The 106,701-nt window shown below is 55.7% G+C and carries 100 protein-coding genes, 1 tRNA gene, 1 pseudogene and 1 riboswitch; of the genes and pseudogenes, 74 read left to right on the forward strand and 28 right to left on the reverse strand.

From position 1 onward, the window contains the following. Positions 1-180: 180 nt before the first annotated feature. A complete protein-coding gene (locus NQZ67_RS24610) occupies positions 181-942 on the reverse strand; it encodes an MBL fold metallo-hydrolase (RefSeq protein ID WP_257451202.1) in 762 nt (253 codons plus the stop codon). A 138-nt stretch (positions 943-1,080) separates the two neighbouring features. On the opposite strand from NQZ67_RS24610, the gene NQZ67_RS24615 reads away from it, so the two are divergent. From NQZ67_RS24615 to NQZ67_RS24635, 5 genes are all read left to right on the forward strand, one after another. After that, positions 1,081-1,542, forward strand: a complete 462-nt coding sequence (locus NQZ67_RS24615; RefSeq protein ID WP_257451204.1) for an Lrp/AsnC family transcriptional regulator — start codon at positions 1,081-1,083, stop codon at positions 1,540-1,542. Between the two features lie 25 nt (positions 1,543-1,567). Beyond that, complete coding sequence (locus NQZ67_RS24620) at positions 1,568-2,731, forward strand: DUF4317 domain-containing protein (RefSeq protein ID WP_257451206.1); 1,164 nt, start codon at positions 1,568-1,570, stop codon at positions 2,729-2,731. Positions 2,732-2,819: 88 nt separating this feature from the next. Then, positions 2,820-4,937, forward strand: coding sequence for an eCIS core domain-containing protein (locus NQZ67_RS24625; protein WP_257451207.1), 2,118 nt, complete (start codon positions 2,820-2,822; stop codon positions 4,935-4,937). 94 nt (positions 4,938-5,031) lie between these two features. After that, positions 5,032-5,508, forward strand: a complete 477-nt coding sequence (locus NQZ67_RS24630) for a hypothetical protein (protein ID WP_257451209.1) — start codon at positions 5,032-5,034, stop codon at positions 5,506-5,508. Between the two features lie 26 nt (positions 5,509-5,534). Next, the gene (locus NQZ67_RS24635) at positions 5,535-6,032 is read left to right on the forward strand and encodes an HIT family protein (RefSeq protein ID WP_257451211.1); all 498 of its coding nucleotides are present in this window, start codon (positions 5,535-5,537) and stop codon (positions 6,030-6,032) included. Between the two features lie 54 nt (positions 6,033-6,086). On the opposite strand, the gene NQZ67_RS24640 is transcribed toward NQZ67_RS24635, so the two are convergent. Beyond that, on the reverse strand, positions 6,087-7,316 hold the full coding sequence (locus tag NQZ67_RS24640; RefSeq protein ID WP_257451213.1) for an aminopeptidase: 1,230 nt from the start codon (positions 7,314-7,316) through the stop codon (positions 6,087-6,089). Positions 7,317-7,433: 117 nt separating this feature from the next. Here NQZ67_RS24640 and NQZ67_RS24645 point away from each other — a divergent pair, with 117 nt between their 5' ends. Then, positions 7,434-7,976 carry a histidine phosphatase family protein gene (locus NQZ67_RS24645; protein WP_257451215.1) on the forward strand — a complete coding sequence of 181 codons (543 nt, stop codon included), beginning with the start codon at positions 7,434-7,436 and terminating at the stop codon, positions 7,974-7,976. A gap of 31 nt (positions 7,977-8,007) precedes the next feature. Then, entirely contained in the window at positions 8,008-8,718 is a 711-nt protein-coding gene (locus NQZ67_RS24650) for a DNA alkylation repair protein (RefSeq protein ID WP_257451216.1), read from the forward strand. Between the two features lie 266 nt (positions 8,719-8,984). Further along, a riboswitch (ZMP/ZTP riboswitch) is annotated at positions 8,985-9,068 on the reverse strand. Positions 9,069-9,126: 58 nt separating this feature from the next. On the opposite strand, the gene NQZ67_RS24655 is transcribed toward NQZ67_RS24650, so the two are convergent. From NQZ67_RS24655 to NQZ67_RS24670, 4 genes are all read right to left on the reverse strand, one after another. Beyond that, positions 9,127-10,218 carry a Ger(x)C family spore germination protein gene (locus NQZ67_RS24655; RefSeq protein ID WP_257451219.1) on the reverse strand — a complete coding sequence of 364 codons (1,092 nt, stop codon included), beginning with the start codon at positions 10,216-10,218 and terminating at the stop codon, positions 9,127-9,129. Continuing rightward, positions 10,202-11,305 (reverse strand): GerAB/ArcD/ProY family transporter, encoded by a 1,104-nt coding sequence (locus NQZ67_RS24660; RefSeq protein WP_257451221.1) that lies wholly within the window; start codon positions 11,303-11,305, stop codon positions 10,202-10,204. The genes NQZ67_RS24655 and NQZ67_RS24660 overlap by 17 nt, the downstream gene beginning before the upstream one ends. Positions 11,306-11,328: 23 nt before the next feature. After that, on the reverse strand, positions 11,329-12,822 hold the full coding sequence (locus NQZ67_RS24665; RefSeq protein WP_257451223.1) for a spore germination protein: 1,494 nt from the start codon (positions 12,820-12,822) through the stop codon (positions 11,329-11,331). 149 nt (positions 12,823-12,971) lie between these two features. Then, on the reverse strand, positions 12,972-13,364 hold the full coding sequence (locus tag NQZ67_RS24670; protein WP_257451225.1) for a VOC family protein: 393 nt from the start codon (positions 13,362-13,364) through the stop codon (positions 12,972-12,974). A 342-nt stretch (positions 13,365-13,706) separates the two neighbouring features. On the opposite strand from NQZ67_RS24670, the gene NQZ67_RS24675 reads away from it, so the two are divergent. Beyond that, complete coding sequence (locus tag NQZ67_RS24675; RefSeq protein WP_257451227.1) at positions 13,707-14,309, forward strand: LysM peptidoglycan-binding domain-containing protein; 603 nt, start codon at positions 13,707-13,709, stop codon at positions 14,307-14,309. 60 nt (positions 14,310-14,369) lie between these two features. Here the strand turns inward: NQZ67_RS24675 and NQZ67_RS24680 are convergent, their stop codons facing one another. Then, positions 14,370-14,918: a GNAT family N-acetyltransferase gene (locus tag NQZ67_RS24680; protein WP_257451229.1), complete on the reverse strand. Its 549-nt coding sequence runs from the start codon at positions 14,916-14,918 to the stop codon at positions 14,370-14,372. A 142-nt stretch (positions 14,919-15,060) separates the two neighbouring features. Here NQZ67_RS24680 and NQZ67_RS24685 point away from each other — a divergent pair, with 142 nt between their 5' ends. Further along, positions 15,061-15,600 (forward strand): GNAT family N-acetyltransferase, encoded by a 540-nt coding sequence (locus tag NQZ67_RS24685; protein WP_257451231.1) that lies wholly within the window; start codon positions 15,061-15,063, stop codon positions 15,598-15,600. A 46-nt stretch (positions 15,601-15,646) separates the two neighbouring features. Here the strand turns inward: NQZ67_RS24685 and NQZ67_RS24690 are convergent, their stop codons facing one another. Both NQZ67_RS24690 and NQZ67_RS24695 read right to left on the reverse strand, forming a co-directional pair. Beyond that, positions 15,647-17,173, reverse strand: coding sequence for a response regulator (locus tag NQZ67_RS24690; RefSeq protein WP_257451233.1), 1,527 nt, complete (start codon positions 17,171-17,173; stop codon positions 15,647-15,649). Positions 17,174-17,188: 15 nt separating this feature from the next. Then, complete coding sequence (locus tag NQZ67_RS24695) at positions 17,189-18,976, reverse strand: cache domain-containing sensor histidine kinase (protein WP_257451235.1); 1,788 nt, start codon at positions 18,974-18,976, stop codon at positions 17,189-17,191. A gap of 178 nt (positions 18,977-19,154) precedes the next feature. Here NQZ67_RS24695 and NQZ67_RS24700 point away from each other — a divergent pair, with 178 nt between their 5' ends. From NQZ67_RS24700 to NQZ67_RS24730, 7 genes are all read left to right on the forward strand, one after another. Continuing rightward, entirely contained in the window at positions 19,155-20,474 is a 1,320-nt protein-coding gene (locus NQZ67_RS24700; protein ID WP_257451237.1) for an ABC transporter substrate-binding protein, read from the forward strand. Positions 20,475-20,562: 88 nt separating this feature from the next. Continuing rightward, positions 20,563-21,435, forward strand: a complete 873-nt coding sequence (locus NQZ67_RS24705) for a carbohydrate ABC transporter permease (RefSeq protein WP_257451239.1) — start codon at positions 20,563-20,565, stop codon at positions 21,433-21,435. Then, positions 21,435-22,265: a carbohydrate ABC transporter permease gene (locus tag NQZ67_RS24710; RefSeq protein WP_257451241.1), complete on the forward strand. Its 831-nt coding sequence runs from the start codon at positions 21,435-21,437 to the stop codon at positions 22,263-22,265. The genes NQZ67_RS24705 and NQZ67_RS24710 overlap by 1 nt, the downstream gene beginning before the upstream one ends. A gap of 41 nt (positions 22,266-22,306) precedes the next feature. After that, positions 22,307-22,948 (forward strand): SGNH/GDSL hydrolase family protein, encoded by a 642-nt coding sequence (locus tag NQZ67_RS24715; RefSeq protein WP_257451243.1) that lies wholly within the window; start codon positions 22,307-22,309, stop codon positions 22,946-22,948. Positions 22,949-23,450: 502 nt separating this feature from the next. Beyond that, a complete protein-coding gene (locus NQZ67_RS24720) occupies positions 23,451-23,654 on the forward strand; it encodes a zinc ribbon domain-containing protein (RefSeq protein ID WP_257451244.1) in 204 nt (67 codons plus the stop codon). Positions 23,655-23,752: 98 nt separating this feature from the next. Then, positions 23,753-24,172 (forward strand): hypothetical protein, encoded by a 420-nt coding sequence (locus tag NQZ67_RS24725; RefSeq protein WP_257451246.1) that lies wholly within the window; start codon positions 23,753-23,755, stop codon positions 24,170-24,172. A 14-nt stretch (positions 24,173-24,186) separates the two neighbouring features. Continuing rightward, positions 24,187-24,531, forward strand: coding sequence for a hypothetical protein (locus NQZ67_RS24730; protein ID WP_257451248.1), 345 nt, complete (start codon positions 24,187-24,189; stop codon positions 24,529-24,531). Positions 24,532-24,611: 80 nt separating this feature from the next. Here NQZ67_RS24730 and NQZ67_RS24735 read toward each other — a convergent pair whose 3' ends face one another. The 5 genes from NQZ67_RS24735 to NQZ67_RS24755 are packed head-to-tail and all read right to left on the reverse strand — an operon-like array spanning position 24,612 to position 26,920. Further along, a complete protein-coding gene (locus NQZ67_RS24735) occupies positions 24,612-24,908 on the reverse strand; it encodes a spore coat protein (RefSeq protein ID WP_257451250.1) in 297 nt (98 codons plus the stop codon). Between the two features lie 16 nt (positions 24,909-24,924). Beyond that, a complete protein-coding gene (locus NQZ67_RS24740; RefSeq protein WP_257451252.1) occupies positions 24,925-25,116 on the reverse strand; it encodes a hypothetical protein in 192 nt (63 codons plus the stop codon). A gap of 30 nt (positions 25,117-25,146) precedes the next feature. Then, positions 25,147-26,283 (reverse strand): zinc-dependent alcohol dehydrogenase, encoded by a 1,137-nt coding sequence (locus NQZ67_RS24745; protein ID WP_257451255.1) that lies wholly within the window; start codon positions 26,281-26,283, stop codon positions 25,147-25,149. Next, entirely contained in the window at positions 26,280-26,666 is a 387-nt protein-coding gene (locus NQZ67_RS24750) for a spore coat protein (protein WP_257451257.1), read from the reverse strand. The genes NQZ67_RS24745 and NQZ67_RS24750 overlap by 4 nt, the downstream gene beginning before the upstream one ends. A gap of 14 nt (positions 26,667-26,680) precedes the next feature. Further along, entirely contained in the window at positions 26,681-26,920 is a 240-nt protein-coding gene (locus NQZ67_RS24755) for a spore gernimation protein GerQ (RefSeq protein WP_257451260.1), read from the reverse strand. Between the two features lie 162 nt (positions 26,921-27,082). Between NQZ67_RS24755 and NQZ67_RS24760 the strand changes: the two genes are divergently transcribed. The 12 genes and pseudogenes from NQZ67_RS24760 to bshB2 all read left to right on the forward strand — a co-directional run bounded on the left by NQZ67_RS24760 (position 27,083) and on the right by bshB2 (position 37,137). Then, positions 27,083-27,604 carry a GNAT family N-acetyltransferase gene (locus tag NQZ67_RS24760; protein WP_257451263.1) on the forward strand — a complete coding sequence of 174 codons (522 nt, stop codon included), beginning with the start codon at positions 27,083-27,085 and terminating at the stop codon, positions 27,602-27,604. Beyond that, positions 27,594-28,520, forward strand: coding sequence for an AraC family transcriptional regulator (locus NQZ67_RS24765; RefSeq protein WP_257451266.1), 927 nt, complete (start codon positions 27,594-27,596; stop codon positions 28,518-28,520). The genes NQZ67_RS24760 and NQZ67_RS24765 overlap by 11 nt, the downstream gene beginning before the upstream one ends. 64 nt (positions 28,521-28,584) lie before the next feature. Then, a pseudogene (locus tag NQZ67_RS24770) lies at positions 28,585-29,157 on the forward strand (aminoglycoside phosphotransferase family protein); the annotation flags it as partial. Positions 29,158-29,436: 279 nt separating this feature from the next. Continuing rightward, entirely contained in the window at positions 29,437-30,006 is a 570-nt protein-coding gene (locus NQZ67_RS24775) for a GNAT family N-acetyltransferase (RefSeq protein WP_257451382.1), read from the forward strand. Next, positions 30,003-31,442: a serine hydrolase domain-containing protein gene (locus tag NQZ67_RS24780; RefSeq protein ID WP_257451269.1), complete on the forward strand. Its 1,440-nt coding sequence runs from the start codon at positions 30,003-30,005 to the stop codon at positions 31,440-31,442. Before NQZ67_RS24775 ends, NQZ67_RS24780 begins: the two co-directional genes overlap by 4 nt. Before the next feature lie 36 nt (positions 31,443-31,478). Next, a complete protein-coding gene (locus NQZ67_RS24785) occupies positions 31,479-31,730 on the forward strand; it encodes a DUF6953 family protein (protein ID WP_257451271.1) in 252 nt (83 codons plus the stop codon). Positions 31,731-31,846: 116 nt separating this feature from the next. Then, entirely contained in the window at positions 31,847-33,430 is a 1,584-nt protein-coding gene (locus NQZ67_RS24790) for a spore germination protein (protein WP_257451272.1), read from the forward strand. Continuing rightward, positions 33,427-34,632: a Ger(x)C family spore germination protein gene (locus NQZ67_RS24795; RefSeq protein WP_257451273.1), complete on the forward strand. Its 1,206-nt coding sequence runs from the start codon at positions 33,427-33,429 to the stop codon at positions 34,630-34,632. Before NQZ67_RS24790 ends, NQZ67_RS24795 begins: the two co-directional genes overlap by 4 nt. Positions 34,633-34,642: 10 nt before the next feature. Then, entirely contained in the window at positions 34,643-34,888 is a 246-nt protein-coding gene (locus tag NQZ67_RS24800) for a hypothetical protein (RefSeq protein ID WP_257451275.1), read from the forward strand. A gap of 21 nt (positions 34,889-34,909) precedes the next feature. Beyond that, positions 34,910-36,022, forward strand: a complete 1,113-nt coding sequence (locus NQZ67_RS24805) for a GerAB/ArcD/ProY family transporter (protein WP_257451276.1) — start codon at positions 34,910-34,912, stop codon at positions 36,020-36,022. Between the two features lie 93 nt (positions 36,023-36,115). Beyond that, on the forward strand, positions 36,116-36,460 hold the full coding sequence (locus tag NQZ67_RS24810; protein WP_257451278.1) for a YojF family protein: 345 nt from the start codon (positions 36,116-36,118) through the stop codon (positions 36,458-36,460). 23 nt (positions 36,461-36,483) lie between these two features. Next, entirely contained in the window at positions 36,484-37,137 is a 654-nt protein-coding gene (gene bshB2, locus NQZ67_RS24815) for a bacillithiol biosynthesis deacetylase BshB2 (RefSeq protein WP_257451280.1), read from the forward strand. Positions 37,138-37,217: 80 nt separating this feature from the next. Here bshB2 and NQZ67_RS24820 read toward each other — a convergent pair whose 3' ends face one another. From NQZ67_RS24820 to NQZ67_RS24830, 3 genes are read right to left on the reverse strand one after another with little or no spacing between them, the layout of a single operon-like run. Then, complete coding sequence (locus tag NQZ67_RS24820; protein WP_257451281.1) at positions 37,218-37,991, reverse strand: NUDIX domain-containing protein; 774 nt, start codon at positions 37,989-37,991, stop codon at positions 37,218-37,220. A gap of 29 nt (positions 37,992-38,020) precedes the next feature. Beyond that, complete coding sequence (locus NQZ67_RS24825) at positions 38,021-39,508, reverse strand: nicotinate phosphoribosyltransferase (RefSeq protein WP_257451282.1); 1,488 nt, start codon at positions 39,506-39,508, stop codon at positions 38,021-38,023. 2 nt (positions 39,509-39,510) lie between these two features. Further along, a complete protein-coding gene (locus NQZ67_RS24830; protein ID WP_257451283.1) occupies positions 39,511-40,326 on the reverse strand; it encodes a phosphoribosyltransferase family protein in 816 nt (271 codons plus the stop codon). Positions 40,327-40,532: 206 nt separating this feature from the next. Between NQZ67_RS24830 and NQZ67_RS24835 the strand changes: the two genes are divergently transcribed. From NQZ67_RS24835 to NQZ67_RS24855, 5 genes are all read left to right on the forward strand, one after another. Next, positions 40,533-41,369: a TIGR02452 family protein gene (locus tag NQZ67_RS24835; RefSeq protein WP_257451284.1), complete on the forward strand. Its 837-nt coding sequence runs from the start codon at positions 40,533-40,535 to the stop codon at positions 41,367-41,369. A gap of 216 nt (positions 41,370-41,585) precedes the next feature. Beyond that, a complete protein-coding gene (locus NQZ67_RS24840; RefSeq protein WP_257451286.1) occupies positions 41,586-41,774 on the forward strand; it encodes a hypothetical protein in 189 nt (62 codons plus the stop codon). A 100-nt stretch (positions 41,775-41,874) separates the two neighbouring features. After that, the gene (locus NQZ67_RS24845; protein ID WP_257451288.1) at positions 41,875-42,048 is read left to right on the forward strand and encodes a hypothetical protein; all 174 of its coding nucleotides are present in this window, start codon (positions 41,875-41,877) and stop codon (positions 42,046-42,048) included. 256 nt (positions 42,049-42,304) lie between these two features. Continuing rightward, entirely contained in the window at positions 42,305-43,210 is a 906-nt protein-coding gene (locus NQZ67_RS24850) for a hypothetical protein (RefSeq protein ID WP_257451290.1), read from the forward strand. A gap of 721 nt (positions 43,211-43,931) precedes the next feature. Next, entirely contained in the window at positions 43,932-44,300 is a 369-nt protein-coding gene (locus NQZ67_RS24855) for a hypothetical protein (protein WP_257451292.1), read from the forward strand. 56 nt (positions 44,301-44,356) lie between these two features. Here NQZ67_RS24855 and NQZ67_RS24860 read toward each other — a convergent pair whose 3' ends face one another. Then, on the reverse strand, positions 44,357-45,472 hold the full coding sequence (locus tag NQZ67_RS24860; RefSeq protein WP_257451294.1) for an amidase domain-containing protein: 1,116 nt from the start codon (positions 45,470-45,472) through the stop codon (positions 44,357-44,359). A 200-nt stretch (positions 45,473-45,672) separates the two neighbouring features. Between NQZ67_RS24860 and NQZ67_RS24865 the strand changes: the two genes are divergently transcribed. Next, positions 45,673-46,029, forward strand: a complete 357-nt coding sequence (locus NQZ67_RS24865) for an SRPBCC domain-containing protein (RefSeq protein WP_257451296.1) — start codon at positions 45,673-45,675, stop codon at positions 46,027-46,029. Between the two features lie 214 nt (positions 46,030-46,243). On the opposite strand, the gene NQZ67_RS24870 is transcribed toward NQZ67_RS24865, so the two are convergent. Then, entirely contained in the window at positions 46,244-47,995 is a 1,752-nt protein-coding gene (locus NQZ67_RS24870; RefSeq protein ID WP_257451298.1) for a methyl-accepting chemotaxis protein, read from the reverse strand. Positions 47,996-48,338: 343 nt separating this feature from the next. Here NQZ67_RS24870 and NQZ67_RS24875 point away from each other — a divergent pair, with 343 nt between their 5' ends. The 4 genes from NQZ67_RS24875 to NQZ67_RS24890 are packed head-to-tail and all read left to right on the forward strand — an operon-like array spanning position 48,339 to position 50,390. Continuing rightward, positions 48,339-49,403, forward strand: coding sequence for a glycosyltransferase family 2 protein (locus NQZ67_RS24875; RefSeq protein WP_257451301.1), 1,065 nt, complete (start codon positions 48,339-48,341; stop codon positions 49,401-49,403). A 29-nt stretch (positions 49,404-49,432) separates the two neighbouring features. Then, the gene (locus tag NQZ67_RS24880) at positions 49,433-49,912 is read left to right on the forward strand and encodes a GNAT family N-acetyltransferase (RefSeq protein WP_257451303.1); all 480 of its coding nucleotides are present in this window, start codon (positions 49,433-49,435) and stop codon (positions 49,910-49,912) included. Between the two features lie 15 nt (positions 49,913-49,927). Next, the gene (locus tag NQZ67_RS24885) at positions 49,928-50,074 is read left to right on the forward strand and encodes a DUF3934 family protein (protein ID WP_257451306.1); all 147 of its coding nucleotides are present in this window, start codon (positions 49,928-49,930) and stop codon (positions 50,072-50,074) included. A 10-nt stretch (positions 50,075-50,084) separates the two neighbouring features. Then, complete coding sequence (locus tag NQZ67_RS24890) at positions 50,085-50,390, forward strand: hypothetical protein (RefSeq protein WP_257451308.1); 306 nt, start codon at positions 50,085-50,087, stop codon at positions 50,388-50,390. Between the two features lie 63 nt (positions 50,391-50,453). On the opposite strand, the gene NQZ67_RS24895 is transcribed toward NQZ67_RS24890, so the two are convergent. Then, the gene (locus NQZ67_RS24895) at positions 50,454-50,975 is read right to left on the reverse strand and encodes a hypothetical protein (RefSeq protein ID WP_257451310.1); all 522 of its coding nucleotides are present in this window, start codon (positions 50,973-50,975) and stop codon (positions 50,454-50,456) included. A 153-nt stretch (positions 50,976-51,128) separates the two neighbouring features. On the opposite strand from NQZ67_RS24895, the gene NQZ67_RS24900 reads away from it, so the two are divergent. Next, on the forward strand, positions 51,129-51,728 hold the full coding sequence (locus tag NQZ67_RS24900) for a DUF2087 domain-containing protein (RefSeq protein ID WP_257451313.1): 600 nt from the start codon (positions 51,129-51,131) through the stop codon (positions 51,726-51,728). Then, positions 51,725-52,135, forward strand: coding sequence for a secondary thiamine-phosphate synthase enzyme YjbQ (locus NQZ67_RS24905; RefSeq protein WP_257451316.1), 411 nt, complete (start codon positions 51,725-51,727; stop codon positions 52,133-52,135). Before NQZ67_RS24900 ends, NQZ67_RS24905 begins: the two co-directional genes overlap by 4 nt. An 83-nt stretch (positions 52,136-52,218) precedes the next feature. On the opposite strand, the gene gluQRS is transcribed toward NQZ67_RS24905, so the two are convergent. The 3 genes from gluQRS to NQZ67_RS24920 form a co-directional block, all read right to left on the reverse strand. After that, positions 52,219-53,181, reverse strand: coding sequence for a tRNA glutamyl-Q(34) synthetase GluQRS (gene gluQRS / locus NQZ67_RS24910; protein ID WP_257451318.1), 963 nt, complete (start codon positions 53,179-53,181; stop codon positions 52,219-52,221). A gap of 99 nt (positions 53,182-53,280) precedes the next feature. Continuing rightward, positions 53,281-53,357 (reverse strand) — tRNA-Asp (locus tag NQZ67_RS24915). A 95-nt stretch (positions 53,358-53,452) separates the two neighbouring features. Then, complete coding sequence (locus NQZ67_RS24920; protein ID WP_257451320.1) at positions 53,453-54,172, reverse strand: hypothetical protein; 720 nt, start codon at positions 54,170-54,172, stop codon at positions 53,453-53,455. A 269-nt stretch (positions 54,173-54,441) separates the two neighbouring features. On the opposite strand from NQZ67_RS24920, the gene NQZ67_RS24925 reads away from it, so the two are divergent. Beyond that, positions 54,442-55,158, forward strand: a complete 717-nt coding sequence (locus NQZ67_RS24925; RefSeq protein ID WP_371825356.1) for a gluconate 2-dehydrogenase subunit 3 family protein — start codon at positions 54,442-54,444, stop codon at positions 55,156-55,158. Positions 55,159-55,179: 21 nt separating this feature from the next. Continuing rightward, positions 55,180-56,895: a GMC family oxidoreductase gene (locus NQZ67_RS24930; RefSeq protein WP_257451321.1), complete on the forward strand. Its 1,716-nt coding sequence runs from the start codon at positions 55,180-55,182 to the stop codon at positions 56,893-56,895. A 77-nt stretch (positions 56,896-56,972) separates the two neighbouring features. On the opposite strand, the gene tatA is transcribed toward NQZ67_RS24930, so the two are convergent. Both tatA and tatC read right to left on the reverse strand, forming a co-directional pair. After that, positions 56,973-57,176, reverse strand: a complete 204-nt coding sequence (gene tatA / locus NQZ67_RS24935) for a twin-arginine translocase TatA/TatE family subunit (RefSeq protein ID WP_257451322.1) — start codon at positions 57,174-57,176, stop codon at positions 56,973-56,975. Positions 57,177-57,206: 30 nt separating this feature from the next. Beyond that, the gene (tatC, locus tag NQZ67_RS24940) at positions 57,207-57,941 is read right to left on the reverse strand and encodes a twin-arginine translocase subunit TatC (RefSeq protein WP_257451323.1); all 735 of its coding nucleotides are present in this window, start codon (positions 57,939-57,941) and stop codon (positions 57,207-57,209) included. Between the two features lie 201 nt (positions 57,942-58,142). Here tatC and NQZ67_RS24945 point away from each other — a divergent pair, with 201 nt between their 5' ends. The 9 genes from NQZ67_RS24945 (at position 58,143) to cysI (ending at position 70,386) form a co-directional block, all read left to right on the forward strand. Next, positions 58,143-58,565, forward strand: a complete 423-nt coding sequence (locus NQZ67_RS24945) for a c-type cytochrome (RefSeq protein ID WP_257451324.1) — start codon at positions 58,143-58,145, stop codon at positions 58,563-58,565. A 551-nt stretch (positions 58,566-59,116) separates the two neighbouring features. Beyond that, the gene (locus NQZ67_RS24950) at positions 59,117-60,991 is read left to right on the forward strand and encodes an IucA/IucC family protein (protein WP_257451326.1); all 1,875 of its coding nucleotides are present in this window, start codon (positions 59,117-59,119) and stop codon (positions 60,989-60,991) included. 13 nt (positions 60,992-61,004) lie between these two features. Then, positions 61,005-62,861, forward strand: coding sequence for an IucA/IucC family protein (locus tag NQZ67_RS24955; RefSeq protein ID WP_257451328.1), 1,857 nt, complete (start codon positions 61,005-61,007; stop codon positions 62,859-62,861). Continuing rightward, positions 62,848-64,107, forward strand: coding sequence for an AMP-binding protein (locus tag NQZ67_RS24960; RefSeq protein WP_257451330.1), 1,260 nt, complete (start codon positions 62,848-62,850; stop codon positions 64,105-64,107). The genes NQZ67_RS24955 and NQZ67_RS24960 overlap by 14 nt, the downstream gene beginning before the upstream one ends. Beyond that, a complete protein-coding gene (locus NQZ67_RS24965) occupies positions 64,104-64,403 on the forward strand; it encodes a phosphopantetheine-binding protein (RefSeq protein ID WP_257451332.1) in 300 nt (99 codons plus the stop codon). The genes NQZ67_RS24960 and NQZ67_RS24965 overlap by 4 nt, the downstream gene beginning before the upstream one ends. Positions 64,404-64,409: 6 nt before the next feature. Further along, positions 64,410-65,381, forward strand: a complete 972-nt coding sequence (locus NQZ67_RS24970) for a DUF6005 family protein (RefSeq protein WP_257451333.1) — start codon at positions 64,410-64,412, stop codon at positions 65,379-65,381. Beyond that, entirely contained in the window at positions 65,378-66,217 is an 840-nt protein-coding gene (locus NQZ67_RS24975; RefSeq protein ID WP_257451334.1) for a sugar phosphate isomerase/epimerase family protein, read from the forward strand. The genes NQZ67_RS24970 and NQZ67_RS24975 overlap by 4 nt, the downstream gene beginning before the upstream one ends. 262 nt (positions 66,218-66,479) lie before the next feature. Then, positions 66,480-68,357 carry an assimilatory sulfite reductase (NADPH) flavoprotein subunit gene (locus NQZ67_RS24980; RefSeq protein WP_257451335.1) on the forward strand — a complete coding sequence of 626 codons (1,878 nt, stop codon included), beginning with the start codon at positions 66,480-66,482 and terminating at the stop codon, positions 68,355-68,357. A 286-nt stretch (positions 68,358-68,643) separates the two neighbouring features. After that, positions 68,644-70,386, forward strand: coding sequence for an assimilatory sulfite reductase (NADPH) hemoprotein subunit (gene cysI / locus NQZ67_RS24985; RefSeq protein ID WP_257451336.1), 1,743 nt, complete (start codon positions 68,644-68,646; stop codon positions 70,384-70,386). Between the two features lie 76 nt (positions 70,387-70,462). Here the strand turns inward: cysI and NQZ67_RS24990 are convergent, their stop codons facing one another. Then, a complete protein-coding gene (locus NQZ67_RS24990) occupies positions 70,463-70,990 on the reverse strand; it encodes a hypothetical protein (RefSeq protein ID WP_257451337.1) in 528 nt (175 codons plus the stop codon). A gap of 253 nt (positions 70,991-71,243) precedes the next feature. Between NQZ67_RS24990 and NQZ67_RS24995 the strand changes: the two genes are divergently transcribed. The 6 genes from NQZ67_RS24995 (at position 71,244) to NQZ67_RS25020 (ending at position 75,751) form a co-directional block, all read left to right on the forward strand. Beyond that, a complete protein-coding gene (locus NQZ67_RS24995) occupies positions 71,244-71,951 on the forward strand; it encodes a thioredoxin domain-containing protein (protein WP_257451338.1) in 708 nt (235 codons plus the stop codon). 1 nt (position 71,952) lies between these two features. Beyond that, positions 71,953-72,363, forward strand: a complete 411-nt coding sequence (locus NQZ67_RS25000) for a disulfide oxidoreductase (RefSeq protein WP_257451339.1) — start codon at positions 71,953-71,955, stop codon at positions 72,361-72,363. 15 nt (positions 72,364-72,378) lie between these two features. Continuing rightward, positions 72,379-73,089 carry a response regulator transcription factor gene (locus tag NQZ67_RS25005; protein WP_306813055.1) on the forward strand — a complete coding sequence of 237 codons (711 nt, stop codon included), beginning with the start codon at positions 72,379-72,381 and terminating at the stop codon, positions 73,087-73,089. A gap of 1 nt (position 73,090) precedes the next feature. Beyond that, on the forward strand, positions 73,091-74,065 hold the full coding sequence (locus tag NQZ67_RS25010) for a sensor histidine kinase (RefSeq protein WP_257451340.1): 975 nt from the start codon (positions 73,091-73,093) through the stop codon (positions 74,063-74,065). A 74-nt stretch (positions 74,066-74,139) separates the two neighbouring features. Next, positions 74,140-75,084, forward strand: coding sequence for an ATP-binding cassette domain-containing protein (locus NQZ67_RS25015; RefSeq protein WP_257451342.1), 945 nt, complete (start codon positions 74,140-74,142; stop codon positions 75,082-75,084). Further along, the gene (locus NQZ67_RS25020; protein ID WP_257451344.1) at positions 75,056-75,751 is read left to right on the forward strand and encodes an ABC transporter permease; all 696 of its coding nucleotides are present in this window, start codon (positions 75,056-75,058) and stop codon (positions 75,749-75,751) included. The genes NQZ67_RS25015 and NQZ67_RS25020 overlap by 29 nt, the downstream gene beginning before the upstream one ends. Before the next feature lie 154 nt (positions 75,752-75,905). Here NQZ67_RS25020 and NQZ67_RS25025 read toward each other — a convergent pair whose 3' ends face one another. After that, positions 75,906-76,319, reverse strand: a complete 414-nt coding sequence (locus tag NQZ67_RS25025; protein ID WP_257451347.1) for a hypothetical protein — start codon at positions 76,317-76,319, stop codon at positions 75,906-75,908. 226 nt (positions 76,320-76,545) lie between these two features. On the opposite strand from NQZ67_RS25025, the gene NQZ67_RS25030 reads away from it, so the two are divergent. Next, positions 76,546-77,445, forward strand: coding sequence for a DNA-3-methyladenine glycosylase 2 (locus NQZ67_RS25030; protein WP_257451387.1), 900 nt, complete (start codon positions 76,546-76,548; stop codon positions 77,443-77,445). A 299-nt stretch (positions 77,446-77,744) separates the two neighbouring features. Further along, positions 77,745-80,315, forward strand: coding sequence for a beta-mannosidase (locus NQZ67_RS25035; RefSeq protein WP_371825357.1), 2,571 nt, complete (start codon positions 77,745-77,747; stop codon positions 80,313-80,315). 215 nt (positions 80,316-80,530) lie between these two features. On the opposite strand, the gene NQZ67_RS25040 is transcribed toward NQZ67_RS25035, so the two are convergent. Further along, a complete protein-coding gene (locus tag NQZ67_RS25040; protein WP_257451349.1) occupies positions 80,531-81,415 on the reverse strand; it encodes an AraC family transcriptional regulator in 885 nt (294 codons plus the stop codon). Between the two features lie 138 nt (positions 81,416-81,553). Between NQZ67_RS25040 and NQZ67_RS25045 the strand changes: the two genes are divergently transcribed. The 15 genes from NQZ67_RS25045 to NQZ67_RS25115 all read left to right on the forward strand — a co-directional run bounded on the left by NQZ67_RS25045 (position 81,554) and on the right by NQZ67_RS25115 (position 106,239). After that, positions 81,554-82,621 carry a Gfo/Idh/MocA family protein gene (locus NQZ67_RS25045; protein WP_257451351.1) on the forward strand — a complete coding sequence of 356 codons (1,068 nt, stop codon included), beginning with the start codon at positions 81,554-81,556 and terminating at the stop codon, positions 82,619-82,621. A gap of 24 nt (positions 82,622-82,645) precedes the next feature. Then, positions 82,646-83,404, forward strand: coding sequence for a ThuA domain-containing protein (locus NQZ67_RS25050; protein ID WP_257451353.1), 759 nt, complete (start codon positions 82,646-82,648; stop codon positions 83,402-83,404). A 493-nt stretch (positions 83,405-83,897) separates the two neighbouring features. After that, on the forward strand, positions 83,898-85,580 hold the full coding sequence (locus NQZ67_RS25055) for a glycoside hydrolase family 13 protein (protein ID WP_257451355.1): 1,683 nt from the start codon (positions 83,898-83,900) through the stop codon (positions 85,578-85,580). Between the two features lie 204 nt (positions 85,581-85,784). Further along, complete coding sequence (locus NQZ67_RS25060) at positions 85,785-87,104, forward strand: extracellular solute-binding protein (protein WP_257451357.1); 1,320 nt, start codon at positions 85,785-85,787, stop codon at positions 87,102-87,104. Between the two features lie 119 nt (positions 87,105-87,223). Then, entirely contained in the window at positions 87,224-88,183 is a 960-nt protein-coding gene (locus NQZ67_RS25065) for a carbohydrate ABC transporter permease (RefSeq protein ID WP_257451359.1), read from the forward strand. Between the two features lie 12 nt (positions 88,184-88,195). Continuing rightward, positions 88,196-89,029 (forward strand): carbohydrate ABC transporter permease, encoded by an 834-nt coding sequence (locus tag NQZ67_RS25070; protein WP_257451360.1) that lies wholly within the window; start codon positions 88,196-88,198, stop codon positions 89,027-89,029. A gap of 23 nt (positions 89,030-89,052) precedes the next feature. Further along, entirely contained in the window at positions 89,053-90,852 is a 1,800-nt protein-coding gene (locus NQZ67_RS25075) for a glycoside hydrolase family 66 protein (RefSeq protein WP_257451363.1), read from the forward strand. 127 nt (positions 90,853-90,979) lie between these two features. Then, positions 90,980-92,809 (forward strand): sensor histidine kinase, encoded by a 1,830-nt coding sequence (locus NQZ67_RS25080; RefSeq protein ID WP_257451365.1) that lies wholly within the window; start codon positions 90,980-90,982, stop codon positions 92,807-92,809. Next, positions 92,794-94,362 carry a response regulator transcription factor gene (locus NQZ67_RS25085; protein WP_257451368.1) on the forward strand — a complete coding sequence of 523 codons (1,569 nt, stop codon included), beginning with the start codon at positions 92,794-92,796 and terminating at the stop codon, positions 94,360-94,362. The genes NQZ67_RS25080 and NQZ67_RS25085 overlap by 16 nt, the downstream gene beginning before the upstream one ends. Next, the gene (locus NQZ67_RS25090; RefSeq protein ID WP_257451370.1) at positions 94,352-95,659 is read left to right on the forward strand and encodes an extracellular solute-binding protein; all 1,308 of its coding nucleotides are present in this window, start codon (positions 94,352-94,354) and stop codon (positions 95,657-95,659) included. The genes NQZ67_RS25085 and NQZ67_RS25090 overlap by 11 nt, the downstream gene beginning before the upstream one ends. Positions 95,660-95,861: 202 nt before the next feature. Next, positions 95,862-100,346, forward strand: a complete 4,485-nt coding sequence (locus NQZ67_RS25095; RefSeq protein WP_257451372.1) for an S-layer homology domain-containing protein — start codon at positions 95,862-95,864, stop codon at positions 100,344-100,346. A gap of 278 nt (positions 100,347-100,624) precedes the next feature. Next, the gene (locus NQZ67_RS25100; RefSeq protein ID WP_371825358.1) at positions 100,625-101,806 is read left to right on the forward strand and encodes a type III polyketide synthase; all 1,182 of its coding nucleotides are present in this window, start codon (positions 100,625-100,627) and stop codon (positions 101,804-101,806) included. Beyond that, on the forward strand, positions 101,799-102,524 hold the full coding sequence (locus tag NQZ67_RS25105) for a methyltransferase domain-containing protein (protein WP_257451376.1): 726 nt from the start codon (positions 101,799-101,801) through the stop codon (positions 102,522-102,524). Before NQZ67_RS25100 ends, NQZ67_RS25105 begins: the two co-directional genes overlap by 8 nt. Before the next feature lie 17 nt (positions 102,525-102,541). Beyond that, complete coding sequence (locus tag NQZ67_RS25110) at positions 102,542-103,765, forward strand: NAD(P)/FAD-dependent oxidoreductase (protein WP_257451378.1); 1,224 nt, start codon at positions 102,542-102,544, stop codon at positions 103,763-103,765. A gap of 239 nt (positions 103,766-104,004) precedes the next feature. After that, on the forward strand, positions 104,005-106,239 hold the full coding sequence (locus tag NQZ67_RS25115; RefSeq protein WP_257451380.1) for a heavy metal translocating P-type ATPase: 2,235 nt from the start codon (positions 104,005-104,007) through the stop codon (positions 106,237-106,239). The last annotated feature ends 462 nt before the right edge of the window (positions 106,240-106,701 follow it).

Consider the following 106,701-nt stretch of genomic DNA (forward strand, 5'->3'; position numbering starts at 1 on the left):
GGTTTTCTGGTATGATTGTCATCGAGTAGAGTCCCTTCTTGGTGGCGTGGTAACCCCGAGGATACTCTACTTTTTTGTGTCTTGGAAAGACTCCAAATGTTGGTACACAACTTATTGTACGTCATCCAGCTGCCTCAATAGTTATGGGGAGGACTGTACCTTTTCTTTTGTTCAAGCGGACTAGAAGCTATAGGCCTCTCCATCGGCCGGAACGAGCAGCTGAGCCGACATGCCTTTTTCGTTCGCGAAGCTCCTCAGCTCTTCACGCGACAAGGTCCAATGATTGACGGCTTCCATATGGACGGAGATGATGGCCGCGTCAGGCGCGGCTTGATGCACCTGGAGAATATCCTCTTTGCCCATGACGAGGGAGCCGCCCTGCAGGAATTGATTGTCTCCGCCGTTGACCACAATGACATCCGGCTTATGTGCTTCGATCGTTCTCCGAACTTCCTCGTACCACACCGTATCTCCTGCAATATACAACGTTTTTTCGCTGGAGTGATTGAAGATCACGCCGCATACTTGACCGGCAAGCTGCAGAATTTCGCCTCTTCCGTGCTCGCCTTTTGTTTTCGTCAAACGAATGTCTTCAAAAACCGTATCTTCTTGCAGCACAATGACCTTCTGGAAGCCGGCGCTTCGGACTTGCTCCGCGTCCTCTTCGTTCTGGACGAACAGCGGAATGTCCTTCGGCAGCGCCTCTTTGGCCGCATCGTCCCAATGGTCCAGATGCAGATGCGTAACAATGACGGCATCCAGGCTGCTGAACATATCGTCGATCGATAACGGCAAGCCGACTAACGGATTGTTCTGATCCTGCCTGAGCGAGTTAGGGAACGGAGGGTATACCCCTTTTTCGGCTAAGAACGGATCGATCAAAAACTTCTTCCCTGCGTAATGAACGACAAGCGTCGCGTTTCGAACAAGCTGTATTTTCATAAATTCATGCTCCTTTTCTTGATTGGGTATGTGGTGTCCTTCCTGTATAATAAAATGATAACGAAATTGTTACGTCCATTCGATGCTTTGATGAAACGATTATGGATCAAATCATTTCATCGTGAAAGGATTCCAATCATGCAGCTGCAGCTTGACCAAACCGATTATCGGATTCTCATGTTGCTGTCCGAGAATGCGCGTATTCCCTGGAAGGACCTTGGCGAGCAAATTCATATGACGGGGCAAGCGGTAGGCAATCGGATCAAAAAGCTCGAGGAACATGGCGTCATTTCAGCCTACTCCCTAATGATCGATGAAATGAAATTAGGGTTAACCTGTACGGCGTTTGTCCTTATTTTTATGAAAACCGCGCATCACGACTTGTTTATACGTTTTGTTCAGGAGCGGGATGAAGTTGTGGAAGCCCATCGCATCTCGGGAGACGGCTGTTACCATCTGACGATCAAAGCGGCTTCCAACGAGCAGCTAAACCAATTTCTAGACAAGCTCCTCGAGCATGGGAACTACAGATTGAATCTGTCCATACATAAGATCAAGCATCGCCACGCGTTGAACGCCATACCAACCAACCAAACCTAAACGAAGCAGGAGTTGTCTAACCACGATGATTAAAAAGGAACTCGCCCACATACGCAAGCAATTTAAGCTGGACCACGATTTGCTGAAGCTCTATGATATTCTGAACGTTTATATCACGAAGGATAGCGAGGAAATCTATCATTACGAGTGCCAGCCGTTCGCCCTGCTGGACCGGGAGAAGCAAGAGCTGTACATGGGCAATTTCAAAAAGCTGCTGGCCGGCGAGCTGGACCAGAAGCTGTTCGAGCTGAAGTTCCAGGAGGACGCGGAGGAGCCAACGAAGGTGCTGCTTCACCAAGGGATGGTGACGGGCGACACGGAAGAGTGGATGAACCTGATGCTCGTGCTGGTGGAGAAGATGCTGAAGGACAATAAGTATGAGAGGGACACGGTCGTGACTTTCGTGCGCGGACAGTACTTCCGGCCGACCAAAGCGAGGAACGACGAAGCCGAGGAGACCGGGAAGGACGAAATGTTCTCCCATCTGTTCATCCTGTGCAGCGTCAATTCCACGGAACAGCCGCGGAATACGCTGTTGTTCGACTATGTCGAGCGGGAGTTCAAATATAATGTCATTGTCGATCCGATCATCAAATTGAGCACGCCGGACCAAGGCTTCTTCTACCCTAGCGTGACGGACAACGCGTCCGACGTGAACCGCATCCTGTATTGCGCGGGCAAACCGAACGACCCGAACTTCCGATTCATTGATCAGGTGCTGAATGCCGAGAAGACGGTGACGGCGCTCGAAGAGCGGGATTATTTCGAGGAAATCGTGAAGGAGGTCGCGGGCGAGCAGCTCGACGCCGCCACGATCGCCCAAATGTACGAGGGCGTTCATCATGTCATCGAAACGAGCGAATCGGAGGAGCCGCCGAAGCTGGATTACAAAGACGTACAGGAGCTGCTCACGGCAAGCGGAGTGGAGAACGTGACCGCGGCGAAGGTGGAGCAGGCGTTCCAGACGGTCATTGATGACAGAAACTACGAGCTCAAAGCAAGCAGCGTCATGCCGAAGTTCACGACGAAGTCCATCAAGATCGAGACGAAGGTCGCGACGGTTTCGGTCAGTCCGCAGGATCTAAAGTATGTGAAGCAGGTCAATTATCGGGGGAAAAAGTGCCTCCTGATCGAGGTCGACGAGGATGTCGTGATCGAAGGGTTCACGCTCAGCACGGAGACGTTGTAAATAGGGGCTCGTTGGATCGGAATAAGCTAGAATTACGCCTATTGCTCTGGTAATATCTAGCTATATCATCAGGGAAGCGGGCGATAGAATGTTTGATAGAAGCAGGAAGCCCTCGGATGCGAAGCGATCGGGCATTCAGCGGAAGGTGTCGGGCAAGACCGACGCTCCGTCCCGACAGACGGCTGCGACCGGAACGGCCAATCAGCTGCTGCAATTGCAGAAGAGCATAGGCAATCGGGCTGTCGCCCAGCTTTTGACGGGAGATAAAGCTGCTTCGGCCGCAAGCGCTCCGCGTCCCGGCACCAACGGCCTTCCGGATACGCTTCGAACAGGCGTGGAGCAGCTGTCCGGCATGGATTTGAACGATGTTAAGGTGCACTATAATTCGGACAAGCCGAAAGCGCTGAATGCGCTAGCCTATGCGCAGGGCAACGAAATTCATCTGGGACCCGGGCAGGAGAAGCACTTGCCGCATGAAGCTTGGCATGTGGTGCAGCAGCGTCAGGGCCGCGTCAAGCCGACCGTGCAGCTAAAGGCTGCAGCGATCCAAGAAGAAGAGCTGGAGCGCGAAACGGAGGAGGAGCCCGTGCAGCTAAAAGCTGCAGCGATTCAGGAAGAAGAAGAGCTGGAGCAGGAGTCGGACGGGATCGTGCAGTTAAAGGCCATGATCAATGATGACGAGGGGCTGGAGAGGGAAGCGGACGAGATGGGCTCGCGGGCCTTGCAGCTCGGAGAGGGCGCGAGCGATGACATCTCCTCCGTCCAGCCTGAAAGAATCGGATCGGCCACGAAGGCCGACGCGGCCGTACAGCGCAGGGTGAAGCCCTACGATACGAACTTCTCCGATCCGTCCGTCGTTGCGAAATATAAGGATCAGATGAAACAGCTTGTGGACTTCATCAATCAAAGAGTGCTTCAGGCAAGGAAGGATGCCGTAGCCTGGCAAACTTACGTGGCGACCAATAATAAGCATCTAGCGTTATGGTATCAATCGGCCAGCAGCTTTGTTCAAAATCCCGTAAACGAACCGAAGCTGATCCACGCCCGGTTCGGCTATGCGATCGAGACACTGGCCTGCGCGGGACTTGCCGGTTCGCACGGCGGGCTTCATATCGACTTGCAGGTGGCGAGCGGGCATACGCGTCCGGATATCGTCGTCTCGGACGGGGTGCAGGAGCTGGCGTGGATCGATATTACGAGCGAGAAGTCCAAGAAGCATATTCTAGGCAAGGACGGATCGGGATGGCGCAGGAGACCTTTCGTATACGAGGTGCTGTACGACCAGCTGGAGCTGAAGGAGCTGCTTGCCGCGACCAACGATAATTTCTACAACGAATATGGGGCATTCGTGGCCGATGAGCATCAGATCGAGTATGACGAGACGGAGAGAATACGCAATGAGAAGCGGGATGAATTTATCGAATTCCGCGATTCCAAAGGCTGGGAGACGAGCACCGGCAATGCAACGAACAAGAAGGGCGAGACGCGGGATTTCCTGTTCTCGATGACCGGCTCGGAGGATCTGTACGTCGAGGACTACCATAGCAACTTGAAACAAACCAAAGGCGCTCTTCATTACTTCGGACTGAACGCCGGTCCGTTCGGCTTTAAGGGCGCGAAAGAAAAAGAAGAGAGCTCCGCCGCCAAAGAGTACGTGCGCCGATTGGCCGAGCCCGAGATCGAGCAACGGAAGAACACGCTTGCCGCGACCAAAAATATGGAGCTCGCCGTCTTCTTCCGGCAATACGAAAACCACTTCCTGGCGGCGCAATTATTTAACGATGAAGCGGAGATGATTACGCCGGACCGTGATCTCGTCAAGACGGGAATGGCCTTGAAGGCGGCTATCATGGACTTCATTGGAATGGAGAAGCTGTATCTGTTCGCCAAAACGATGCTGGCGGACGAGCCGCGCGTGAAGCTGCTGCTCCAGAACGCGGAGATGGTAAGGTCACGCTTCCTAGGGGAGCTGGATTTCGAGAAAATTATGGCTTGGAGAAGTCAGGTGAACCAGCTGTATCAGCAAGCCACGCTGTTGCGGAAGATCCAGCCCGCTCAACGGCAGTTCATCCAGTATGCGGACAAGAAATATAACTTCTTCTCGAGACCAAGGGAAGTGAGCGACATCTTAACGGAGTTTTCCAAGGATCTGCCGAACGAAGCGGTTATTGAAGCCGCGGGCAGATGGATGGCCGGGAATCCGTAATAGAACTATATATTGAGGCGGACGTGCCCGAATTCCAACTCTTGCTGCGAATCTTATGGTAGAGTCGAGAACAAAGAGAAAGGGATGAGCAAGCATGGACCACCTCATTATTTCGGAAGATGATATGGTGAAGGAATCGGCAGAGTTTTCGAAGGTGTATCCCATCCTGATTCATGAGATAGATCATATTGAGAGAGTGCGAGGCAAGCTTAACGACTTTCAGTTGATGCTTGCCGTGTCGCGCGCCAAAGATTCGATGGGGGTTCTAGGCTGGGAACGCCGGCAAACCGTCAATTCCATTCTGGAGAAATACGCCCAAATCTACCGGGAATACGACAGGGAATCGGCAGATGAATGGGTGTTCATTACCTTCGGTTACAGAGTGGACAGCGGCTACGAGACGGAAGCTGAGACAATGGCCGAGACAACGTCAGCGCATCCGCAGGAAGAAATCGACAACGATGTCGATGTCAGCAGCCGAATGCAAGAAGTTTCGAATCTGATCGTCATGAAGGAAGCCGAGCTGCTGCAGCTTTACCGGGAATTTTATCTGTTGTCCCAGCGATCTTAACGGAATATGAGGGAAGAGGTGCGCTAGTGCCGAGACAAATCACATTAGCGGATGGCAGAACGGTGGAGGTAGAATGTCTGAGCTGCGCCCTGACAAGCGGACTACTCGCGCCAACCGGCGGGGTTATTTACGAATCCGAGAGGTTTCATGTCCATCAAGACGTGGCTTATCCGATTAGGGGATTGGTTATTATCGCATCCAAACGGCATTTCTATAGCATGGACGAGCTGACGGGCGAAGAACAGCTGGAATTTATTTCCCTTATACATAAGGTGAGGAGCGAACAGAGAACGAGGCTCGGCATCGAAAAGGTGTATTACTTCTACAATGAAGATACGACGCATCATTTCCATTTGTGGATGGTTCCGAGGTATGACTGGATGAAGCCGTTCGGCCATTCGGTTGAGTCTCTGAGGCCTGTGCTGTTGCATGCGAGGCATCACATGAACGATGAAGAGAATAAGAGAGCTGTCTTAGCCGGCATTGATGAATTAAGAGAAGGCTTGGATGGCTTCAGCTTATAGAGGATGGCGCCGCGGGAAGGTTACCCGCGGCGCCATATTTAGTAGGGGCGCGTATTAGAACGCCCAATTGCCCTTGCGGAACACCGGCTCGACGAGGCCTTCCTTCGTGATGCCGTCGATATCCATCTCGCCGGAGCCGACCATGAAGTCGACGTGCAGGATGCTCTGGTTAAGACCGGCCTGCTCCAGCTCCTCGCGGGACATGGCGGCTCCGCCTTCGATGCAGGTCGGATACGCGTTGCCCAGAGCCAGATGGTTGGAGGCGTTCTCGTCGAACAGCGTATTGAAGAAAATGATGTTCGAATCCGAGATCGGAGAACGATGCGGTACAAGCGCGGCTTCTCCCAGGTAGCGCGAATGATTGTCCAGATCCAGCATCGCCTGCAAGGATTCGTAGCCCTTCTCGGCTTCGAAATCGATGACCCGTCCGTTCTCGAACGTCAGGCTGAAGTTTTCGATGAGATTCCCTTGATAGCTGAGCGGCTTGGTGCTGCGCACGACGCCGTTCGTGCCGTCCTTGTGCGGAGCCGTGTATACCTCTTCGGTAGGAACGTTCGGATTGAACGTATTGCCCTGCTCGTTCCATGAGATGCCGCCGTTCCAGCGATGGTTCTCGGGGAGCTCGATGACAAGGTCCGTGCCGGGAGCCTTGTAATGCAGCTTCTTATATTGCTTGGCGTCCAAATAAGCGCGTTTGGCTAGCAGCGTGTTATTATGCGCCTCCCAGGCAGCGACGGGATCGGCCTCGTTCACGCGGACGATTCGGAAGATCGTATCCCATAACGCTTCGACGGCCGCTTCCGTACCGAGGCCGGGGAACACGAGCTTGGCCCAGCTCTCGGAAGGAGCCGCAACGATCGACCAGGTCATTCGTTTCGAAGACATGTATTTCCGGAAGGTGGCCAGCGCGGCAGAGGAGACGCGCGAATAATTCGATATCCGCTTCGGATCGATTCCCTTGAGAAGCTCGGGATCCGCCGCGTCGATGAGCAGATAGGCGCCGCCTTGCTCGGCCACTTCCGTCATGGCAAGAGCTCTCCATGCCGGGTACTTCTCGAACGCTTCGTCCGGCGCAAGGCTATAGGTCAGCCTTGTCAGCTCGTCATCCCGCCATTCGACATGGACCTTCTTCGCCCCGACTTCATAAGCTCGCTTCACAATGAACCGGACAAGCTCCGGAACATGGATGGGGGCGTTGACCCAGAGCTCCTGTCCCGGCTGAATATGTACCGCCGTTCTGACGATCAGATCGGCATATTTTTGTAAATCCGTTGTTGTTGGCATCGTCAATCCCTCCTGTTCTTAAAGAGAAGTGTACCATATTGAATTAACGGGTTGCAGGGCATATGATGGAAAGGGTAGCCGAGATACTCAGAATTATGAAGCGGGGAGTGCATCCTCATGAAAAACGTATATGTCGTACGGCACTGCAAGGCGGAAGGGCAGGAACCCGGCGCCAAGCTAACGGAGGCTGGCGCCGCGCAAGCCGAGCAGCTAGCCCAATTTCTAATAAGGAAAGACATCGATTCTATCATTTCAAGCCCGTTCGAGAGAGCTTATCGCACCATTGCGCCGTTAGCCGAAGGGCTTGGCATCGAGGTCGAGCTCGACGAACGGTTAGTGGAGAGGACGCTGTCCGGCAGCGATCATCCGGATTGGCGCGACATGCTGATGAGGGCCTACGAAGACTTGGATTTAAGCTATGAGGGCGGCGAATCCAGCAACGCGGCCATGGACCGTGCCGTTGGTGTCGTCGAGAAAGCTCTGAACAGCGGTCATCGCAACGTCGTGTTAGTCTCGCACGGAAACCTGATTTCCCTCCTGCTTAAGCATTATGATAACCGGATCGGGTTCCGGGAATGGGAGGCATTAACCAATCCTGACGTTTTTCAACTCCGTTTCATAGAGGACAAGCCTAATATTCGCAGAATATGGGCAGATTGATAGAATAACTAGGCGCGAGGAGTGTTGATCGATGAACGCGGAGACGGTCATGCAGGAGCTGGAGGCTCTCGGCAAGGAAAGATTGAAGAAGATGTATATGACCAACGGCGCTCATGAGCCGTTGTTCGGCGTGGCGACGGGCGAGATGAAGCCTATCTTCAGGAAAACAAAAATCAATCAGGCTTTGGCGGACGAGCTGTACGCGACGGGGAACTATGACGCCATGTATTTTGCCGGCATCATCGCGGATCCGAATGCCATGACGGAAGCGGATTACGACCGGTGGATGGATGCGGCGTATTTCTATATGCTCTCCGATTTTGTCGTTGCGGTCACGTTATCGGAAGCCGATATCGCGCAAGAAGTGGCGGACAAATGGATGGCCAGCGGGGAAGAGCTGCGAATGTCGGCGGGCTGGAGCTGCTACTGCTGGCTTCTGGGGAATCGCCCGGACCATGAGTTCGACGCGGACAAAATCGCGGGCATGCTGGAGCTCGTGAAACATACGATTCACGAGGCCCCCGAGCGCGCGCAATATTCGATGAACAATTTTTTATATACCGTGGCTATCTCTTATTTGCCGCTCCATGAGAAGGCGATCGAGACCGCCCAGGCGGTAGGGCCGGTGGAAGTGGATAAAACGAAGAAGAAGAGCAAGCATATCCATGCTTACGCCAATATTCAGAAGGTTATGGACAAAGGCCAAAAAATCGGCTTCAAACGCAAGCATGTCAGGTGTTAAGGCAGGGGAGGGATACTCCCCTGCTGCGCAAGATGTCTACCCCAGGATTCTGTTGCGGGTCATCTGCAGCGTCCGAATTTTTAACTCTTCAATTGCGCCAATCAACGAGGAGAGTCTCTCCGCGTATTGACGCTTTAGATCAGGGTCATTCAAGGCGCTCAGATTGAGCTCTACCGTCAGGGCAGCGGATTGCGCGGCTGCTTCGAATAATAGGGAGCATTACGAAAAAAAGTATCGGCGCATGCTCGTGATCGAGTCAAACGCGGATACTTTTCCCAGGCGAACGGATCGTTGAACGGTAGACTTCCTCGTGGTTTATTCCACTTATTTCGCCAGTCGCCTACCGAGTTATTTCTCCCTATATTATCAGAAAATTAGCAAAAAAGAAACGATCATTTGCTGTCGTATTCAATCCTCCTGAAGCAGCCCGTAGTCCTTGACCCGGACGACGGCCTCCACTTCCACCTCGATTTCGCTCACTGCTTTTCTTTGGTCGATGGCCTTCCATTCCTCATACGATCCCATTCGATTTCGTATCAGCTTGCCCATGCCGAGGGGATCGACTTTCTTTCGCTGAAACATATCCACTAATTCCGTTACCGTTTTTTTCAGCGAATCACTCATCAGGCTTTCCAGCTTCATTTGGTTGGCTCCCTCGCTCAAATCCAAGTCACCCGTGTATTCCTGGATGGAGCCATGCAGCTCTACATGGACGCTGAGCTTCATTTGATCAAGCGAACGGCCTGTTACTTTCAATTTCCTCTTGCTGGTGATGTTGCCGAGCATAATCTGTTCCCCATCGTCCAAAGAAATAGACAAATCGGCTCCTGTTACTTTCCGATGGAGAAAGGAGAAAATAATCGATTTATTCTGTTCGATTCGACCGACGTAGCGATCGTCTTGGAACAGGGCAACTCCGGTCATCTTGACGGACTTGGCGTCTTGTTTGATCAGCGGAGCGACGGGATCGACCCCATCGTTCATATAATCTCTGGTGAACGTGAAGAGATTCGCCTTCGGAATAAGACCGGCATCCATATTCGTTTCCACTAGCCTGGTCAAATAGTCGGAGGTCGTCGGATAAGGCTTGTATTCCTTGCTGATCAAGGCTCCGGCATTTCCCTCCACGACGGCGATAAACAGTTTCTGAGAGATGGCGGAGTCCCGGACGAAGGTGTCCATATGCTTCCAAACGCCTTTGCCGGCCAGGCTGTCTCCGAACAGTACCATACGCAGCTGCCCGCTCACTATTCTTCGATTGTTTTCCCGGGAGAAGGTAATTCTCGCCTCTTTGCTTGTTCGGGCAACGGAGGATAGAATAAATCTTCCTTTCTGGTCTGCCTTGGGAATATTACTGGTCACCCGGATATCGTCGCTGTTCTCCACGCTGTCAAAAGCAGATAAGCGGGTGAAGCCCAGTCTTTCGATTATTTTCTGATCGCTGCAGCTGGCAAGGAAAAGGACTGCGATCAGGATAAACACACTAATTTTTGCTCTCATGCAGCCGCCCACCGTTACGAAGTTTTTGCCAATATAACAACATCATGAGCAGCAGGGGAAACGTGAAGGCAAGCATAATCTCCACATAGATAGACTGGCGAACCAGCACTTGGGTGTCCCTCATGAGCTTAGGATAAGAAGCGAATCCAATGGAGGTGAGCGTAATGACGGCCTCGAGCACCTTCGGTTTGAATTTGCGGGTCATTCGTTTCAACATGAGAAGCGCGGCCCAGGCGTACATAACCGTTGTCATGAGACTCTTGTACAGGAAGAAAGGCAGCAGCAGATTCTCGATTCGATTAATGAACGATAGCTCCACGTAGGCTAGCATGTCGACTAACGGGAATTGGTCTGCCTGCAAATATTGGAGACCGTAAAAACCGAAGGCGGCCAGAATGACGCTAAGGTACACGGCCGTTACCAGCAGGTGGCCGAGGTAGACCCCTTTGAATAGCTTGTTGTCCTGCTGAGCGTACGGAAACAAGAAGACCGCTAATTCATATCCGATAAAACCGCTGTACACCTCCAGCCAGTTATCGAACGAGAATGGAACGGACGGGCTCTGGAAGAGGAAAGGAGTTAAGTTCGAAAAACTCCAATCGGGAAGAAAATAGACCAGAATAACGACCATCCAAATCGTGGATAAAAAGAAAAGAATGCCAATCTTGCCGATGACGTAAATGTTTTTGATCAGCAGAAGGTACAGCATATAGGCGTAAAAAATATAAATGAACATAGACGGGGTTGTCGGAAACGTGACCGTTTGCAGGACATTCACGTATTGTTTTCCGACAAACGCGCCGAGCGCAATCCAGAACACGGCAAGGATCAGATAAACGGGATACAGCAGCGCCTTCGGCATGCTCTGCTCGATAATATCGAAGACGGAACGGCCTTTCGCTAGCTTGTAAACCATGGAATAGAGGAAGATATTAAATAAGCCGGCAGCCGAACAGATCAGAAAACCGATCCAGCCGTTCGACCCGAAGTTCTCGGCCACGATGCGGGGAACGGAAAACAGAAACACGTTCGACTGCGTGACATAGATCAGAAAGGCGACATGAACATAATTAAGCTTTTCTTTCATTTAGCGTTCCTACTTTGGCAGCGTTATTTTTTCTTCTTTTGTTTGGTCGAGTTGACACTCCGGGCCTCGGAAGGTCGTTTGTTCAGCATGGCGAACGGTCCTCTAACAAAAGTATCCAGCCAATCTTTTTTGTTCATGGGCGCTAATGGCGTTAGATAGGAAGCTCCCAGATTCGTCACTCCCGCGATATGAATCATGAGGATCCCCATGCCGATCAGCAAGCCCAGATTACCCAAGAAGCCTGCCATCATAATGAGTCCGAACCGGATTAATCGCAGGGTCGCGCTCATGATATAGCTGGGAATCGTGAACGACGCGATGGCGGAAGAAGCGACGGCGATAATGAGAATGTTGCTGGTAAACCCCGCTTGAACGGCCGCTTGGCCGATGACGATCCCGCCTACGATACCGATGGTTTGCCCGATCTTGGTCGGCAGTCTTGCGCCTGCTTCTCTTAGAAGTTCGATTGTCGCCTCCATCAGCAGAGCTTCGATCAGCGGAGGGAAAGGTACCTTGTTTCTCGATTCGGTCAAATTGAGCAGCATCGTATGCGGAATCATTTCGTAATGGAACGTGGTGACGGATACGTATAAGGCTGTGAATCCGATCGTAATGATGAACCCGAAGAAGCGCAGCAACCGCAGAGCCGTCCCCAAATGCCAGCGTTGATAATAGTCGTCCGGCGACGAAAAAAACTCGAAAAAAGAGGTAGGCGCGCTAATTCCCGTCGGGCTTCCGTCCACAAAACAGGCGATCCGGCCACCCAATATTTTGGAACAAATGGAGTCGGGCCTTTCGGTCGTCATGAACTGGGGAAATACGGAATTCGGATTGTCGTCGATGAGCTGCACGAGCATGTTCGCCTCGAATACGGAGTCAACCTCAACGCTTTGGATCCGTTCCACCAGAAGGTCCACGTAATCCTTATTGGCGATGTCCTCCAAGTAGATGACAACGACGTCGGTTTTCGTGATTTCGCCAACCTGCAACCGGATAATCTTCAGATGGGTGCTCCGGATCCGTTTGCGGATAACGCTTAGATTTTGGCTGAGATTCTCGACAAAGCCGTCATGCGGACCGGCAATAACCGTCTCCGTCTCCGATTGCACGATCGAACGGCCGACCGAATTCGCGATATCAACGGAATAAGCTTCGTTCTGATAAAAAATAACGGCTTTCCCGCTTAAAATATCTTTGATGCAAACCTTGGAATCGGTTATCCGCTCGTACGGCGCCTGGCCGAGGATGGCTGGCAGCTCATCGTCCTTGGTGGCATGGAACGGCCCGACGATGTCGCGCAGCAATTCATCATTCCCGGCCAAGGTGGTCAAATAGACGGCCTTGGCCGAGTTGGACGGGAAGCTCCTCTCCGTGAAATCCATGCAATTGCGAAATTCTTGGAGCGTATGCTCGTACGAAGGAGGTTCGTTTATTTCGATTGTTTCATCCTCTTGCTCATTTGGATGATCCGGCTTCGTCACAATGATGGCGGAAAGCATTTTTCTGAACAAGGACATCGCGGTTCACCTCGAAAATATGGAATTCTCTTTCCAGTATTTCCTTCGGGAACAGGTTTGAATTCGTCATATCCGACATTTACCGCCATTTTGGGAAAACTTCTCATAAAAAAAAGCTCAAGCGTCCGAAATCGGACACTTGAGCTTTTTTATGAGGATAAGGGCTGCGCGATTTCCCAGACATGCCCGCCTGGATCGGCAAAGCAAGCCGTACGCACGCCCCATGGCCGGTCCAGCGGCCCGTTCAACAGAGTGACGCCTCGGGCTTCGAGATCCCTGCATAAGGCTTCCGTATCCTCCACGCGGATGGTGAACTGGAATCGCGAGCCTGCTTCGCGGGCAGCGACCGCTGCGGGAGCGATCAGTCCGTGCGCTTCGGATATTTGCAGCAAATTAACGCTCATATTGCCAAAGTTGAACACGGCGGAATTTTTGTCTTCATAGACCTGCTCTAGACCGAACACATCTAGATAAAATGTAATGGCAGCTTGCAAGTCTTCGAAAAATAAAGTGATGACGTCAATATTGGATTTACCTAGCATGAGTAAATGCCTCCTTTTGTACAGCTGAATCCGTTCGGAGTACGTCGTGCCATCTCTCCTTTTAAGTTTTGAAGTGAAGTTGTTTTCAGCATACCACACTAGCGCAAATGCCATTTCTTACGGATTGCGCTCGTGAGAATCGGCGCTTGGATTGGTCGCGAATGGAGCACGCGGCAAGGTCATAAAGTTGCAGTACTTTGGAACCCGCCTCGAACGGGTTCTTTTTGTCTTCTGCTACGATTGGATTATTTTGCAAAGGGCGGTGACGAAAATAAAGGATTCTTGGCAAATGGCGGCGAATCCTGTGAGCCGCAAACAATCTGGCAGGAGGTGCGATAATAGGTGGGCAAGCGATGGAAGTGGGCCGTTAGTCTGGCTTTGTGTTTGGTTGTTCTCGCAAGTTTTCCGCATTTATCGGGGGCAAGCGGCGCGCAGAGAGAAGGCTCGATTAGCATCTATTACGGGGTCAAGGCGGGTGACACGTTATACGGCATATCGAAGAAACATTATTTGACCGGCGATTTCGAGCGCGTGGCGAAGCTGAACGGATGGGACCCGAAAGCCAAGCTAAAGGCGGGAGCCCAGCTGAAGCTGAACAACCCGCTTATCTTCGATCAATATACGGTGAAGAAGGGCGATACGCTGTATGGGATCGCGGGCAAATATTTCAGCCGCGGCAATTATATCAGCATTATGATGCAATACAATGGAATGACCGGCACCAAGGATTTGAAGGCGGGAATGACGCTTCGAATTCCGCTTCCTTCGGGAGAGACCAAGCATAAGGTGAAGGCGGGCGAAACCTTGTTCAGCATCTCGCTCGACTATTATAAGTTGGCCGATTACCAAGGGGCTATAGGGAAAGCGAATGGCATAAAGGACGCTGCCGGCTCCATCAAGATAGGACAAACGCTTCAGATCCCGAACCCGTTCTATGCGGAATGAAAATCGTAAGCTGGTCGGTCGCAAACACGGCCGGCAGAGGAAGCGCTAGACCTTGAGCCGCTATTCCGCGGCCAAAACCTCCGACAACGGCGTACATTCATCCCTAAGCATGGACAGGAAATCCAGATCGATATATCTTCCTCTGGCGAAGACTGCACGTCTCATCGTTCCTTCGTAGACGAAGCCGCACTTCTCGGCTATTCTTCTCGCGGCGGCATTCTCCTTGGCCGTGCAGATTTGGAGCCGCTGGATCGGCTTCAATTCGAACACGTAAGAGCTGAACAGTCGCAGCGCCTCCGTTCCATAACCTTTGCCCCGGTCATCTTTGCGGTAGATTTGATAGCCGATTTCGTAGCCTTCGCTATCGCCGGTCGCTTTGAAGAAGGTAATGGCGCCGAGCATTCGGCCGGACTTATCCACGATAAGCATCCGGCCGAAATCGGCTTCCCAATAGCCTGCCTCCGCATAATAGCTTTGAAGCTTCCTCTCATGATGCAGCTCGACGCCGAGATGCTCGCTTCTATGCTCCAAGTCGTTCATCAGGACGACCAGCTCCGGCAAATCTTCCTCTTGAATCAATCTCAGGTTAACGAGTTTTCCTATTAACATATCATAGCCTCCCCATTGATCTGACTATCCTAACAATTTCTACGCAATTTTTTTACACGCAGAAAACGCAGGCTTCACAAATTCGCCTATGTCCTTCTATATACTTAAACTGTTTGAGATTGCGGACTAGGCGGTAGATAAAATGATAAAAAAACGCGACTTGCATGAATGTCATTCACTTTTTCAACTACTGATGGATCCTGCCGTTTTTCCCTATGTTCGCTATCCGTGCCGTTCCTATGAGCAATACTTATTTGTCACCAAGAAATTAATCGTTGAAGAAGAGCGGAAGACTTGTGTTTCCAGAACCATCCTTGATGAGATGGGACGTCCTATCGGCACGATCGAGCTCTATAACATCGTTGATCGCGTCGGGTTCCTAGCCACGTGGATCGGGGCTCCTTATTTCGGCAAGGGGTATAACCAGCGGGCGAAGGATGCTTTCTTTACGGAGCTGTTTATGGAACAAGAGATCGACACGGTATTTTTGAAAATACGCAAACAAAATACGCGATCCCGGATGGCGGCCCAGAAGCTGCCGTATGCCGTGTTGGCTAATGAAATCAACGAGTCCCTCTATAAATCGATTAATGACGGACGGGAGATCTATGATCTTTACCGGGTGGACCGTTCCGACTTTCTGGATAACGGGAACGTTATACCGCAAGGGGTTGCCACGTAATTGAATAGCGCCGATCGCATATCATGAGGGTGTCGGCGCTGCGCTTCTACACCTCGCCAGACTCCCCGTCAGGCTTCGCCTTCACTTTTTCTTTGAAATCCGTCGGACTGTACCCGGTATATTCCTTGAACACCTTCGAGAAATAATGCTGATCGCTGAACGACAACGCATCCGACAGCTCCTTGACCTTCATCTCCGGCTTCGACCGTATGAGCCGGCAGGCCTCGTCGATCTTCATCTTCATGTAATGATGGACGAAGGTGCTGTTCGTGTATCGCTTAATGATCCGGCTGATGTAGGAGGGACTGACATGGAATTTCTTGGCCAGCTCCGTCATCGAGAGCTGCGAATATTTGTGCAACTCCATATGGTTTTCGATTTGCGCGAACAGTTCTTCGGCGCTCTTGCGGGTTCGGGCGAGCAGCAGGTCGAATTGGGCGTCGGTCCACTCCAGCACCGAGTCGCAAAATAGCTCGTAGCTGTCCAGCTCCAGCAATTCTCTTGCTTCCGCCTCAAGCTCCGCCAGTTCCGACAGCTCGTTATCGCTTTCGGAGGCGTTCGCGAACGCTTCCGAAACGGCTACCAGCAGCTCCTCCAGCCGCGCCGCGTGCACATTGTCGCTCCGCCATCTGCGCAGCAGCTCCGCAAGCTTCAGGCGGAATTGTTCTTTGTGCCGCTGTTGAATCATTTCCATGAAGGTCGGAATGACACGGTCGTCCTCCCGGGACTGCCGGAACCGGTATTGGATGTCCAGCAGCAGCGGCGATGCGAGCCGAAGCTCGTCCGCCATGCCTTGCTCAAGCTTCTCGTAGTGAGACCTCAGCTCGGCCAGCTCCACGGGCTGCAGGCTGGCGGCCATACAGGCTTGCAAGCCAAGCGACTGCAGCTCCGCGGATATGGCGCTCATGCATTCGCTGGCGGATGAATACTTATCCCTGAGCCCTTCCTCCGCAAGCAGGAGATAACGCTCGGGCTTATCCAAGGGGAACAGCCAGCAAGGATGCGGCGAGCATACTCGCGATAAATCGTGCTGCAAAGCATTCGTTTCCGCTGCCGCAAAGCGCGCGGTGAAAGGCTGCCTGCCTATGAGCAGGACAAGCTTGGTGTTATGAGCAAAGAAGTCGTCCCCGAGGCGCATATCCGTCAGAAAGCCGGGATCGACGATGCCGCGGAATGCTGCCAGCCGGTCTTCCCGCGTTTCGTTGAGCTGTCCGATCATCCGTTCCATTACCTCGATAAGGGACTTTCGCTCCACGGGCTTAAGCAGATAGTCGAATACTTGCAAATTAATCGCCTTGCGCGTGTATTCGAAGTCGCTGTAGCTGCTGACGAGCACGACTTTGAGCTCAGGAGTTATTTCTTTGGATTGCTCGATCAGAGCCAGTCCGTCCATCTTGGGCATCCGAATATCCGTAATGAGAATATCAACCGGCTGCTGCCGAAGCAGGGCCAGCGCTTCTTCCCCGTTGGAGGCGGTGGCGGCGACCCGGATCGGCAGCTCGGAGGATTCGAGCAGCATCTTGATGTTGCGCAGGATCGGCTTGCTGTCCTCCGCGATTAATACGCTATACATCTGCGATACACCTCGCTAATAAAAGTCTCGCGTCAACGACCCGATGATTTGCACCGTGACGCCCCGTTCTTCGCCGGCATTGTTGTACAGATTGAAGAACAGCCGGTTCTTGTACATGAGCTTCAGGCGGTTGACCGTATTAACGACGCCCATGTTGCCAAGCCCGGAAGCATGGATGTGGAGCTCATGGTCCCGGTCCTCGGAGCCGGTAATGTTCGCCATAATTTCCCCAAGCCGTGCTTCGTCAATGCCGTCTCCGTTGTCGCTGATTTCGATTGCCCATATCCCGTTATACAGCTTCACGCGGATCGCGATCCGCCAAGGAGGATCGGTATCGACGAAGCCATGCTCGATGCAATTCTCCACGAAAGGCTGAATAACGAGCCGCGGCAGCTGGATGAACTCCGCCGATTCGTCCGCGTCGATCGTCCACTCCAGATCGTCTTCGTAATTTTGCTGAACAAGCGACAAATAGTTTCTCGTATGCTCTAATTCCTCTGCGAGCGAGACGTGCTGGTAGGGGGAGGAGACGATGTAACGCAGGCTGTCCGACAGATGCTTGCACATCGCGGAGACGGCTTCGTTCTTCCCTTCCTGAGAGGCGATGCTGATCAGATACAAGGAGTTGTGTATAAAATGCGGGGCGATCTGCGCCTGCAAGGCGGATCCCCTCGCTTTCACTTCTTCGTGCAGGGCAAGCTTCTCTCTCTCGATGGATTGCTGCAGCCGAACGAGCAGCTCCTGGAACGAATCGCCCAGCGCGACCAGCTCGTCGTTGTGCGCTTTGCTGTCCACCCGGACGTTCAGATTGCTGTATTGAATGCGGGAGATTTGACCCCGAAGCTTGCGGATCGGAAGCAGGAAGCTTCTGGACGAGAAATAGATGTATATAAACGAAAAAACCATCAGTGAAGTGATGAGCAGAATGGACAAATACTTAACCGAATTGACCGGACCGATTACCGCTTGGCGGGGGGTGAGCAGATAGGTTGTCCAGCCGGTTACGGTCGATTGGTGATAGGCGATGTAGTCCCCCGAATCGTTTGTATACAACCCATCGGGTTGTTCGCCGGCGCGGAGCTCGGGCATGTCGTTATTCGCTGTGACGGGAGTCGAGCTGACGACTACTTGATTCGCTGCATTCACGATATACAGATCGCCTACGGCAATATCCTCCGCGGGCATCCGCAGGTAGGACGGGTCCAGCATAATGGAGAGGTAGCCGAAGATGTGTCCGTTCTGGTTGCTGATTACCCGAGTGAACGACATGCCGCTTGATGGATGCGGAGCGACGATGTACCCGAGCCCGCCGGTCTGCCCGTCATCCAGCAGCGCTTTCATTCGGGAATCCAATTGGGCAGGAGAGTCGTCATGGCCGATAAAGGAAGCGATCGATTGGCCCTCCAAATCGAAAATAATCATATCCCGAATATTCATCGTCGGTCCGATCGCTTCGAACATCATGTCCTTCAAGGCGCGGCTTTGCCGAAGACCCTCGGCGGTGTGCCACGGCTGCGCGTTCGCGAGTATATTGAAAATTTGCTGGTTGGACAAAATACGGTGCGAAAGCTGAATTTGGCTCTTCATATATTCGTCGAGCTGATTGCTGGCGGTGGAAACCGTCACGAGCATCTTATTCTCGTTATCGACCTTGAGCGGCTTGATTACGACCCAATTCACATAAGCGAGGAAGCAGCCCAGGACGATGACCAGCAGGATGAGAAAGGTGAGCAGAAGCTTGGTCTGCAGACTGGCCTGAATAGGGAATCGTATTCCCTTGATGCCCGACGGTGTCAATGTCATCCCTCCGGTAACGGTAATGCTCCTACTGTAACACTGTGTCCGCATCTGAACAAGATGGTTCAGAATATTACACAGCAAGGGTAAAGGGCAAACATGTACCCTAGAGGATTCTCATTCTATAATGAACCTTGTTAGCGCATTCAACTTAAGTTTCGACATGAATAGAGGGGGAACATCAATGAATAAGAAAACCAAACAATGGACGATGGGCGTCGTAGCGGCGCTGCTCGCCGTATCGCTTACGGCTTGCGGGTCGAACAACGCGAATGAAGGGAACGGAGCATCCGCAGGCAACGGAGGCGACAAAGGCGAGAAGGTAACGATCGAGCTGGCAATCTCCAAGAGCTCGCAGGATTCGGCTTTCGTTGCGCAGTCGCTTCTGGATGAATTCGAAGCCGCGACCAATATTAAGGTAAATCTTCAATTGCTCCCGGCCGAGCAGACGACAACGGTTCTGCAGACGAAGCTGGCGGTCGACGAAACGCCGGACATCGTCCAGTACAATCTGGCGAGCGCGACAACGGACCTTAACCTGGAGCGCAACTTCGAAATTTTGGATAACGAGCCATGGGTTAGCCGCTTGCTGAACAAGGAAGTGCTGTCCGCTTACGGTCACGTCTACAGCTTCCATGTGAGCCAAGATACAGGCATGCAAGGCGTCGTTTACAACAAAGACATCTTCAAGGAGCTGGGCCTGGAAATTCCAACGACATACGAGGAGTTCCTGGCGGTTTGCGAAGCGATCAAAGCAAGCGGCATCACGCCGGTGTTCATGCCGTTCAAGGACGCATGGGCTGCGAACATCTGGCCGGCGGCGGCATTCGCGGATTATGCGGCTAAGAACGATCCGACCTTGTTCGAAGAGCTGAACGCGAACAAGAAGAAGTGGACCGACGTTCCGGAGTTCGAAACGTTCTTGGCTCAGCAATACGAGATCTACGAAAAAGGCTACACGAACGCGGACATTCTGAGCGACAGCTACGACATGGCGGCGGGCAAGTTCCTTAACAAAGAAGTGGCCATGATGTTCATGGGCGACTGGCTCATTCAAGACATCACCAACCAAGATCCTTCGATGAACATCGGACTGTTCGCGATTCCTTCGTCCGACGACGCTCTGCTCGGCGCAAGCCCGCTCGGCGGCCAGCTGTTCATTCCGAAGAAAGCGAAGCATATGGCGGAAGCGAAGAAATTCCTGGAATTCATCGCGCAGAAGGAAGTCGCGCAGAAGATCGTCGACGAGCAAAAATACGTATCGATCTTCAGCGACGTGACCACGCCTGAGCTGCCGGCTTACAAGCAAGAGATCGTGGATAACTACATCACGCCGAAGAAAACGACGCTTACGACGGACGCTTACATGCTGGTTGACCGCAGCGAGCTGTACCGCAGCCTCCAAGATCAATTCACGGGCTCCAAGTCGCCGAAGGAAGTTCTCGCGGCATGGAACGAGAAGTTCGCGGCACTCATGAAAGATAAAGGCGTTGAAGGATTCTAAAAAATAGTTTGCGGCCGCCGCTCCTCCGGGATTCCGGCGGCCGTTTCCGCTAGATACACACCATGAAAGTGGGATAGGATGTGAGAGAATGAAACGAGCCAAAAGCATGTACGGCTATTATCTGGTCTGGCCCGCGCTGTTCATTTATTCCTTGTTCTTCGTATTGCCGGCTCTTATCGGCCTGTACTATTCGTTCACCGACTGGAGACTAGATAGAGATACCATATCGTTCAACGGCTGGGACAACTTCAAGACGATCTTCTCCGACGAGACGCTGCTGCTCGCGATGAAGAACACGTTGATTTTCGCGGTCGTTACGGTACTTGGCAAAAACATACTGGGCATCGCGCTGGCGGTGGCTTTGAATATGCGGCTCAAAACCCGCAACTTCCTGCGTGCGATCTTCTACGCGCCTTCGATTCTTAGCGTGCTTGTCATCAGCATCATCTTCACGCCGATGCTTCGCTCCGAAGGCATGGTGAACCGCATGTTCGAGGCCATCGGTCTCGGGTCGCTCAGCCAGGCTTGGCTGACGGATCCCGCCATCGTTATTTTCACCATCGCGGCCGTATCGATTTGGCAGCACGTAGGCTTTCAGATGGCGATTTATCTCGCCGGGCTTCAGTCGATTTCCAAGGAATATTACGAGGCGGCTACGATCGACGGCGCCGGAGCTTGGAAGAGCTTCACGAACATTACGCTTCCGCTCTTGCTGCCGGCCATCAACATTAATCTGATGCTGACGCTGATCGGCGGACTGAAAGTATTCTCCGAGGTGTACGTCCTGACGGGCGGCGGGCCGGGCAATGCTTCCCAGGTTGTCGGCACGATCGTTCTGCGTTCGTTCGGCGAAGGAAGCTGGGGTCTCGGCACGGCGTTCAACACGCTGCTGTTCCTGATCGTGACGCTGATCTCGATCCCGCTATTGATCTTCATGAGACGCAAGGAGGTGACGGAATAATGAGCTACAAGATGAGACTAGCCTTAAGGAATTACATCGTGGAAATTTTGCTGATCGCGGCTTCCTTGATCATCATTATTCCGCTGCTGCTCATGATTCTCGGCTCGTTCATGACGAGCGTCGAGGTTTCCCAGTTCAAGATCAAGATCCCCGAGACTTGGCAGTTCTCCAACTATTCCAGGGTGTTCGAGGAAGGCGGTCTGATGCGGGCGTTCTGGAACGGCGTGCTGATTACCGGCTTGTCGTCCATTCTGAACATCGTGACGTCCTCCGGGGCCGCATTCATTCTGGCGCGCCGGGAGAGCAAGCTCTCGAGCTTCCTGTACCTGTTCTTCTTCATGGGCCTGATCGCTCCGATGTCGACGATCACGACGATCCGCGTCGTGCAGTGGCTGGGCTTCTACGGAAGCGTGACGAGCGTTATCTTCATCTATGCGGCGCTCAACACCGCGTTCAGCATGTTCCTGTACAGCGGCTTCATTAAGTCGATTCCGAAGGCGCTCGACGAGGTGGCGTTCCTCGAAGGCGCTTCGCTGTTCTCCGTCTTCATCCGGATCATTACGCCGCTTATCGTGCCGGTTAACGCGACGGTAGCGATCATGGTATTCATGTCGGTATGGAACGACATCACGATTCCGCTCTACTTCCTGACGGACAGCTCCACTTGGACGATGCCGCTCTCCGTCTATAATTTCTACGGCAAATACAGCAGGGAATGGAATTTGATCTTCGCCAACCTGATGCTTACTTCGCTGCCCGTTCTCATTCTGTATTTATTCGCCCAGAAATATATCGTCAGCGGCTTGACAGCCGGCGCGGTCAAAGGGTAAGACAGAGTTAGCACGGTATGTGATTAAATGGCAGGGGAGAGATGGACGTGAGCCTAACGGTTCTATTTCAAGGGGACTCCATCACCGATGGAGGAAGAGGTCGCAACGAAGATCTCAATCATATTTTGGGGCACAGCTATCCGTATCTGATCGCCAGCAGGCTGGCGAACGTTCATGCGGAGCAGCGCCCGCGCTTCATTAACCGCGGCGTCAGCGGCGATCGCGTGTCGGATCTGTACGCGAGATGGAACGAGGACGCGATCAGCTTGAAGCCCGACGTCATCAGCATTCTGATCGGGGTCAACGACGCGTGGCGCATCATGAACCGGCTGCCGAGTGGGGCGACCGACCGGTTCGAGCGGGCTTACCGCAACCTGCTGCAGGAGACGAAGGAAGTGCTGCCGGACGCGAAGCTCGTCTTGTGCGAGCCCTTCATCCTGCAGACGGGCGCAACGGCGGACAACTGGAGCGAATGGTCGAGCAAGCTTGCGGAGTACCGCGAGACGGTGCTCGCCTTAAGCCGAGAGTTCGACACGCTGCACGTGCCGCTCCAGGACGCGTTCGACCGCGCGGCGGAGCGAACCGACGCGGCCTACTGGCTGTGGGACGGCGTCCATCCTACCGCCGCCGGCCACGCGCTGATCGCGGACGAGTGGCAGTCCGTCGTGAAGCTGTTCGGTTAATTTATAGGTTGGCGAGAAACCTCCGCTCGTTGCGGAGGTTTCTTGCGTTTGTCTCCTCGCTGAAGCTGCATGCCGCGAATAACGATATGGCGCTTCGTTATCGTCCCTAGGGTGCGGTCCGTGAAAGCGAACAACGACACCGCGCGTCGTTATCGCGCCTCGGCGGTGTCCGCGGCCACCGCTAACGATATCGCGTGTCGTTGTCGCACCTCGGCGGTGTCCGCGAAAGCGAATAACGATACCGCGCGTCGTTATCGCGCCTCGGTAGTATCCGGGAAAGCGAATAACGATATGGCGCGTCGTTATCGCACCTCGGCGGGGTCCGGGAAAGCGAATAACGATACCGCGCGTCGTTACTGCTCAACATAGCGGTCCGCGGACATCCTAAACGACACTGTGTTGGATTGAACTTTAAGCCACCACCGCCAACTTTTTCCCTTAAGCCTGCAACCAAAGTCTAAATTGTGACGTATTTGTTAAAAAGCATGCAGAGGTGATGAAAATGAGCGAGAAGGGCTGCGTGAAATGCGGGAGCAGGGATGTGGCTACAAAAGAGGTGGCGATGACCGGAACGGGCTTGTCCAAGATGTTCGACATCCAGAAAAACGAGTTTGTTGTCGTATCTTGCAGAAACTGCGGCTACTCGGAATTTTATAACCGCCAAGCATCCGCCGGCTCTAATGTTCTCGATTTCTTTTTCGGCTGATGGAACCGATTTCCGTTTATTGGATTGAAGAATACAGGCATGTCGACTTATAATCAAGTGAGCATCATAAATTTCATAATATATTGGAGGAGAAGCAAATGTTGGTAGGAAAAGGCGCAGTACGCGATATGGCAAACGAAATTGATAAAGTGGTACGTGAAATCGACCAGCTTACGCAGTCCAAGATCGACCGCGTGTCCGATAAGATCGACTCCGAGCTGAACTCTTGCGGCCGCGAACTGACAAACGCTTCGAACTCGCTTGGCCAAATCAAGCCGCTGCTCGACCGTTTGGTTGCTCAGATCGGCCAAAACGCCCCGGATCACGTTCAAGTTCTTGTAACGTCGATCGCTCAAGAGGTGCTGTCGAAAGTGACTTCGGCAAGCGGCAACATCGACGAAGTTCAACGCAACATCAAAGATGTCGACAAATTGACGAACGAAATCGATACATTGACGGACGAAATCGACAAATTGACGAATAAGATCGACGAAATCACGGATAAATATCAGAAGTAAGGAGGCACGCGCTGATGAGTGACTACACACCGCCCGTAGGTTCCAACTACATGTCTGGCTGGGGCAACAATCACCAAGCGAAAGAGACGGCACTGAAAATCGACCACATCGCGAACAAAGCGAAGTTTGGTATCGAGATGCTGAGCACGGGGCTGGTCGGCATCGACGCCCTCGAGAAAGAGCTGATCGAAATCTCGAGCGCGCCCGAGCCTCCGACTCAAGTGCAAATCAGATCCATCGCTCATCGCCTGGACGCTCATCAGAAGCAGCTCCAGCAAGCTTTGGAACGAATCAAAGATATGATGACCGACATCGACAGAGAGACGGACGTCATCCAGAAGCCGCGTCAAAACTGGTAAGGCAGGCGGAGATTTCATGTCAATAGGAGGAGCCCAAGCACAGCAGCGTGCTTGGGCTCCTTTTTTGCCTGAAAGACGTCCTAATTGGGCAACTTAAGCGCCGTATCGATGTTCTGCAGGTTGAGCCGGGCCTGCTCCTGCGGATTCCAAGGATGATAAAGCCCGTTGTCGATCATGTAGGCCAAAATTTGTTCATGCGTATCGATCGCCTCGTCCAGCTGTTTGATCAGGATGGCCTTCACTTCCGGGGTTCCGGCTTCCGTCACGGCCGCGGCGTAATTGCGAACGCCGGACTTGGCGGCGATTAGGAAATCCATGGCGATGACCTGATCGGTCAGCACGTTCATGCCCGTTAAATTTTCGATTATCGTATTCATGGTTCCACTCTCCTGACTAAGTCGCTTTCGAAAGAATCGTCTCCAGCTCTTGCAACTGACGCGTCGTCACGTCGACATCCTGCTGCAGAATTTGTTTGAGAGCAGGATCGGATACGAGCGCCCGCATCGTCTTTGATTTTGTCAAACAGACGGCTTTGAACGCGGCGATCTCCTGTACTTCGAGCGTTTCGTGCAAGGCGTATGTCATGGTGATAAGCACCTCCCGAGGTTGGTTGATTTACGGCTTCAGGACGACTTTAATGCAGTTGTCCTGCCGCGTGTCGAAAATTTCGTACCCGCGCTTCGCCTCGCTTAGCGGGATTACGTGCGTAATGACGTCGCCCGGATCCACCTTGCCGGTATCGATCAGCTCATACATATACGGCATGTAGTGGATAACCGGAGCTTGTCCCGTCTTGACGGTGATGTTGCGCTGGAAAATGTCGCCGAGCGGGAAGCCGTTGTATCGTCCGCCGTATACGCCGGTCACTTGAATCGTGCCGCCCTTGCGCACGCATTGGGAGGCGATCACGATACCGCCCATCGCACCGCCGTGCAGCTTGAGGCCGGAGGCCAGCGACTCCATCGGCGTCATCTTGCCGCTCATGCCCGAGCAATCGATGACGACGTCGGCGCCGCCCTTCGTCATCTCCTTCAAATGCATGCCTACGTTTTCGTACTGCTCCGTATTAACGATCTCCGTCTTATTCGTTTTCTTCGAATGCTGCAAGCGGTAATCCAGCGTGTCTACGGCGATAACTCGTTTCGCTCCCTTGAGCCAGCTGAATTTTTGAGCCAGCAAGCCTACCGGTCCGCACCCGATGACAATGACCGTATCGCCGTCCTTGACGCCTGCGTTATCGACACTCCAGTAAGCGGTTGTCATCGCGTCGGCTATCAGGCACAGCTTCTCGTCGGGAACCTCGCAGCTTTCGGGAATTTTGAAATGTGTGAAGTTGGCGAACGGCACGCGCAAATATTCCGCTTGACCGCCCGGGTAACCGCCGGTCGTGCCCGAATAACCGAAGTAAGCGCCCATATCTCCGTTATCGTTCGAATTGTCGCACTGGCTTTCGAGATGATTCTGGCAATACCAGCAGGAACCACAGCTAATATTGAACGGGATGACGACGCGATCGCCTTTCTTCAGCTTGGTGACGCCCGGGCCGACTTCCTCCACGATTCCCATCGGCTCATGACCGATGACGTAGTCCTCCTGCAAATTCGGGATCATGCCGTGAATCAGATGAAGATCTGAGCCGCATATGGCGGTAGTGGTCAATCGGACAATCATATCATCCGGCTTCACGATTTTCGGGTCCGGCACTTCCTTGACGACAACGTTTTTGATGCCTTGGTACGTCACGGCTTTCATGCTTGATGCCCTCCCATTTGCTCATCCGGCGTACGGTCGAACATGCCCTTGCGGGAAGTGTCCTCCGGGAAAAGCTTCCACTGCGCGATTTGAACCGTCTGCTCCGCGCTCAGCATATCAAGCTGGAATTGCTCCTGAAGCTCGTAGGGATGGAACCATTTCTTGCGAACCATGAGCTCGGCGATTTCCGTATGCAGCGCAATCGCTTGATGCAGTTGCGAACGAAGCAGCGCCCTGGCATCAGGGGAAGCCGTTTCTGTGATCGCGAACGCCAAATTACGAACGCCTTCTTTTACGCGGATCAGAAAGTCCGCGGCGAACGTCATGTCCGCCATCTCCGGCATGTTCAGCCCGTTCGCGGGGTCTAGATAATCCAGTTTCATCGCAATGGTTCACCTCAATTTAGAATGGGATCGGGACGACGTTCCAGGAGTGGGGCGTTGAAGGGGGCTCTCTTATAAAGAGCTTGCAAATCAGCTAACGCTTGGATGCTCTGCTCAACATCCTTCTGCATAAGCTGCTTCAGCTCCTGATCGAATACGAGTCCTTGCATTAATTTCGATTTGGATAGACATAACGTTTTGAAGTTGATGATTTCGTGCAGGTCCAGCGCTTCGTGCGGCGCTAATGGTTTCATTTTTGTCACCCCCCAATTAACAATAGAGGTATTTTTTGTTTTGCCGGATGTTATATACCTCTTGGATCGAAATATTTTGTTCCGCATGCCGAAACCGGTTTTAGGCAGGGATTTACTGGCGGCCAACGAAAATAAAGGGAGGAAGGAGCAGTGAGGCAAGACATGACAGCATTTGTTTTTCCAACGATCGACACAGAGAGGCTGACTCTTCGGCTGCTCACGCTAGAGGATGCGCCGGCGGTTTATCGCCATTTCTCCCAAGCAGAAGTGACGCGCTTTATGGATATTCCCCCTTGCAAGGATATGCGGGAGGCGGAAGACATCATCCAATTTCACATCGACGATTCGGGGTGCCGATGGGGACTATTCGACAGAGAGACGGGGCAGCTGGCCGGGACCTGCGGCTATCATTGCTGGGTGTCGGGGCCGGAAGCTAGGGCCGAGATCGGCTTTGACTTGTCGACAGCTTATTGGGGACAAGGGCTGATGGGGGAAGCACTGCGGCCCGTGTTAGAGCTCGGCTTCACCAGGATGGGACTGGAGCGGGTAGAGGCGACCGTCGAACCGGGGAATGTGAGATCCATTCGGCTGCTAGAGAAGCTGGGCTTCCACCGTCACGAAGAGCCCGTGCAAAATCTGATTTATTTCGACCTGAAGCGCAAGGACATTCATTATGGAGCATGACTATGAATCCCGCGTCAGAATGGTGCTCCAATACATAGAAGAGAACAGCCATCGCAAGCTGAGCCTGGACGAGCTGGCGAGAACGGCTAGCTTCTCCAAATACCATTTCGCCCGCGTTTTTGCCGCTGTTACCGGCGAGACGCCGGCAGCGTACGTGAACAGGGTTCGCGTTCGCAAGGCTGCCCGCTTGCTATCCCAGACGGATAGGCAGGTGCTCGATATCGCCGGCGATTGCGGCTTCGAGTCGTTGTCGGCCTTTCACGCGCAGTTCAAGAAGCATTACGGCATGCCGCCCGGAGAGGCGAGGACAGGCGCTCTGGAACAAAACCGCAAGGAGGAGGAAGCTTCCCGCAATATTCAGGAAGCCTCCCCGGCCGGCGATCTCTATAATCGGGTGAGGAGCAGCCCGCTTGCCAAGCGGGCATGGGACTGCGCGGTGGAGATTTGCGAGCTGACGGATCGCGAGGTTGCTTGCGTCCGTCATGTCGGCAGCTATCTGGATACCGCGCCGGCATGGAGCAAGCTTGGGCAATGGGCGCGGAGGCAGGGATTAACGCCGGAGAGGCAACGCTTTATCGGCGTTTCGCTCGACGACGGTTATCTCGTTGACGAATATGCATGCCGCTATGACGCTTGCGTCAGCTTGCCTGCGGGGTTCGCTAAGGGCGGACATGATGGGGATGTCGGCTTCAAGCTTCTTCCCGGCGGCCTATATGCCCGTTACAGCTACTACGGCTCCTCGGCGCAATTCGTGCTTGCTTACGAGACGATGTTCCGTCTCTGGCTGCCGGGCAGCGGGTACGAGCCGGACGACCGGCCTTGCCAAGAATGGCTAAGGAACGATCCTGCAATGGATCCGGAAGGGAAATGCAAAGTGGATCTATACGTGCCAATTCGGAAGGCTGTTTTGTCATGATGGGGGAGGGAACGAGTTGAGCCATATACTCGGCACTATACAATGGGAAGGACGCCAAGCGGAATTGGATCAGCTGCTTAACTGCGTCGAGGTCCGCGAGCAGCCGATCGAGCAGGGCTTCGAAGCGGAGGTCGTGAGGCTTGAATCGGAAGCGGGAGGCTATGTCCTCAAAATCTGGAACAAAAGCTCAAGGCCGGACGTCGGCTTCCAGTTTCGTTTGTTAAGCGGTCTCTATTCGCATGGAACGCAGGTCTCCCGGCCGATTGCGTGGGGCTTTAACGATAGAGGCGAGCCGGTTCTTCTGACAGCCTACCATGGAGCACCCGTGACAATCGTCGACGAGAAGAAAATGTCCCAGGCGGCGAAGATACTCTTCCATATTCATCGCTTCCGGATTAATGACGAGTCGCTGCGGCTCGGCTTGCCCGATTACGATTTTAACGGGTACTTTCTCCCCGGGCTTCAGGAGGATTCGGATATGGAGAAGCTCGTGAGAGTGGTAACGAAGTCATTCCCTATCCAAAAGACCTCGTTGGTCCATGGCGACTTTCATCTCCGCAATCTAGTGGAGGAGAACGATTGCCTCACAATGATTGACTGGACGAACGGTCAGCTGGGTGATCCCCGTTACGATCTGGCATGGGCAGTCGTGCTGCAGAAGCTGTATGTGTCCGCTAAGCATGCGGACGTCTTTCTGTCCGTTTATATGCTCGAGAAGGAGATTCCTGGGGACGAGCTGGATGCATTCGAAGCGCTCGCGTTCTGCCGCTGGGTGCTTCTTATGAGACAAGGACATGCGCCCAAAGCTCGCGGAGCGCAGGAGCGCGCGGCCGGGATGATGAAGCAAAATCCTTACCTGAAGGAGCTGCGGCTCCCCGAATTTGCGAAGAAACCAGACGTTTGGAGCGGTGAAGGCATGAACATGGAGGCCCTATTTGCGGAGTTCCCCCGGCTCGAGTCGGGCGGGCTTATTCTGAAGAGGATCGAGGAGCGGCATCTGGACGAGCTTTTCGACATCTACAGCAACGACCGCGTCTTCGATTATTGCGGCATTATTCCGAAGCATAACAAGACGACGGTGAAAAGCATGATCGGACACTTCGACCGGGATTACAACAAGCGGACCCGGGTGAAATGGGGGATATTCGCCTCGGACGAGCCCGAGAGTCTGCTTGGCATTATGGAAGCGTTCGATTGGAACCAGAAGGTGAACATGGTGACGGTCGGTTACTTCCTGGCGGAATCGAGCTGGGGCAGAGGGGTCGCGACGAACGCGCTTGGTCTGCTCGTCCGCTTCCTATTCGAGGAAGCGAACGTGAACCGCATCCAGGCGGAAGTGATGCCTGGGAACGAATCGTCGAAGCGCGTCCTTCTGAAGAACGGCTTCGTCCGGGAAGGACTGCTTCGCCAAGCTTCGTTCTGGTCGGGCAAGGGCGTCGTCGATTTGGAAGTGTACGGTCTATTGAGAGGGGAGTTCGAGGGGTGACGCGAGCGACGGAAAACGTACGATCGATCCCAAGAGACCGGTGCGAGAACCACGGGTTGCCGGAGCAGCGGCAGCTCGCGGTCAACAGCTTCATGCTACTGCAGAACGGGCATGTGACGGCCGAATTTTGGCGGGAGCCTTATCGGAGCACCAGTCCGCAGCTGCTATACTCCCTTAGCAAGAGCTTTACTTCCATCGGGGTCGGCATCGCCTGGGATGAAGGCCGTCTTCGACTAGAGGATTCCGTCATCTCCTTCTTTCCGGATAAGCTGCCGGAAGACGTCTCCCCCAACCTCGCCAAAATGACGGTGCGTCATCTGCTAGGCATGAATGCCGGTCATGAAGGCAATATTTACGCGGAGGTGGCGCGGGAGGAGGACTGGATCAAGGCCTTCTTGGCCATGGACGTGGAGCATGAGCCCGGCACCCATTACCGCTACAGCACGCATTCGACGTATATGCTGGCGGCGATTATCGAGCGGATCACGGGAGAGAGCTTGGTCGGTTATTTGATGCCCCGATTGTTCGAGCCGCTGGGAATCGACAGACCGGCTTGGGAGACATGCCCGAAGGGCGTCACCGCCGGAGGGATGGGGCTCAGCATCAGGACGGAGGACATCGCGAAGTTCGGTCAAATGCTTCTGAACAAAGGAACGTACGAAGGTCGGCGGATCGTGTCCGAAGCCTATATCGATATGGCGACGCGCGAGCAAAGCGATAACCGCGCCGCGGCAAGCCCGGGCCGCATCGATTCCGCGCAGGGCTACGGCTATCAATTCCATCTGTGCCGCCGCGGGGCGTACAGAGGGGACGGCTCCTTCGGACAGCTTTGCTTGGTGGCGCCGAACGCGAACATCGTCATTGCCGCCACCTCCAGCTTCTCTTCCATGCAGCAGCTGCAGACGCTGCTCGATCTGATCGATGTCTGCATACTGGATCGGCTCGATGCAGGGAGACGCTGCTATGATCACGGCGAGCGCGAGCTTATTCATGAGCTCAAGAGACTGTCGCGGGCTGCTCTGCCGGCCATTCGGCCGGTCCCGGACGGAGCGCCTTCCGTCCATGGGAGACGCTATCGCATGCAAGAGAACCCAGAGCGCCTGGCAGAAATCGCGTTCTTCGCATCAGGGGATAGGCTGGAGCTAGTGTTGATCGGCGCGGATCCGCATCGGGAACGCCGGCTTTCGTTCGATTTTCGCCAGCCGGTGTTTGGGGAGGACCTATTCGTCAAAGATCTCTCCGAGCACCGCCAGGACGTCGCGGCCTATGCGGCTTGGGAAGATGCGCGGACGCTTAAGCTGACGCTCTACTATATCGAGACGCCTTACGTCATTACCTATGCGATCGCCTTCGAGGGCGAGACGATCCGCCTTCATTTCCATATCAACGTGTCGCTGACGTTATCGGATTACCAGACGAGCGGCACATTGTGTTAAAGTACAAGGATACGGAAGCAGGAAGAGGGGACAAGCATGAATCATACGGCGGAGGAAGTAGCGGCTTGGATGTTCGGCGAGATGAGGAACGCGGGCATTCTATATCAGGCCGATGCGGTCGAGCATATCCGGAAGAACTTCGGCGAGCATTTCATTTACGTGAACGAGAAGGGGCATGCCTCCATCGACAAAGAAGTGAAGAAGGCGTTCAAGAAGCTGCACGGCGGCAAGGCGGCTTGGGATCGGGATGCGTTCTTCTGGGGATGGACGTCGGCCATCAAGACGTAAGGAGCAGGACCAACAGGTCTTGCTCTTTTTTTATGACGCGAGAGAAATTTTGATACAGAATGCTATTTTTGGAAAAAACAAAAGGTATCGCGCAAAACGAAGGAGGGGACCGCGGAATGAAACTCAAAGCATGGGTTGGTCAGCTGTTCGGCGAATCGCAGCTTGCGAATGCGTCTTCCGAGCCTTCATCCTCCGCGCCGACGCCGCTGCTGGAGTCGCTGCAATCCAATTTGGCGCAAATTCGGCAGGCGCTGGGAGACAGCGGCGATATCGTCATCCGGGAGTTTAAGGCAGGCAAGACGCAGGGCATTCCCGCAGCCTTGATCTATACGGACGGCTTGACCGACTCGGCGAAGGTGCAGGATATGGTCATGCGCCCCCTGATGCTGGCGACGGACGAGCATATCGATCTCCGTAATGAGACGACGGAGCGGGTGAAAAACCAGCTGCTGACGATCGGCGACGTCACGGACATCGATCAGTTCCAAACGCTGTACGGCTCATTGCTCGCGGGGGACACGGTCATTCTGTTCGAGGGGGCGGCAACCGCGCTTGCTCTGGACGCGCGGGGCTGGAAGGAGCGAAGCGTCGACGAGCCCACGACGCAGGCGACGATACGCGGACCGAAGGAAGGCTTTACCGAGACGATCAAGACGAATATCGGCTTGCTCCGGCGCAAGATCAAATCGACGGACATGCGCATCGAGCTTCAGAAGATCGGCCGATTGTCCCAGACGGACGTCGCTCTCGTATATATAAACGGTTTGGCGGAGGAGTCCGTGCTGGGGCAGCTGAGACATCGGCTGAAACATATCGATATTGACGCGGTATTCGAGTCCGGCAATATCGAGGAATTCATCCAGGACGACACGATCTCCTTCTTCCCGACGATTCTGAACACGGAGAGGCCGGACGTCATCGCGGCGGGCCTCGTCGAAGGCCGGGTCGCCATCATCGTGGACGGCACGCCGTTCGTTCTGCTTGTTCCGGCGTTATTCACGCATTTCATGCAGTCGCCGGACGACTATTATCAGCGGGCCGATATCGCGACGCTGATCCGCATGCTGCGGCTCATCGCTTTTTTCCTGGCTTTGCTCGCGCCGTCCATTTATATCGCGATTACCTCCTTTCACCAGGAGATGCTTCCGAGCCCGCTCTTGATCAGCCTGACGGCCGCGCGCTCGGGCGTGCCGTTCCCGGTTTTCGTCGAAGCGTTCGTCATGGAATTGACGTTCGAGCTGCTGCGCGAAGCGGGACTTCGCATGCCCAAAGCGATCGGCCAAGCGATCTCGATCGTCGGTGCGCTCGTGCTCGGCGAAGCCGCCGTGCAGGCCGGGCTGGTCTCGCCGGCGATGGTCATCGTCGTCTCGCTTACGGCCATTACGACGTTCGTCATTCCGTCTATCAGCCTGGCCGTTCCCATTCGCATCTTGCGGTTTATGCTGATGGGACTTTCGGCGATGTTCGGCTTGTACGGCATTTTTATCGGCATTGTGTATATTATGCTCCATTTGAACACGCTGCGTTCGTTCGGCGTGCCTTACCTGAAGCCTTACGCGCCGTTCGTTCTGGGCGATCAGAAGGACGGCGTGTTGTTCCGGGTGCCGGTATGGGCCATGTTCCTGCGGTCGTTCGCCGTGGCGAAACGCAATATCGTGCGCCAGCGGCCGCAGCAAACCCGGGAGCGTGGGGAGGGATGAAGCTGCCGAACCGATTCGGAAGGCTGCTGCTCGCGCTCGCGCTGCTTCTTGTCGCGACGGGCTGCTGGGATCGGCACGAGCTTAACAATCTGGCGATCATCTCGGCCATTGGGTTCGATAAGCATGGGGATAAGATTCGGGTCACCGTGCAAGTGCTCGACCCGGACGAAGTGGCGGGCACAACGGGCGGGGGAGCAGGCAAAGCGCCGGTCATCACCTATGAGGAAGAAGGAATCACGGTGGATGACGCTTTCGGGAGGCTGACGACCAAGGCGCCGTACCCGCTCTACTTGTCCCATGTGCGCATGGTCGTGTTCGGCGAAACGCTGGCGCGCGGCGGAATCGCCAAAGTGCTTGATTTCCTCTCGAGAGACAGGCAGATGCGAACCGACTTCTATCTGGTCGTCGCGAAGAAGCGGACCGCCCGGGAAGTGCTGGGCATCTTCACGCAGATCGAGAAAATACCGGGCAATAAGCTGTATTCCTCGCTCAGGACGGCCAGCCAGGAATGGGCGCCGGTGCAGGAGACGCTGCTGATCGACGTTATCAACGATTTGGTGAACAAGGGCAAGCAGCTCGTTCTGACGGGCGTTCAGATCGAAGGGGACGAGAAGGCGGGGGGCACGCCGAAAAATAACGAAAACATCCGAAGCATCGCCCGGTTATCCTTCAACGGAATCGCGGTCTTCAAGTCGGATAAGCTGATCGGCTGGCTGACGGAGAACGAAAGCAAAGGCTACAGCTATATTCGGGATAAGGTGAAACGGACGATCGGCAATGTAGCCTGCGGCCAAGAGAAGTACGTGTCGCTGAAGGTGATCCGATCCGAAACGAAACAGTCCGTCAGAATGGAAGGGGGCGAGCCTATCGTGCGCCTTCGCGTGGAGATCGAAGCCGACGTGAACGAATCGACCTGCGATATCGATCTCGAGAAGGATGAGGCCATTGCCGAGCTCGAGGAGGAGAGCGCCCGGAAGCTGAATCAGCTCATCGACAGCTCGATTAACCGGGCTAAACGAATGAAGAGCGACATTTTTGGATTCGGGGATCTTCTCGAAAGGAATGAACCCGGTTATTGGAGGGCTCATCAGGATCAATGGCAAACGTTGTTCCCCGAGCTCGAGGTCGAGACGGAAATCGTGTATCGTATACGCCGAATTGGAACGAGGACGAACTCTTTGCTCAAAGAGATGGAGGAATAGGGGGCTCGAAATGGGACAAGCAGCGATTGCGTTGTTTTTTTGCCTCCTTTTTGCCGTCAAGGACACGGTGCGGCTGAAGGAGAAGAAATATCGCAGGGAGAACGCGTTTTTTATTTGCACGCTGACGCTTGGCTTCGTTATGTTATCGTTGCATTTTTTCGACATTCCGCTTCCGACTCCGATAGAAGCCATCCAAGCCATTTACGGCCCGGTCTATGAAATGCTGTTCGGTTGGACTCTGGCTATTCAAAAATAAAGGGTGAAGGAGGGGCAAGCGGTGGAGAACATCCGAATCAGCAATATGCAGCTGACGGTTATCGTCATGCTGGTATCCATCGGAGATACGATTCTGGTCCTGCCCTCCATGATTTCTTCGATCGCCGAGCGAAATGCATGGATTTCCGCTTTAATCAGCATTTGCATAGGTCCGGCCGTCTGCTTGCTATTCGCGTCGCTGCAGAGCCGGTTTCCCGGCATGACTCCCGTACAAATCTCCCGGGCGGTGCTCGGCAAATGGATGGGGAATGTCGCGGCTTTCCTATTCGTATTCGGCTTCGTGTTTCTAATGGTGCCGATGCTTATGAGGGAGCTGGGGGATTTCATGACGACGCAGATTATGCCGAATACGCCGATCGAGATCGTTTATTTTTTGTTTTTGGTTATCGTCGTACGCGGGGTTCGGTCGGGTCTGGAGCCGCTGGCCCGATCGGCCGAAATATTCGCGCCATGGGTTCTGATGTTAAGCGTCTTGCTAGTCATCTTCGTGCTGCCCGATATCCGACTGTATCGGATCGAGCCGCTATTCTACCAAGGCTTGGCGCCGGTGCTGGGAGGGGCGTATCCGTTTGTCGCGTTTTCTTATTTCGAAGTCGGCATTCTGATGATGATTTTCCCGTACGTGAAGGAGCCGAAGAAGATCCGGAGCAATCTGCTGATAGGTACTCTGTTGTCCGGGCTGCTCTTGTCGTCGGTGATCTTCCTGTGCTTGACGGTATTCGGACCGAACGTGACGGCGGATCTGATGTATCCCAGCTATTTGCTGGCCCGGAAAATCGAAATCGGCGAGTTTCTGCAGCGGATCGAAGTCATTATGGCGATCATCTGGCTGTTCACGATTTATTTCAAAATGTCCTTGTGCCTGTACGGCACCTGTCTCGGCGCGGCGCAGCTGTTCCATCTCCGGGATATGAAGCTGTTCGCGTTCCCGCTCGCTCTGATCTCTATGGTCATCGCCGACCGTTCGGCGCCGAACATCACGGCCTTCACGCATATTATAAGCGGCGCCTACCCCTTATTCGACTTTACATTCGCCGTCCTGCTGCCGGTTCTGCTGCTTGCGGTAGGAGCATTGCGAAAGACTCCGGCGAAGGCGCAGGTCGGGAGCGGATGAGTGAGACGTTTGACAAGGAGGCGGCCTGTTAGGCATATGGCTTCCTTTTTCTTTTCTTGGTATGATCAAGAAGAGAAACGGAGGGATGGCAAGATGCTACCGATCAGCACTCAAATCGTGCAGCAACGTATCGACAGCCTGAAGGATCAGGACTTATATATTCATCTGGAATTAACGACGGGAGCGTATGCGGCCCACTTCGACAGCTCGAAGCATCCGGCGTCCACGTTCATCACGAACACGCGGATCCGATACTCGCTAGGCTCGATTTCCGGGCAGGGGCCGTACCGGGTAGGCTTGAAAATGGAGCATGGCTGGATCTATTCGGAAGGATTGACCCACTATGAAGAATCGGATGACCGGCGCCTTCTGCTGGCCGGCCACGACAGCCAAGGCAAGCTGGTCGTGTCTCTGCAGCTGAGTCCGGAGCCATTCTGAAGCGAGGGGAGAAGAGCGAGACGATGGAGAAACGTATATTGGTTGTATTGCCGCATCCGGATGACGAGGCTTTCTGCTTATCCGGCACGTTGGCCAAGGAGATAAGCGCCGGGGCGCATGTCACGTACGCCTGCTTAACGCTTGGCGAGATGGGCCGTAATATGGGCGTTCCGCCGTTTGCGAATCGCGTGACGCTGAAGGACATTCGCAAGCTGGAGCTCGAAGCCTCCTGCGAAGCGATAGGGATTCAAGATTTGCGAATGCTAGGGTTTCACGACAAAATGATCGAGTTCGAGGATCCCCAGCTGCTGGACGAGAAGCTTGGCGCTCTGCTCGAAGAAGTTCGTCCGGATCAGGTATTCACCTTCTATCCGGGATACAGCGTGCACCCCGATCATGACGCATGCGGCGCGGCGGTCGTTCGTTCGATCGCCAAGCTTCCGGCAGGAGAGAGGCCGCCGGTTTATTGCATGGCGTTCTCCCGCAACCATGAAGAGGAGATCGGCCAGCCCGACGTCTTCGTCGACGTGCGGGACTATATGCCGCAGAAGCTGGCTTCCATTCGCGCGCACCGGAGCCAATTCCAAGCGCCGGAGCTGGTAGGCAGCAAAGAGCTTACGGCGGAGGAGCTGGAAGCGCGCTTCGGCATGGAGAGATTCTGGACGTATCGCTTCTAAGACAGGAAAAGGCCCGGACAAGGATCCTTAATGGATCTTTATCCGGGCCTTCTTCCGTTCATCGGGGCTATTCATCGGGACTATCCGTATATCGACAGCTCCGGCGCGTAGTCGGTGAACCGGTACAGCTGGGCCGGACGCTGGGAGTAACGATTGGATAGAAGCGGGCTGCCGTCTTCGCCGCGGGCTTCTTCCAGTATGCCTTGCCGGCTTTGCGTGGACGTTACTTTGCGAATGAAGTTTTTCTCCTCGAATGTCGGCACGACCGTCTGGATCACCTGGTACAGCTCGCTGATCGTGAACAGCTCGGGCAAGAATGCTTTGGCGATCGTTGTCGTCATCATGAGCTGGCGAATGCGGGCCAGCGCGTCTCCTAGAATGTCGCGATGATCGAAGGCCAGCTCCATGGCGAGCGCTTCTTCGACCGGTACCAGGCGGACCTCGGACGCTTCTTCGGAGGTCTGACGCCCCTCCAGGGCCTGCTCCTGGACAAGCGCGACGAACGCGTGCGAGATCATCCAGCCTCTGGGGTCCCGGCCGGGGGAGCTGTACACTTGAAAATATTCCAGATGCACATTCGCGACGCCCGTCTCCTCCAGCAGCTCCCGTTCCGCGCACTGCTGGACCGTCTCCGTCGGCCGCGTGAAGCCGCCGGGAAGGGCCCACTTGCCTTCGAAGGGCCACTTCCTGCGCCGGATCAGCATCACCTTGAGCTGCCGGATCGGCAGCGCTTTTTTGGCGCCGGGCTTCTCCTCGGAGGTGATGGTGAACATCGCGATATCGGTAGGGGCGCCGTCAGGGGTGCGGTAAGGCTTCGTTGAATAGTTGTGTTCGTCTTCGGTCGGTTCGTTCATGGCCGCTCTCCTGTAATATGAAAGTATAATTACAGATTGCCCAGTAATTCGGCGCGAATTTCAGCCAGCGTGTGCTCGCGCGTTAATTTTCCGTCCACGAATACGTCCTCGAGCAAGTCCTCTTCCCCGAACGCCGCGTAATCCGCGATGCTGAGCTGGTCGACGTATTGAATCGCGCCTTCGCGCGCTACGACTTTGACCAGGCCGGTTTGCGATTTTTTCATTTTGTTCGGATCGGTCGCGGGATCCTTGTAAATTTTGCGTTCTTCGCCGTTTACGACGGTGAAGGTCGACTTGAGCGCGAACCCGAACGTGTCGCGGGTGTTGTATTGGTACGTGAACGAGCCGATGCCGTATACCATGTTCGTCGACGCGAAGCCCTTGGCCTCCAGCCTCTCGCAAATTTCGCGGCAGCGTTCGATCGTAATCGCGTCTCCGTAGATGGCGCCGATGTGGCTGTCGAGCTGCTTGTAGCCGCGCTCGGTAATTGTGCCGCCGAAAATCTCCCAGAGGATCTCGATTACGCCTTTGCGGGCGAATTCGTTATCCGATCCCGGGTCGCCGCAGATGATCGCGACCGGGTCTCCGCTGTCCGGACGGATGACGACCCGGCCGTCCCGGGCCATAATGTCGTCCTTCAGCCCGCGGATGACGACGTCCAGGACGCTCCATAGATCCCATGTATCCGATACGATCGAGACAAAGCCGGTCGGATACACTTCGTTAATCAGGTAACGGTACGACGCCATCTCGTCGCGGCCGTGCGCGCACATGACGCTGTGCTCGGTCGCGGGAATCGAGGTGCCGACCAGCTCGGTCTCGATATTCGCTTTATAGTAGTTCTCCAAATACAGAATGGCAGGGATCGTATCCGTGCCCGTGAACGACAGCAGATGTCCCGCGCTGCTGCCTAGCGCGGCATCCAGCGAGCCCATGCCGCGCATCGAGAAGTCGTGGCCCTGGAACGGCACGCCCGACAGATCCCCGTTCGTTTTCTTCGCGTACTCTTCAAGGATTTGGCGATATTCGAAAGCAAGCGTCGCGCTTGTCGCCGGCATCCACAGCTGGCACGACATCAGCGTCTCGAGATAGTTCGTCAGCCAGAAAAACTCGGGCTTCGTGTTCTCGATCGTCAGCATAGGGACTTTGATCGGCACGAGCGTGCCTTCTTTGACGGCTTTGATCTTGATCGGCAGGTAGCCGAGTTCATGCAGCTCTGCGATGTGGCTAGCATCCGGATCGTCGACTCCAAGCGTATACTTCAGCACTCTCTTGTATTCGGCAATAACGTCATTCTTCGGTCTGGCGAAGAAGTTTTCGTTGAAATATTGAATCAAATATTGTTTGATGAAGGCTTGAAAGCCGAACGCTACGACATGGTCGACATCCTTGAGGCGGCTGGTGCGCGCCGTCCATGTCGAGTAGACAAGCTCTGTGCCTTTCGGATATTGGTTTTTGTGGCTTACTTTGTAGAAGTCGCACAGCAGAGTAGCGGGATAGATGAATGGCGTTGTCATGATTACATACCTCCGAGTTTCATCATTTGGATTTTGTCGATGGGCGATTCGTCCAGCATCGTGTCCGTCGTATACACGCGGTCTACCAGGCCGGAATTCGGAATTTTGCCTTGGAACACCGATTTCTCGCAATGGCCGACGAGCAGGAACACTTCCGAGGCTCCGAGCTCCTTCAGCCGCTCCGCGCTTAGAAGGAAAGTTCCGCCGTACGAGCAGAGATCGTCGACGATGATGGCCTTGAAGCCGGGCTTTGCGACTTCGCCGACGACGTCGAGCTTCTGGATCTGGCCCGTCTGGAAGTCGCGGACCTTGAAGCCGACCAGCTGTTTGAAGCCCTTCACCTTGGCGTACCGCTTCTGCGCGCCGGCGTCCGGGAAGAAGAGGTAGTCCTCCTCCGCGTTGAAATTCGTTTCGCGGATGACTTGCTCCAGCAGCTCGACCGACGGATAACGGGCCGTGCTTCTATCGAGCAGCGCCATCGTCACGTCGGAGTGCGGCTCGATGACCGTCACTTCCTCGAAGCCGAGCGTGTTAATGAAGCTTGCCGCGTATTTCAGCGTGAATACGGATGACCCTTCCACGCGGTCCATGCGGCTGTAAGGCATATACGTGATGAGGAGAGAAGCGGTCAGCCGGTGATCGTCCAGAAATCGTTTGACGAACATCAGCTTGATCAAATCCCCGTCGGATTCGTACTTGAGCACGACCCTGTTGCGCGTTTCGGCGGCTGCGGCTTGCAGTATGGCTTCCCCGTCCACTCTCGTCTCGCCGTTCGGGAAGGTCTGGAAGTCCAAGGCGACCTCATTTATCTTAATCATGTTTCGTCACGCTCCTTGCCGGTTGTGGTCGTTCATTCATTCTTTCGATTTAATATTATCATAATGACAATTATAAAATTTGTCAACGGTTTGCTGCTGTCTTTTTTGTAAACGGGCGGTTTAATTGCTTTAAATGGTTTTGGCCCTCGCGCCAAAGGGAGGCGTTGTATACAATCGAGCTTATAGAAAAACGCGGAGGGATAATGATGGACAGACAAACGGCGGCTCGAACGGCCGAAGAGACGATCGCAATTATTCGGGAAGGGAGCTACCGGAATAGGCGAGGGGAGGTTATTGAGCTGGGGGGCGCGTTGGAGCGCTCCGTCCGAGACGCGATTCTCTATAGCCCGGCCGACGGGGACCGGTGCTTGGCGGAAGCGAACCTGGCAGAGAGCTTCCGGACGAAGATCGAGGTAACTCCGGAGACGACATTGCAAGCAGCCGGCCGGCTTGCAGGCGAAGGAAGGAGCGTATGCTGCCTAAACTTTGCATCGGCCAGACAACCCGGCGGGGGCTTCCTGAATGGGGCGCGGGCTCAGGAAGAAAGCTTGGCGCGCTCTTCGGGGTTGTATCCCACGATCGTCCAAATGACCGAAATGTATGAGGAAAACGCCCGCGTGAATACATGCCTGTACACCGACTATATGATCTATTCGCCTGAAGTGCCGGTATTTCGCGAAGACGGGGGCGAGCTGCTGGACCGCCCTTACTCGATCTCCGTCATTACGGCTCCGGCGGTTAACGCGGGCGTCGTAAGGGACAGAGAGCCGGAGAACGCCGGACGCATTCGGGAGGTCATGACGAGAAGAATCGAAAAGATAGCGGCCGTGGCGCTTGCCAACGGGCAGACGTCGATGATCTTGGGAACTTTCGGCTGCGGGGTGTTTAAAAACGATCCGGAGGAGGTCGCGTCGATTTTTCGGGAGGTTCTTCAGAGCGATCGTTGGAGGGATGCCTTCGAATACGTGGTGTTCGCCGTTTACGACACGACCCCGAAGAAGCGGGTCTACGAATCATTTCGCCGTGCGCTCGGGACATGTTAAGATAGGGGCAACGAACCGTAAAGGGGATGAAGGCATGAGCGAGCAGCTGATAGCGAGAAACGAAATCATCATCGACGAGGCGCCCGGCGGGAGTCATGCCCGTATTTCAAAGAAAATGTTGGACGAGATATTGAATTCGAAACTGTTTGGGTAGTCATCGTCCGCATTAAGGGGCGAGATTATTGGTGTCGGGTGCCCGATACGGAGTTAATCGCTGTGGCTATAGAAAAAATGACTAAATCGATGGAAGAGCTTCTATTATATGAAGGGGTTTCGGTTCGAACAAAGGAGCAGGCTACAATTCTCATCCTCCATTCAACAGATTCCTATTTTCAAGAGAAGCTGGATGAGCTTCATTTCTCAGGCATTAGGGTGGGCGAGGATTTGGAATTTTGGTTTGATTGAGCAGATGGCGAAAAAAATTCAAAATGGATTACGAACAGGAATCGCTTGAAGAGCGGTTCCTTTTTTATATGGAAGCGCGCCGGCGACCGAGGAGCAGCTGATGCGCCGATCTGTCCTGGATCTGCAGCTCGAGGCTACCGCCGCCATTCCTGGTACATGGCCAATCGTGCCGGCGATCGGAAGCAGCTGCAGCGCGGGGGCGCCGCGACCGTTCCTGGTGCGTGGCCACGTGCTGGGATCGGGGAGCAGCAGTTACGCCGGTTGGACCGATTAGTAGCGAAGAAAAAATACGGACGTGCTCAGCCCTGAAAAAAAGTTCAGTGCTTCTCTCTGCGTATTGTTGTACTCTGTGTTAATCCATCTATGTTAAACGTGTTCACCTTATTGTAGTTTATACCCACTATTTAAGCAGAATTTGATGCTTAATAATGTCGTATAACATGAATATTGATGCGTTTTAGCGCGCTTTACTATGCAAAATAATTCGTAGTATGATCCATTTAGTTAAATGTGGAAGGGGTTCTTATCCAATGGCTAAACGTGCTATTCTCGGGCTTTCTCTTGAAGGTGACGATACAGGCACAGCGTTCAAAAACCTGTATTCAGGATGGCGCGACAGTAATTCAGAAAGTAAAGAATCGTTTCTCCAGTTGTTCACGAGCTTCAGAGATCGCAAAATATTAGCTGATCTTGACGGTGGCGCATTGAAACTATACCTGTACTACTGTTTCGCCGCTAAAAACCTTACCGGGGAAAGCTGGTACAGTGTCGAAAAAATTACTGAATACTTCGGCAAGCAGCAAAAACGAACCATAGAGAAGTGGAATAAGGAATTACGCGAGAAAGAGTTGATCCATCGAGAGAGGATAGATAAAAAATCTCACACCACGTTTCTTATTCCTTATAGCAATGTAATCCTTGATCTGGAGCCTCCTCAAGAATCTCCTACAGAAGACCAGGGATTACTTGATTACTTCATCGAAAGATTAAAACGTCTGGAGGTGGTATACGGACAAATTATTGGTGTTTACCATCTTTTTCAATGGGTGAAGAAGAAAGGCGGTTTATTGGGCGGGGCGAACAAACACTTCCTCTTTATTGTTACGAAAAGAGGAAATGAGGTTGTAATTGGACACCGATATGAATTGTCCGATTTTGATGAATATGGAGTTAGCCGACTTGATTTCGGAGACGCACAGCGATTTGAAAGCCCGTTTCGCTGGGATAATCAACATGTTCAAGGGCTAGCTTTCGAACACACCATCCGATTGTTACGTGCCCCAAGAAGTGCAATGAAAGCATGGTTAGAATTAACGAAAGAATTAGCAGATAACGCGTCTAGGATATACACGTTACAGGCATTGGAATACGGTTTAACAGCAGAAGTGTTAGAGGACGAACAGGAAGATGATGACACAGATGACCAATCAGAGTAGCAGTATAAATCGCAACTATGTGTCAACGATTCCATTGAGAGGCTCATTGGCGGTGCAATACAACTATAATGGGCTGAATATCGATGATTAATCAGGAGGATAATGTGACGATGAGGCGAGGCAAGTGGAAGGACTATAAAACATAGTCTTGTGAACGAAGAGCACCACTATCAAAAATAAAGGAGGTGGTAAAATGAGCTCACTGGGGATTGTAGCAACAGTGCTATCCATCATCGGCTCCGGACTAGGCATTTTTGTCAACGGAAGCAAAGTGTACGGGTGGATTCGCGAGAAGCTCGGCAAAAAGAAATAAACCACTTCCATAGGCTCCAGTCCCGAAAGTGGTCTATTTCCCCGAGTGAACGGTCAAACTGAACCCTTAGTCGTTGCGAGCGGCTTGGGGTTCTTTTACATAGTATTACCCTCATCATAGCATTTAACGAACAAAATCTCTAGAAAAGGGTTTCTGCTTCTTTGCGGCTTAATCCGATCAGCTGCAACTTGCACCGATCGGATCCGAATCTGCAGCGCGTGGCCGAAGTCTACGTTCCTGGTGCGTGGCCAACGCGCCGGCGATCAGAGCGCTGCAGATCCGGATCCGCAGCCCGCAGCTGCTTAGACGCACACGTCGATCTCTGTTGTCTAACGGATTAAACTATCCCAGCCCATGCAACCTTCATGCTATTATTACCGTTTCTTTTTGTAAGGAGGGGGTTTTTAAGTGAATAAAACTTGGAAAATCGTTGTAATAAGCTTTGTTTCTGTCCTCTTGGTTTGTTTAATAGCCGCTGCAATTTACATCAACAATATCGGATACAGCAATGTAAAACTTATGTATGAACTCAGTAAAAATTCTAATGTTATTCTCAAGATGGAGACGGAAGGCGAATATTTGACAAAAGCTAATCGTCATAGAGAAGTTCTCAAGGAAAAAATGAAAAAAGAAGGATGGACCTTCTTGCACCAAGAAGGTGCAGGTTATTTCTTTGAGAAGAATGGTAAAGAAACGATCATTACTGCTAGACAAATTTGGAATCGTCATTATGTAGTTTATAAAGTTACAGATAGAGTGGTTGATTTATCGAGTTAGTCACCATATTAAATGGAGAAGGGGCTATTACAAGATAGCCCCTTCGGTTGTTTAACTTATTGATCTACTAAATCCATTTCATAGCCGTATACTTTGTAGCCGGCACTATACCATGTACTTAAAGTTGTTGTTTCTTTCTTATCAGACGTATGTTGTGTAAGATACTTATTTGCAGTTGAAGAGCCTGTATTTTTTGTGATGATGGCTGTGTGATCGATTGTTCCGTCGCCGCTAAAGTCAGCATTTACAGCGTCTCCAGTTTGGAGATTGCTTGCCGCAGTGGCAACACCAGCTCTATTTTTCCAGTGCAGATAGAAATTATGCGCGCCGCCCCAAGGGAAGCTTGGAATTAGTCCGCCAAAATGCCATGAGGAATAGTGTTGATAGTTAATACCGTATACTTCTTCCATGCCGCCAGCAAGGAGAGCCTGTGAAACAAAGTTTGTGCAATCATTCCAACATTCGTCTTCCGGCTCACATGCAGGGTCATGTTTTTCGGCATAATAGGTTGAGTAAATCGGGTTTCTTGTATCCCACCACTCGTAAGCGTAGTCACGAGCAGCGATATTGTCATAACCATTTGGAAAAACTGTCATTGGTGCAACCGATGAGGTACCTTGTAGACTGACCGTTGTATCTAATGTGGATGGCTCATCCTCTGCAATTGGCATCAAGCTAAGCACTTCTCTCATATCATCTGTCGTGAGGCTGGAACGTTGTTTCAACTTGTTCTGGTATCCAGCTAGTACTTCATTAACGGCATAGTTCTCGTAAAGATCGATGAATTTGACGAACTCTACAATTTTTTTCATGTCTCCTTCTTCGAATACATCAAAGTCCGTTGCCAAGGAAAGAACATACTGCTGATATTCTTTGTCATCCAAATCGTATTTAATAACAACGCCTTTCTTCTTCATGGAATCAGTCACCAGCTTGATGGCATCCTTATGTTCAATAGCTGCTTTGGATTTTGCTTTATCTTTACCGTCAGGCAATGTTTTGAGGAATCGAATATCGCTTGCTTGGAATGTCTCCACTTTCTCTGCTGCTTGATTGGAAGATCCAAGCTGCGTTGATGTTGCGTTATCTGCTGCTGAGGTAGCAGGAACGACGCTCGCTAACAATAACCCGGTGACAAGCAAGTTAACTGCAAATTTTTTCTTCATCTTCATTAGGTTTATCCCTCCGTTTGTTTTACACTTAATTCTGGGGCCGCTAACTCAAATTTGTATATTATCCATCACATCCCTCCATTGGTTATATGCCCCATTTAATAGAACGCACCTACTCTATAGAAGGTTGAACCTTTTTTTTTAAAAAAAGTTTAGGTTACCGAGAGTCAGATATGCGATAGAAAAGATGGGAGGCTCTTGTGACTCCGCGTTACATCAAGCAATGGGACGACTTGCCCGAAGGGTTCGGCGAGGAGTCGCTTGCGCTTGGCGCCGTTATCGATTGGACAGGCAACTCGAAGATGACCGTCGTCGAGTTTGAACATGAGAAGAAGCTGCGGCAATCTCTTTATTCGCCGAAATGGGAGCTTCAGCCCGAAGCATACGATATCGGCTATACGTACGTGCTGACGCCGCTGGACGGCGGCAAGCAAACGCTTCTGCATATCCAGATCGGCGATTTCAACCAGCTGCCGGACGGCCAGCCGTATTACGAGGATTCCGTGCGCTTCGGCAGCGAGGCGGCCGAGAAGATCAAGAAGCTGGCGGAGGGGTAGGAGAGTGCAGAGCGAGGGCGCAATAACGACATGAAAAGTCGTTACGGCCATGCCGCGGGGTGCTCGAGAGCGCAATAAGGACATGAAAAGACGTTACGGCCCGCCGCTTGGTGCTCGAGAGCGCAATAACAACATGAAAAGTCGTTACGGCTCATCGCGCCTCGCAAAACAAATGGCGGCGCGGGAGTCGAAGCTCCCGCGCCGCCTATTACTCTTAAACCTTAAACCTCTCGATCTGCTCCTGCAGCTGTTCGGCCATCTCGGACAGCGCCTTCGCCGACGAGGAGACCTCCTCCATGGAAGCGAGCTGCTCCTGCGTCGCGGCGGATACGTCCTGCGCTCCCGATACCGTTGATTCCGATACGGTCGTGACGGCTTTCATCGCGCCGACGATCTGCTCGGCGCCGGCCGCGATTTGCTGGATCGAGGAGGACACCTCCTGGATCTGGCCGGTAACCGCGTGAACCGAGCTTTGGATATGCGTGAACGCCTCGCCCGCGGATTGCACGGCTTCGATGCCGCCGGTTACTTCGGTTCTCGTTGTGTCCATGGTCCGGACCGCGCGTCTCGTATCGTCCTGAATCGTCGAGAGCAGCTCGGCGATTTGGGCGGCGGATTGCGATGACTGCTCGGCCAGCTTGCGAATCTCTCCCGCCACGACCAGGAATCCGCGCCCGTGCTCGCCGGCGCGCACCGCTTCGATTCCCGCGTTGAGGGACAAAATATTCGTCTGCCGCGCGATATTGGATATCGCGTTCAGAATGTCTCCGATCTCGGCGGAGCGTTCGCCAAGGCCGTGAATTTGCACGGACAGACTCTCTACCGTGGATTGGATCGAGCTCATCTGCGAGACGGCCGACTGAATGGCTTCGCCGCCTTCCGAAGCGCGCTCGAAAGCGTCGCTGGCCGTATTCGACACGATATGGGCGCGGTCGGCGATATGCTGCACGCCTGACGACAATTCATCGATCGTCTTGGAGGCATCCTCCAGATGGTTGAAGCCATGTCCGGCGTCGGACGTAACTTGCTGCATTGTCTCCGCTATTCGGGAGGACGCGTGCGACGCCTGCTCGCTCGTGGCCGTCAACTGCTGGGCCGAAGCCGCTACCTGATCGGTGCTGGCTCCGACATGGGCGATCAGCTCGCGCAATTGCTGGGACATCCGGTTAAAGGAGAGGGCAAGGTCGCCTACTTCATCCTTGTTGCGAACGGCAACCTGTTGCGAAGTGAGATCCCCCTCGGCAATGCGCTCTGCCGCTTTCGCAATCGTGATGACGGGCCTCGAGATGATTCGCCCGACGAGCCAGGATACGGCTAGGCTGATTACGACGGCTGCCGCTCCGAGAACAAGGACCAACCGCTTGACCCCTTCGACTTCGTCGTGAACCGTTTGTTGGCCCTCGTCAAGCAGCGATTGCTGGAAGGCGGTCAGCTCCTCGGCTTTCTGATCGAACTTTACGATGATTTCTTGGCCGTCCGTAGAAGTCAGCTTCAGCGACTCCTCGGCATCGCCGGACACCATCATTTTAATCGCCTTATTGGAGACAAAGTAGTATTGTTTCTCCAGTGAGATCAACTCTTGCAGCATAGCCTTCGCGTCGGGATTTACGATAATGGCCTCCAGCTTCCGGGCCAGTTCCATGTAAGCATTATGAGCATCCGTGAAGTCCTGCAGCGTGCCGGCATCGTTCAGCAGCAAGTATCCGCGCAGTCCCGCCTGCTCCTTCTTGACCTGAACGTTCAGCTGCTGGATCAATAACAGCTTATAGGATTTATCGTCGATGACCGCCGAATATTGCCGGTCGACCTTCGAGATCTGGCTGTAGCCGACCGCTACCGTAGCCATTAATATAAGGAGAACGGCGAGAAAGCCGGCGAACAGCTTTCGGTTGATCGTCAAACGGAAGGAAAGCTTCATGGCAGGTTTCTTGCGAAGCGTGGAAAGCCGATTCATTAATTTCTTCATCTTATGTAACCCCTGTATGGTAGATTTCAATTGTCATCTAATATATTACAAGATTCGACGCGTGACAACACCAAAAACTATAAAGTTATAGGTTATTTCTATAACTGCCAAGCGTATCCTAATTTTTCATGGCAGATTTGCTGACAGCCGCCTATATCCAATATCGGCATGAACGTGATGAGCCGTAAGCGGTATTTGGTGGAAAAAAGCTTCGGAAGCGGCTTCCGTCCCGGCGCAAACTGCAATATACTTCTAAGTAATACAGAACTCCAAGAACGAACTCGAGGTGAAGGCGGACAAGCGTACATCAAAGACAAATCCAACTGAATAGAAGGGAAAGTTGATGATGGGAGAACAACGGCTCGTTAGTATCGTCATGCCGGCCTATAACAGGGCTGTGGTAATGGTCAAGGCGATTGAATCGATTCGTAAGCAGTCGTATCCGAATTGGGAGCTCATTGTCGTGGACGATCGGAGCACGGATCGGACAAAGGAGCTGGTCCTGGAGCTGGCGAAGCAGGACGCCCGCATTCGGTACGTCATGAATTATCGGTCGAAAGGGCCAGGCGGCGCCAGAAACTGCGGCATCCTTGCGGCGCAGGGAGAGCTGCTCGCCTTTCTCGATTCGGACGATTTGTGGTTTCCCCACCATTTGAAGGACAGCCTGGATAATCTGGAGCGTACGGGGGCGGATGTCAGCTTCGCCTTGTGGGTCGAGCAGCATGGCGACCGGACCATCCATAGCTTCGAGCAGAAGGCGGAGCAGCGGTTCATCAGCCAGATGCGGAAGCGGAACGAAACGGCGGGAGACGCAATCGTGTTCCGGGAGGGGCTGTTCGAGCAGTTTTTGATGCAAACGCGCAATTTCTTTCAGCTGAATACGATGGTATTCCGCCGCGATATGCTGGCAGACGTCGGGCTGATTAACGAGCAGTTCGGTCTCGGCGAGGACACGACTTACCTTCTGCGATTTTTCGACCGCTTCCGGATCTCGCTTATCGTGAGGCCGCATGCCGTGTACACGCAATCGCCGGACAGCGTCTATTACTTCTGCGACAGATGGAAGCTTGATCCGGATTCGCTGGGCCAGAATCGCGAGCTGCTAAGCAAATTCGAGGCGCTGGGGCTCAAATCGGTGAAGGTCAGGGTGCATATTCGGAGCCTTGCGGAGAAATCGGCACAGCTGCGCAACAGGAAAAAGTGGATTCGGAAAATAAATGCGGACATCGCCTGCAAATACTACACGTTAAGCTATCTCTATCGATTCGATCGAGAGAAAGCGCTGGGTTACTGCCGGAAGTCCATAAGGAGCAGAATGACGTTATTCAATTTGCTGCTAATGGCCAGGCTTAAGCTGTCCATGAAGGGAAGCAGCTTTATTCTGAAGAGAGCGGTCGACCTTTGGTGAGCGTCTAGCAGGCGCGGGGAGAGGACATCATGATAAGAGGTTTGAACAACAGGGAAGAGGACATCGCGCAATACATTTTGGACGTGCAGCTGCCGGCGTATCGCGTCGAAGCGGAATTGATCGGTTACGACGATATACCGCCATTACGGGATACGGTTGATACGATTCGGAACAGTAAGGAAACCTTTGTCGGTTATTTCATTGAACAAGAGCTAGCCGGATTCATATCCTACGAGTCGGCGGACGACGCCATAGACCTATGCAGAATGGTCGTTCACCCCGGTTATTTCCGAAGGGGGATCGCGAAGCGGCTGCTGGCGTACGTGCTCGCAGATGCGGCATCGAGCAAAAAAGTAACGGTCAGCACGGGAGCGCGCAACGAGCCGGCCAAGTCGCTGTATCGCGGCTTCGGGTTCGTACTGGCCAAGGAGCTGGAAGTGGCTCCGGGTCTCAGCCTGGCTTTCTTCGAGCTTGATCGCCGAGGACAGGAAGACCATAATATCGTATAATAACGGAGTGATGAATTGAGCAAGGCAAAAGGCAAAGGCGGCACGGGAAGAGGAACAGGCAAGAAGGGCTGGAACCGCTGGCAAGCAGGCGAAAGACGGCGAGCAAGCGCGCCCAAGCCGTATAAGAGCAAGGGCACCAAAAATAAAAGCACTGAAGACTAGGAGCGATCATTTGAGAAGAAACAAGCCGATTTCGTTCGACGATTTATTGAAGGAGCTTCAGGAGAAGAAAGGCGTGAACGACGAGACGGAGCAGGCGGAGCTGGGTCGATTGTTTAACGACTCGTTCATGGCCAAGCATTCCAGCTGCAAGACCATGCAGGAGTTTCTGGAGAAGGGCAACTTCCAAGCATGGACGCGCGAGGATTTGGATCTGATCCCCAAGGAGCTCTTGAATCGCCTGGTGGCGAGAGAGACGCAATTCGAGGATTGGCAGGCCATGCTGGATACGGCGAATGCAGAGCTTAATCGCGTATAATACGACAATAAGGCCGGACTTGTCCTTCGACAAGTGCCGGCCTTATTTATGGTATGGCGCTATTCACGCGATGAACTCCGAAGCGTGAGCTCTGATATATCCGGCGACGACTGCGGTCGTCGCCGGCAAGGCTTCCAGCAGTCTGCCGTACAGCCGGGCCGCAATGCCTGCAAGCTTCGGATCGCCGTACAAATCATCGAACGAAACGTCGAACCCGGCAAGGCTTCTCGGATGTCCGCGCTGAGCGAGCTCCGCCTCCATTTCTTGAAGGACGCCGATCGTCCCGATGTCCCCGAAATAACCCAGACCCGCCTTCACGCTATCCCAGCGCCTAGGCTGCGCCATGAAATAAGCGGTCCACCAGTATAGATCGGCTTCCGAGTGCTCCGCATGGGTCCGGTAAGCCCAGAAGGCGAATAACGCCTGCTGCCCTCGGGTTAACGTCCCGTAACCAGTCTCCGCAAAGCTTTCCCCTACGGACTCCGCTTCCTTGTACGCTCGGATCATGGGCGAGAAGCATGCGGCAGCCAGCTCCCGGTCTCCCATCGCCATCATTTGGTCATGGCTAATAGACGCTCTGATCAATCCATCCCCTCCTCCCCTAACTATATCTAAAAAATTCCAATAAAAGCCACTATAGGAATCTCCATTTGACAAACGACAATGCTTCGTATATGATTCGATTTAACATCCATCTAATTAGATGAACGCTAAATTGGACTCGAGGGGGTATGAACCGTGCAGTTGGATAAAGTGGTCGCCTACCACAAGGCATTGGCCGATCCGACGAGGATCCGCATGTTGATTCTGCTGGCGGGCGGCGAGCTGAACGGCGGAGAGCTGGCGGAGAGGCTGTCCGTAACGCCGGCGACGATCACGCATCACGCGGCGAAGCTGAGAGAGGCCAGTCTCATTAATGAGAGACGGGAGAAGAACACGATTTATTTCAGCCTCAATCATTATTTCATCCAAAATAACGCCGCTGCCACGGCAGATCTCATCTACCGGAAGGCGGATGGAGGAGGGGAGACAATGGAGGAGAAAAACGAAGCGCTGCGCGCGGCCGTCATTCGCAATTTCTTCGCGGCGGACGGCAGGCTGAAGAGCATTCCGAGCCAGCTGAAGAAGAAGCTGATCGCGCTTGAGCATATGGTGTCGAGGCTGGAGAAGGGACGCGTATACACCGAGAAGGAAATCAACGAATTCATTAAGCAATATCACGACGATTTCGCGACGCTGCGAAGGGAATTCATCATGCATCAATTTATGTTCCGGGACAAAGACGCCTACGAGCTTAATCCCCGGGAATTGTGGGCTAGCTGGGAGGCGTTGTCATGAGCGCGAAGCTAAGGATGTATACATTGTCGACGAATCAGCGCGACCAGATGGCGGAGGTCACGCCCCAGGTGCGCGAGGCCATCCGGGAAAGCGGCGTGAAGGACGGATACGCCATCGTCTATTGCCCGCATACGACGGCCGGAATCGCCATTAACGAAAATGCCGATCCCGATGTCGTCCGCGACGTGCTCCGCAGGCTGGATGAGCTGTATCCTTGGGAGCATCCGAAGGACCGCCACGCGGAAGGGAATACGGCCGCTCACCTCAAAGCGATCCAGACCGGCACCAGCCAGACGGTGCTGATCCATGACGGCAAGCCGGTGCTGGGCACTTGGCAGGGCATCTACTTCTGCGAGTTCGACGGTCCCCGGACACGCAAATTTTACGTGAAGATCGTGGAGGGGTAGGGCAGCCTGCCATTCCGCAAAAAAAGAAACCGCCGTGCTCGTTCCGGGCATCGGCGGTTTGTCGCTTTTCTTGGATCTTGGGATTAATCGTTCAACAACCACTGCATCAGCCGGGAGGTTAACACGATTGGCCGATCGGGCTTCGGCGGATCGAACGCCCCGATCAGCTCCGCGGCGGAAACCGTCTCGAGCCGCTCCGTCCATCCGGCCATATGCGCCAGCGCGCCGACAAGCCGCTCGGGCGGGACGCCCGCTTGCTTCAGCGAAGCGAGCGTAAGGGACTTGTCGCGTTTGGATAGGCGCTGGCCGGACTCGTCCGCGACCAGTGGAATATGCGCGAACGCCGGCGCCTGACTCCCTAGTGCTTCGTACAGCGCAAGCTGCCTTGGCGTCGAGTCCAGCAGGTCCGCGCCGCGAAGTACATCCGTTATGCCCATGGCGGCATCGTCGACGGTGACGGCCAGCTGGTAGCTGAACATGCCGTCCGCGCGTTTGACGACGAAGTCGCCGAGAGCGTCTCCGTCATAGCGCATCCAGCCTGCCGCGCCATCCTCGAAAGCGATCGGCTCGGAGGGCATGATGAATCGGATCGCTGGCGTCTTCCGAGCCCCTTTCTCCTCGCGCTCCTCTGCGGTTAGGTGCCGGCAGAAGCCGGGATAGACGGGACCCTCGGAGGAGAGACCATGCGGCGCGCTGGCAATGGAAGCGAGCTCGCTCCGGCTGCAGTAGCAAGGGTACAGCCGTCCAGCCTCATCCAGTCGCTCTAGCGCGGCCTCATACAGATTCTCGCGCTCACTCTGCACGTACGGCGCATAAGGACCGCCTTGCTCAGGACCCTCGTCCCAATCGATCCCGAGCCATACCAGATCGTCCTGCTGCTGCCGCGCGAATTCCGGCCGGGACCTCGGCTTGTCGATATCCTCGATCCGCAGCACGAATTCACCGCCCGCCTGTCTGATCTGCAGCCATGACGCAAGCGCGCTCAGCGCATTCCCGATATGCAGCTGCCCCGACGGCGTCGGCGCGAATCTTCCGCGTCGCTTCATTCTAAGCACTCTCCTCCCCGACATGCAAAAAAAGAGCGGCCAAATGGCGCTCTCTCTTCGATCTATAGGCATTGCTCGTCACGAGCAACAGCTGGCAAATGGCGGAGCCGACGGGATTCGAACCCGCGGTCTCCTGCGTGACAGGCAGGCATGTTAGGCCTCTACACCACGGCTCCGCGCTGCTAGGGCGTGTCTCGAAGACACAAACAGTATCTTAGCATGGACAGGCATCATTTGGCAAGGACAAATTTTCCGCTTTCGAACAGCCGCCCTACTGCTTAGTTCCTTGTTTGACGAGATCAAGCAGGATCCGGATGTCCCTTCCGATTTGCTCAGGAGACATGTTTTCGGCAAGCGCGTCGGCGCGGATCTTCTCGATCGCTTGAACCGCGTCGGCGCCCTCCACGGTCAGCACCTTCACCTCGGCGCCCATGAGCGTTTTAATCTGGTTAGCGGCCATCGTCAGGTTATCATGCTTCGAGGAATCCGTTCCACTCATGCCGCCAAATCCCTCGACCGGCGCATAGCCTTTCCCGGACAAGCCTTCGGTAGGGTCGAGCACTTGACGCTGCAGCTCGTCGTAGCTGGCTGCGGACGCTTCCCGTTTCGCTGTCGCAAGCACAACCGTATCGTCGAACACGAACACGCGCACATCCGGAATGCCCGCGCCGCTTAGACGGGATTCGAGGTGGGCGGAGAAGCCGTTCGAGTGCAGACCGGAGCTTCCGATCATGCTGTAGACGGAGGATCCCATGCCGTAAGTGGTCTGGCCTTTGTTATTCGTCGTATGCGTCTTCTCTCCGTTCTCGCTAGGGATGAGGGAAGAATCCCGCAGCGCTTTGGCGCTCAGTCCTTTCTCCTGCTTGGTCTCCTTGTGGTGCGCTTCCTGTGTTCCCTCCGCTTGCTTCTCTTCCCCGTTTCCGGCAGCGCAGCCCGCTAAGGCGACGGACGCCGCAACAATCCATACCGCGAGTTTATTTGTCCTTCTCATGTTCGTATCATCCTCCGTTAGGTGGTTCGCTTGCTCGCTTGTCGTGAATAGGATAGCCATTCCGATGAAATGAATATTCATGCAACGGTGGAAAATAATAAGAACGCATAAAACAGGATGATTGATCTTTGGAGGTGTGAGACGTGGAACGGAACAGTAGCAGAGACACGACAGCGCTCGAGGAGCCGAAGGATCAGGCAAGTTTGGAAGACTCATCGTCAGGGCCTGATTCAGGCCAAGTCCATGACAGTTCCCGGCGTAAATTTCTTGTGAACTCAGGTTATGTGCTTGGAACGCTTGCCGTCGGGGGAGTGATCAGCTCCTTATTCGGCTGCGCGAAAGACGGAGAGGATAACGCGGATTCGTCCGCTCCCGCGGATGATAACAAAGAAGCAGCGGCCCCCAATTACAACCGGGCGCTCATGTATTTCACGCAGGCGCAATTCCGGATTGTCGAGGCCGCGACCGAACGCATTTTCCCCGAGGACGAATCGGGCCCGGGCGCGAAGAAGCTGGGCGTGGCGTTCTTCATCGACCATCAGCTGGCGGGGGACTGGGGCTTCAACGGCCGCGATTACATGAATCCGCCGTTCTTCGCGGGCGAGAAGGAGCAGGGCTATCAAGGCAGGCTGAAACGAAGGGAACTATTCGATATCGGCCTGCGAGAGCTGGATAACTACAGCCAGACGACGCACGGCAAAGGCTTCGCGGAGCTCGAGCCCGACCAACAGGACGCGGCGCTGAAAGCGTTCGAGACCGAAGAGGTGAAGCTGACGACCATATCCGCGGGAAGCTTCTTCAAGATGCTGCGCAGCGCCACGCTCGAAGGCGTGTACAGCGATCCGCTGTACGGCGGCAATCTGAATATGGAAGGCTGGCGCATGAGGAATTACCCGGGGTCGCAGATGAGCTATTTGAACATCATCGAGAAGGATTTTACGAAAATCGAGCCGAGCAGCCTTCAAGCTCACTTGGCATCGCACTAGAAGCGATAGAAGGAGAACGAGATGGCCAAGACATTACCGAAAACGGATGTTGTCATCGTAGGCGTCGGCTGGGCGGGCGGCATCATCGCTTCCGAGCTGACAAAGAGCGGTCTGAACGTGGTCGGCCTCGAGAGGGGCAAGGAGAGGAAAACGGAAGACTACTATATGGTGCATGACGAGCTGCGTTATTCCATGCGCTATGAAATGATGCAGGATTTGTCCAAAGAGACGATTACGTTCCGCAGCAACGAGAATATCCGGGCATTGCCGATGCGGCAGTACGGATCCTTCCTGCTGGGGGACGGTCTCGGCGGATCGGGCGTTCATTGGAACGGGCAGACGTACCGGTTCCTCCCGTATGACTTCCAGATGAGAAGCATGACGACCGAGCGGTACGGCAAGAACAAAATTCCCGAAGGCATGACGATTCGGGATTGGGGCATTACGTACGACGAGCTGGAGCCGTATTACGATAAGTTCGAGAAGATGGCGGGCATATCCGGCGAAGAAAATCCGCTGGGGGGCAAACGAAGCAACCCGTACCCGACGCCGCCCATGAAGAAGACGCCTTCCATGCAGATGTTCGCGGAAGCGACAAAGAAGCTGAATCTGAATCCTTATATGATGCCGGCGGCGAATTTGTCGGAGAACTATACGAACCCGGACGGCGTCGCGCGCGCGGCCTGCCAATACTGCGGTTATTGCGAGAGATACGGCTGCGAATACGGCGCGAAAGCGGATCCTGTCGTGACGGTCATCCCGGTCGCGAACAAGACGGGCAAGTTCCAGATCCGAACCCATTCGAACGTACGCCGAATTTTGCACAAGGGCGGCAAGGCGACCGGCGTAATGTACATAGACGTAACGACGGGCGAAGAGATCATACAGCCCGCGGATATCGTCGTCGTGACCAGCTACGTGTTCAATAACGTGCGTCTGCTTCTGATGTCCGAGCTCGGCAAGCCTTACGATCCGGCGAGCGGCCAAGGCGTCATCGGCGCCAACTACGCCTACCAGGTCATCAAAGGCAGCGCCGTCGGCTTCTTCGAGGAGAAGCAATTCAACAATTTCGCGGGAGCGGGCTCGCTCGGCATTTCGATCGACGATTACAACGGGGACAATTTCGACCATTCCAACCTGAATTTCCTTCACGGCGGCGTAATAGCGCTGAGCCAGACGGGCGCCCGCCCCATCCAGAATAATCCGGTTCCGTCCGGAACGGCTGCTTGGGGAGCGGAATTCAAGAAGAAGTCGCTCCACTACGCGAATCGGACGCTCTCCATCGGAGCGCAGGGTTCATCCATGGCGTTTAAGCATCATTTCCTGGATCTGGACCCGACGTACAAGGATGCTTTCGGCGACCCGCTCATGCGCATCACGTTCGACTTCGAGGATCAGGACCGGGAGCTCGCGAAGTTTCTGGCGGAACGCTGCTCCGAGATCATGAAGGAGATGGGCGCGAGCCACGTGGATTACTTGAAGGAGCTCGGACCGTACGAAATTATGACGTACCAGTCGACGCATAATACGGGCGGGGTCATCATGGGGGCCGAACCGGGAACATCCGCCATCAACAATTTCAGTCAGATGTGGGACGCGGACAACGTGTTCGTGGTGGGAGCGAGCAGCTTTCCCCAGAACGCGGGCTATAATCCGACGGGCACCGTGGGGGCGCTGGCGTACAGAGCGGCGGAAGGCATCCTGAAGTACAGGGAAAAAGGCGGCCTGCTCGTATAAGGGAAGCGGAAATGAAGAAGGGCCGAGCCAAGGATTGTAGATCCAAGGCTCGGCCCTTCTTCGGTCAGACTTGCAAGCTATAGCAGCTTCTCGAGCTCGTCCGGCTTATCCAGCTTGGAGGAGGGAGCATCCTCCTCGACGATCCCGCGCGTTGAGCTTCTGAATTCGCGTAGCGTATCTCCGAACGCTCGGCCGAGAAGCGGCAGCTTAGCCGGCCCGAAAACGATCAGAGCGATGAGCAGGATAATGATTAACCCGGAAACGCCAATGTTATTGAACATGGTACAGTCCTCCTACAAGTTTGTTGTTGGTCAGGTCGGCGACGGCGCGGCCGACGACATCCGCTTCGTGAACCGGCGCGAGAGAAACGCGCTGATCTCGAATAGCGCCAGCAGCGGTATCGTGACGGCAAGATGCGAGACGAAGTCGGGCGGCGAGATGCAGGCCCCGACGATCGCCAGTCCGACGTACGCGTATTTGCGCGTCTGGGTTAGCCGTTCGGGCGTCAGCAGGCCGATCCTCGTCAAGAAGAGCATGACAAGAGGCATCTCGAACGCAACGCCAAGCGGGAATACGATACTGAACATAAAGCTAAAGTACCGGTCGATCCCGTAGGTTTCGACAGCGCCTACATTCAGATTCATCTCCATCATGAACTGAAGCATCATGGGAAAGACCACGTAATAGCTGAACGCCGATCCCGTTAAGAACAGCAGGAAGGAAACAGGCACGTAGGCAAGCGTCCCTCTCGCCTCGGTCGTCGTTAACCCTGGTCTAACGAAAGCCCACAGCTGGTAAAGCAACACGGGCAGCGTAAACAGAATGGCGACCAAGAAAGCGCAGCGTAAGTAAATGAACAGCCCATCCGTGAAGGAGAAGACGTTCCATTCGATGGTATCCGCCATACGGCCCGACTTGATATACCTCAGAATGAAAGGCGATAGGTACAGACCTCCGCACATCGATGCGAGAAAACAACCGGATACGACAATCAAGCGCTTCCTCAGCTCCGATAGATGGCCGATCAAATCCTCGTGAGCATTCAATTCCGTCCCCCCTTGCAATTCGCTTTCTATTTGCTAAATACTGTCATGTCCTTTCTTATGGTGTCCAGCGCTCGCGACGTTATGCGCAGCAGGGCTCCGGGATTGCGGCTTTCAGCGATGGATACCGATTGTCCCATGAATAAGGAAGGCGATCGGGGGAAATGTAATAACAGATTTACCAATGAAGGAGGCATATGAACCATGCGTGTTGGCAAAGGGGTACTTCTGCTTGCGACGACGCTTATCCTCGCGGCTGGCTTGGCCGGCTGCGGAGGGAATAACGGTGCCGACAACGAGGGCACCAACAAGGGGACGACGAATAACGGAGCAGCCGAGAACGGGGCGGCCAACAACGGAGCAGGCAACGGAGCCGGCAACGCGGGGGGCGCAACCGTGGATACGGCGGCGGCGGAAGCGATCTACAAAGCGAATTGCGTCGGCTGCCACGCGGCGGATATGTCGGGAGGAGTCGGTCCGAATCTGCAAAAGGTAGGCGGGAAGCTGTCGACGGAGGAGATCAAATCCCGGATCGCGAACGGCGGCGGCGGCATGCCTGCGTATAAGGATCAGCTGAGCAGCGCGGAAATCGATAATTTGACGAACTGGCTGGCGGCGATGAAGTAGCTTGGTTGCATCCATAGCTTGGTCTTGGAAGCTTTTGCCCTTCATTCGGAAGAATGGGGTGAAGGCTTCTTTGTTATGGCGTCTGACGATAATAAAATTGTAGACTGGCAGCTGCGGCTTTAAGCTCTAACGGGCAGCAATTAACCCATGCGTGTGCTGCAGAAGTCTAACACTAACAGAACTCACAGACGGTATTTGCTAGATTTTGTGCAGTTTGAGGCTCATGACGGAACTGAGCGACGCTATTTCCATCATTTTGAAGGTGGTTAAGGGCCATTCGGACGGATAAGAGCTATCAGTTCCGTAAGAATTCATAAATGCGATTTTTAGCGCAAATAGGATCTGTGGGTTCCGTTAGCAACGGAAATCTTCGGTGAGATGGTCAATTCGCGTAAGATCAATAATTTCGGTCTATTTTATTTTCACTTCACATTGTGGTTGGCGAAAATAATCCATGACGGAGGGCAAATTCGTCTATGTATCGCTTCGTAAGCTGCCTCTATAATATTGATATTGATTATCATTATTAATAATTTGGAGGGAATACGACATTGTTGAATGCGAAGCAGATGGCGGAGCAAGCCTCCGTCACCGCCTTCCTGAATTGTTACCTGCGGGAAACGGGGGCGGGCGTCTGGCGGGAAGCGGGAGCCGGCAACCGGCGAAGCGGCACCGCGGAGCTGAAGCTGCTCCTGCCGTCGCAGGGCTTGACGATCATCGCCGGCGCGGCTTACCGGTCGCCGACGGGCAGACATCAATTCCGGCTGCCCACGTATCGGCAGGATGCCGGATCCAAGCTGCCTGTTCCGATTCCCGTTACGACCCTGTTCTCGCTGCTCATTCAAGAGCTCTGCGCGGAGCAAGGGGAGGGGGCGGAGGCGGTCGAGCTGCTGCTGCGCGCCCTGCAAAGCTGCAGATTGCTTGAATCCTTTATAGCCGTGCGCGCGGGAGACGCGCAGGAGCTTTACAACCCCAAGCTTACGTTTCTCGAGTCCGAGCAGTCCCTTGTATTCGGCCATACGTTCCATCCTACGCCGAAGAGCCGGCAAGGATTCCCGGAATGGAGACAGGGACGCTATTCCCCCGAAACGAAAGGCAGCTTCAAGCTGCATTATTTCGCGGTTCACGTCAGCCTGCTGAGGCAGGGCTCCGAGTCGAAGTTGCAGGCTTCGGACATTACGCGGAGCGAATGTCTGGCCGGCATGGCGGAAGCGGGAGATCGTCTTCCGGCCGATGCGGCCGCTTATATCCGCGACGAATCGTTTGCGCTCGTCCCGGTTCACCCGATACAGGCGGAGGAGCTCATGCACGGCGAGCGCGTGCAGTCCTGGCTCCGGGATGGCAAGCTCATATCGCTAGGCCCGATCGGGCTGCCCTTCTTCCCCACTTCATCCATTCGCACCGTCTATCATCCCCAGTCAGACTACATGTACAAGTTCTCGCTGCCGGTCAAAATTACGAATTCGATGCGTTTGAATCGAACGCATGAGCTGGAGGGGGCGCTTGAGGCCGCCAGACTGGCCGCCGCAATCGAGCCTTGGCTGGGAGGAAGCTTTCCGCGATTCCGGATCATTAGGGATCTCGCTTACGCTACGATAGGGGAAACGGCGAACGAGGAATCGGGCTTCGAGCTGATCATTCGGGAGAATCCGTTCAAGGGCGAGAGCAGCCGCGGCGTGGCGCTCATGGCGTCTTTCACGCAGGAGGCGATACCCGCCGCGGAAGCTGCGCCGCTGCTCGCGAACGTCATCCGGCAATTGGCGGAACGGGAGAGGCGGCAGGCCGCCCAGATCAGCGTCGACTGGTTCCGGGCTTATCTGGCGATCTCTTTGCGGCCGCTGGCCGCGATGTACGCGGAGCACGGCATCGTCCTGGAGGCGCATCTGCAGAATTGCCTGCTCCGGTTAGACGAGGCCGGTTACCCGGAGCTGTTCTACTACAGGGACAGCCAAGGCTATTATTACGCCCGATCGAGGGCTGGCCAGCTGGAGACGCTTGTTCCCGGCCTTGCTTCAGGCGGCAACGTATACGACGACGAGCTGGCGGAGGAGCGATTCGGTTATTACCTGCTCGTGAACCATTTGTTCGGACTCATCCAATCGTTTGGGTTATTCGGCTTAGCCGACGAGCGGGTGCTGCTTCTCGAGCTGCGCGCGGAGCTCGAGCTGCTGGCACGGACTTATGGGGAGCGGGGCGCGCTATTCGAGAAGTGGATAACGTGCCGCAAGCTGCGGATCAAAGCGAATTTGCTGACGAGGCTGCGCGACGTGGATGAGCTGGAAGCCGACCTCGAGCAAGCGGTATACGCGGAGATGGCCAATCCGCTTAGCGAGGCGGTACCCAGCAAGGAGCTGATCCGCAAGGCGAAGCGGGTTACGGCAAGATGGAGAAGAGAGGAGCCGGTCGTACATACCTTGCAAGCATAGGAGATTTCGGAGAATGGAGGATGGGATTATAGCACGGGATAGCTTGATTAAGAAGAAGGAGAGCGCCGAACCGGGGACCGGGACGACGGCCGCGCGAAGGAAAGTGTTCGGGAAGCTCGTCGAGGCGCTTGTGCTCGAGGGCGTGCTGACGGCGGACGCGCGGGAAAGCTGTCCGGGCGGCGTCTCCATATATAGATTGGAAGGAATGAACCGGCAGGGGAGACCTGTCGAATACGCGTTTGCGGCGAAGCGGCACGCGACGTTCGGCATGCTCCGCGTGATAGAGGGAGCAATCGAGAGGCGCGACGGCTTGGACAGGCGGGAAGCGGATGATTTAACCCTGTTCTTGGAGGAGACGGTCGCATCGGCGTATCCCGAGCATCCGATTCTGGCAACCTTCGCGGAAGAGCTCGAGGAGACGGTAAGGAAGGATGCGCAGTACGGGGGAAATAGCGGCGGGCAGGCTCGCACGGCGGACTACGAAACAGCCGATTTGCAGGAGATCGAGGCCTTATGCACGGACGGTCACCCTTACCATCCCTGCTACAAATCCAGAATCGGCTTCAGCGAGCGGGATAACCGGGCTTTCGGACCCGAATTTCGGCCGAAGCTTCGCTTGTTCTGGATAGCCGTTCCCCGCGGAGAAGCGATGTGGAGCGCCAGGGGCGAGTCGGATTGGCGCGATTTGGTATGCGGGCATCTGACAACACAGGAAATCGAGCGGTTCGATCGGGCGTTAGCGGCTAGGGGATTGAAGCCTGCCGATTATTGCTGCTTGCCGGTCCACCCGTGGCAGTGGGAGCAGCTGTCGGCCAGAGAGCCTGGCGGCATCCGGGAACGGCTGGTCCCGTTGGGGCAAGGGGAAGCGGCATACGAGCCCCAGCAATCGATTCGCACGCTGAGCGCGAGCGGTCATGGCGGGGGCGGGCAGCGCCCCGACCTTAAGCTGTCTCTCGGCATCGTCAATACCTCTTCGAGGCGAATTCTGCGCTCTCATTCCGTCGTAGCGGCGCCCGCGGTGTCGGAATGGCTGCAGGCCATCTTGGCTAAAGACGCCTATCTGTCGCAAGAAGTGCGGCTTATCGTCCTTCACGAGTACGCGGGCATTACCGTGCCCTCCGCGCAGGGAGAGCTCGGGGCGATCTGGCGGGAGAACGTGCGGAAGTACCTGGAGCCCGGGGAGGCGGCCATGCCGTTCTCCGCGATTGCTTCCATGGGCGGGGACGGCCTCCCGATCATCTCGAGGTGGGTGGAGGAGCAGGGCGCGGCGAGTTGGTTCGGGCTGCTGTTTCGCCGCTGCGTCCTGCCCGTCGTGCATCTTCTGGCCGCGCACGGCATCGTGCTCGAATCCCACGCGCAGAACATGCTGCTCATCCACCGCGGAGGGGTGCCGATCCGAACGGCGCTGCGGGATTTCCACGAAGGCGTCGAATATTACGCGCCATTTCTGCCGGCCAAGGAGCTTGTGCCGGATTTCGGCAGCATTCATCCGGCTTACGCATCGGGTAGGCTGGGGGATTTTTTCGAGATGTCCAGACTTGAAGATCTAAGCGAAATGATGATGGATGCGCTGTGGTTTATGAATATCGGCTACATCGTCATGTTCCTATCGAGCCGGTTCGCGGTATCGGAGGAAGAATTATGGGATGAGGCGGCGGGCGAGCTGCTTAGGTACAGGGCGGAGTTTCCTCATCTTCAGGAGCGGTTCGACGCGCTGCATCTATTCACGCCGGTCTGCCAGATCGAGCCTCTCGTGCAGAAGCGGATGTACGGCGGCACGCGGGTAACCCCCCGGCCGGCTCCCAATCCGTTATTCGAAGCGAAGATCCGAATCGAAAGCAGGGAGGGACATTTATATGCTAGTCGTTGACCAGGAACGGATTACGGCCGCGCAGCTGCGGGATATGCAAGACCGATTCGAAGCGCGAGAGCCTTTCGGGAGCGGCTTGCGCGGATTTTATGCCCTTTGCTCGAACGATCCGTTGTTCGTCGTAGCGATCGTCGCCCTTATGCGCCGCAGAGGCGATTCCGTTCTTCTCCTGCATGGGGATACGCCGCGCGATACGGCCGTAAGGTTAGCCGTGAAGGCCGGCTGCGCGGGACTGTTCGATCAATCGATAGAGGGGTACGCCGCGTTGCCTCCGTCCGGCGATGCCGGTCAAGGGGAACCTCTGATTCCGTCGTTATTCCAGTACAGCTCCGGCACGACGGGCGAGCCCAAGCTGATCGGCCGGCCATGGGAGGAGATCGGGGCGGAGATCGCGAGCTATAACGAGAGGCTTCGCTCGCGGGGGCTTGCGGGGGAGACGCCGGTCGTGCTCGCGTCCATCGCGCATTCGTACGGCTTGATCGCCGGCGTGCTGTCAGCCTTCGAGAGGGGCGTTCAGCCCGTCGTATGCGGCACCAAGCATCCGATGGCGATCGTCCGCCGCTTGGCGGAGCATCCAAACCATCTGCTGTACGCAGTGCCAGCGCTGCTGCAGGGCCTGATGCCTTTATTCGGGCGAGGCGGTGCACGTCTTCATGCGGTCGTCTCGTCGGGAGCGCCGATGCCTATCGGTCTCTACGAGCAGCTCCGCCAGACGGGCGCGACGCTTGTGCAGCAATACGGCTGCACGGAAGCCGGCTGCGTCAGCTTGGCCATCGGCATGGCGTCGCATGACGATCTGGGCGAAGCGCTTGGCCACGCGGAGCTGCATGCAACGGCGGACCCTGCGGAGCTGACCGTATCCGCGTTCGGGCGAGGCATCGCGACGGGCGACCTGGGCTGCATGGCGGCTGAGGGCCGGGCGCGATTCCTGGGCCGGATCGACGACCTCATCAACGTATCGGGCTTGAAGGTGATGCCCGCCGAAGTGGAGGAGGTGCTCGGGCGTTTGCCGGGAATCGCGGAGGCCGTCGTCTATCGCGGAGCGCATCCGGCCTCGGGCGAAACGGCCGTCGCCATGGTCGTCGCGAAGGAGGGAGCGACGGTTACCTCCGAGCAAGCGCGGGAGTGGTGCCTGCGTCATTTGCCGCCGTACAAGGTGCCGTCCGCCGTCCGCGTCGTCGAATTCATTCCGAAGATGCCTTCGGGCAAAATTAGCCGCAAGCTGCTTGCGCAAGGAGGAGCATGATGAGAATGGACAGGGAGTCGCTGCGAAGCGCGCTTCAGCAATTAATGATGAACAAATTCAAGCTGCCGATCGGTGAGCTGGACGACGGGCAGCGCCTGAACGAGGATCTGGCCGTCGACTCCATCATGATCATCCAGCTGATCGTCTTCCTCGAGGTCGACCTGCGCCTGCAGGTGCCGGATGAACAGGTGGATCCGAGAACGTTCGCCACAATCGGGTCTCTGCTGGACTTCATGGAGCAACTCGAGCCTTATCCGGCCGAGTCTGGCGCGGAGACGGCGCTGGAAAGCAGGTAACGGGGCATGGCGATCAAAGAAGAAGTAAGCATTAAGGTGCATTGCATCGTCAGCTGTCTGTGCGAGGTGCTGCGCGAGAGAAGCGGCATCGACTACCGGCCCTTCTACATGGGCCTGTGGGACGCGCCGTTCGACGTGACGGAGAGCGGCGAAGTGACCTATTACCAGCACGACCTCGACCATAGCCATTATTACGAATGGTTCGAGGATTTGTTCGGCGCGAAGGTGACGGAGTGGTACGACAAGGATTTGCCGGCGGAGAACAACCTGGCGACTATGCTGCGGCTGATCGAGGAGTGTCCTCCTGACCGCTATGTCATGGCGCAGATCGATATGTCGTTCCTCCCCGAGCGGGACAACAAGTTTCATCAGAAGCCGTTTCCCCACTTCCTGATGCTGGCCCACACGGAGGATCCGGAGGAATGGGCGATGATCGACCCCGACTTCCGGTGGCGCGGCACCGTTCCGCGGGCGAGAGCGGTCGAGGCCTTCGTCGGCAATCCGTTCGGAGGCGGATTTTACGTGGACTCGTCGCGGCTTAGGGAGGCGTCGCGGGAGGACGTGAAGCATTATTTTCACACGGTATTCCATTGGGAGAACGGCCTGACGGAGAAGCTTAAGGAGCTGATCCGCGCCATGGCGTCGGGGGAGAACGGCTTCTCCATCGGCATGATCGCCGGGGCGGTGAAGCAGCTGCCCGTGCTGGCCATCCGCAAATACAGCTACGAGCACGCGCTGATGTATTTTATAGATGAAACGGGCTCCGGCGGCGATACGTTCGAGGCTTACGCGGATCTCGTCGAGGAGCTTGTCCGGGGCTTCCACAACGTGCAGTATCTGGGGATGAAGATGGCGATGACCGGCAGCGCGAAGCTGCTGGAGCAGACGCTCGCCAAGCTGGAGGAGATGGACGCCCTGGAGCGGCGGATCAAATGCGAGGTGTACCGGCTGTACGGCCTATGGGAGGCGATGCGATGAGAATGTCGTTGTGCACGATTTCGTTCCGCCACCAGCTCGTATCCTTCGCCGCGATCGTCGATTATATGAAGAAAGAACGATTCGACGGAGTCGAAATGTGGGGCGTCCACGCGATGGGCATGTACGAGCAGGACAGGCGGGCTTCGGAGGAGCGGCTGTCGGAGCTGGAGGACGCGGGTATGTCGGTGTCCATGCTGAGCGACTATTTGGACATCGGTTCGGAGGAGGCGTTCGCGTCGGCGGAGCGGAAATGCGACAAGCTGATTCGCTTGGCGGAATGGCTCGGAACGCGCCGGATCCGAACGTTCGCGGGAGGCGTGTCCAGCGCCGCGATTGAATCGGCGGAACGGGAGCTCTACACCGAGAGGCTGAGAAAGCTTTGCCGGCGATGCGAAGGGCACGGCATGCAGCTGGTCGTCGAGACGCATCCAGGCACGCTTGCGGACAGTTTGGATTCGACCCTGACGCTGCTGTCGGACATTGGAGGCCATCGGCTGAAGCTGAACTTCGACGTTCTGCATGTCTGGGAATTCGGAGGCGATCTGATGCAGACGCTGCATGTGCTGGAGCCTTGGATCGAGCATTTCCATTTCAAAAATATCGCCTCCCCCAGCCGCGTATCGCTGTTCGAGCCGGGCAACATCTATTCGGCCTCGGGCGACCGGGACGGCATGGTGCCGCTGGCGCAAGGATTCCTGGATTACCGGAAGGTGGCCGAGGAGGCCGCGCGCATCGATTGCTTCGCCTCGCTCGAATGGTTCGGACCTTCCCCCTTCGAGGCGCTGAGCGTTGACGTCGCTTGGCTTCGGAAGCTGAGCTGGAGCTTCGCTCCATGATAATTTTGGCTAATCGTGGATAGGATAAAGCTAAAAACAAACCCGCCTGACGGCCGACCCGGTCATTCAGGCGGGTTTTGCCGTTGAGAATGAATCTCTATAAGGAAAGCCTACGGGTCGGTTCAAAACTTTTTATAGACAGAAAACGACGTATTTCATTGACCATGAAAGGCGGACTGTGGTAGTTTTAGAGCAGTATAAAAACCATAGTGGTATACTTGGAATTAATATCGAACGAAGATTTGATGCGAGGTGGATGTAGTTGCAACTGAAAGTGACGAACAGTCCGTTCACGGAAGCGCAGGCCGAGCTGCTGAACCAGCTGCTGCCGACTCTGACGGATACACAAACTCAATGGCTTAGCGGATTTTTGACCTTTTACCGGGCGGGTGCGGGATCATCCGAGGCGGCGGCGGCTATCGCGGCGCCCGTACTAGAGCAAGCGGTTACACCTGAAGCGGCTGCAGTGGCCGTGCCTGCCGTTCCGGCGGCTCCGCGCGAAGCGACGATTCTGTTCGGCTCGCAGACGGGCAACTCCCAGCGCCTCGCCGGCAGATTGGCGGATAAGCTGAAGGATCAAGGCTTCGAAGTGACGCTTTCGGCGATGAACGCGTACAAGACGAACGGACTGAAGAAGACGGCGCATTTGTTCATCGTGGCGAGCACGCACGGCGAAGGCGATCCGCCGGATAACGCGCTTACCTTCTACGAATTCCTGCATTCGAAACGCGCGCCGAAGCTGGACGGTATGAAATTCTCCGTTCTTGCGCTAGGCGACACGTCCTATGAATTTTTCTGCAAAACAGGCCAAGACTTCGATAAGCGTCTGGAAGAGCTGGGCGCCGAGCGCATCGCGGACCGCGTCGACTGCGACGTGGACTTCGAGGGTCCGGCATCCGAATGGCTGAGCCAAGTGCTGGCCGCGGCTAACGCTTCCGTGACGGGAGCGGCCGCATCGGCTGCCGTGCCGGCTGCCGCATCCGCAGCGACGGCGGCGTCCGCGGGCGAATCGCAATATTCGCGCTCGAACCCGTTCCAGGCGGAAGTGATCGGCACGATCAACCTGAACGGCAGAGGCTCCGACCGCGAAACGCGCCATCTCGAGCTGTCGCTCGAGGGCTCCGGCTTGACTTACGAGCCGGGCGATTGCGTAGGCGTCTATCCGGAGAACGATCCGGCGCTCGTCGACCAGATCATCTCGGTACTGGGCGCATCCCCGTCGGAGATCGTCGTGCCTGGCAAGGACGGAGACGAAGGCACGCTTCGTTCCGCGCTTCTGCGCCAGTTCGAAATTACGGTGCTGACGAAGCCGCTTCTCGAGAAGGCCGTTCCGTTCTCGCAGAACGGCAAGCTGGCCGAGCTCGTGAAGCCGGAGAACAAAGAAGAGCTTAAGGCTTATACGTACGGCAGAGACCTGCTGGATCTGCTGCAGGACTTCGGACCTTGGAAGCTTAGCGCGTCCGACCTCGTGTCGATCCTGCGCAAGATTCCGCCGAGACTGTATTCCATCGCGAGCAGCAACAAAGCGCATCCGGACGAAGTGCATCTGACGATTCGCAAGGTCGAATACGAGGCGCATGGCAGAGCGCGCGGCGGCGTATGCTCCGTGCATGTGTCGGAGCGTCTCGAAGAAGGCGGCACGCTGCCGATCTTCATTCAACAGAACCCGAACTTCAAGATGCCGGCGAATCCGGAAACTCCGATCATCATGGTCGGTCCGGGCACGGGCGTCGCTCCGTTCCGCGCGTTCCTCGAAGAGAGAGAGGAGCTGGGCACGGAAGGCAAAACATGGCTGTTCTACGGCGACCGTCATTTTGTCACGGATTTCCTGTACCAGACGGATTGGCAGCGCATGCTGAAGGACGGCGTGCTGACGAAGCTGGATGTCGCGTTCTCGCGCGATTCCAAGGAGAAAGTGTACGTGCAGCATCGCATGCTGGAGCAAGCCAAGGAGCTGTACGCTTGGCTGCAAGAGGGCGCGCACGTCTACGTTTGCGGCGACGAGAAGCATATGGCGCATGACGTTCATAACGCCTTGCTTACGATCATCCAGCAGGAAGGCGCCCTGGACGCGGAAGCGGCGAAAGCCTACCTGGCGGACCTGCAAGCTCAACAACGCTACCAACGCGACGTTTATTAGAAGAAGTTCAAAAAGTCCGCTTTTGATCACGAAGTATTCCAAGAGGCATAATCGACATCGAATCTTGAATTCAGCCGAAATTAAGCGAGTGCTTACGAAGCATGTTTCCTCCGGAAACATTGCAGGTGCTCACGTAGCTTCACTACGCTCCGCTCCTCAATTTCTAGCTTTATTCAACCTTCTCGGTGCTGAAAATCGAACTTTTTGAACCATATTTATATAAGATCAGAAGGATTGCGCTATTGTGCAATTTTGCATGCGCACAGGAAAGGAGCCCATAGCAACAATGGCGAAGGGACATAAAGTAGAGCCGGTCGGCGGACCGCCGAGCGACGTTGAACATTTGAAGATTGAAAGTAACTACCTGCGCGGGTCGCTCGTCGAGACGCTGCAGAACCGGATTACGGGCGGGATGTCGGAGCTCGACAACCGTCTGATGAAATTCCATGGCAGCTACATGCAGGACGACCGCGACGTGCGCAACGAACGCCAGAAGCAGAAGCTGGAGCCTTCTTACCAGTTCATGCTCCGCGTCGTGGCTCCGGGCGGCGTGTCGACGCCGGCGCAGTGGCTTGTTATTGACGAGCTGGCCGATAAGTACGGCAGCGGCAGCATCCGCGTCACCACGAGGCAAGCCTTCCAGCTGCACGGCATCTTGAAGTGGAATTTGAAGGAGACCATCAAATCCATCAACGAATCGCTTCTGACCACGCTGGCGGCCTGCGGCGACGTGAACCGCAACGTCATGTGCAACCCGAATCCGTATGAATCCGAAGTGCATGCCGAAGTCATCCACTGGTCGAACGAGATTACGAAGCATCTGGCTCCTCGCACGCCGGCCTACCATGAGATCTGGCTGGATGGCGAGAAGGTCGTCGACAGCTCCGAGATCGTGAACGCCGTGGAGGGAGTAGATCCGGTCGAGCCGATCTACGGACCGGTCTACTTGCCGCGTAAATTCAAGATCGGCATTGCGGTTCCTCCGTCCAACGACGTGGACGTCTTCTCGCAGGATCTTGGCTACATCGCCATCGTCGAGAAGGGCAAGCTGGTCGGCTTCAACGTTGCGGTCGGCGGCGGTATGGGCATGACCCACGGCGATAACAACACGTATCCGCAGCTTGCTCGCGTCATTGGCTTCATTAAGCCGGAGCAAGTGCTGCAAACGTCGGAGAAGATCGTCACGATCCAACGCGACTACGGCAATCGTTCGGTGCGGAAATACGCGCGTATGAAATATACAATCGACCGCCATGGTCTGGACTGGTTCGTAGCCGAGCTGCAAGAGCGCCTCGGCTGGGAGCTGGAGCCGGCTCGCGAATACAGCTTCGAGAGCACGGGCGACCGCTACGGCTGGACGAAAAACAAAAACGGCCGCTGGAACCTGACGCTGTTCGTGAACAGCGGACGGATCGCGGACCAGGACGGCTATCTGCTGAAAACGGCGATCCGCGAAGTGGCGAAAATCCACACCGGCGATTTCCGCCTGACTGCGAACCAAAACCTGATGATCGCGAACATGACGGCAGCAGGGAAGAAGAAAATCGAAGCCATCTTGCAGCAGTACGGCATTACGGACGGCAGCCATCTGTCCGCGCTGCGCCGCAGCTCCATCTCCTGCGTCGCTCTTCCGACTTGCGGACTGGCGATGGCGGAAGCGGAACGCTACCTGCCGACGCTCGTCGACAAGCTGGAGCCGATCCTCGAAGAGGTTGGTCTTCGCGAAACCGACATCAACATCCGGATGACGGGCTGCCCGAACGGCTGCGGCCGTCCGGCGCTTGGCGAAATTTCCTTCATCGGCAAATCGCCGGGCAAATACAACATGTACATGGGAGCCGGTTTCTCCGGCGACCGTCTGAGCAAGCTGTTCCGCGAGAACATCGGCGAAGACGACATTCTCGACACGCTGACTCCGATCATTAAGCACTATGCGGCGGACCGCGAGCAGGGCGAGCACTTCGGCGACTTCGTCGTCCGCACGGGCTATGTGAAGCCGGTGTACAACGGACTTGAATTCCATAGCTAATTCATAATGAAAGCGCAGAACCGGATTTCTCCGGCTCTGCGCTTTTTGTGTTGGCTGGGATATAAAACGGCGAACTTTATCTGAACCAATGCTTCACGCGCTTGACCTTGGTAAAACCGAGATAGCGATAACGATTCTTGACTTCTTGTATGGGGTCTTTGTCGTAGCGAATGACAATGCCGTAATGGATGGGCGTGGGCTCTTTTTCGTTGTCCTTGTTCATAATAGCAGCTGTCATGTCCTTGCTGGGTAATTGCGGCTCAATGGTTGCGTCGTGCAGCTCCATTATTTGAGTAGCGGGGTCAGTCTCCTCTTCGAAAAATTGTACGAGATGAGGAGAATCATAAGTGATGCCGAGCCGCGCATAATCCGGTGTCTGCCCGTCGTTAACTGTAACGCTTAGAATATCTATAGCCGATTTGCTTTTATTCACTATCTCAACCGTGTAAGCCTTATACATATCGGCCGAATTCGTATATACGGTCAGGCCAGTGTCATCCAACGGATCGGCGCGCTGATACCAAATCACCGCGGCAATCGCAGCGACTAATATAAAAGCTCCAAACGCCGCGGCAAGCCACCTCATCGACTTAGTTCCCTTCAATAGCATCACCTCTCCCCAAGTAACCCCCAGAACACTATACCATATTTTACCTAATTAGGGTTGATTTCTTGTTGCTTTTGGCGGTAGAGTACATAGGAACGGGAAGCTATACTTGCTGTGCACAAAGCTCGGAGAAGGCCATGTTTTCAAAATTGTGCGTTTTGACGATATCGGGGTATAGTGGATAACGAGGCAATATGCTATCGTTTGGGAAGAAGCGACTTCAAAATTCCGAATAAGGTGGTACATAAACATGGCAACCAACAAAAAAGCCCAGAAGGGCGGTTCTCGTTATTTCGTGATTTATACGGCGGTCATCATTATCGTGGCCGTCGCTTTGTTCGTCATTAACCAGCAGTCAGGCAATAGCGGCGGAGAAACCAATATTCTCGACAGCGCGCCTTCGACCACAGCTCAGCCCGTCATGGGCGATACGAACGCCAAAGTGTCGATCGTGGAATTCGGCGATTACAAGTGTCCGTCCTGCAAGTCCTGGGGAGAGACCGTATGGCCGCAGCTTAAGGCGGATTACGTGGATACGGGCAAGGCGACCTTCTCGTACATCAACGTGTTGTTCCACGGCGAGGAATCACAGGTCGGCGCAATTGCGAGCGAATCGATGCTGAAGATGTATCCGGAGCAATTCTGGGATTTCCACAAAAAGCTGTTCGACGCGCAGCCAGCCAACCATGACAGCCATTGGCTGACGGAAGCGAAGGTGCTCGAGGTGGCCAAAGCGTCCGTGCCGGATCTCGACGAGACGAAGCTAAAAGAAGTCATGGCGAGCGAAGAAGCGGGGCAGCTTGTCCAGCTGGACTCGATTCTGGTGAACCAATTCAACCTTCAGTATACGCCGACGATTATGATCAACGAAATCGAAATCAAAGATCCTTTCGATATAAAAGCGATCCGCGCGGCGATCGAGCAAGAGCTTGGCGGCGAGCAGGAGCAGGAGGCCTAACATGGAGTTCATGCGGCGCAACGTCTTGTATTTCGCTTGGCTGGTCGCGGTCGTCGCGACGCTGGGCAGTCTTTATTTTAGCGAAATCAGAGGGTTCATTCCGTGCGAGCTATGCTGGTATCAGCGCATCCTGATGTACCCGCTCAGCGTCATCCTCGGCATAGCGGCCTTCTACGACGAGCATGCCATCCGGAAATACGTGCTGCCTCTGTCCATTCTCGGCATGCTCGTGTCCGCATTCCATTATATGGAGCAGAAGATTCCGGGCTTTGCGGCAATCAAGCCATGCACGCAAGGCGTGCCCTGCAGCGGCATGTACATCAACTGGCTGGGCTTCATCACGATTCCGTTTCTTGCGCTGACCGGCTTTACGCTTATTACGATTCTGCTTCTTGTGTTCAAGAAGAGATAAGAGGAGGCTTCAGGCATGTCCGGCAGCTTGCTGCTCATAGAAGACGACGCGTCGATCAGCGAAATGGTGGAAGGGTATTTGGCCAAAGAAGGCTATACCGTCACGACGGTTAACGACGGCGCCAAGGCCCTCCGCGCGTTCGACGCCGGAAGCTACGACTTGGTTCTGCTCGATCTGATGCTGCCGAACGTAGGCGGTCTCGACCTGCTGCAAGGCATCCGCGAACGCAGCAAAGTGCCAATCCTCATCCTGTCCGCGAAGGACGGCGAGGTGGATAAGGCGCTCGGTCTCCGGTTCGGCGCGGACGATTATATCGCCAAACCGTTCTCTCTGCTGGAGCTGGCGGCGCGCGTCGGCGCGTCGATCCGCAGGGCGACGCAATACGCGGGGGCCGAGGCTTCCGAGGCCGCTCCTCCACGGGCTAAGCTGCTCACGGTCGGCGAGCTTAGCGTCGATCCGGATAATTTTACGGTGACCAAGCGCGGAGAGGACGTCAAGCTGACGGCCAAGGAATTCCACATCCTGAAGCTGTTCATTCAGCATCCGACGCGGGTCTATACGAAGGCGCTGCTCTACCAGCTCGTCTGGAACGAAGAATATTACGGGGACGAAAACGTCATTAACGTACATATGCGAAGGCTGCGGGAGAAGATCGAAGACGATCCGTCGAACCCGCGCTACATTCGCACGCTTTGGGGAATCGGCTACAGACTGGGGGAAGGCTGACATGATGATGGCCGCCGGGATCGCGCTGATTCTTCTTTTTTTGTTGCTGTATATTATGGAACGACGCAAGAATCAAGCCGCGCGACGTCATTTGGCTTATGTAGCCATGAAGCTGGACGAAATCGCGGGCAGGGAGGAGCGTTCATCCGAGCGGGTGCAGCTGATGACGGAGCAGACCGAGCTCCGGGAGCTGCTGCAGGCGGTCAACCGCTGGCTGGATATCGCGGATAAGTCGGCTGCGGACTATGCGAAGACGGAGAGGGCGATGCGCAAGATGCTGTCCAACGTCTCCCATGATCTCAAGACGCCGCTAACCGTCATCTTGGGTTATGCCGAGATGCTGGAGCGCGGGCCCGATCTGCCTGCGGAGGAACGGACGCGCCTGCTGGGCCAGATCCACCGGAAATCGCTTGAGGTGCTCCGGCTGATGAACGAGTTCTTCGACCTGGCGAAGCTGGAAGCCGACGATTCCGAGCTTCCTCTCGAGGTTCTTGATGTCGGCGAGCTGGCGAGAATGCGGATTCTCGACTATTACGACCTGCTGGCGGCGGAGCGTTACGAGGTCGACATCGACATCGCCGATGTCCCGCTGCTTGCTTATGCCAACGAAGAAGCGGTATCCCGCATCCTGGATAATTTACTCTCCAACGCCGTCCGTTATGGGAGAACGGGCCATTATTTGGGCTTGACGGTCACGCGCAGAGACGGGAGCATTCTGATCGAGGTGGCCGACCGGGGCCCCGGTATTCCGCTGCAAGAGCAGCCGCGCATCTTCGAGAGACTGTATACGCTGGAGGATTCGCGCAACCGGAACGTGCAGGGCAGCGGTCTCGGCCTGACGATCACGAAGCGGCTCACGGAGCGGATTGGCGGCAGCATCAAGCTGCAAAGCGTGCCCCATGTCCGTACGAGCTTCGTCGTGCGGCTTCGCGAGGCGGAACAGGCGGCTCTCGGGACGGAAGTAAGAAATAAGTAAGATTTCGGTAAGAAAGAAGAGAGCGGCCCGCGCTAAGATAAGGACATAACGAAATCAAGCGGGAGAGTGAAGAAATGACGGATGTAATCCGGACGCGGCTGCTGACCAAAACCTTCGGTCGGCAGGACGTCGTATCGAATGTGACGATGAAAGTAAGGAAAGGCGAGATTTACGGATTTCTGGGACCGAACGGCGCAGGCAAATCGACTTTGATGAAAATGCTGCTGGGTCTCGTGAAGCCGACAGGAGGCGAGATTGAACTGTTCGGCGAAAGACAGCTTCCCGGCGCGGTTGAGCCGCTGAAGCGAATCGGGCATATGATCGAAGCGCCGGTCTTCTACGAGAAGCTGACGGCGGAGCAGAATCTGGAGCTTCATGCGGAATACATGGGGTACTACCGCGCGGGAGCGGCAAAGGAAGCGCTGGACCTCGTGCAGCTAATCGGCGTCGAGAACAAGCCGGTAAAGCAGTTCTCCCTAGGCATGAGGCAGCGTCTGGGCATCGCGCGAGCCATCATGACGCGGCCGGAGCTGCTTCTGCTGGACGAACCGATCAACGGACTTGATCCGGAAGGCATTCAGGAGATGCGCGTTCTGTTCCGCAGGCTTCGCGACGAGCTCGGAACGACGCTTCTCATCTCCAGCCATCTGCTGGCGGAGGTGGAGCAAGTGGCGGATACGGTCGGCATTCTCGATCGCGGCCGTCTGCTTCAAGAGGTGTCCATGGAGAGCATTCGCCGCTCCAATACGGATTACGTGGAGATCAAGACGTCGAACGCCCAGCAGGCCGCGCTCGTGCTCGAGGAGAAGCTGCAGATCCGGCATTACAAGATCATGGGCAGCCATATGCTTCGCGTATACGACGCGGACGTAACGCCGGAGGCGCTGTCCAAAGGGCTTGTTCTGAACGACGTTTCGGTGGAGTCGATCATTCGGCGCCATCATTCCTTAGAGGAATATTTCCTCGAATTGACTCGCGGAGGTGGCGGCCATGCGGCATTTGATCAAGCTGGAGCTTAAGAAAGGGAAGCTGTTCTCTTATATTGGCGGATCGCTGCTGGCTTATGGCATATTGGCAGGCTTCCTCATGCTCATCTATATGGTGGAAGGGCCAAGCCAGGAAGAAGAGGTATTCCGGGACTACGGGGAAATGCTGCTCCTGATCGACACGCTGGTGCGCGCGACGTTCATCATCTATGCTTCGGCGCTCATCTCGCGCTCGATTATCGGCGAATTCCGGGACAAAACGATGGCGCTGCTGTTCACTTATCCGGTCAGCCGGAAGAAGATCATCTTCGCCAAGCTGATCATCGTATTCGTATGGACGTTCGCGAATATTATGATCGCCAACGCGCTGATCGGCGGCTTGTTCCTCGCGGTGAACTCCGTCACGGGCTACGTCGACGACACGGTGACGACAACGATTCTGCTCCAACACGGCGCGCACGTTCTGACCCACGGTATTGCGGCCGCCGGGATGAGCTTGCTTCCGCTGGCGGTCGGCATGCGCAAGAAGTCCGGAACCGCGACCGTCATCAGCTCGATCTTCATCGTGATGATCGTCTGCTCCAACAATATGGGCTTCAGCTTAAGCTCCATCATTGCCATTCCGCTGTCGCTCGGCGCGCTGGGGATTCTGCTCACTTACCTGAGCTTCAGGAACATCGACCGCGTGGACGTGGTGTAATCAACGGAAGGCCGGCTGCCTGGTATGGGCAGTCGGCTTTTTGGTCTCATCGCAAGTTTGTTTAATTGCGAGCGTACTCTTCTACTTCATTCGCAAATCGATTATCTATTTCCAACCGAATGAGTTCACGATGTTCCCGGTTGCCCTTGTCGTTCTAGGTAATAACGGCATAGGTTTTGCCTATTTGATTAAGCGTCAAGCTATGCGCTTCGTCGGTTAGCCCGCCCCCGCCTGTCTCATAATATCCCTTGTTTCCGATAGAGCCGGTTCCCCTCAAATACGCCTCCCCCTTTTGAGGACCAAAAAAGTCATTATAAAATTCAATTTGGATTTCGTTATCAATTTGACTGAGATCGCCTAAATAATAAACCTTGGCGGAGCCTGCTGCACTAAACGTGGGGGAAATCGCAATTTGGTAATCTTCTACCCTCCAGCTTTGAGTCTCGCCCTTCATCTGCAATAGGAAATACTTGTGTTCAATCGTTTTTGGAAACAAATGATGCGTAATGAGGATCAAGACGGTTATAAAGGATAATGAAGCCAGAATGAATATCAAATTTTTTCTCAACGGATGCACTCCCTTACATTGGAGCACGATTCTGTCAGTAATGGGGACAGAACGCCTCCCAGATTTCATGCACCTTATATACTAACGCTGTGAACAAGCTGTAAGTTGTTCAGGAATTAAACCGCAAGATTGTAACGTTTCCTGTACCGCGTCTTGTGCTATAACTAGAGAAATAGGCGAGATTGGGGGCGGGGCAGTGGACAGCGGGAAAGAATGGGGTTGCAGCATGGTGCTGCAGGTGCCGGAAGCGTTCAGCTTTGGGCAAAATATCGGGTATTTGGCGCGCTCGGCGAACGAGTGCTTATATCGCATCGAAGACGGCTTTGTCTATAAGGCGATCGAGACCGACGGACGGACGGCCGTCATGCAGGTCGGCGAATCGCCGGACGGGGGGCTGCAGCTTCGTCTGCTCGGAGCGGGGGATTATGCGGATGGCAACGGTGGAGAGAGGCTGCTAGAGGCAGCCGGCGCTTACGTCCGGGAGTGGTTCGACCTGGAGCGGGACTTGTCGCCGTTCTATCGGCTGGCCGGAACGGACCCGCTGCTCCGCGAGCCGGCCAGTAAGTTCTACGGTCTGCGGCTAATGGGCATTCCCGATCTGTTCGAAGCGTTATGCTGGGGAATCATTGGGCAGCAGATCAATCTGGCGTTCGCGTATACGCTCAAGCGAAGGCTGGTGGAGGCGTTCGGCCGCCCCGTCGATCAGGACGGACATCACCACTGGCTGTTCCCGACGCCTGAGAGGATCGCTTCGCTGCAGATAGCCGACCTCGAGCCGCTCCGGATGACCGTGAAAAAGTGCGAGTATTTGATCAGCGTGGCCGAGGCCGTCGCTTCCGGCGTCCTGTCCAAGCAGGGACTGGTGGACGAGGGGAGTCTGAAAGGCGCCGAAAAAAGGCTGACGGCGATGCGCGGCATCGGGCCATGGACCGCGAACTACGCGATCATGCGCTGTCTCCGGCTGCCGGACGCGTTCCCGATCGACGATGTCGGCTTGCATAACGCGATCAAGCATCAGCTCGGCATGGAACGCAAGCCGACGAAGTCCGAGCTGCTAGAGCTGTCGCGGGGCTGGAGCGGATGGGAAGCGTATGCGACGTTTTATTTGTGGAAACTCTTGTATTGATGGAAGAAGCCAAGAGAGGGTGAGCGTCCCTGTCTTGGCTTTCTTCTATTTGTTAGTGTGATTGTGGCAAATTGTTATGTTATTTGGCGCTGCTTGCTCAAGGTGGCGTACAGCTTCTCAGGCTAGTCATCCGCATTTATGAATAAGCTTTTTTCGAAGAGTAACGTGCCGATTTACAGTCACCTAACAAAACATAACAAAATAAGAATTGACCTGGATGTTTTGTTGATTTAAGATTTGTTATGTATTTGTTATGTGCGTTGTTAGCGATCATTCACATAATTGGAGGAGAGAACGGGATGACAGCATCGAAGAGCAAAGACGTAAACGTCGAATTAAATCAGTGGATGTTCAAAGCAACCACGGAGCAGGAGTGGCTCCCGGCCGTCGTGCCCGGCTGCGTGCATACCGATCTGCACCGCAACGGCAAGATTGCCGATCCGTTCAACAAGACGAACGAACATGATCTGCAATGGATCGACAAAATCGATTGGGAATACAAAACGACCTTCGATTTGACGGAGGAGCTTCGGAGCGAGCAACATATCGAGCTCGTCTTCGACGGATTGGACACGTATGCGGATGTCTCCTTGAACGGTCAACACATCTTGTCCGCCGACAATATGTTCCGCACTTGGCAGGTGGAGATCGGCAGCTTAGTCCAAGAGAAGGGCAACGAGCTGCATATCCGGTTCCGTTCGCCGATTCAGGAGGATCTGCCGAAGCTTAAGAAGCTTGGCTACAACTTGCCGGCGTCCAACGACCAGTCCGAGCTCGGCGGACTTGGCGAAGACAAGGTGAGCGTATTCGCCAGGAAGGCGCCTTATCATTACGGCTGGGACTGGGGCCCTCGCTTCGTCACGAGCGGGATTTGGCGGGAGGCGCGCATCGTCGCATGGTCTGATGTCCGCGTGAACGACGTATTCGTGAAGCAGGAGCAAGTGACGGCGGAAGCGGCACAGTTGTCCATTGAGATCGAGGTAGAGAGCGCGCACGACGGCGAGGGAGTAGTGAAGGTAAGCGACGGAAGCGGCGCGGAGTGGACGGTGGCCGCGGCTCTGAAGCAAGGCGTTAACCGAGTAACCGTACCCGCGTTCATTGAGCAGCCGAAGCTCTGGTGGAGCCGCGGACAAGGCGAGCAGCATCTGTATACGTTCCTGGCCGAATTCGTGCCGGCAGGCTCGAAGGATGCCGCGGCAAGCAAGAGCGTTCGCACGGGGCTGCGCTCGATTCGGCTGGTAAGGGAGAAGGACGACGTTGGGGCCAGCTTTTATTTTGAGCTGAACGGGGTTCCGATCTTCGCCAAAGGCGCCAATCACATACCGAATGACAGCTTCGTTACGGAAGTGACGAAGGAGCGGTATCGCCATGAGATTGCTTCGGCCGCTGAATCCGGAATGAACATGCTCCGCATATGGGGCGGGGGCATCTACGAGCAGTCCGCGTTCTACGAGCTGTGCGACGAATACGGCATTCTCGTCTGGCAGGATTTCATGTTCGCCTGCAGCATGTACCCGTGGGACGAGGCATTCCTGGAGAGCGTGAAGCTGGAAGCGGAAGAAAACGTGAAGCGCCTGCGCAACCATCCGTCCATCGCGCTCTGGTGCGGCAACAACGAGATCGACTCGGCTTGGCAGCACTTCGAGGAAGAGGGGGGCTGGGGCTGGAAGAAGTGGTATAACGCGGAGCAGCGCGAAGCGATCTGGGCCGGTTACGAGAGCATCTTCCACCGGATTCTGCCGGAGGCCGTATCCGCGTTCAGCCACGGCATCGACTACTGGCCGTCGTCCCCGATGATCGACCTGACCGGCGACAAAGGGCAGCATGCGCATCCGCTGTCCACGGAAGGGGACATCCATTACTGGGGCGTCTGGCACGCGGTAGAGCCGTTCGAGAATTACAACAAGAAGGTCGGACGCTTTATGAGCGAATACGGCTTCCAATCGTTCCCCGAATACGACACGGTTCGAACGTTCGCGGACGAGAGCGACATGGAGCTGGAATCCAAGGTCATGCTCGCGCATCAGAAGAACGGCAACGGCAACCGTCTGATCAAGGAGTACATGCAGCTGTATTTCAGCGTGCCGAAGGACTTCCCTTCCTTCCTGTACATGAGCCAAGTGCAGCAGGGCGAAGCGATGAAGATGGCGATCGAGGCGCACCGGAGACGGATGCCGTATTGCATGGGCTCCCTCTACTGGCAGATGAACGACTGCTGGCCGGTCGCTTCCTGGTCGGGCATGGATTACTACGGCAAGTGGAAGGCGATGCAGTATTATGCCAAAAACAGCTTCGCCGAGCTGCTGCTGTCGTTCGAGCGTACCGATGACGGGGAGCTCCGCGTCTATGCGGTGACGGATCGTCTGCAGCCGCAGGAAGGCAAGTTGACGCTCTCGCTGTATTCGTTCGGCGGCGAATTGCTCCGCTCGGAGGAGAAGGCGGTTCGAGCGGAAGGAGGACGTTCTTCGCTCGTCTATGCGGCCGCAGAGCAAGAATGGCTGGCCGGCCGCGACGCCGGCAGCGTCGTGCTGGTGGCGGAGCTCGCGCAGAACGGAGCGCTTGCTTGCCGGAGCGAGTATTATTTCGCCCGTCCGAAGGACCTGGCGCTTGCGCCGGCGAGCATTCGGGTGACGGAGGTCGAAGGCAGCGGGGGAACGCGCTTCCTGATCGAATCCGACTCGCTCGCCAAGCAGGTATGGCTGCAGGCGGAGGAAGAGGGACTCTTCTCCGACAACTTCTTCGACGTCGTTCCGGGCGTGCGCAAGGAAGTGGAATTCCGCAGACGGGAAGCGGGAGAGGCGTTCGGCTCGCCGGCTCGCGCGGGTAATGTGACGGCCAGGTCGATGATCGACTTCTTGGCGGTTAAATAGCGATATGGAGGAAGGCGGCGCAGATGATGCGCCGCCTTCTTGCGTGTGAGTAAGTAAGTCTAGTAGCCTGAACGGCTGCCGCCGTGATGTCGCATTCGCCCCAATAAGCGTGTCACGCTTATTCGCTCCAACTGGCCGCCCATCGCCCCAATAAGCGCGTCTGACACGCTTATTCGCTCACGATCCATGCAGTTTTGTTGAACTATCGACGGTTCCTACTCCGGCTCCCGCACTTGCTTATAGTATTGCCCCGGTGATACGCCCGTGAACTGCTTGAACACCTTGCTGAAATAATAAGGATCGTTCAGACCGGTCAAGTAGCCGATCTCCCCGAAGCTCATATGAGTGGCCCGGATAAGCTCTTGTGCGTGCTGGATTCGGACTTTGTTCACGTACCTCGTGATCGTATAGCCGGTCGTTTCCTTAAAGATCCGATTCAAATAATCGTAGTTTGATTCGAATTCCCGCTCGATGAGCCCGCTGCCGATTTTGTCCGTGTAATGCGTGTGAATATAGTCAAGAAGCGCGTGTACCTTGGCGACGGCTTTGGAGCCTTTGCCTCCTTCATGCTGCAGCATATGGAGAAAATAGTCCCGCGACAGCTCGATCAGCAGCTCCGAGAACCGGAGGGCGGTCAGTCCGCGGTTATAATGCTTGCGGCGGTACAGCAGCAGCAGCTCGTTCATGGCATGGACGGTTTGCCGAAAGCCGGTTTTGTCGAAAATAGTGTGGAATTTCGGAAAGTAGTAGTGGCTCTCCTCCTCGCTGTCCGCGCGGTTCTCGAGCAGCGCTTGTTTGGCGAGCTCGACCGGATCGAGCGCCGGGGCGGCAACCATCTCGGGGTGCCGAAAATGAAAATAATAGTAGTCGCAGGTTGCTTTCCGAGTGCCCTCATGATCGAGTCCGGGCTCGAGAAGCAGCGAATCGCCGCGTCTGAGCACGTATTCGACGCCGTTCTCCCGCAGATGCAGCTCCCCGCTCTTGACGATGTACAGGATGTGCTCGTCTGTGTTGCGGAAAAAATGAATCCAAGGCGACTTGTATTCGACGTAGCCCATGAGCACGATTTTCGGAACTAACTCCACGTTCATCCTCAGCATGCGGAAGCACATCCTTCACCATTAAAAAGTCGGTATTGTACAAAAAGGGTATCGATTTCGCATTTTCGATCATTCTATCACACCCTATACTGATGGTGAACGTTCAAACAAAAATGTTGATGCGAATGGATGGTGCAAATGGAGAAGCTGAGAATCGGCGTCATCGGGCTGGGCGGCATCGCGAATTATCATATTTGGGGCATCGGGCAGAGTCCCGACGCCGAGCTGTGGGCTATCTGCGACGTGAACGAGAAAGCGCTTGCGGAGAGAGGAGAGACGCTGGGCATTCCCGAGGAGCGCCGGTATGCGCGCCATGAGGACATGCTGCGGAATGGCGAGATCGACGCGGTCATGATCGGCACGCCGAACTTTAACCATTTCCAAGTGGCCTACGACGCCATTCGGTTAGGGAAACCGTTCGCTCTGGAGAAGCCGATCGCATTGGACACGAAGGAGGCACGCATCCTCCGCGACGAACTGGCGAAATCGCCGGTTCCGCACATGGTCTGCTTCACGTACCGGTACAAGGCGGCGGCGCGTTACGCCCGGCAGTTGATTAGGGAAGGCAAACTGGGACGAATCCATCACGTATACAGCCAATATCTGCAGAGCTGGGCGATCGACGAGAAGCTTCCGCTCGTATGGCGCTTCAGCAAGGAATTGTCCGGCTCGGGCGCGCTTGGCGATCTGGGCTCGCACATTCTCGACATGCATCGTTTCCTGGTTGGAGAGACGGACAGCGTCGTTGCCCATGCGGACACGATCGTGCGGGAGCGCGACCTGCTGAGCGGCGAAGGCAAAGGCGAGGTCGACGTGGATGATTTCTGCCACGTGCTGGCGCGGATGGAAGGCGGCATCTCGTCCTCCATGCAAATCTCGCGATTCGCATACGGGCGAGGCAACTACCAGCAGATCGAGATTTACGGCTCGCGCGGCTCGCTCGTCTACAACCTCGAGGAGTCGGATACGCTGCAGGTGAACTTCGAGGATGAAGAAGGCGGCTTCCGAACCATCGAGATTCCGGAGGATTGCAAGGCGGAGCAGATGCAGTCGTTTTTCAACCTGCTGCTTGGCCGCGGGGACGGGCTCGATGCGACGATCGAGGACGGGTATATCAATCAGCGCACGCTGGACGCGATTGTCGAGTCGTTCGAGCAGGGGCGCTGGGTTTCGGCGTTGGAGCCGGAAATCGGGCAGGGTGCCTAAAAACATTTTGGAGGGGAAAAGGATATGACCATTCGAGTAACGGTGTGGAACGAATATCGCCACGAGAAGCAGAACGTGCATGTGGCAAGCATTTATCCCGAGGGCATTCATAACGCGATCGGCGGTTATTTGGGTACGCAGGAGCAGATCGAGGTAAGGACGGCGACGCTGGACGAACCGGAGCACGGGCTGACCGACGAGGTGCTGGCGGCTACGGACGTGCTGATCTGGTGGGGACATATCGCGCACGGAGAGGTTCGCGACGATATCGTGGAGAAGGTTCGCGACCGCGTGCTGGGCGGCATGGGGCTGATCGTGCTGCATTCCGGCCACGCTTCGAAGGTGTTCGAGCGGCTGCTCGGAACGAAGACGGGGACGCTGAAGTGGCGCGACGACGGCGAGCGGGAGCGCGTCTGGGTGATCGAGCACGGCCATCCGATCGCGGAAGGACTTGGCGATTACTTCGAAATCCCGAAGGAAGAAATGTACGGGGAGCGCTTCGAAATTCCGGCCCCGGACGAGCTTGTCTTCATCTCCTGGTTCGAAGGCGGCGAAGTGTTCCGCAGCGGCTGCTGCTACCGCCGTGGAAAGGGCAAGCTGTTCTACTTCCGCCCGGGCCACGAGACGTTCCCGATCTACCATCAGCCGGAGGTTCTGAAAGTGATCGCCAACGGCGTCCGCTGGGCGGCACCGACCGCCGGCGCAACGTCTTCGGCAGGCCGCGTCGCGCCGCTCGAGCCGATCGAGCCGATCGGCAAGCCGAAGGCTTCCGCCGCAAATTAACTTTTATGGAGCTCCGCTCCAACCGCTATCGGCGGTTGGGGCGGAGTTTTTTTGTTCGTGGATGGGGTGCTCGGAGGGCGGTAGCAAGAAAAAGTCGTGTTACGGGTGTCCGAAAGGGTGCGTCGGAGCGAAATAGCACAAAAAAATCGTGTTACTGGCGGGGGAGTAGGGTGTGCGGAGGCCAGTAACACGAAAAAATCGTGTTACGGGTGTCCGAAAGGGTCCGTCAAGCGCAATAAGCGGAGAAAATCGTGTTATTGGCGGTTGGAGGGGTACGCGGAGGGCAATAACACGGAAAAATCGTGTTACAAGTCACGGGAGGGAGCTGCGGTGCGCAATAGGCCGAAAAAATCGTGTTACTGGCGGTTGGAGGGCAGCATGCCCGTCCGCCGAGGTGCACTATATTCCGCAACATGAGATTATCGCACGTTTTCTCCTGCGGGGTGGTCTTGCATACTTGTAGCTACAAGTAGCGCGCATAGGAGTGAACGAAATGAAAAAGGCATTCTGGAAGGAAGCGGTCGTGTACCAGATTTACCCGAGGAGCTTCATGGATTCGAACGGAGACGGGATCGGCGACCTGCAGGGCATCATTGCCAAGCTGGATTACTTGAAGGAGCTTGGCGTGGACGTCATCTGGCTTAGCCCCGTATTCAAATCGCCGAATGACGACAACGGCTACGATATTAGCGATTACCGAGACATTATGGACGAGTTCGGCACGATGGCGGACTGGGAGGAGCTGCTCGAAGGCCTTCACGGCCGCGGCATGAAGCTGATGATGGACCTCGTCGTGAACCATTCCTCGGACGAGCATGCTTGGTTCGCGGAGTCGCGCAGCTCGAAGGACAGTCCGTACCGGGATTACTACATGTGGCGTCCCGCGAACGAGAAGGGCGAGGAGCCGAACAATTGGGTGTCGTTCTTCGGCGGCTCCGCTTGGCAGTACGACGAGGCGACGTGCGAATATTTCCTCCATCTGTTCTCGAAGAAGCAGCCCGACCTGAACTGGGAAAGTCCTGCGCTCCGCAAGGAAGTGTACGACATGATGACGTTCTGGCTCGACAAGGGCATCGACGGCTTCCGCATGGACGTCATCAACTGCATCTCGAAGACGCCGGGGCTGCCTAGCGTGGGCGAAGACCGGTATGCATGGGGCGGCGAGCATTTCATGAACGGCCCGCGAATTCACGAATTTCTGCAGGAGATGAACCGCGAGGTGCTCTCGCGATACGACATCATGACCGTCGGCGAAATGCCGGGCGCGACCGTTGATCAAGCGAAGCTGTACACGGGCGAAGACCGCGGCGAGCTGAACATGGTGTTCCAATTCGAGCACATGGACGTGGATTCCGGCCCGGGCGGCAAGTGGGACGTGAAGCCATGGACGCTCAACGGGCTGCGGGATATCCTCCACAAGTGGCAGACGGGCCTGGCCGAGGATGGCTGGAACAGCCTCTACCTGAATAACCATGACCAGCCGCGCATGGTATCCCGATTCGGAGACGCGGACAAGTACCGCAAGGAGTCGGCCAAGATGCTGGCAACGCTGCTTCACACGCTGAAGGGCACGCCGTACATTTACCAGGGCGAGGAGCTCGGCATGACGAACGTCCGGTTCGAGTCGATCGGCGACTACCGCGATATCGAGACGCTGAACATGTACCGCGAGCAGCATACCGAGCAAGGGAAGCCGGAGGCGGACGTTATGGCGTCCATCTATGCCAAAGGCCGCGACAACGCACGAACGCCGATGCAATGGGATGCTTCGCCGAACGGCGGATTCACGTCGGGCACGCCGTGGATTGCGTCCAATCCGAACTTCGCGAGCATCAATGCCGAGCAGGCACTGCAGGATCCGGATTCGATCTTCCACTATTACAAGAAGCTGATCGCCTTGCGCAAGCGGCACCCGATTATGTCCTACGGCAGCTACGAGCTGCTCCTGCCGGATCACGAGCGCATTTACGCGTACACGAGGGAGCTGGACGGAGAAAAGTGGCTGATCCTGCTTAACTTCTTCGGCGAGCCGGCGCTGTTCGAGCTGCCAAACGAGCTTGAGCATGGCTCCAGGGAGCTTATCATCAGCAACTACGGCGACGTAGATGCCGCGGAGGATATTCGAAGCCTGCCGCTTCGTCCTTACGAAGCAAGGGTATACGCCATCGCGAAGTAACGGGAGCGGCGGGGGTCGCGGGACACGGTAGGTGCATCATTTACAGCTCCATCGTAATATTGCACACCAAGCCGCGTCCGCTTGTCCCGCGCAACCGGTAATATACGACACGCTATTGTGAATGTAAACGGTTACCCAAAAAGTCCCCGGAAGAGATAATCAAGAGGCACCACACAAACGAGAGCGAGAGGGGAGCAATAAAGCATGAACAAAATGAGAAAAGCGGCCCTGACGGTTATGGCCCTGGCGATGGTATTCGTCATGGCGGCCTGCGCGGGCGGCAACGGCGGCAATAGCGCGAATGGCGGCAACGCCGGAAACGGCGGCGCAAGCAACGGCGGCGGCGACTCCGCCCCCAAAGTAACGATCGAATACTGGCATACGTACAGCGACGCGGAAGAGGTCGTCCTGACGGAGAAGATCAAGCCGGCGTTCGAGGACGCGCATCCGAACATCGAGCTGAAGCTGACGCGCATGCCGTACGAAGGGCTGAAGCAGCAAGTGATCGCGGGCGTGGCGGGCGACGCGGCGCCGGATCTGATGCGCATGGACATCGTATGGGTGCCGGAGTTCGCGGCGCAGAACGCGCTGATGGACGTGAGCAAGCTGGAAGGGTTCGACGAGCTGAAGGCTAGCGTGTTCGAAGCGCCGATGGCGACGAACTTCTACAACGGCGGCTACTACGGCGTGCCGGTCAACACGAACACGAAGGTCGCCATCTACAACAAAGCGACGCTTGAGGAAGCCGGCCTGACGGAAGCGCCGAAAACGATGGATGAGCTTGTGGCCGCGGCGAAGACGCTGAAGGGCAAGGGCAAATACGGCATCGGCGTATCCGGCATACACGCTTGGGGTCTCGGCCCATGGTTCTGGAGCCTTGGCGGATCGATTACGAACGAAGACTACACGAAGGTTGACGGCTATTTGAATAGCGAAGCGAGCGTAAAGGCGCTGCAGACGATCGTCGATTGGAACAACGAGGGCCTCGTCCTGCCGGTCATGCTGGGCGGCGAGCCGGGTACATGGGACGGCATCGTGAGCGGCGACTACCTGATGAGCGACGACGGCCCTTGGTTCTACAGCACGAAGATCGCGGAGCAGGAAGCGACGGGCTTCAATCCGCTGGAGCAGACGGTTAGAGCGATCATGCCTGCGGGCGACGGCGGCAGCCGTTCCGTCATCGGCGGCGAGAACCTGGTCATGTTCGCGAATTCCAAGCATCCGGAGGAGGCCTGGACGTTCGCGAAATGGATGCTGACGGAAGAGCCTCAGAAGATTATGGCGGAGACGGGTCTTATTCCTACCAACACGACCGCGGCCGACGCGATGACGACCATGGACATTCCGTTCGTCGACACGTACGTCGAGCAGCTGAAGACGGCATTGCCGCGCACGCCGATCCCGCAATGGGGCGAAGTGGAAGCGATCTTCAACCTGGCGTTCGAGAAAGCCATTCGCGGCGAGCAGGAGCCGAAGGCGGCGCTGGAAGAAGCCGTGAAGCAGATCGAAGCGATACTGAAATAACGAGTAACGAACCGAAGGAAGGGCGAATTCGCCGGCCGGCTAGGCGCGTGCCAGCGCCGCCGAGGGCGATCTCCCTTCCTCCCTTATGAAAGCACCTCATGAAAGGAGGCCTAAAGCTCATGTCCGCTTCCCTATTGACGCCGGAGACGAAGCAAGCGCCCATGAAGAGCAAAAGCAAATTCAAGCTGGGCCTGCGGCAATGGATGGCCGTGCTGCCCTATGTGGCGATAGGCTTCATCGGCATCGCCGTATTCGTCATCTACCCGATGATCCGCAACATCATGATCAGCTTCCAGGATTACAGCATCATGCCGAACGCGGCGAATCCGTGGGTCGGCTTCGACAACTATACGAAGGTTTTCCAGGATCCGAACGATAGGTTCCTGATCGCTTTGCGCAATACGTTCCTGAACGTGGCGGCCACCGTGCCGGTCAACTGGTTCCTCGCGATCTTCTTCGCGGTTCTGATCAACGCCAAATTCGTCAAATTCAAGATTGCGTTCCGCACGATCTATTACTTGCCGATCGTTACGTCGTGGATCATTATCGCACTCTTGTTCAAATATTTGTTCGCCGACGGCGACGGAGGCTTCATCAATTACATTCTGCACGCCAAGCTCGGCATCTTGTCCGAGCCGATCGCGTGGCGCAGCAATTACTGGTCGGCCATGATCATGATCTGGCTGTTCCACATCTGGAAGACGGTCGGCTGGGGCGTCGTCATCTACCTCGCGGCGCTGCAGGGCGTACCGAAGGATCTGTACGAGGCGGCCGACATCGACGGCGCGAACGCGAACCAGAAGTTCTGGCGCATTACGATTCCGCTTCTGAAGCCGATTACGTTGTTCGTCGTCATCAACCTGATCAACGGGGCGTTCGGATTTTTCCCGCAGGTGTACTTCATTACCCAAGGCGGCCCGATGAACCAGACGCACGTCATCCCAAGCTTGATCTACATCGAGGCGTTCCAGAACCTGAAGTTCGGACCGGCGTCGGCCATGGGCGTCATGATGGGCCTGCTCGTATTCGTCATGACCTACACGCAGATGAAAAAAATCGGAAGACAAAAAATGTTCTAAGGAGGAGCGCTTATGCACACATCGTTTCTTAATAAATTCATCGTCTACGCGATCATCATAGCGGGCGCTCTTCTGTTCGTCTTCCCGTTCATCTACATGATCCTGACGACGTTCTTCCTCGGCACGAACACGCTGCCGAAGCCGGATCAGGTGTTCTCGGTCAAGGTCAACTTCGCCAACTACGTGACGGTATGGAACAAAAACAACTTCGTCGGCTACTTCATGAACAGCGTCGTCGTCACGTCGGTGGCGATGGTCGGCTCGCTGTTCCTGGGCGCCTTGACCGCATACGGCTTCGCACGGTTCACGTTCCCCGGCAAGGAGCTCGTGTTCCGGATTTTCCTGCTGACCATGTTCATCCCGGGCGTCATCAACATCATCCCGCAGTTCGTCATCATCAAGGACATGGGACTCGTGAACACGTTCAGCGGCCTGTGGCTCGTCTATATCGCGGGCGGCGTCATCGGCAACGTGTTCTTCCTGCGGGGCTTCTTCGAGAGCATTCCGAAGGAGCTGGAGGAATCCGTCCTGATCGACGGCGGCGGCAACTGGCGCATCTTCTGGAACATTTACCTGCCGCAGTCGCTTCCCGCGCTCGGCACGCTGGCCATCTTTATTTTCCAAGGGACATGGGAGGAATACTTCCTGGCGCTTACGATCATCAAGAGCGAAGCGATGCGGACGCTGCCGATCGCGATCCTCATGTTCAACGACAAATATTCGACCAACTACGGCCAAGTGTTCGCGGCGTCCATGATCGCGCTGCTGCCGGTCATCCTGCTGTACGTGACGTTCCAGAAGAAGTTCGTGCAATCCGGCTTCAACGAGGGCGGCGTGAAAGGCTAATCCAAAGTCGCAAGGAGAACGATATGAACTCTACTTTGAAAATAGTTCGCGCCAAAACGGCCGCCGTCTGCGCGGGCTTGCTGGTCATCCCGGCGCTGCTCGGCGGATGCTTTGATAGCGGCAGCGCAAAGGTGGATCCCCGCGATGCGGGAGACGCCGATATGCTCGTCTACGTGACGACCGACAAGGCAAGATACGCTCCCGGCGAGCCGGTGAAATTCGCTCTCACGATGAACGAATCGGCGCAGCGCGGCGAGCTTCTCGTCCGCTACAAGCATCTCGACGAGACGATCGACGAAGCGAAGATCGAATGGGACGGCTCTCCGACGGTTCATTGGGAATGGCAGCCGTCCGAGACGGACTATCAAGGCTATTTGACGGAGATTTTCGTCAAGCAAGGCAAGGAAATGGTCGATCACGCCAACATCGCGGTCGACGTCTCCTCCGATTGGGGCAAGTTCCCGCGCTACGGCTACCTGGCGGACTTCATGGCGATGGAGGCTGCCGAGCAGGAAGCGGTCATCGAGCGGCTGAACCGCTACCGGATTAACGGCATCCAGTTCTACGACTGGCAGTGGAAGCATCATAAGCCGCTGAAGCTGGAAGGGGACGCGCCGGCAAAGCAGTGGCCGGAAATTGCGAACCGTCTGGTTGCTTACGACACGGTGAAGAACTACATCGATCTGGCTCACGGCAAAAGCATGAAGGCGATGAATTATAATCTATTGTTCGGCGCCTTCGACGATTCGGAGCAGGACGGCGTGAAGCGGGAGTGGGGCATGTTCAAGGACCCGCTGCTCACGAACCAAGATAAGCATCCGCTGCCGGAAAGCTGGGCGAGCGACATCCTGCTCTTGAATCCCGCGAACGAAGAGTGGCAGAGCTACCTGTTCGAAGAGGAGAAGAAGGTATTCGAGCATCTGCCGTTCGACGGCTGGCATGTCGACCAGCTTGGCGACCGCGGCGTCTTGTACGATGCGAACGCCGACAAGATCAACCTGCCGGATACGTATGAATCGTTCATGAACGCGGCGAAGAAGGAGATTGACGTCGATTACGTCATGAACGCGGTCGGCCAGTTCGGGCAGGCGAATATCGCGAAGACGCCGGTCGAATTTCTATACACCGAAGTGTGGGACGCGCATCCGGGCTATCGCAACTTGAAAGAAATCGCCGACCAGAACTATAAATACAGCAAAGGCGCGCTCAACACCGTGTTCGCGGCTTACATGAACTATGATCACGCCGATTCCGCGGGCGAGTTCAACACGCCGGGCGTGCTGCTGACGGACGCCGTCATCTTCGCCTCGGGCGGCTCGCATCTCGAGCTGGGCGAGAACATGCTGGCGAAGGAGTATTTTCCGAATCGCAACCTGAAGATGACCGAGGAGCTGCAGGACGCGCTCGTGTCGTATTACGATTTCCTCACGGCATATCAGAACCTGCTTCGCGACGGCGCGACGGACAAGGAGCTGGAGTCCGCGTCGGCAGAAGGGGCGGAGCTGTCGGATCAGCCGGAACGGGGCAAGGTGTGGGCGTTCGCGAAGGAAGCTCAAGGACGGACGGTTCTGCATCTGATCAACTTCACGGACGCGGCGACGCTGGAATGGCAGGATAACAAGGCAGACCAGACCGAGCCGAACGAGATCGCGGACGCGAAGGTAACGGTGAAGGCGGATGGCAAAGTGAAGAAGGCGTGGATGGCTTCGCCGGATTATTACGGCGGCTCGGCCGTGCCGCTCGACTTCAAGCAGAAGGACGGGGAAGTGGCGCTTACGCTGCCGAAGCTGAAGTATTGGAATATGATTGTTTTGGAATATTAAGGTAGTGAAGACGCCTCCGGAGGGCGTCTTTGCGTCGTTGTATCGCGGAAGCAGCCGCAGGCGGGACAATCGGTGTATACTGGAGTCCCGGCCCCGCGGCCGGACTAGAGAGGAGGAGGATCGCAAGATGGCGGAAAGATGGCGCAAGCGGAACCGGATGTCTTTTACGGCCCGGATGATTGCGGCTTTCGTGCTCGTTATTCTGATCCCGACCTTGTTCACCAGCTTCTCCTTCTATGTCGTCTCGAACGCCACCGTGAAGCAGAACGTGCGCGAGGCTTCCATTCAGATCGCGAAGCAGGGCGCGGACTCTTTATCTTTTATTTTCAACGCGGGCAGCGACGTGTCCGATATGATCTACATCGACTCCCGCATCCAGCATGTGCTGGCGAATCAGCCGTCCGAAGGGGTGGATCTGGTTCTATGGCGCGAGAACGAAGAGTATATGAAGAGCTTCCTGAACAACGTCGTCTATTCCAGCTCCTTCGTCAATATCGTGTACGTCCTTAAGGATCATGAGACGGGATGGGGGAGCGGCACGTTCTCCCGGGTCAAGCTGGCCCGTTACTACGTGCAGGATCAGCCATGGGCCGCGGAGGCGAGAGAGTTGGAAGGCGGACTCGTCTGGAGCCCGATCATGGCCGACCAGCTTAGCAGCGGAGGGGACAACACGGAGATGGTGCTTCCCATCGGCAGAGCGATCAAGGATTACGGGAGCGGCGCGACGGTCGGCTATATTTTGGTCAATCTGAACGGACGCAAGCTTATCGACAAAATCGAGGAGATGAAGCTCGGGCAGACGGGAAGCTTCTTCGTCGTGAACGGCGAAGGGCGCATCATGGTGTCGGCGGATCAGGGACGGATCGGAAGCGTCGTGCCGAACCGGGAGCTGCTTGCCCATATTACGAACGATCAGCGCATCGAATTCGAATTCAAGCAGGAGGACGTGCATCATTATGGGGTGAAGCAGCCGCTCAGCAACGGCTGGTTGCTGGTCGGCACGGTGCCCGTTCATGAAATAACGGACCGGCTGAGCGCGCTGCACCGCAATATTCTGATGTCGTTCGGCGTATTCACTCTTCTCGGCATCGGCATGGGGCTCGTCATCGCGAGCCGCGTCACGCGGCCGGTCAAGCAGCTGACCAAAGGCATGAAGCTGGTGCAGAAGGGCGATCTGACGGTGCGGACGGATGTCCGTACGAACGACGAATTCGGCTTGATGAGCCATCAGTTCAACAAAATGATCGGCGACATCAACGTGCTGATGGAGCAGGTGACGGAGGAGCAGAAGCTGAAGCAGGAGGCGGAGCTTCGGGCGGCCGTCCACCGCATCAACCCTCACTTCCTGTTCAATACGCTCGGCACGATCCGCTGGCTGATCAAATACGGCCAATCCGAGAAGGCCTATGAAGGCATCTCCGCCTTGACGAGGCTACTTGAAGCCAATATGGGCAAGAAGGGCAGCTTCGTGACGATCGCGGAGGAGCTGGACATTATCGAAAAATATTTGGTCATCCTGGAAATGAGATACAATCTGAAGTTCCATTTGCGCTTGAGCGTGGAGGAGTCTGCGGCGGCGCTTCCGGTGCCGCGCATGCTGATCCAGCCGCTGGTGGAGAACGCGATATTCCACGGCATCGTGCCTAAGGGCACGGACGGCGAAATCGGCATCGACGTCGCCTCCGAAGGGGAAGCGGTCATCATAACGGTGACGGATAACGGAATCGGGCTTCTCCCGGAGAAGGAAGACGTGATGGCGTCGGTGGAGAAAGCCGTTCGCGAGGGCCATACGGGCATCGGACTGCAGCATGTGCACGAATGCGCGCGGCTGTACTTCGAGCATGGCTCCAAGGTGACGCTGGAGCCGCGGGAGGAAGGCGGAGCCGAGGCCCGGATCGTGTTATTCCCGAAAAAAACGCCGAAGCAGGAGGGGGAAGCAGCATGTGGACAGCTATGATCGTGGACGATGAGCCGATTATCCGGTTCGGCATCAAAGCCTCCGTCGATTGGGCGAGGGAAGGAATCCGGATCGTCGCGGACTGCGCGAACGGAGCCGAGGCGCTCGAGCAGCTGGAAGAGGAGCCGGTCGACATTCTGATCACGGATATTAAGATGCCGGTGCTGGACGGTCTTGCCCTGACGAAGCAGGCGCTGGCGAAGCACCCGCGGATGAAGGTCGTTCTCGTCAGCAGCCACAACGATTTCGAGTACGTCCGGGAAGGGCTGAAGCTTGGCGTAACGGATTATATTTTGAAGCATACGCTCGAGCCCGAGGAGCTGCTTCAGGTGCTGCGGCGGTGCAAAGATCAGCTGGAGAAAGAGAGTCCGGCAGGAGGAGGCCGCCGGTCGGGAGAAGAAGATCGGACGCTTGCGCGCAAACGCTACGAGGGCGAGCTGAAGCAGCATTTGCTCCAGAAGAGCGAGGGCCTGCCGGAAGGCGGATATCCGGACTGGCTGGACGGCGATTTCCTTGGGGCGGTCATTCTGCTGAACAAGGTCCATTCGATCGAGGAGCAGGAAGGCTACTTGCACAAGTCCGTGCTGCTAGAGCAGATGATGGAGCATTTGTACGAAAATGAGCCTGAAGGAATCGCCGTTCAAACCGGGGAGAACGAGCTTCTGTTCCTTATGCCGAAGCCGCCTCAAGGCGCGGCTTGGGAAGCGGACGCGAGCGGCAGCCGGCTGCGCGGGCTCGCGTCGAAGCTGGAGGAGGACGGCGCGGGCAGCGTCACGATCGGCTATACGGCCGGGTCCGGCGCCGGCGCTATTCGCGAGGCGTATGCGCTTGGCAGGAAGGCGGCGGACCGCGGCTTCTTCGAAGGAAGCGGCATCTACGCCTACGATGCGGGACGCGATCTAGAGCGAGAGGGCAGCCGGCTGCCCGGGCTGTATCAGGAGCAGGCGGACGACGGCGAAGAGAAGCTGGCCGCGGCGATCGCCGAGTGGCGCCGGGATTGGTCGAAGGGCGGCTGCCCGCCGCTGCGGCTGAAGGAAGAAGCGAGCCGGGTGCTGTCGGTCCTGTTCAAACGGCAGGTCGATCCGTACACGCTGGTGGAATCGTTCGACCGGCTGTTCAAGTCGGAGACGCTCGGCGAGCTGTGCGATACGCTGCAGGCCAGCGTGGCCGAGCTGCGCAAAGCAAGGCCGTCCGGCGGATTCGAAGGGCCCGGCGCCGTTCATCCGATCGACAAGTCGCTCGATTATATCCGGACGCATTATTTGGAGCCGATGACGCTTCAGCAGGTTGCCGATTACGTGCATGTGAGCAAAAATTACTTCTCGATCCTGTTCAAGAAGGTGACGGGCGAGAACTTCATCGACTACGTCATCAAGCTGCGCGTGCAGCGGGCGAAGGAGCTGCTGGCCGGATCGGAGCTGAAGGTGTACGAGGTCGCGGAGCAGTCCGGGTTCGGCGACGTCAAATATTTCAGCAAGCTGTTCAAGAAAATTACGGGCCGTTCCCCCGTCGATTACAGGGAGCTGGAGGGGGAGGTGTCGGATGAAGGTTAACCCGCGCCGTTGGTTCCAGACGTTGGTATTAGCAACGGTGGCTGCCGCGACGCTCGCCGGCTGCATGAGCGATTCGATCATCGACGACCCGGGCGCCGTTCCGAGGCTTGGCGAGGAGCAGGAGAAGCGAATCGTGATTTGGCATACGTACAGCGACGAGGAGACGATTCTGTTCGAGCAGGAGATCATTCCCGCGTTCGAAGCGGAGCATCCCGGCATCGTTATCGAATCGGTGAGGCAAACCCACAATCAAGAGTACCGCTCCGCGCTTCAAGCCCGCGCGTCCGCCGGCAAAACGCCCGATATTATCCGCATGGACTATACGTGGGTGCCGGAATTCGCGCGGATGGGGCTGCTCGAGCCGGTCGATTCGTTCGCCGGCTACGAGGACGTATCCTCGCAGCTTCGGACGCGGATGCTAGAGACGAACCGGTACGGGGGCCGGGTCTACGGAGTGCCGCTGAACATTACGACGAAGGCCGCGATCTACAACGCCGGCTTGCTCGGGAAGCTCGGCCTCGCGGAGCCGCCCGCGTCATTCGCCGATGCCGCCGCCGTTGCCGAGCAGAGCGGCTACGTGATCGGCATGTCCGGCATCGAGCTATGGCACAGCCTTCCTTATTTCTTCGCGCTCGGCGGCCATTTGGCGGATCCCGGCTTCACGCGCACGTCCGGCTATCTCGACAGCGAAGAGAGCGCGGCCGCGATGGAAGAGCTGCGCCGGTTGTTCCGGCAGGGCGTCATTAACCCTTGGATGCTGGAGGGGAATGCCGATCTGTGGAAGGAAGTGTACGCGTCGAACCGGTTCTTAATGATCGACGACGGACCGTGGTACTACAGCATTCTCCTGAACAGCGCGGGCGTCGACGCCGATCTGCTTCAGCGGACCGTGCCGGTGCCGTTCCCCAGCGACGGCGACTATGGCTCCCTTATCGGCGGAGAAAGCCTGGTCATGACCAAAGGGGCGCGCAACAAGCAGGAGGCGTGGACGTTCATGAGCTGGATGACGTCGGAGGCGACGCAGCTGAAGCTGATGGAAGCGGGCCTCATTCCCGCGAATACGAATGCGTTCGAAGCGGGCCGGCGTTCGGACAACGCGGCGATCCGCTATCTCGAGCCGTACATGGCTGGCATTCCGGATGCCTTCTATCGCCCGTCGATTCCGGAATGGAACGAAATCGAGCAGCTGTATGACGCGGCGATGGAGGACATCTTCATCTCGGGCCGGGACGTAAGGGAGACGCTGCAGGAAGCGGCGGGGGAGATGGATGGGGTTTTGCGGGGGAATAAAAAATGAAGGAAGAAGCTGTCCGGCGACGGACCGCTTCTTTTTTATTCGAATCGACTGCTTACTTATGCTCATTCGTGAATACTTATTGATTTTACATAGACAAAACAACGAGGTGCCCATATGATAGATTCAATGGTAGTACTATAGAACTAGATTAATCGGTAGATTCTTTTCTGCTATCATCATGACGAGACTAGAGGAGCAAAAGATGAAAAAACTTCCTGTTTTGATCGCGGTTACGACACTTACCTCGATGCTGCTATCTTCTCCGCAGCAAATGCCGATTCTGGATTACGCCCATGCGGCGGGCCCCGCCATTATATACCCTTCCCAAGACGGATTCTGGGATGAACAAGGTAGCCAGATGGATATGGAGGAGAATTGGCTCGGACCATCCGCGATGGGTTACGGAATTCAAAGATCGGCTGTTCAATTCCAGCTGCCGGGCACAGGTACGGTTACGTCTGCTAAGCTTCGCCTTTATATCACGAATATTTCCGACAATACCATGGATTCGAGTCGAACACCCGAAATTTCGGTTTATGGTTCCGAGACAGACGATTGGGGGGTTGCCTTTCCAGCCCATGGATCACAGCCGATTTCAACCAATGGTGCGATTAGCTCAAGTTCCTGGGTTGAATTTGATGTAACCGACTTCGTGAAATTACAAATGGATCCCAACAAGAATAATCTCGTAACTTTTGCATTAATGAGCAATGAAGCTGACGAAATAGAGATTCTTTATGCAGCAGATAACTACGCTGACTCGATCTTCCATCCTCAGCTGGTGCTGGAGATGGGAAGCGAACCCGCGGGCATCCCTTCCGTGACGGCCGCTTCGACGGCAGAAGATACAGGCACGACCAACGGATTGGTTATCACTCCGAATGGGGCGGACACGGTGCCTGTAACTAATTACAAGATTAGCGGCATTACGGGCGGACGATTGTATAAAAACGATGGCGTGACGGAGATCGCCGATAATAGCTTCATTACGAAGGCAGAGGGAGAGGCGGGGCTGAAGTTCGTGCCTCATGCGAATGCCAATTCGGAAACGGACGGCCCGTTTACGTTCAAGGTGCAGGCTGCGCAGGATGCGGCAGGTACGGGACTTAGCGCCGAAGCAGCGGCTGCCATTCAAGTCAGTGAAGTGAACGACGCGCCGACGGCGAATGTTGACGTTTTGACGGCAATCGCGGAGAACTCGGGAGACCGGATCATCCCCTTCGCGGCATTGACCGCGAACGATAACGCGGGTCCGGCGAATGAAGGCCAGCAATCGCTTATCATCGCTTCGGTATCGAACCCGGCAGGAGGAACGGTTCGGATCGAAGGGACGAACGTTATTTTTACCCCTGGCCTCGACTATCGCGGAGCAGCCGGATTTGATTATACGCTGCAAGATAACGGCGTAACAGCCGGCACAGCTGATCCGAGTACAAGCGGGACTTCGGTATCGTTTCAAATTGAAGGCACTGCAGGAGCTCCTACCGTTACGGATGCCGAAACTGCGGAAGATACGCAAACGTCGAACGGACTTGTCATTGAGCGCCATTCGGAGGACGGTGCGGAAGTGACGCATTATAAAATTACGGGCATTACCGGCGGCACGCTGTATCAGAATGATGGGACCACGCGCATTAACGAGGGGAGTTTCATCACCGTATCCGAAGGTTTGAGCGGATTGAAGTTTACGCCCGATCCAAACGCTAACGGTACGGTCGGCTTTGGCTTTTTGGTGCAAGCGTCCAAGGATGCTCTAGGATCAGGTCTTGGCGCCGCCGCGCAAGCATCGATCATGGTATCGGAAGTCAACGACTACCCGACAGCTGCGGACGATACTTTGTCGGCTATTCAGGAAGACTCGGGCGAGCGGATCATTCCGTTCGAGGCGCTTCTAGGTAATGATTCACCGGGACCTGCCAATGAGAGCGGCCAATCCTTGACGGTTACATCCGTCAAAGAACCGGTCGGCGGGGCGGTCCGGATCGAAGGAACGGATGCGATCTTCACGCCGAACTCGAATTTCTCCGGGCAGGCCAGCTTCAAATACACGATTGCGGACAATGGCACAACGAACGGTTCGGCAGATCCTCTGGATTACGACGGCATGGTCGAATTCGACGTAGGACCGGTAGCCGACCAGCCAAGCGTAAGCGGGGCATCGACGGCGGAGGATACCCAAACAACGAGCGGACTGGTTATTTCGAAGAACGCCACGGACGGAATGGAAGTGACGCATTATAAAATTACGGGCATTACCGGCGGCACGCTGTATAAGAACGACGGGACAACGCGCATCGATAACGGGGATTTCATCACCTCATCCGAAGGCGGCGCCGGCCTGAAGTTTACGCCGGATCCGAATGCAAATACGCCGGCGCTTGACGATTTCGGTTTTGACGTGCAGGCGGCTCTGAGCGCAACCGGAGAAGGATTGAGTCTTACAGCCCGGGCTCTGATAACGGTAAGCGAAGTGAACGACGCTCCCGTCGCGAATGTGGATACCCTTGCCGATGTAGAGGCTGGTTCGGACAAAGTGACGATTCCCTATGCCGATTTGATCGCCAATGATTCAACCGGAGCGCTGAACGAGCAGCAGCAGTCGTTGACGGTCATATCCGTCGACTCGCCGATCGGAGGAACGGTTCAATTGGTGAACGGGCAAGTGGAATTCGTACCTGATGACAACTATATTGGAGCGGCCGGGTTTACTTACACGGTGATCGATGACGGAACGACTAACGGCAATGCGGATGCCAAGTCGTCTTCCGCCGACGTGCAATTTGACATTGTCGACAGCACGCCGCCATCGATTACGTTGAATGGCGAACAAACCATCTATTTGCTGGTAGGCGAAGTATACGTAGAGCCAGGTCGCTCGGCATATGACGAGTTGGATAAGGATTTAACGGATGATATCGTCGTCACGGGTTCCGTTAACACGGCTGTTCTGGGAACCTATCAGCTGAAATACAATGTATCGGATTCGAGCAACAATGCGGCTCCCGAGGTGACGAGAACAGTCCGTGTCGTGTCTGCCGACTTGGCTGCATTATCAACCGGGGAGGGAGAGCCCTCCCCAACGTTCACGTCGGGCCAACGGTCGTATACAATGGCAGTCGAAAACGGCGTCGGTCAGTTGAACATCACGGCCGCTAAGCTTGATCCAACGGCCTCGGTGACCATTAACGGACGAATTTCCCCGACTGGTCGGGAGACGGTTAATCTTAATTCCGGCGTCAATACGATCACCATTGTCGTGACCGCGGATGGCGGATCGACGCAAACGTATACGATAACCGCAACGCGGCAAGCGGCGGCTTCAAGTGGCAATACGCCTCAGACGTCTGTTCGTCAAGCGCAAGTCGTGACGGGGGATGCGAACCAAAACGTTGTGAAGGTTGACATCGCTCGTTCCGTTAACGGACAGGGTAAGTCAGTCGACTCGGTTGCCATGAGCGGAACGAAAGCAGACGAAGTGATCGCAACGGCGGAAGCGGGCAATCAGAAGCTTGCCAGAATCATTATCGACGATTTGCCAGGCGATCCGGCTGACGAAGTGTCCGTGAAAGTGTCTTCGGATGCGCTGTCCAAGCTTAAGGAAGCGGATCTGAATTTGGTAATTGAAGCAAGCGGCGCGAGAATCACGTTATCCGCGGAGACATTGGACCGTATTGGCGAAGCTGGTGAGGATCTATTCTTCCATATCGTGCCGGTAAGACAAGCGGCGGATCAGCAGGGAGTTACGCAAGGCGTCATGCATGCTTCCGAACTACAGCAATATGCGAAGGGTAAAGCGGTTCAGGTTGTTGGTCAGCCGATGATGATCGAGACGAACTACACGAACCGCAAGACGAATGTTATGTTTCCGCTGACCGGCATTCGAATACCAACGGATACGGAAGAGCGCTCGGCCTTCCTTAGCGAGCTGGCTATCTTCGTTCAGCATCATGACGGAACAAAGGATGTCGAGAAGGGGCATCTGGTATTCGATGCCGAGGGGCATCCGATCGGCTATGAGATAGAGATCGAGACATTCAGCACGTTCTCCTTCATAACAGTGGAGGGAGACGGAACCTACATGCATTACATGAAGGGCAACCCTGACGGAACGTTCCGTCCAGACGCAGAGATGACGCGAGCCGAGCTGGCCGCGACAATGTGGCGGCTTGTTTCTCTTGACTCCGCAGCCGTGGATACGGTCCCATTCCCTGATGTATCCGCATCGCATTGGGCATCCGAAGCCATTCGCGAGCTTTCGGAGGCTGGCATTTTCTTGGGCGACAACAAGGGCAAGTTCCTGCCTTCCGAATTCGTAACCCGCGCTGAGATGGCTGCATTGATTGCGCGAGTGAAAGGGCTGGAGACGACAAATCTTGCAATTTCACAAGAGCTGACCGGCCACTGGGCCGCCACGGCTGTCGCAGCGGTCCAAGACGCAGGTCTGATGGTTGGATTCCAGGACGGAACATTCCGGCCGGAAGAGACGTTAACCCGCGCGGAAGCGGTAACCGTGCTGAATCGTCTGTTCCAAAGGCCATTATTAAGCGATATGGAGCAGACGTGGCCGGATGTATCGGCAGAGCACTGGGCTTACGCCGATATTGAGTCCGCGACATACGATCTGCGCAAAAACGCGGATGATACGGTCGAGAAAATAAGCAAGAACGAATCAAATGATATAAAGTAAGCTGCAATGCAATCTTAAATGCACGGTTCGTTCGAAGAAAACAGTCCATCCTCAACCGAGGGTGGGCTGTTTTTGCTCTACGACAAGACGATCCAAGCGAAGAAGTCTTATACTAGCGGCCAGATTCCCGGTGCTGCGGGTATAAGGCTTTTTTTCAATGTATCGGTTTCCTCATAATCAAGCGTTTGTGCGAATATGCTGTTCCTAATCGGCTGCTTGTCTAATCGTACCTCAAATACGGCAGACAAGCTTAAGTAACCAGGGAAAGAGGGATGCGGATGAAGGACGAATGGCCGAACGCGGCGATATGGGGAATCGGAACGGCGGTGCCGCCGTTCCGGATGGAGCAGGAGGATACGTCCCGCAGGCTGGTGGAGGCGCTGGCGGCAGCCGGCCATACGGATTCGAGCCGCTGGGCGAGACGGATCTTCAAGCAATGCGGCGTGGAGAAGCGGTATACGTGCGAGCCGAACCTGCTGGAGGAAGCGGAGAACTGCCGCTACTTCAGGGGACCCGAGCTGGGCGGCGGCGATGTGCCGACGACTAGCGAGCGAATGGGCGTGTACAAGCGTGCATCGGTGCCGCTTGCGGAGGAAGCCGCGCGCAAAGCGCTGGCAGACAGCGGCGCGGCTGCGGAGGACATAACACATCTCATCACCGTGAGCTGCACCGGGCAGTACTTGCCCGGTCTGGACGCCGCGCTCATCGGCGAACTTGGTCTGCGGCCGACGGTCGCGCGTTTCCCGCTGACGTTTCTCGGCTGCGCGGCGGGTCTGAAGGCGATCTCCTTGGCCAAGGGGCTGGTGGCGGGACAAGGGCAGGCGCAGGTCTTGATCGTCTGCGTCGAGCTGTGCACGCTGCATATTCAGCCTTCAAGCGGTCGCGAGGCGCTGTACGGAGCTTCCTTCTTCGGGGACGGGGCATCCGCTTGCGTCGTAGGGGCAGCTTCAGGGACAGGACGGGAGCGGGACGGCTTCCTGCTCGGGGACGAAAGAACGGTCTTGCTTGAAGGAAGCGCCGGCGAAATGGTGTGGGAGGTCGGCAACCATGGCTTCGATCTGTACTTATCGACGGCGATTCCGCGTTTGATCGGCGATCATGTCCCCGCAGAGGTCGAACGACTGCTGGATGGCGCACCGAAGCCGGAGCTGTGGGCTATTCACCCCGGCGGCAGAGGAATCGTGGATGAGCTGCAGGAGCTCTTCGGTCTATCGGACGAGCAGACCTCGGCCAGCCGGTCCATTCTCCGGAATTACGGCAATATGTCGTCCGCGACCCTCCTGTTCGTGATGGCGGAGATGAAGCGGAAGCTGGCGGAGGAGGGCTCCGCGTTCAAGGAAGGCGTGGCGCTCGCGTTCGGTCCCGGCGTGACGGCGGAGATGATCCGGATCGCGTATTCGCCGGCCGGTTCGTTGGGCGGCAAGACCAAAAATGCCGAAGCGGCCGATGCCTATGTCTAAAACCTTACAGGCTCGCGAAAGCCGTCCCGAGCTCATGGACGATTGGTCCCAGGGAGGACCGAAGCTTCGAGAAGCGCTCGTGCACCTGCGCAGGCTGAACCGGTTGTTCGGAGCGGCGGCTCCGACTCTGTACGGGGTGAAGAAGCTTTGGCGGGAAGCGGGCAGTCCGAGGACGCTGTCGATCGTCGATATCGGATCGGGCTCGGGGGACGTAAACAAGAGGCTGCTTCGGTGGGCGCTGGAAGAAGGCGTGCGGCTGGGCGTAACGCTTGTGGACAAAACGGAGGAAGCGGCGAAGGAAGCGTCGCTCTACTATTGGAACGAATCGCGCGTTCAGATCCGTCAGGCTGATTTGTTCGAGCTCGAGGCGAATTCGGCGGATATCGTGACGGGAACGCAGTTCGTGCATCATTTCTCGGGGGAGGAGCTGGCGGGCGCCGTCTCCCGAATGCTGGACATTTCCCGAATCGGCATCGTCTTGAACGATATTCACCGCCACTGGCTGCCATGGACGGCGGTCTGGCTGGCGACGCGCGTCATTTCGAACAATCCGTATATCCGGCATGACGGACCGTTGTCCGTCGCCAAAGGATTTCGCGCCGACGATTGGGAGAAGCTGCGCCGGACGCCGGGCTTAGAGCGATTAAGCTACTCGTGGAGACCGCTGTTCCGGTACGCGGTGACGATTCCGAAGGAGGATGGTGGCCATAATGATTGAATGGAGCGTGATGAAGGGTGACTAAAATATATGATGCGATCGTTCTTGGAGCGGGAGTAGCGGGAAGCGCGGCGGCCAAGCTGCTGGCCGATCGGGGCTGGCACACGGCGCTCGTCGACCGGCACCGCTTCCCGAGGCACAAGGTATGCGGCGAATTTCTATCGCCGGAGTCGCAGGGAACGCTGGCGCGGCTCGGCCTGCTTGAGGAAGTGAAGAGCTTATCGCCAAGCGCGATCACGCGGACGAGCATGCATATGCGCGGCGGAGGCGTGGTCTCGCTGGCTCTGCCGGGCAAGGCGCTCGGGGTTAGCCGGTTTCTCCTGGACGAGAAGCTCCATCGGGCGGCGGAGGCTGCCGGAGCGGAAGCCCGGGAAGGCGTGACCGTTACGGCGGTGACGAGGCAAGGCGAACATTATGCGGTTCTTGTTCGCGCGGGGGACAGAACGGAAGAGCTGCTCGCGAGGTCCGTCATCGGGGCATGGGGCGGTGCTGGGCTTTCGTACGGCGAACGCGGCGAGGAGGGGGATACCTCGAATGACGCGCCGAAAAAACGCAAAGGCGCGCCAAAGTCCTCTTCCGTGGGCGTCAAAATGCATTACCGCATCCGAAGCCCCAAAGCGGCCGAAGCGATGACGGAGGCAGCGGCCCGTCCGGATGCGGTCGAGCTTTATTTTTTCCGCGGGGGCTACCTCGGTCTGAACGCCGTGGAGGACGGGAAGGTCAACGTCGCGGCTCTGTTGGACCGGGCCGATATCCCGGCCAAGCATCGCACCGTGGCGGCGATGCTGGAAGAGGCGATCCGCCGGCACCCGGCATTGGAGGCGAGGATGGCCGGCCTCCTTCCCATTATGGGCAGCGCGGCGGCCGTATCGCCGTTCCGGGTCGGGCTTCGGCCCGTGCCTTGGAACGGCATGCCCCTCATCGGCGACGCCATATGCCGTATTCCGCCTCTCTGCGGAGACGGCATGTCGATGGCGCTTCGCTCCGCCGAGCTGTGCGGGAAGTTTGCCGACCGCTATCTGCGGGGCGAGCTGACGGTTGAACAGTGGGAGCGGGAGTACGGAGCGGCCGTCGCAAGCGAATTCGCAGGTCCGCTGCGATGGGGCAGGGTGGCGCATTCGCTTCTCGCTTCTCCGGTTCTCTCTTATGCGCTGCCGTTGATCGCCCGTCTGGCGCCTGGCGCGGCCAGCGGCATGGTACGGGCGACGAGGCTCCGGAATCCGGCCATCGTCGAGTCTTAGGAGTTGGCGGCTACGTGCTTGCTGTGGCATCCATCCGATCGAGGCGCTCCGGCGAACATCCCGCCTTCAGGACGAATAGTCCTGGGGGCGGGATGTTTTTTTGGCGTGCGGCTGGCTCCCGTTGCTACTCCTCGCCCCAAAAAAATTTTTATAATACGGTATGGGGGTATATTGACTGAATATAGGGGGGTGGGGTATACTGTGAACATAAGATGACAAACAAACGGGAGTGTTAAACGATGACACAAGAACAATTCGCGACGAATCGTCAGAATGAACAAGTGACTTTCGATATAACAGGCATGACTTGCGCGGCTTGCGCGAACCGAATCGAGAAAGGGCTGAACCGCCTGCAGGGGGTCACCGAAGCCAGCGTCAACTTCGCGATGGAGACGGCGAGCGTCAGCTTCCTGCCTTCCGAGATCAGCGTGGAAGATATGCAGGGCAAGGTGAAGCAGCTCGGGTACGAGGCGATGCTCAAGCAGGAGGAAGGACGCGCGGAGGAGCACAAGGCCAAAGAAATCAAGCGGCACAAGCTGACGCTGCTGTTATCGGTCATCTTGTCGCTGCCTCTACTCTGGAGCATGGCGGGCCATTTCGGCTTCACTTCATGGATCCCCGTGCCGGCTCTGCTGATGAACCCATGGTTCCAGCTTATCCTGGCAACGCCCGTTCAATTCATCGTAGGCGCTCCTTTCTACAAGGGCGCGTACAAGGCGCTTCGCAACGGCAGCGCCAATATGGATGTGCTGGTCTCCCTCGGCACGTCGGCCGCTTATTTCTACAGCTTGTATTTGACGGTTGAGTGGTCGATGGCGGGAGCTTCCGTCCACCATGGGCCGTCGCTTTATTTCGAAACGAGCGCGGTGCTGATCACGCTGGTCGTCATGGGAAAGCTGTTCGAAGCGCTGGCCAAGGGGCGTACATCCGACGCGATCAAATCTCTGATGAGCCTGCAAGCCAAGACGGCTCTCGTCGTAAGGGACGGAGCGGAGGTGCGCGTGCCGGTCGAAGACGTGCTTCCAGGCGATGTCGTGATCGTGAAGCCAGGCGACAAAATACCGGTTGACGGCATTGTGCTCGAAGGGCGGTCGGCGGTAGACGAATCGATGCTGACGGGCGAGAGTCTCCCCGTCGCCAAGCAAGCAGGCGATACGCTCATTGGAGCGACATCGAACAAAAACGGGCTGCTGCGGATGAAAGCGACGAAGGTCGGCAAAGATACGGCGCTCGCGCAAATCATCAAAGTCGTGGAGGATGCCCAAGGCTCCAAAGCGCCGATTCAGCGGATCGCGGATGTTATCTCCGGCATCTTCGTCCCGATCGTGGTCGTCATCGCGATCGCGGCGTTCGCGGTATGGTACTTCTTCGTCACGCCGGGCGAATTCGGGGAATCGCTCGAGAAAGCGATCGCGATTCTGGTTATCGCTTGCCCGTGCGCCCTGGGCCTTGCGACTCCGACCTCCATTATGGCGGGCTCCGGCCGCGCCGCCGAGCTGGGCGTTTTGTTCAAGGGCGGGGAGCATCTGGAAGGAACTCATCGCATCGATACCGTCGTGCTGGATAAGACGGGGACGGTCACGAAAGGCAAGCCCGTGCTTACGGATATCGTTTCTTCGTGGGATGAAGCACAATTTCTTCGTTTAGTAGGAGCCGCCGAGAAAGGCTCCGAGCATCCGCTTGCCGAGGCCATTGTGGCCGGCATCGAAGAGAAGGGAATCGAGCTTGGCACAGCCGACGCGTTCGAATCGATTCCGGGTTACGGCATCCGGGCGACCGCAGAGGGCCGAGAGGTACTGGCCGGGACTAGACGCCTGTTGGAGCAGCACGGGGTGATGGCCGGAGATGCCTATGAACAAATGTCACGGTTGGAGCAGGACGGGAAGACGGCTATGCTGATTGCCATCGACGGCGCATATGCCGGCATGGTGGCGGTAGCCGACACGATCAAGGAATCCTCGGCAGCCGCAGTCGCGAGGCTTAAGGCGATGGGTATTCAGGTCGTCATGATAACGGGCGACAATAAACGAACGGCGGAAGCGATCGCGGCGCAGGCGGGCATTGACCATGTGCTGGCCGAGGTGCTGCCGGAGGGCAAAGCGGAAGAAGTAAAGAAGCTTCAGGAGCAGGGACGCAAAGTCGCCATGGTCGGCGATGGCATCAACGACGCGCCGGCGCTCGCAACGGCCGATGTCGGCATGGCGATCGGCACGGGCACGGACATCGCGATGGAGGCGGCCGACGTTACTCTAATGCGCGGCGACCTCGCCAGCATTCCGGACGCAATCCTGCTCAGCCGCAAAACGATGGCGAACATCAAGCAAAACCTGTTCTGGGCGCTTGGCTACAATACGCTCGGCATTCCAATCGCGGCTATTGGCTTGCTTGCCCCGTGGGTCGCCGGCGCCGCGATGGCGCTCAGCTCCGTATCCGTCGTGCTGAACGCGCTTCGCTTGCAGCGGGCGAAGGTTTAACAGATCCATTAGTAAGGCGTTAGTAAGGCGATGATATCCGGCGCGCAAGTGTGGGAGAATAGAAGCAGAGAGAGGTGCTGGGCTCTCTGCTTTTTTCTGCGGCCGACTTCACTCGAAAGTAGCTGCTGGCATGGCTGTAAGACGTTTTAATCGTCTTATTCACTCGAAAGTAGCTGCCGGCAGGGCTGTAAGACGTTTTAATCGTTTTATTCACTCGAAAGTAGCTGATGGTATGGCTGTAAGACGTTTTAATCGTCTTATTCACTCGAAATTAGCTGCTGGCAGGTCTGTAAGACGTTTTAATCGTCTTATTCACTCGAAAGTAGCTGCCGGCAGGGTAGCGTCAAGAAGTTTGTGTAAGCTTGTAGAATATCCATCTGGGATGGATCAATGAGGTGCCAGGCGGGGGAGGAGGCCTCCTCCCCCGCCTGGCCACCTGCCACCTTTTTTTGTTAGATTTCT

Origin of the sequence: Paenibacillus soyae, from assembly GCF_024623455.1 — a bacterium.
In the GTDB taxonomy this organism is placed as follows: Bacteria; Bacillota; Bacilli; order Paenibacillales; family Paenibacillaceae; genus Pristimantibacillus; species Pristimantibacillus soyae.

Coding starts and splice junctions, on each gene's coding strand:
- NQZ67_RS24610 (WP_257451202.1), bottom strand. CDS start 942: ATGAAAATACAGCTTGTTCGAAACGCGACGCTTGTCGTTCATTACGCA.
- NQZ67_RS24615 (WP_257451204.1), top strand. CDS start 1,081: ATGCAGCTGCAGCTTGACCAAACCGATTATCGGATTCTCATGTTGCTG.
- NQZ67_RS24620 (WP_257451206.1), top strand. CDS start 1,568: ATGATTAAAAAGGAACTCGCCCACATACGCAAGCAATTTAAGCTGGAC.
- NQZ67_RS24625 (WP_257451207.1), top strand. CDS start 2,820: ATGTTTGATAGAAGCAGGAAGCCCTCGGATGCGAAGCGATCGGGCATT.
- NQZ67_RS24630 (WP_257451209.1), top strand. CDS start 5,032: ATGGACCACCTCATTATTTCGGAAGATGATATGGTGAAGGAATCGGCA.
- NQZ67_RS24640 (WP_257451213.1), bottom strand. CDS start 7,316: ATGCCAACAACAACGGATTTACAAAAATATGCCGATCTGATCGTCAGA.
- NQZ67_RS24645 (WP_257451215.1), top strand. CDS start 7,434: ATGAAAAACGTATATGTCGTACGGCACTGCAAGGCGGAAGGGCAGGAA.
- NQZ67_RS24650 (WP_257451216.1), top strand. CDS start 8,008: ATGAACGCGGAGACGGTCATGCAGGAGCTGGAGGCTCTCGGCAAGGAA.
- NQZ67_RS24655 (WP_257451219.1), bottom strand. CDS start 10,218: ATGAGAGCAAAAATTAGTGTGTTTATCCTGATCGCAGTCCTTTTCCTT.
- NQZ67_RS24660 (WP_257451221.1), bottom strand. CDS start 11,305: ATGAAAGAAAAGCTTAATTATGTTCATGTCGCCTTTCTGATCTATGTC.
- NQZ67_RS24665 (WP_257451223.1), bottom strand. CDS start 12,822: ATGTCCTTGTTCAGAAAAATGCTTTCCGCCATCATTGTGACGAAGCCG.
- NQZ67_RS24670 (WP_257451225.1), bottom strand. CDS start 13,364: ATGCTAGGTAAATCCAATATTGACGTCATCACTTTATTTTTCGAAGAC.
- NQZ67_RS24680 (WP_257451229.1), bottom strand. CDS start 14,918: ATGTTAATAGGAAAACTCGTTAACCTGAGATTGATTCAAGAGGAAGAT.
- NQZ67_RS24685 (WP_257451231.1), top strand. CDS start 15,061: ATGATAAAAAAACGCGACTTGCATGAATGTCATTCACTTTTTCAACTA.
- NQZ67_RS24690 (WP_257451233.1), bottom strand. CDS start 17,173: ATGTATAGCGTATTAATCGCGGAGGACAGCAAGCCGATCCTGCGCAAC.
- NQZ67_RS24695 (WP_257451235.1), bottom strand. CDS start 18,976: ATGACATTGACACCGTCGGGCATCAAGGGAATACGATTCCCTATTCAG.
- NQZ67_RS24700 (WP_257451237.1), top strand. CDS start 19,155: ATGAATAAGAAAACCAAACAATGGACGATGGGCGTCGTAGCGGCGCTG.
- NQZ67_RS24705 (WP_257451239.1), top strand. CDS start 20,563: ATGAAACGAGCCAAAAGCATGTACGGCTATTATCTGGTCTGGCCCGCG.
- NQZ67_RS24710 (WP_257451241.1), top strand. CDS start 21,435: ATGAGCTACAAGATGAGACTAGCCTTAAGGAATTACATCGTGGAAATT.
- NQZ67_RS24715 (WP_257451243.1), top strand. CDS start 22,307: ATGGACGTGAGCCTAACGGTTCTATTTCAAGGGGACTCCATCACCGAT.
- NQZ67_RS24720 (WP_257451244.1), top strand. CDS start 23,451: ATGAGCGAGAAGGGCTGCGTGAAATGCGGGAGCAGGGATGTGGCTACA.
- NQZ67_RS24725 (WP_257451246.1), top strand. CDS start 23,753: ATGTTGGTAGGAAAAGGCGCAGTACGCGATATGGCAAACGAAATTGAT.
- NQZ67_RS24730 (WP_257451248.1), top strand. CDS start 24,187: ATGAGTGACTACACACCGCCCGTAGGTTCCAACTACATGTCTGGCTGG.
- NQZ67_RS24735 (WP_257451250.1), bottom strand. CDS start 24,908: ATGAATACGATAATCGAAAATTTAACGGGCATGAACGTGCTGACCGAT.
- NQZ67_RS24740 (WP_257451252.1), bottom strand. CDS start 25,116: ATGACATACGCCTTGCACGAAACGCTCGAAGTACAGGAGATCGCCGCG.
- NQZ67_RS24745 (WP_257451255.1), bottom strand. CDS start 26,283: ATGAAAGCCGTGACGTACCAAGGCATCAAAAACGTTGTCGTCAAGGAA.
- NQZ67_RS24750 (WP_257451257.1), bottom strand. CDS start 26,666: ATGAAACTGGATTATCTAGACCCCGCGAACGGGCTGAACATGCCGGAG.
- NQZ67_RS24755 (WP_257451260.1), bottom strand. CDS start 26,920: ATGAAACCATTAGCGCCGCACGAAGCGCTGGACCTGCACGAAATCATC.
- NQZ67_RS24760 (WP_257451263.1), top strand. CDS start 27,083: ATGACAGCATTTGTTTTTCCAACGATCGACACAGAGAGGCTGACTCTT.
- NQZ67_RS24765 (WP_257451266.1), top strand. CDS start 27,594: ATGGAGCATGACTATGAATCCCGCGTCAGAATGGTGCTCCAATACATA.
- NQZ67_RS24775 (WP_257451382.1), top strand. CDS start 29,437: ATGAACATGGAGGCCCTATTTGCGGAGTTCCCCCGGCTCGAGTCGGGC.
- NQZ67_RS24785 (WP_257451271.1), top strand. CDS start 31,479: ATGAATCATACGGCGGAGGAAGTAGCGGCTTGGATGTTCGGCGAGATG.
- NQZ67_RS24790 (WP_257451272.1), top strand. CDS start 31,847: ATGAAACTCAAAGCATGGGTTGGTCAGCTGTTCGGCGAATCGCAGCTT.
- NQZ67_RS24795 (WP_257451273.1), top strand. CDS start 33,427: ATGAAGCTGCCGAACCGATTCGGAAGGCTGCTGCTCGCGCTCGCGCTG.
- NQZ67_RS24800 (WP_257451275.1), top strand. CDS start 34,643: ATGGGACAAGCAGCGATTGCGTTGTTTTTTTGCCTCCTTTTTGCCGTC.
- NQZ67_RS24810 (WP_257451278.1), top strand. CDS start 36,116: ATGCTACCGATCAGCACTCAAATCGTGCAGCAACGTATCGACAGCCTG.
- bshB2 (WP_257451280.1), top strand. CDS start 36,484: ATGGAGAAACGTATATTGGTTGTATTGCCGCATCCGGATGACGAGGCT.
- NQZ67_RS24820 (WP_257451281.1), bottom strand. CDS start 37,991: ATGAACGAACCGACCGAAGACGAACACAACTATTCAACGAAGCCTTAC.
- NQZ67_RS24825 (WP_257451282.1), bottom strand. CDS start 39,508: ATGACAACGCCATTCATCTATCCCGCTACTCTGCTGTGCGACTTCTAC.
- NQZ67_RS24830 (WP_257451283.1), bottom strand. CDS start 40,326: ATGATTAAGATAAATGAGGTCGCCTTGGACTTCCAGACCTTCCCGAAC.
- NQZ67_RS24835 (WP_257451284.1), top strand. CDS start 40,533: ATGGACAGACAAACGGCGGCTCGAACGGCCGAAGAGACGATCGCAATT.
- NQZ67_RS24845 (WP_257451288.1), top strand. CDS start 41,875: ATGCGCCGATCTGTCCTGGATCTGCAGCTCGAGGCTACCGCCGCCATT.
- NQZ67_RS24850 (WP_257451290.1), top strand. CDS start 42,305: ATGGCTAAACGTGCTATTCTCGGGCTTTCTCTTGAAGGTGACGATACA.
- NQZ67_RS24860 (WP_257451294.1), bottom strand. CDS start 45,472: ATGAAGATGAAGAAAAAATTTGCAGTTAACTTGCTTGTCACCGGGTTA.
- NQZ67_RS24870 (WP_257451298.1), bottom strand. CDS start 47,995: ATGAAGAAATTAATGAATCGGCTTTCCACGCTTCGCAAGAAACCTGCC.
- NQZ67_RS24875 (WP_257451301.1), top strand. CDS start 48,339: ATGATGGGAGAACAACGGCTCGTTAGTATCGTCATGCCGGCCTATAAC.
- NQZ67_RS24880 (WP_257451303.1), top strand. CDS start 49,433: ATGATAAGAGGTTTGAACAACAGGGAAGAGGACATCGCGCAATACATT.
- NQZ67_RS24905 (WP_257451316.1), top strand. CDS start 51,725: ATGAGCGCGAAGCTAAGGATGTATACATTGTCGACGAATCAGCGCGAC.
- gluQRS (WP_257451318.1), bottom strand. CDS start 53,181: ATGAAGCGACGCGGAAGATTCGCGCCGACGCCGTCGGGGCAGCTGCAT.
- NQZ67_RS24920 (WP_257451320.1), bottom strand. CDS start 54,172: ATGAGAAGGACAAATAAACTCGCGGTATGGATTGTTGCGGCGTCCGTC.
- NQZ67_RS24930 (WP_257451321.1), top strand. CDS start 55,180: ATGGCCAAGACATTACCGAAAACGGATGTTGTCATCGTAGGCGTCGGC.
- tatA (WP_257451322.1), bottom strand. CDS start 57,176: ATGTTCAATAACATTGGCGTTTCCGGGTTAATCATTATCCTGCTCATC.
- NQZ67_RS24945 (WP_257451324.1), top strand. CDS start 58,143: ATGCGTGTTGGCAAAGGGGTACTTCTGCTTGCGACGACGCTTATCCTC.
- NQZ67_RS24955 (WP_257451328.1), top strand. CDS start 61,005: ATGGAGGATGGGATTATAGCACGGGATAGCTTGATTAAGAAGAAGGAG.
- NQZ67_RS24960 (WP_257451330.1), top strand. CDS start 62,848: ATGCTAGTCGTTGACCAGGAACGGATTACGGCCGCGCAGCTGCGGGAT.
- NQZ67_RS24965 (WP_257451332.1), top strand. CDS start 64,104: ATGATGAGAATGGACAGGGAGTCGCTGCGAAGCGCGCTTCAGCAATTA.
- NQZ67_RS24970 (WP_257451333.1), top strand. CDS start 64,410: ATGGCGATCAAAGAAGAAGTAAGCATTAAGGTGCATTGCATCGTCAGC.
- NQZ67_RS24975 (WP_257451334.1), top strand. CDS start 65,378: ATGAGAATGTCGTTGTGCACGATTTCGTTCCGCCACCAGCTCGTATCC.
- cysI (WP_257451336.1), top strand. CDS start 68,644: ATGGCGAAGGGACATAAAGTAGAGCCGGTCGGCGGACCGCCGAGCGAC.
- NQZ67_RS24995 (WP_257451338.1), top strand. CDS start 71,244: ATGGCAACCAACAAAAAAGCCCAGAAGGGCGGTTCTCGTTATTTCGTG.
- NQZ67_RS25000 (WP_257451339.1), top strand. CDS start 71,953: ATGGAGTTCATGCGGCGCAACGTCTTGTATTTCGCTTGGCTGGTCGCG.
- NQZ67_RS25005 (WP_306813055.1), top strand. CDS start 72,379: ATGTCCGGCAGCTTGCTGCTCATAGAAGACGACGCGTCGATCAGCGAA.
- NQZ67_RS25010 (WP_257451340.1), top strand. CDS start 73,091: ATGATGATGGCCGCCGGGATCGCGCTGATTCTTCTTTTTTTGTTGCTG.
- NQZ67_RS25015 (WP_257451342.1), top strand. CDS start 74,140: ATGACGGATGTAATCCGGACGCGGCTGCTGACCAAAACCTTCGGTCGG.
- NQZ67_RS25020 (WP_257451344.1), top strand. CDS start 75,056: ATGCGGCATTTGATCAAGCTGGAGCTTAAGAAAGGGAAGCTGTTCTCT.
- NQZ67_RS25030 (WP_257451387.1), top strand. CDS start 76,546: ATGGTGCTGCAGGTGCCGGAAGCGTTCAGCTTTGGGCAAAATATCGGG.
- NQZ67_RS25035 (WP_371825357.1), top strand. CDS start 77,745: ATGACAGCATCGAAGAGCAAAGACGTAAACGTCGAATTAAATCAGTGG.
- NQZ67_RS25040 (WP_257451349.1), bottom strand. CDS start 81,415: ATGCTGAGGATGAACGTGGAGTTAGTTCCGAAAATCGTGCTCATGGGC.
- NQZ67_RS25045 (WP_257451351.1), top strand. CDS start 81,554: ATGGAGAAGCTGAGAATCGGCGTCATCGGGCTGGGCGGCATCGCGAAT.
- NQZ67_RS25050 (WP_257451353.1), top strand. CDS start 82,646: ATGACCATTCGAGTAACGGTGTGGAACGAATATCGCCACGAGAAGCAG.
- NQZ67_RS25055 (WP_257451355.1), top strand. CDS start 83,898: ATGAAAAAGGCATTCTGGAAGGAAGCGGTCGTGTACCAGATTTACCCG.
- NQZ67_RS25060 (WP_257451357.1), top strand. CDS start 85,785: ATGAACAAAATGAGAAAAGCGGCCCTGACGGTTATGGCCCTGGCGATG.
- NQZ67_RS25065 (WP_257451359.1), top strand. CDS start 87,224: ATGTCCGCTTCCCTATTGACGCCGGAGACGAAGCAAGCGCCCATGAAG.
- NQZ67_RS25070 (WP_257451360.1), top strand. CDS start 88,196: ATGCACACATCGTTTCTTAATAAATTCATCGTCTACGCGATCATCATA.
- NQZ67_RS25075 (WP_257451363.1), top strand. CDS start 89,053: ATGAACTCTACTTTGAAAATAGTTCGCGCCAAAACGGCCGCCGTCTGC.
- NQZ67_RS25080 (WP_257451365.1), top strand. CDS start 90,980: ATGGCGGAAAGATGGCGCAAGCGGAACCGGATGTCTTTTACGGCCCGG.
- NQZ67_RS25085 (WP_257451368.1), top strand. CDS start 92,794: ATGTGGACAGCTATGATCGTGGACGATGAGCCGATTATCCGGTTCGGC.
- NQZ67_RS25090 (WP_257451370.1), top strand. CDS start 94,352: ATGAAGGTTAACCCGCGCCGTTGGTTCCAGACGTTGGTATTAGCAACG.
- NQZ67_RS25095 (WP_257451372.1), top strand. CDS start 95,862: ATGAAAAAACTTCCTGTTTTGATCGCGGTTACGACACTTACCTCGATG.
- NQZ67_RS25100 (WP_371825358.1), top strand. CDS start 100,625: ATGAAGGACGAATGGCCGAACGCGGCGATATGGGGAATCGGAACGGCG.
- NQZ67_RS25105 (WP_257451376.1), top strand. CDS start 101,799: ATGTCTAAAACCTTACAGGCTCGCGAAAGCCGTCCCGAGCTCATGGAC.
- NQZ67_RS25115 (WP_257451380.1), top strand. CDS start 104,005: ATGACACAAGAACAATTCGCGACGAATCGTCAGAATGAACAAGTGACT.